General features: G+C 63.4%; 110 protein-coding genes, 6 tRNA genes and 2 pseudogenes (1 of these 118 only partly in view). 35 read left to right on the forward strand and 83 right to left on the reverse strand.

Translation table 11 applies throughout. The annotated features are described in order from the left end of the window. From pstA to QCE88_RS11800, 7 genes and pseudogenes are all read right to left on the reverse strand, one after another. Nucleotides 1-196: pseudogene (gene pstA, locus QCE88_RS11770) on the reverse strand (phosphate ABC transporter permease PtsA); the annotation flags it as partial. After that, the gene (gene pstC / locus QCE88_RS11775; RefSeq protein ID WP_309902010.1) at nt 196-1,179 is read right to left on the reverse strand and encodes a phosphate ABC transporter permease PstC; all 984 of its coding nucleotides are present in this window, start codon (nt 1,177-1,179) and stop codon (nt 196-198) included. The gene pstC and the pseudogene pstA, both read right to left, overlap by 1 nt. Nucleotides 1,180-1,305: 126 nt before the next feature. Further along, complete coding sequence (gene pstS, locus QCE88_RS11780; protein WP_309902012.1) at nt 1,306-2,337, reverse strand: phosphate ABC transporter substrate-binding protein PstS; 1,032 nt, start codon at nt 2,335-2,337, stop codon at nt 1,306-1,308. Between the two features lie 219 nt (nt 2,338-2,556). Continuing rightward, entirely contained in the window at nt 2,557-3,918 is a 1,362-nt protein-coding gene (gene glmM, locus QCE88_RS11785) for a phosphoglucosamine mutase (RefSeq protein WP_309902014.1), read from the reverse strand. A 119-nt stretch (nt 3,919-4,037) separates the two neighbouring features. Next, nucleotides 4,038-4,838: a dihydropteroate synthase gene (folP, locus tag QCE88_RS11790; RefSeq protein WP_309903545.1), complete on the reverse strand. Its 801-nt coding sequence runs from the start codon at nt 4,836-4,838 to the stop codon at nt 4,038-4,040. A gap of 194 nt (nt 4,839-5,032) precedes the next feature. Beyond that, the gene (ftsH, locus tag QCE88_RS11795; RefSeq protein ID WP_309902015.1) at nt 5,033-6,919 is read right to left on the reverse strand and encodes an ATP-dependent zinc metalloprotease FtsH; all 1,887 of its coding nucleotides are present in this window, start codon (nt 6,917-6,919) and stop codon (nt 5,033-5,035) included. Nucleotides 6,920-7,105: 186 nt separating this feature from the next. Next, nucleotides 7,106-7,768 (reverse strand): RlmE family RNA methyltransferase, encoded by a 663-nt coding sequence (locus QCE88_RS11800; protein WP_309903546.1) that lies wholly within the window; start codon nt 7,766-7,768, stop codon nt 7,106-7,108. 287 nt (nt 7,769-8,055) lie between these two features. On the opposite strand from QCE88_RS11800, the gene QCE88_RS11805 reads away from it, so the two are divergent. Continuing rightward, on the forward strand, nt 8,056-8,595 hold the full coding sequence (locus QCE88_RS11805) for a YhbY family RNA-binding protein (protein ID WP_309902018.1): 540 nt from the start codon (nt 8,056-8,058) through the stop codon (nt 8,593-8,595). A 64-nt stretch (nt 8,596-8,659) separates the two neighbouring features. Here QCE88_RS11805 and QCE88_RS11810 read toward each other — a convergent pair whose 3' ends face one another. From QCE88_RS11810 to gloB, 7 genes are all read right to left on the reverse strand, one after another. Then, nucleotides 8,660-9,175, reverse strand: a complete 516-nt coding sequence (locus tag QCE88_RS11810) for a DUF4149 domain-containing protein (protein WP_309902020.1) — start codon at nt 9,173-9,175, stop codon at nt 8,660-8,662. Continuing rightward, nucleotides 9,175-9,651: a transcription elongation factor GreA gene (gene greA, locus QCE88_RS11815; RefSeq protein ID WP_309902022.1), complete on the reverse strand. Its 477-nt coding sequence runs from the start codon at nt 9,649-9,651 to the stop codon at nt 9,175-9,177. Before greA ends, QCE88_RS11810 begins: the two co-directional genes overlap by 1 nt. Nucleotides 9,652-9,767: 116 nt before the next feature. Further along, nucleotides 9,768-13,022: a carbamoyl-phosphate synthase large subunit gene (gene carB, locus QCE88_RS11820; protein WP_309902024.1), complete on the reverse strand. Its 3,255-nt coding sequence runs from the start codon at nt 13,020-13,022 to the stop codon at nt 9,768-9,770. A 33-nt stretch (nt 13,023-13,055) separates the two neighbouring features. After that, the gene (carA, locus tag QCE88_RS11825; RefSeq protein WP_309902026.1) at nt 13,056-14,198 is read right to left on the reverse strand and encodes a glutamine-hydrolyzing carbamoyl-phosphate synthase small subunit; all 1,143 of its coding nucleotides are present in this window, start codon (nt 14,196-14,198) and stop codon (nt 13,056-13,058) included. A 346-nt stretch (nt 14,199-14,544) separates the two neighbouring features. Continuing rightward, the gene (locus tag QCE88_RS11830) at nt 14,545-15,795 is read right to left on the reverse strand and encodes an MFS transporter (RefSeq protein ID WP_409018083.1); all 1,251 of its coding nucleotides are present in this window, start codon (nt 15,793-15,795) and stop codon (nt 14,545-14,547) included. Nucleotides 15,796-15,911: 116 nt separating this feature from the next. Beyond that, on the reverse strand, nt 15,912-17,558 hold the full coding sequence (locus tag QCE88_RS11835) for a transglycosylase SLT domain-containing protein (RefSeq protein WP_309902028.1): 1,647 nt from the start codon (nt 17,556-17,558) through the stop codon (nt 15,912-15,914). 160 nt (nt 17,559-17,718) lie between these two features. Further along, nucleotides 17,719-18,573 carry a hydroxyacylglutathione hydrolase gene (gene gloB, locus QCE88_RS11840; RefSeq protein ID WP_309902030.1) on the reverse strand — a complete coding sequence of 285 codons (855 nt, stop codon included), beginning with the start codon at nt 18,571-18,573 and terminating at the stop codon, nt 17,719-17,721. A gap of 18 nt (nt 18,574-18,591) precedes the next feature. Here gloB and QCE88_RS11845 point away from each other — a divergent pair, with 18 nt between their 5' ends. From QCE88_RS11845 to QCE88_RS11860, 4 genes are all read left to right on the forward strand, one after another. Continuing rightward, a complete protein-coding gene (locus QCE88_RS11845) occupies nt 18,592-19,425 on the forward strand; it encodes a class I SAM-dependent methyltransferase (protein ID WP_309902032.1) in 834 nt (277 codons plus the stop codon). Next, the gene (gene rnhA / locus QCE88_RS11850; protein WP_309832834.1) at nt 19,425-19,886 is read left to right on the forward strand and encodes a ribonuclease HI; all 462 of its coding nucleotides are present in this window, start codon (nt 19,425-19,427) and stop codon (nt 19,884-19,886) included. The genes QCE88_RS11845 and rnhA overlap by 1 nt, the downstream gene beginning before the upstream one ends. Before the next feature lie 34 nt (nt 19,887-19,920). Further along, nucleotides 19,921-20,664 carry a DNA polymerase III subunit epsilon gene (gene dnaQ / locus QCE88_RS11855; protein WP_309902035.1) on the forward strand — a complete coding sequence of 248 codons (744 nt, stop codon included), beginning with the start codon at nt 19,921-19,923 and terminating at the stop codon, nt 20,662-20,664. A gap of 186 nt (nt 20,665-20,850) precedes the next feature. Next, nucleotides 20,851-20,925: transfer RNA gene (locus tag QCE88_RS11860), tRNA-Val, on the forward strand. 116 nt (nt 20,926-21,041) lie between these two features. Here the strand turns inward: QCE88_RS11860 and QCE88_RS11865 are convergent. From QCE88_RS11865 to QCE88_RS11980, 24 genes are all read right to left on the reverse strand, one after another. Next, complete coding sequence (locus QCE88_RS11865) at nt 21,042-21,575, reverse strand: hypothetical protein (RefSeq protein WP_309902037.1); 534 nt, start codon at nt 21,573-21,575, stop codon at nt 21,042-21,044. A gap of 12 nt (nt 21,576-21,587) precedes the next feature. Continuing rightward, the gene (locus QCE88_RS11870) at nt 21,588-23,849 is read right to left on the reverse strand and encodes a lytic transglycosylase domain-containing protein (RefSeq protein WP_309902039.1); all 2,262 of its coding nucleotides are present in this window, start codon (nt 23,847-23,849) and stop codon (nt 21,588-21,590) included. A gap of 6 nt (nt 23,850-23,855) precedes the next feature. Then, nucleotides 23,856-24,350, reverse strand: coding sequence for a hypothetical protein (locus QCE88_RS11875; protein WP_309902041.1), 495 nt, complete (start codon nt 24,348-24,350; stop codon nt 23,856-23,858). Nucleotides 24,351-24,386: 36 nt separating this feature from the next. Beyond that, on the reverse strand, nt 24,387-25,397 hold the full coding sequence (locus QCE88_RS11880) for a baseplate hub protein (protein ID WP_309902043.1): 1,011 nt from the start codon (nt 25,395-25,397) through the stop codon (nt 24,387-24,389). Between the two features lie 15 nt (nt 25,398-25,412). Further along, nucleotides 25,413-25,754 carry a hypothetical protein gene (locus QCE88_RS11885; protein WP_309902045.1) on the reverse strand — a complete coding sequence of 114 codons (342 nt, stop codon included), beginning with the start codon at nt 25,752-25,754 and terminating at the stop codon, nt 25,413-25,415. Between the two features lie 59 nt (nt 25,755-25,813). Beyond that, the gene (locus QCE88_RS11890) at nt 25,814-26,125 is read right to left on the reverse strand and encodes a hypothetical protein (protein ID WP_309902047.1); all 312 of its coding nucleotides are present in this window, start codon (nt 26,123-26,125) and stop codon (nt 25,814-25,816) included. A 15-nt stretch (nt 26,126-26,140) separates the two neighbouring features. After that, nucleotides 26,141-26,470: a hypothetical protein gene (locus QCE88_RS11895; RefSeq protein WP_309902049.1), complete on the reverse strand. Its 330-nt coding sequence runs from the start codon at nt 26,468-26,470 to the stop codon at nt 26,141-26,143. Between the two features lie 22 nt (nt 26,471-26,492). After that, complete coding sequence (locus QCE88_RS11900; RefSeq protein ID WP_309902051.1) at nt 26,493-26,738, reverse strand: hypothetical protein; 246 nt, start codon at nt 26,736-26,738, stop codon at nt 26,493-26,495. A gap of 182 nt (nt 26,739-26,920) precedes the next feature. Then, on the reverse strand, nt 26,921-27,130 hold the full coding sequence (locus tag QCE88_RS11905) for a hypothetical protein (RefSeq protein ID WP_309902053.1): 210 nt from the start codon (nt 27,128-27,130) through the stop codon (nt 26,921-26,923). Between the two features lie 42 nt (nt 27,131-27,172). Further along, nucleotides 27,173-28,153: a hypothetical protein gene (locus QCE88_RS11910; RefSeq protein ID WP_309902055.1), complete on the reverse strand. Its 981-nt coding sequence runs from the start codon at nt 28,151-28,153 to the stop codon at nt 27,173-27,175. Between the two features lie 29 nt (nt 28,154-28,182). Then, entirely contained in the window at nt 28,183-28,797 is a 615-nt protein-coding gene (locus QCE88_RS11915) for a hypothetical protein (protein ID WP_309902058.1), read from the reverse strand. Further along, entirely contained in the window at nt 28,794-29,063 is a 270-nt protein-coding gene (locus QCE88_RS11920; protein WP_309902060.1) for a hypothetical protein, read from the reverse strand. Before QCE88_RS11920 ends, QCE88_RS11915 begins: the two co-directional genes overlap by 4 nt. Before the next feature lie 1,200 nt (nt 29,064-30,263). Then, nucleotides 30,264-30,656, reverse strand: a complete 393-nt coding sequence (locus tag QCE88_RS11925) for a hypothetical protein (RefSeq protein WP_309902062.1) — start codon at nt 30,654-30,656, stop codon at nt 30,264-30,266. Between the two features lie 142 nt (nt 30,657-30,798). Further along, the gene (locus tag QCE88_RS11930; protein ID WP_309902064.1) at nt 30,799-31,356 is read right to left on the reverse strand and encodes a recombinase family protein; all 558 of its coding nucleotides are present in this window, start codon (nt 31,354-31,356) and stop codon (nt 30,799-30,801) included. A 241-nt stretch (nt 31,357-31,597) separates the two neighbouring features. Then, nucleotides 31,598-32,080: a hypothetical protein gene (locus tag QCE88_RS11935; protein ID WP_309902066.1), complete on the reverse strand. Its 483-nt coding sequence runs from the start codon at nt 32,078-32,080 to the stop codon at nt 31,598-31,600. 606 nt (nt 32,081-32,686) lie between these two features. Further along, nucleotides 32,687-34,396 (reverse strand): VapE domain-containing protein, encoded by a 1,710-nt coding sequence (locus QCE88_RS11940; RefSeq protein ID WP_309902068.1) that lies wholly within the window; start codon nt 34,394-34,396, stop codon nt 32,687-32,689. 105 nt (nt 34,397-34,501) lie between these two features. Continuing rightward, nucleotides 34,502-35,683: a DNA-primase RepB domain-containing protein gene (locus QCE88_RS11945; protein WP_309902071.1), complete on the reverse strand. Its 1,182-nt coding sequence runs from the start codon at nt 35,681-35,683 to the stop codon at nt 34,502-34,504. Next, complete coding sequence (locus QCE88_RS11950; protein WP_309902074.1) at nt 35,680-36,300, reverse strand: hypothetical protein; 621 nt, start codon at nt 36,298-36,300, stop codon at nt 35,680-35,682. Before QCE88_RS11950 ends, QCE88_RS11945 begins: the two co-directional genes overlap by 4 nt. Before the next feature lie 131 nt (nt 36,301-36,431). After that, nucleotides 36,432-36,641 (reverse strand): type II toxin-antitoxin system RelB/DinJ family antitoxin, encoded by a 210-nt coding sequence (locus tag QCE88_RS11955; protein WP_309902076.1) that lies wholly within the window; start codon nt 36,639-36,641, stop codon nt 36,432-36,434. A gap of 216 nt (nt 36,642-36,857) precedes the next feature. Continuing rightward, the gene (locus QCE88_RS11960) at nt 36,858-37,259 is read right to left on the reverse strand and encodes a hypothetical protein (RefSeq protein WP_309902078.1); all 402 of its coding nucleotides are present in this window, start codon (nt 37,257-37,259) and stop codon (nt 36,858-36,860) included. A gap of 128 nt (nt 37,260-37,387) precedes the next feature. After that, a complete protein-coding gene (locus QCE88_RS11965; RefSeq protein WP_309902080.1) occupies nt 37,388-38,548 on the reverse strand; it encodes a tyrosine-type recombinase/integrase in 1,161 nt (386 codons plus the stop codon). A gap of 250 nt (nt 38,549-38,798) precedes the next feature. After that, nucleotides 38,799-39,281 (reverse strand): DUF2214 family protein, encoded by a 483-nt coding sequence (locus tag QCE88_RS11970; protein WP_309902082.1) that lies wholly within the window; start codon nt 39,279-39,281, stop codon nt 38,799-38,801. A gap of 61 nt (nt 39,282-39,342) precedes the next feature. Further along, nucleotides 39,343-40,173: a hypothetical protein gene (locus QCE88_RS11975; RefSeq protein WP_309902084.1), complete on the reverse strand. Its 831-nt coding sequence runs from the start codon at nt 40,171-40,173 to the stop codon at nt 39,343-39,345. Between the two features lie 230 nt (nt 40,174-40,403). Next, a complete protein-coding gene (locus QCE88_RS11980) occupies nt 40,404-41,468 on the reverse strand; it encodes a glycosyltransferase family 4 protein (protein ID WP_309902086.1) in 1,065 nt (354 codons plus the stop codon). A 923-nt stretch (nt 41,469-42,391) separates the two neighbouring features. Here QCE88_RS11980 and QCE88_RS11985 point away from each other — a divergent pair. Then, nucleotides 42,392-44,215, forward strand: a complete 1,824-nt coding sequence (locus QCE88_RS11985; RefSeq protein ID WP_309902088.1) for an ABC transporter ATP-binding protein — start codon at nt 42,392-42,394, stop codon at nt 44,213-44,215. A 16-nt stretch (nt 44,216-44,231) separates the two neighbouring features. On the opposite strand, the gene otsA is transcribed toward QCE88_RS11985, so the two are convergent. Together otsA and otsB are read right to left on the reverse strand one after the other, a co-directional pair. After that, nucleotides 44,232-45,623, reverse strand: a complete 1,392-nt coding sequence (otsA, locus tag QCE88_RS11990; RefSeq protein WP_309902089.1) for an alpha,alpha-trehalose-phosphate synthase (UDP-forming) — start codon at nt 45,621-45,623, stop codon at nt 44,232-44,234. Further along, nucleotides 45,620-46,372, reverse strand: a complete 753-nt coding sequence (gene otsB / locus QCE88_RS11995; protein ID WP_309902092.1) for a trehalose-phosphatase — start codon at nt 46,370-46,372, stop codon at nt 45,620-45,622. Before otsB ends, otsA begins: the two co-directional genes overlap by 4 nt. A gap of 274 nt (nt 46,373-46,646) precedes the next feature. Here otsB and QCE88_RS12000 point away from each other — a divergent pair, with 274 nt between their 5' ends. Next, on the forward strand, nt 46,647-47,261 hold the full coding sequence (locus QCE88_RS12000) for an SCO family protein (protein ID WP_309902095.1): 615 nt from the start codon (nt 46,647-46,649) through the stop codon (nt 47,259-47,261). A gap of 2 nt (nt 47,262-47,263) precedes the next feature. After that, complete coding sequence (locus tag QCE88_RS12005; RefSeq protein WP_309902097.1) at nt 47,264-48,151, forward strand: cytochrome c oxidase assembly protein; 888 nt, start codon at nt 47,264-47,266, stop codon at nt 48,149-48,151. Here the strand turns inward: QCE88_RS12005 and QCE88_RS12010 are convergent. The 6 genes from QCE88_RS12010 to uvrC form a co-directional block, all read right to left on the reverse strand. Beyond that, nucleotides 48,146-48,646 (reverse strand): GNAT family N-acetyltransferase, encoded by a 501-nt coding sequence (locus tag QCE88_RS12010; RefSeq protein ID WP_309902099.1) that lies wholly within the window; start codon nt 48,644-48,646, stop codon nt 48,146-48,148. The two genes, QCE88_RS12005 and QCE88_RS12010, sit on opposite strands and share 6 nt — an antisense overlap. 148 nt (nt 48,647-48,794) lie before the next feature. Further along, nucleotides 48,795-48,868, reverse strand: a tRNA-Cys gene (locus QCE88_RS12015). Between the two features lie 75 nt (nt 48,869-48,943). Continuing rightward, a tRNA-Gly gene (locus QCE88_RS12020) sits at nt 48,944-49,019 on the reverse strand. 95 nt (nt 49,020-49,114) lie between these two features. Continuing rightward, nucleotides 49,115-49,190, reverse strand: a tRNA-Gly gene (locus tag QCE88_RS12025). A 185-nt stretch (nt 49,191-49,375) separates the two neighbouring features. Next, nucleotides 49,376-49,972: a CDP-diacylglycerol--glycerol-3-phosphate 3-phosphatidyltransferase gene (gene pgsA, locus QCE88_RS12030; protein ID WP_309832846.1), complete on the reverse strand. Its 597-nt coding sequence runs from the start codon at nt 49,970-49,972 to the stop codon at nt 49,376-49,378. 130 nt (nt 49,973-50,102) lie between these two features. Then, nucleotides 50,103-52,379, reverse strand: a complete 2,277-nt coding sequence (uvrC, locus tag QCE88_RS12035; protein WP_309902101.1) for an excinuclease ABC subunit UvrC — start codon at nt 52,377-52,379, stop codon at nt 50,103-50,105. 133 nt (nt 52,380-52,512) lie between these two features. On the opposite strand from uvrC, the gene earP reads away from it, so the two are divergent. From earP to QCE88_RS12055, 4 genes are all read left to right on the forward strand, one after another. Continuing rightward, nucleotides 52,513-53,685 carry an elongation factor P maturation arginine rhamnosyltransferase EarP gene (gene earP, locus QCE88_RS12040; RefSeq protein ID WP_309902103.1) on the forward strand — a complete coding sequence of 391 codons (1,173 nt, stop codon included), beginning with the start codon at nt 52,513-52,515 and terminating at the stop codon, nt 53,683-53,685. 347 nt (nt 53,686-54,032) lie between these two features. Further along, nucleotides 54,033-54,590, forward strand: a complete 558-nt coding sequence (gene efp / locus QCE88_RS12045) for an elongation factor P (RefSeq protein ID WP_309809113.1) — start codon at nt 54,033-54,035, stop codon at nt 54,588-54,590. A gap of 268 nt (nt 54,591-54,858) precedes the next feature. Beyond that, nucleotides 54,859-55,200, forward strand: coding sequence for a BON domain-containing protein (locus QCE88_RS12050; protein WP_309903550.1), 342 nt, complete (start codon nt 54,859-54,861; stop codon nt 55,198-55,200). A gap of 187 nt (nt 55,201-55,387) precedes the next feature. Beyond that, nucleotides 55,388-56,794, forward strand: a complete 1,407-nt coding sequence (locus tag QCE88_RS12055) for a sigma-54 dependent transcriptional regulator (protein ID WP_309902106.1) — start codon at nt 55,388-55,390, stop codon at nt 56,792-56,794. Nucleotides 56,795-56,875: 81 nt separating this feature from the next. Here the strand turns inward: QCE88_RS12055 and nagZ are convergent, their stop codons facing one another. The 22 genes from nagZ to QCE88_RS12165 form a co-directional block, all read right to left on the reverse strand. Then, nucleotides 56,876-57,904, reverse strand: coding sequence for a beta-N-acetylhexosaminidase (nagZ, locus tag QCE88_RS12060; RefSeq protein WP_309902108.1), 1,029 nt, complete (start codon nt 57,902-57,904; stop codon nt 56,876-56,878). Nucleotides 57,905-57,941: 37 nt separating this feature from the next. Then, nucleotides 57,942-58,346: a holo-ACP synthase gene (acpS, locus tag QCE88_RS12065; RefSeq protein WP_309902110.1), complete on the reverse strand. Its 405-nt coding sequence runs from the start codon at nt 58,344-58,346 to the stop codon at nt 57,942-57,944. A 13-nt stretch (nt 58,347-58,359) separates the two neighbouring features. Next, a complete protein-coding gene (pdxJ, locus tag QCE88_RS12070) occupies nt 58,360-59,133 on the reverse strand; it encodes a pyridoxine 5'-phosphate synthase (protein WP_309902111.1) in 774 nt (257 codons plus the stop codon). Continuing rightward, nucleotides 59,130-60,017: a DNA repair protein RecO gene (recO, locus tag QCE88_RS12075; protein ID WP_309902113.1), complete on the reverse strand. Its 888-nt coding sequence runs from the start codon at nt 60,015-60,017 to the stop codon at nt 59,130-59,132. The genes pdxJ and recO overlap by 4 nt, the downstream gene beginning before the upstream one ends. Before the next feature lie 30 nt (nt 60,018-60,047). Then, the gene (gene era, locus QCE88_RS12080) at nt 60,048-60,947 is read right to left on the reverse strand and encodes a GTPase Era (RefSeq protein WP_409018084.1); all 900 of its coding nucleotides are present in this window, start codon (nt 60,945-60,947) and stop codon (nt 60,048-60,050) included. 78 nt (nt 60,948-61,025) lie between these two features. Further along, nucleotides 61,026-62,105, reverse strand: coding sequence for a ribonuclease III (rnc, locus tag QCE88_RS12085; protein WP_309902116.1), 1,080 nt, complete (start codon nt 62,103-62,105; stop codon nt 61,026-61,028). Between the two features lie 165 nt (nt 62,106-62,270). Further along, nucleotides 62,271-63,167 (reverse strand): signal peptidase I, encoded by an 897-nt coding sequence (gene lepB / locus QCE88_RS12090; protein WP_309902118.1) that lies wholly within the window; start codon nt 63,165-63,167, stop codon nt 62,271-62,273. Between the two features lie 66 nt (nt 63,168-63,233). Continuing rightward, nucleotides 63,234-65,024, reverse strand: coding sequence for a translation elongation factor 4 (gene lepA / locus QCE88_RS12095; protein WP_309902120.1), 1,791 nt, complete (start codon nt 65,022-65,024; stop codon nt 63,234-63,236). Between the two features lie 146 nt (nt 65,025-65,170). Further along, nucleotides 65,171-65,422 carry a glutaredoxin family protein gene (locus QCE88_RS12100; RefSeq protein ID WP_309902122.1) on the reverse strand — a complete coding sequence of 84 codons (252 nt, stop codon included), beginning with the start codon at nt 65,420-65,422 and terminating at the stop codon, nt 65,171-65,173. 14 nt (nt 65,423-65,436) lie between these two features. Beyond that, the gene (locus QCE88_RS12105; RefSeq protein ID WP_309902124.1) at nt 65,437-66,990 is read right to left on the reverse strand and encodes a DegQ family serine endoprotease; all 1,554 of its coding nucleotides are present in this window, start codon (nt 66,988-66,990) and stop codon (nt 65,437-65,439) included. Nucleotides 66,991-67,011: 21 nt separating this feature from the next. Then, the gene (locus QCE88_RS12110; protein WP_309902126.1) at nt 67,012-68,055 is read right to left on the reverse strand and encodes a MucB/RseB C-terminal domain-containing protein; all 1,044 of its coding nucleotides are present in this window, start codon (nt 68,053-68,055) and stop codon (nt 67,012-67,014) included. A gap of 4 nt (nt 68,056-68,059) precedes the next feature. After that, nucleotides 68,060-68,689, reverse strand: a complete 630-nt coding sequence (locus QCE88_RS12115) for a sigma-E factor negative regulatory protein (RefSeq protein ID WP_309902128.1) — start codon at nt 68,687-68,689, stop codon at nt 68,060-68,062. Between the two features lie 84 nt (nt 68,690-68,773). Further along, a complete protein-coding gene (rpoE, locus tag QCE88_RS12120) occupies nt 68,774-69,373 on the reverse strand; it encodes an RNA polymerase sigma factor RpoE (RefSeq protein WP_016345879.1) in 600 nt (199 codons plus the stop codon). A 95-nt stretch (nt 69,374-69,468) separates the two neighbouring features. Next, a complete protein-coding gene (locus QCE88_RS12125) occupies nt 69,469-69,936 on the reverse strand; it encodes a protein YgfX (protein ID WP_309902130.1) in 468 nt (155 codons plus the stop codon). Between the two features lie 31 nt (nt 69,937-69,967). Then, on the reverse strand, nt 69,968-71,206 hold the full coding sequence (gene fabF / locus QCE88_RS12130) for a beta-ketoacyl-ACP synthase II (RefSeq protein WP_309902132.1): 1,239 nt from the start codon (nt 71,204-71,206) through the stop codon (nt 69,968-69,970). Nucleotides 71,207-71,350: 144 nt separating this feature from the next. Further along, nucleotides 71,351-71,590, reverse strand: coding sequence for an acyl carrier protein (gene acpP, locus QCE88_RS12135; RefSeq protein ID WP_004197638.1), 240 nt, complete (start codon nt 71,588-71,590; stop codon nt 71,351-71,353). Nucleotides 71,591-71,837: 247 nt separating this feature from the next. Then, entirely contained in the window at nt 71,838-72,578 is a 741-nt protein-coding gene (fabG, locus tag QCE88_RS12140; RefSeq protein WP_309902134.1) for a 3-oxoacyl-ACP reductase FabG, read from the reverse strand. 20 nt (nt 72,579-72,598) lie between these two features. After that, a complete protein-coding gene (gene fabD, locus QCE88_RS12145; protein WP_309902136.1) occupies nt 72,599-73,531 on the reverse strand; it encodes an ACP S-malonyltransferase in 933 nt (310 codons plus the stop codon). Between the two features lie 130 nt (nt 73,532-73,661). After that, nucleotides 73,662-74,651, reverse strand: coding sequence for a beta-ketoacyl-ACP synthase III (locus QCE88_RS12150; protein WP_309902137.1), 990 nt, complete (start codon nt 74,649-74,651; stop codon nt 73,662-73,664). Next, nucleotides 74,651-75,823 carry a phosphate acyltransferase PlsX gene (gene plsX, locus QCE88_RS12155; protein ID WP_309902139.1) on the reverse strand — a complete coding sequence of 391 codons (1,173 nt, stop codon included), beginning with the start codon at nt 75,821-75,823 and terminating at the stop codon, nt 74,651-74,653. Before plsX ends, QCE88_RS12150 begins: the two co-directional genes overlap by 1 nt. A gap of 138 nt (nt 75,824-75,961) precedes the next feature. Next, entirely contained in the window at nt 75,962-76,141 is a 180-nt protein-coding gene (gene rpmF / locus QCE88_RS12160) for a 50S ribosomal protein L32 (protein WP_035501683.1), read from the reverse strand. A 126-nt stretch (nt 76,142-76,267) separates the two neighbouring features. Next, nucleotides 76,268-76,930, reverse strand: a complete 663-nt coding sequence (locus QCE88_RS12165) for a YceD family protein (protein WP_309902141.1) — start codon at nt 76,928-76,930, stop codon at nt 76,268-76,270. Nucleotides 76,931-77,299: 369 nt separating this feature from the next. Between QCE88_RS12165 and QCE88_RS12170 the strand changes: the two genes are divergently transcribed. Beyond that, the gene (locus QCE88_RS12170) at nt 77,300-77,917 is read left to right on the forward strand and encodes a Maf-like protein (RefSeq protein WP_309902143.1); all 618 of its coding nucleotides are present in this window, start codon (nt 77,300-77,302) and stop codon (nt 77,915-77,917) included. Continuing rightward, nucleotides 77,914-78,633 carry an SAM-dependent methyltransferase gene (locus tag QCE88_RS12175; protein WP_309902145.1) on the forward strand — a complete coding sequence of 240 codons (720 nt, stop codon included), beginning with the start codon at nt 77,914-77,916 and terminating at the stop codon, nt 78,631-78,633. Before QCE88_RS12170 ends, QCE88_RS12175 begins: the two co-directional genes overlap by 4 nt. Before the next feature lie 3 nt (nt 78,634-78,636). Here QCE88_RS12175 and QCE88_RS12180 read toward each other — a convergent pair whose 3' ends face one another. From QCE88_RS12180 to QCE88_RS12195, 4 genes are read right to left on the reverse strand one after another with little or no spacing between them, the layout of a single operon-like run. Then, on the reverse strand, nt 78,637-79,596 hold the full coding sequence (locus QCE88_RS12180) for a S49 family peptidase (RefSeq protein ID WP_309902147.1): 960 nt from the start codon (nt 79,594-79,596) through the stop codon (nt 78,637-78,639). A gap of 39 nt (nt 79,597-79,635) precedes the next feature. Continuing rightward, nucleotides 79,636-80,022, reverse strand: a complete 387-nt coding sequence (locus QCE88_RS12185; protein WP_309902149.1) for a Rieske 2Fe-2S domain-containing protein — start codon at nt 80,020-80,022, stop codon at nt 79,636-79,638. Then, a complete protein-coding gene (locus QCE88_RS12190) occupies nt 80,019-80,678 on the reverse strand; it encodes an HAD-IA family hydrolase (protein ID WP_309902151.1) in 660 nt (219 codons plus the stop codon). The genes QCE88_RS12185 and QCE88_RS12190 overlap by 4 nt, the downstream gene beginning before the upstream one ends. Continuing rightward, the gene (locus tag QCE88_RS12195) at nt 80,679-81,677 is read right to left on the reverse strand and encodes an RluA family pseudouridine synthase (RefSeq protein ID WP_309902153.1); all 999 of its coding nucleotides are present in this window, start codon (nt 81,675-81,677) and stop codon (nt 80,679-80,681) included. It abuts the gene before it with no gap. Nucleotides 81,678-82,583: 906 nt separating this feature from the next. On the opposite strand from QCE88_RS12195, the gene QCE88_RS12200 reads away from it, so the two are divergent. The 6 genes from QCE88_RS12200 to QCE88_RS12225 all read left to right on the forward strand — a co-directional run bounded on the left by QCE88_RS12200 (nt 82,584) and on the right by QCE88_RS12225 (nt 90,234). Further along, a complete protein-coding gene (locus tag QCE88_RS12200) occupies nt 82,584-85,973 on the forward strand; it encodes an Rne/Rng family ribonuclease (RefSeq protein ID WP_309902155.1) in 3,390 nt (1,129 codons plus the stop codon). A 258-nt stretch (nt 85,974-86,231) separates the two neighbouring features. Further along, on the forward strand, nt 86,232-87,338 hold the full coding sequence (moaA, locus tag QCE88_RS12205; RefSeq protein WP_309902156.1) for a GTP 3',8-cyclase MoaA: 1,107 nt from the start codon (nt 86,232-86,234) through the stop codon (nt 87,336-87,338). Nucleotides 87,339-87,429: 91 nt separating this feature from the next. After that, a complete protein-coding gene (gene mobA, locus QCE88_RS12210) occupies nt 87,430-87,984 on the forward strand; it encodes a molybdenum cofactor guanylyltransferase MobA (RefSeq protein ID WP_309903555.1) in 555 nt (184 codons plus the stop codon). A gap of 121 nt (nt 87,985-88,105) precedes the next feature. Then, entirely contained in the window at nt 88,106-89,410 is a 1,305-nt protein-coding gene (glp, locus tag QCE88_RS12215; RefSeq protein ID WP_309902157.1) for a gephyrin-like molybdotransferase Glp, read from the forward strand. 66 nt (nt 89,411-89,476) lie between these two features. Continuing rightward, nucleotides 89,477-89,752 (forward strand): hypothetical protein, encoded by a 276-nt coding sequence (locus QCE88_RS12220; protein ID WP_309809175.1) that lies wholly within the window; start codon nt 89,477-89,479, stop codon nt 89,750-89,752. Nucleotides 89,753-89,808: 56 nt separating this feature from the next. Further along, complete coding sequence (locus tag QCE88_RS12225) at nt 89,809-90,234, forward strand: GNAT family N-acetyltransferase (protein ID WP_309903556.1); 426 nt, start codon at nt 89,809-89,811, stop codon at nt 90,232-90,234. Here QCE88_RS12225 and QCE88_RS12230 read toward each other — a convergent pair whose 3' ends face one another. From QCE88_RS12230 to pncB, 5 genes are all read right to left on the reverse strand, one after another. Continuing rightward, entirely contained in the window at nt 90,235-91,716 is a 1,482-nt protein-coding gene (locus tag QCE88_RS12230) for a DNA recombination protein RmuC (protein WP_309902158.1), read from the reverse strand. Further along, nucleotides 91,713-92,696: a D-glycerate dehydrogenase gene (locus QCE88_RS12235; protein ID WP_309902160.1), complete on the reverse strand. Its 984-nt coding sequence runs from the start codon at nt 92,694-92,696 to the stop codon at nt 91,713-91,715. Before QCE88_RS12235 ends, QCE88_RS12230 begins: the two co-directional genes overlap by 4 nt. 3 nt (nt 92,697-92,699) lie before the next feature. Beyond that, on the reverse strand, nt 92,700-94,118 hold the full coding sequence (locus tag QCE88_RS12240) for a sodium:proton antiporter (RefSeq protein WP_309902162.1): 1,419 nt from the start codon (nt 94,116-94,118) through the stop codon (nt 92,700-92,702). Between the two features lie 5 nt (nt 94,119-94,123). After that, nucleotides 94,124-94,795 carry a lactate utilization protein C gene (locus tag QCE88_RS12245; protein ID WP_309902164.1) on the reverse strand — a complete coding sequence of 224 codons (672 nt, stop codon included), beginning with the start codon at nt 94,793-94,795 and terminating at the stop codon, nt 94,124-94,126. Between the two features lie 167 nt (nt 94,796-94,962). Then, nucleotides 94,963-96,153, reverse strand: a complete 1,191-nt coding sequence (pncB, locus tag QCE88_RS12250) for a nicotinate phosphoribosyltransferase (RefSeq protein WP_309902166.1) — start codon at nt 96,151-96,153, stop codon at nt 94,963-94,965. 374 nt (nt 96,154-96,527) lie between these two features. Between pncB and fdxA the strand changes: the two genes are divergently transcribed. The 4 genes and pseudogenes from fdxA to QCE88_RS12270 form a co-directional block, all read left to right on the forward strand. Continuing rightward, nucleotides 96,528-96,851: a ferredoxin FdxA gene (gene fdxA / locus QCE88_RS12255; protein ID WP_309832897.1), complete on the forward strand. Its 324-nt coding sequence runs from the start codon at nt 96,528-96,530 to the stop codon at nt 96,849-96,851. Nucleotides 96,852-96,967: 116 nt separating this feature from the next. Next, nucleotides 96,968-97,043: transfer RNA gene (locus QCE88_RS12260), tRNA-Asn, on the forward strand. 90 nt (nt 97,044-97,133) lie between these two features. Then, nucleotides 97,134-97,209, forward strand: a tRNA-Asn gene (locus QCE88_RS12265). 243 nt (nt 97,210-97,452) lie between these two features. After that, nucleotides 97,453-97,551, forward strand: a pseudogene (locus QCE88_RS12270) (lipid A hydroxylase LpxO); the annotation flags it as partial. A 50-nt stretch (nt 97,552-97,601) separates the two neighbouring features. Here QCE88_RS12270 and QCE88_RS12275 read toward each other — a convergent pair. The 3 genes from QCE88_RS12275 to QCE88_RS12285 are packed head-to-tail and all read right to left on the reverse strand — an operon-like array spanning nt 97,602 to nt 100,311. Continuing rightward, nucleotides 97,602-98,183 (reverse strand): LUD domain-containing protein, encoded by a 582-nt coding sequence (locus QCE88_RS12275; protein ID WP_309902168.1) that lies wholly within the window; start codon nt 98,181-98,183, stop codon nt 97,602-97,604. Then, the gene (locus QCE88_RS12280) at nt 98,180-99,571 is read right to left on the reverse strand and encodes an LUD domain-containing protein (RefSeq protein WP_309902170.1); all 1,392 of its coding nucleotides are present in this window, start codon (nt 99,569-99,571) and stop codon (nt 98,180-98,182) included. Before QCE88_RS12280 ends, QCE88_RS12275 begins: the two co-directional genes overlap by 4 nt. After that, nucleotides 99,568-100,311 (reverse strand): (Fe-S)-binding protein, encoded by a 744-nt coding sequence (locus tag QCE88_RS12285; RefSeq protein WP_309902173.1) that lies wholly within the window; start codon nt 100,309-100,311, stop codon nt 99,568-99,570. Before QCE88_RS12285 ends, QCE88_RS12280 begins: the two co-directional genes overlap by 4 nt. A 142-nt stretch (nt 100,312-100,453) precedes the next feature. Here QCE88_RS12285 and QCE88_RS12290 point away from each other — a divergent pair, with 142 nt between their 5' ends. The 7 genes from QCE88_RS12290 (at nt 100,454) to QCE88_RS12320 (ending at nt 104,979) form a co-directional block, all read left to right on the forward strand. Further along, nucleotides 100,454-101,197, forward strand: coding sequence for an FCD domain-containing protein (locus QCE88_RS12290; RefSeq protein ID WP_309902175.1), 744 nt, complete (start codon nt 100,454-100,456; stop codon nt 101,195-101,197). Nucleotides 101,198-101,257: 60 nt separating this feature from the next. After that, entirely contained in the window at nt 101,258-101,392 is a 135-nt protein-coding gene (locus QCE88_RS12295; RefSeq protein WP_309902177.1) for a hypothetical protein, read from the forward strand. Nucleotides 101,393-101,474: 82 nt separating this feature from the next. Next, nucleotides 101,475-101,948: a CreA family protein gene (locus QCE88_RS12300; protein ID WP_309902179.1), complete on the forward strand. Its 474-nt coding sequence runs from the start codon at nt 101,475-101,477 to the stop codon at nt 101,946-101,948. Nucleotides 101,949-101,994: 46 nt separating this feature from the next. Continuing rightward, the gene (locus QCE88_RS12305; RefSeq protein WP_309902182.1) at nt 101,995-102,816 is read left to right on the forward strand and encodes an AraC family transcriptional regulator; all 822 of its coding nucleotides are present in this window, start codon (nt 101,995-101,997) and stop codon (nt 102,814-102,816) included. 130 nt (nt 102,817-102,946) lie between these two features. Beyond that, a complete protein-coding gene (locus QCE88_RS12310; protein WP_309903558.1) occupies nt 102,947-103,720 on the forward strand; it encodes an AzlC family ABC transporter permease in 774 nt (257 codons plus the stop codon). Beyond that, the gene (locus QCE88_RS12315; protein ID WP_309902184.1) at nt 103,717-104,052 is read left to right on the forward strand and encodes an AzlD domain-containing protein; all 336 of its coding nucleotides are present in this window, start codon (nt 103,717-103,719) and stop codon (nt 104,050-104,052) included. Before QCE88_RS12310 ends, QCE88_RS12315 begins: the two co-directional genes overlap by 4 nt. 165 nt (nt 104,053-104,217) lie before the next feature. Then, the gene (locus tag QCE88_RS12320) at nt 104,218-104,979 is read left to right on the forward strand and encodes a DUF4088 family protein (protein ID WP_309902186.1); all 762 of its coding nucleotides are present in this window, start codon (nt 104,218-104,220) and stop codon (nt 104,977-104,979) included. A 12-nt stretch (nt 104,980-104,991) separates the two neighbouring features. Here QCE88_RS12320 and QCE88_RS12325 read toward each other — a convergent pair whose 3' ends face one another. The 3 genes from QCE88_RS12325 to QCE88_RS12335 all read right to left on the reverse strand — a co-directional run bounded on the left by QCE88_RS12325 (nt 104,992) and on the right by QCE88_RS12335 (nt 108,044). Further along, nucleotides 104,992-107,175: an ATP-dependent helicase gene (locus QCE88_RS12325; RefSeq protein WP_309902188.1), complete on the reverse strand. Its 2,184-nt coding sequence runs from the start codon at nt 107,173-107,175 to the stop codon at nt 104,992-104,994. A gap of 103 nt (nt 107,176-107,278) precedes the next feature. After that, on the reverse strand, nt 107,279-107,539 hold the full coding sequence (locus QCE88_RS12330) for a hypothetical protein (protein WP_309902190.1): 261 nt from the start codon (nt 107,537-107,539) through the stop codon (nt 107,279-107,281). A gap of 40 nt (nt 107,540-107,579) precedes the next feature. Further along, nucleotides 107,580-108,044 carry a hypothetical protein gene (locus QCE88_RS12335; RefSeq protein ID WP_309902191.1) on the reverse strand — a complete coding sequence of 155 codons (465 nt, stop codon included), beginning with the start codon at nt 108,042-108,044 and terminating at the stop codon, nt 107,580-107,582. A 296-nt stretch (nt 108,045-108,340) separates the two neighbouring features. Here QCE88_RS12335 and QCE88_RS12340 point away from each other — a divergent pair, with 296 nt between their 5' ends. From QCE88_RS12340 to fumC, 4 genes are all read left to right on the forward strand, one after another. Then, entirely contained in the window at nt 108,341-108,562 is a 222-nt protein-coding gene (locus QCE88_RS12340; protein ID WP_309809215.1) for an RNA-binding S4 domain-containing protein, read from the forward strand. Nucleotides 108,563-108,782: 220 nt separating this feature from the next. After that, nucleotides 108,783-110,228 (forward strand): MATE family efflux transporter, encoded by a 1,446-nt coding sequence (locus QCE88_RS12345; protein WP_309902193.1) that lies wholly within the window; start codon nt 108,783-108,785, stop codon nt 110,226-110,228. Nucleotides 110,229-110,670: 442 nt separating this feature from the next. Beyond that, nucleotides 110,671-112,281 carry a phospholipase D family protein gene (locus tag QCE88_RS12350; RefSeq protein ID WP_309902195.1) on the forward strand — a complete coding sequence of 537 codons (1,611 nt, stop codon included), beginning with the start codon at nt 110,671-110,673 and terminating at the stop codon, nt 112,279-112,281. Nucleotides 112,282-112,307: 26 nt separating this feature from the next. Continuing rightward, a protein-coding gene (fumC, locus tag QCE88_RS12355) for a class II fumarate hydratase (protein ID WP_309902197.1) crosses the window boundary here: on the forward strand, nt 112,308-112,344 show its 5' end (the start). 1,370 nt of this gene lie beyond the right edge of the window; only the first 37 of its 1,407 coding nucleotides appear in the window; it begins with the start codon at nt 112,308-112,310; its stop codon lies off the right edge, out of view.

Genomic DNA, 112,344 nt, shown 5'->3' on the forward strand with positions numbered 1-112,344 from the left:
GATCCAGCGACAGCCCGCCGATGCCGAGCTTGCGCGTCGTGGAGAGAATCCACACGAGCCACAGCAGACCGAAGGCCATGGCCGCGAGCGACATCGTCAGCGCAATCGCATTGGTGCCGCGGCGGCGGCTTTGCAGTTTCTGGCGGGTTGCCTGGAGGCGCGCCGGATCCTGATTGAACGTAGCGGGACGGCTCATTATTTACGGCCCTCCCCGCGTTCCATGCGCAGCAGCATCAGCTTGGAGAGCGCGAGTACGAAGAAGGTGATCACGAACAGAATCAGACCGAGTTCCATCAGCGCCGACGTGTGCAGGCCCGGGCTCGCTTCAGCGAACTCGTTGGCGAGCGCCGAGGTGATGCTGTTGCCGGGCGAGAACAACGAGACGTTGTCGAGCAGGTTGGTGTTGCCGATCACGAAGGTGACCGCCATGGTTTCGCCGAGCGCACGGCCGAGGCCGAGCATCACGCCGCCGATCACACCGGCACGCGTGTAGGGCAGCACGATCTTCCACATCACTTCCCAGGTCGTGCAGCCGATGCCATACGCCGATTCCTTCAGCAGCACGGGCGTGACTTCGAAGACGTCGCGCATCACGGAGGCGATGTATGGAATGATCATGATCGCGAGGATCACGCCGGCGCACAGGATGCCGATGCCGATTGGCGGCCCCTGGAAGAACATGCCGATCACGGGCACGCCGCCAAGCAGCTTGCCGAGCGGCTTCTCGAAGTATTCGGCGAAGATCGGCGCGAACACGAGCAGGCCCCACATGCCGTAGACGATCGACGGGATCGCGGCCAGCAGTTCGATGGCGACGCCGAGCGGACGGCGCAGCCACGCGGGCGAGAGTTCGGTCAGGAACAGCGCGATGCCGAAGCTCACCGGCACGGCGATGATGAGCGCGATCAGCGAGGTCGCGATCGTGCCGTAGATGGGCACGAGCGCGCCGAAAGACTCGCTGGGTGGATCCCACTCGGCACGCCAGAGAAACGACAGGCCGAACTTCTGGATGGTCGGCATCGACGCGACGAGCAGCGAAACGATAATGCCGCCCAGGAGAAGCAGCGTGATGACGGCTGCAAGCCGCGTCACGCCGCCGAAAATGAGGTCGCCGAGCGGGCTGGGCGCGCGCTGGGTGTGCGCTGCCGGCACAGCCGACGATAAGTTGATGTCCGACATGGGAGCCTTGGTTTCGCTACGTGTCAGACCGCGCGACAGGCCTTTCGACCTGCCGCGCGGCTTGCTTTGCTGCTGTCTGTCCGCCGCCTCAACAGCTTAGGACAGTTTCAAACGGCAGGTGCCTGCTTACTCTGCGACAGCCTTGCCCGAAGCGTCCTTGACCTTCGCCTTCCATTGCGTCTTGATTTCGGCGACGACCGAATCCGGCAGCGAGATGTAGTCGAGTTCGTTGGCAGCCTGACCGCCGTTCTTGAACGCCCAGTCGAAGAACTTCAGCGTTTCCGTGCCTTGCGCCGGCTTGTCCTGCGTGGCGTGCAGCAGCACGAACGTTGCGCCGACGATCGGCCATGCGTTCTTGCCCGGCTCGTCCGTCAGGATCTGGTAGAACGACTTCGACCAGTCCGCGCCCGCAGCAGCGGCCTTGAACGTGTCCGTCTTCGGCTCGACCACCGTGCCCGCCGAGTTCTTCATGCCGACGTAGGTCATCTTGTTTTGCTTGGCGTAGGCCCATTCCACGTAGCCGATCGCGCCCGGCAGACGCTGCACGAAGGCCGCGACGCCGTCATTGCCCTTGCCGCCCGTACCCGTCGGCCAGTTCACCGTCGAGCCTTCGCCGACCTTCGACTTCCAGTCTGCGTTGACCTTCGACAGGTAGTTCGTCCAGATGAAGCTGGTGCCCGAACCATCGGCGCGGCGGACCACGGCGATGTCCGTATCCGGCAGCTTCGCCTTCGGGTTCAGCGCGACGATCGCCGGGTCGTTCCACTTCTTGATCTTGCCGAGGTAGATGTCGCCGAGCAGCTGGCCCGACAGCGTGACTTCACCGGCCTTGACGCCCGGCACGTTGATCACCGGCACAACGCCGCCCACCACCGTCGGGAACTGGAACAGGCCGTCCTTGGCCAGTTCGTCGTCCTTCAGCGGAGCGTCCGAACCGGCGAAATCCACCGTCTTGGCGATGATCTGCTTGATCCCGCCCGACGAGCCGATGCCCTGGTAGTTCACCTTGCCGCCGCCGGACTTCTGGTAGGCGTCCGCCCACTTCGTGTAGATCGGGGCTGCGAAGGTGGAACCCGCGCCGGTGAGGTCGGCTGCTTGGGCAGAAACGGCGAAGAGTGCACCAATCAGTCCGGCCAGCGCGGTGTGCATCAATTTCATTCTTGATCTCCAGTAGTGAGCGTGTGTCGTGTGCGTTGAGACGACAGGCGAAATATAGGAGGAGTTCGTGACAGTAATATGACTAATCGTGAAGGCCGCGTGTCATTCCGCTTACGCATTGAAAGTCGGCCGGTTGTCAATTTGTCAAATGATTGATCGCAAATAAAAAAGCGGGCATGCGCCCGCTTTTAGCGAAATGTGACAAGTTTCAGTAAACGCTCACGAAGTCGCTTCCTTCACCACCTGAGCAATCGTTTCCGCGTGCTGAACGGCGTCCTGTTGCGCGGCGGCTTCCACCATCACGCGCAGGACCGGTTCAGTGCCGGACGCGCGAATCAAGACCCGCCCGTGCGATTCGAGGGAACGCTCGGCTTGCTCCACCGCGCGACGAATTGCCTCGCTGCTTTTCCAGTCCGCGCCGGCGCTCATGCGGACGTTGATCAGTTTTTGCGGGAACAGACTGACGCCGTCGAGCAGTTCGGCCAGCGACTTGCCGCTGCGCTGGATCGCCGCCAGCACCAGCAGCGCCGAGACAATGCCGTCGCCGGTCGAATGGCGGTCCAGCGACAGGATGTGGCCCGAGCCTTCAGCGCCCAGTTGCCAGCCGTTTTCGCGCAGCTTTTCGAGCACGTAGCGGTCGCCCACCGCGGCGCGCACGAACTGCACGCCCGCGTCCTTCAGCGCGACTTCGACGGCCATGTTGGTCATCAGCGTGCCGACCGCGCCTTGCACCTGGCCGTCGGTCGCGATGCGGTCCTTGACGAGCACGTAGAGCAGCTCGTCGCCGTTGTAGAGCCGGCCGGTCGAATCGACGATCTGCACGCGGTCGGCGTCACCGTCGAGCGCAATGCCGAGATCGGCCTTGTGCTCCAGCACCGCGCGGACGAGCGCGTCGGGCGCGGTGGCGCCGACGCCGTCGTTGATGTTGAAGCCGTTCGGCGCGACGCCGATCGACACCACTTCCGCGCCGAGTTCGTGGAAGACATGCGGCGCGACGTCATAGGCGGCGCCATGGGCGCAATCGACGACGAGCTTGAGCCCGCGCAGGTCGAAGCTCGCGGGAAACGTGCTCTTGCAGAACTCGATGTAACGGCCGCCGGCGTCGTCCAGCCGCCGTGCCTTGCCGAGACGCTCGGAGGGCGCGCATTCCATCGGTTGCTCGAGTTGTTGCTCGATCAGCAGCTCGACTTCGTCGGGCAGCTTGTTGCCGTCCGCCGAGAAGAACTTGATGCCGTTGTCGTTGTACGGATTGTGCGATGCGCTGATCACCACGCCCGCCGACAGCCGCAACGCCCGCGTCAGGTAGGCGACGCCGGGCGTCGGCATCGGGCCGGCCAGCATCACGTCGACGCCCGCGGCCGAGAAGCCCGATTCGAGCGCCGCTTCCAGCATGTAGCCGGAGACGCGCGTGTCCTTGCCGATCAGCACCGTAGGACGATTGCCTTTCCTGGAATGCGCGCGATCCGCGCCGGCGAGCACTTTGCCCGCTGCGTAGCCGAGCTTGAGGACGAAATCAGGCGTAATCGGAGCTACGCCTACGCGCCCCCGCACACCGTCCGTGCCGAAATATTGACGTGCCATTGTTGCTTGACCCTCCTCGCGGACATATGGCGCCTGTTATAGGCCCGCGGATATGTTGACGTTCGTTCTAAACCGGTGCGCGCGCCTGCACCGTGATCCTTGCCGATCGAAGCCCGCTGTCAATCATGCCTGCGGGACGTGGCCTCGTGAGTGGCCTGCCAGACCTTGAGAGCATCGACGGTTTCAGCGACGTCGTGGACCCGGATGATCGCCGCGCCCCGTTCCGCCGCGCAGACGGCCGCGGCGATACTCGCCGCGAGGCGTTCGCCGGCGCCGCGGCCGGTGACGGCACCCAGCATCGACTTGCGCGACATGCCGGCGAGCAGCGGAACATTCGTGCCGGAAGGCAATGTTTCGCGCAGATGAGCGAGCAGCGCGTAATTATGCGCCACCGTCTTGCCGAAACCGTAGCCGGGATCGAGCGCGATCCGCGAAGCCGCGATGCCTGCGTTGTCGAGCGCCGCCAGGCGCGTTTCGAAGAAGTCGCGTACGTCCGCGACGACATCCTGATAGAACGGCTCGTGGACCTGCATCGTGCGTGGTTCGCCGAGCATGTGCATCACGCACAGGCCGCACTTGCTGTCCTTCACGGCGTCGAGCGCGCCTTCCTGACGCAGGCCCCAGATGTCGTTGATCATGTCCGCGCCGGCATCGAGCACGGCCCGCATGACGGCGGGCTTGTAGGTATCGACGGAAAGCGGCACGTTGACCGCGCGCAAGGCCTCGACGAGCGGCACCACGCGCTCCAGTTCCTCGTCGAGCGGCACTGGCGGCGCGCCGGGCCGGGTCGATTCGCCACCGATGTCGATCATGTCGGCACCATCGGCGAGCATTTTCTCGGCGCGAGACAGCGCGTCTTCACGCGACAGGAAGCGACCGCCGTCCGAGAAGGAATCCGGCGTGACGTTGAGAATGCCCATGACGAGCGGGCGTTCGAAGCGCAGCACGAAGCGGCCGCATTGCAGCGGTTCGGCTGACGGTGAAGATGCGTGCAAGTTGCTCAAGCTGGGTGGCCAGGACAAAACAGGCGAAGGAAAGGACTGCATTTCGTGCCCTGAAATTGAAAATGGGCCGGCGTGCAATGCACACCGGCCCATCAACGGAAGCGTGAAACTCAGGCCGTGGCCGGCGCGTTGCCCGGCTTGACCTCGGTGCCGCTGCTGCCGCCCGGAGGCGTGTCGCCCGACGGCGGCGGCAGGTTCTTCGGCGGACGCGGCGGACGATCCGACATGATGTCGGTGATCTGGTCAGCGTCGATGGTTTCCCATTCGAGCAGCGCCTTCGTCATGGCTTCGACTCTTGCGCGGTTGTCTTCGAGCAGCCTGCGGGCGAGCGCATATTGCTCGTCGAGGATGCGGCGGATTTCCGCGTCGACCTTCTGCTGCGTAGCCTCGGACACCGACTTCGCGCCCATCTTGCCGAACATGCCGTTTTCTTCGGTATCGACGTAGACCATCGTGCCGAGCACATCGGACATGCCGTAACGCGTCACCATGTCGCGCGCCATCTTGGTTGCGCGTTCGAAGTCGTTGGAGGCGCCCGTGGACATCGAATTCAGGAACACTTCCTCGGCTGCGCGGCCGCCGAACAGAATGGCGATTTCTTCCAGCATCTTGTCGCGGTACAGGTTCACGCGGTCATGTTCCGGCAACTGCCAGGTGACGCCCAGTGCCCAGCCGCGCGGCATGATGGTGACCTTGTGGACCGGGTCGGCATGCGGCAGCAGCTTCGCCACCACGGCGTGGCCCGACTCGTGATACGCCGTGTTGCGGCGCTCTTCCTCGCGCATGACAGCCGACTTGCGCTCCGGACCCATGAAGATCTTGTCCTTCGCGTCTTCGAAATCCTGCATCTCGACGATGCGCTTGCCGCGGCGCGCCGCGAACAGCGCGGCTTCGTTCACGAGGTTCGCGAGATCCGCACCCGAGAAGCCCGGCGTGCCGCGCGCGATGACCGAAGCGTCGACGTCGTTGGCGATCGGCACCTTGCGCAGATGCACCTTCATGATGTGCTCGCGACCGCGGATATCCGGCAGACCGACATACACCTGGCGGTCGAAGCGGCCCGGACGCAGCAGCGCCTTGTCGAGCACGTCGGAACGGTTGGTGGCAGCGATCACGATGACGCCCGAGTTCGCCTCGAAACCGTCCATCTCGACCAGCATCTGGTTCAGCGTCTGTTCGCGCTCGTCGTTGCCGCCGCCCATGCCTGCGCCGCGATGACGGCCGACAGCGTCGATTTCGTCGATGAACACGATGCACGGCGCATGCTTCTTGGCCTGCTCGAACATGTCGCGGACCCGGGCCGCGCCCACGCCGACGAACATTTCCACGAAGTCAGAACCCGAAATGCTGAAGAACGGCACCTTCGCCTCGCCGGCGATGGCGCGTGCCAGCAGCGTCTTGCCGGTACCCGGAGGGCCGACCAGCAGCACGCCGCGTGGAATGCGCCCGCCCAGCTTCTGGAACTTCTGCGGATCACGCAGGAAGTCCACCAGCTCGGACACTTCTTCCTTGGCTTCGTCGCAGCCCGCGACGTCGGTGAAATTGATCGCGTTGTTGTTCTCGTCGATCAGCCGCGCTCGCGACTTGCCGAATGAAAACGCCCCGCCTTTGCCGCCCCCCTGCATCTGCCGCATCATGTAGAACCAGAAACCGATGATCAGGATCGTCGGTCCGAGGTAGTACAGCGCGGAAACGAGGGCGTTGGGTTCGTCGTCAGCCTTGCCGCTGACCTGAACGCCGTATTTCATGAGATCGCCGACCATCCAGATGTCGCCCGGCGACACGATCTGGTACTTCTGGCCATCTGCCGGAGTCACCGTGAGATTGCGGCCCTGAACGGTGACGTTCTTGACTTTGCCGGCTTTCGCGTCGTCCATGAACTGCGAATAGGACACCCCTTCCTGCACGCGTGGCTTGTCGAACTGCTTGAACACCGTGAACAGCACCAGTGCGATCACGAGCCACACTGCCGCCTTAGAGAACATATTGTTGTTCAAAGCACCACTCCTCACTCATAGACGGGCGCCTACATAAACCTTGCGGCGCCACCAAAGCATTCTAATCCAGACCGCTAACCCCTGCCATAAGGTTTAACTACCGCAAAAATAGCGGCAGGGGCAATGTTTTCGGCATAATCGGCGAATATCTCGCTCTTATTCGCCGATTTTGTTTAAGGAGCCCGATCAGCCCGGATGCTTGAGCCGGCGCCCCAGGATGAATGTCTCCGACGATTTGTCGCGAGACGCCTTGGGTTTGCGCGGCGCCACCACTTTGAACTGGTGCTTGAACTTCTCGACAATCTGACTATAGCCGCTGCCATGAAAACATTTGACCAGCAAGGCACCTTCCGGTTTCAGATGATTCTGGGAGAACTCCAGCGCCAGATCGCAGAGATGTTCGATGCGAGCCGCATCCGCGCTCGCAACACCAGAGAGGTTGGGGGCCATGTCTGAAATAACAAGGTCCACCTGACGCTCGCCGACCAATTCCGCGAGTTGCGCGAGCACTTCGTCTTCACGGAAGTCGCCTTGGAGGAACGTGACGTCGGAGATGGGGTCCATCGGCAGGATATCGAGCGCGATGATCGTGCCGTCGATGCCGCCCTGGCGCTCGGCGTCGCGCTTCGAGCCTTGCGCAAGCTTGTTGCGCGCGTACTGGCTCCAGCTGCCGGGCGTCGAGCCCAGATCGACGATCACCATGCCCGGCTTGATGAGTTTGTCCTGTTCGTCGATCTCCTTGAGCTTGTACGCGGCGCGCGCGCGATAACCTTCCCGCTGCGCCATCTTCACGTAGGGATCGTTGATGTGGTCGTGCAGCCACGAATGATTGAAACGGTTTTTTGCCATTGAAACGAAAGTGAGGTGGCGCCAGCGACGAAAGCGCGCTGCACGCCCGGTGCGTATTTTGCTGCATCGCGTGATGCTTTTAGCGGATAATACGCGGCTTGCTGGCCGGACCGGTCCTTGGGCGCTCACGCGTTCCAAAACCCCGCTTCCGGCCTGTTTTGTTTTATGGTGGGCGACGGCGCGCGTCATGCGTTCTCAGTCAGGAATCGCGTCGAATCGTCGCAACCGCGCACGTGCCGCTACGTGTTACCCGGCCGCCCACATTTTAGTCGAGTCCCTATTTTCTCATGCCAGCCCTGACACTCTCCCCCGCCGAGCGCTCCGATCTGCGCTCCCAGGCCCATGCGCTCAAGCCCGTCGTGCTCGTCGGCGCGGAGGGTCTGACCGATGCCGTGCTCAAGGAAATCAACGTCCACCTCGAGGCGCATCAACTCATCAAGGTGCGCGTCTTCGGCGACGAACGCGAAGCACGCGTCGCGGTCTACGACGAAATCTGCGATCGCCTGAACGCCGCGCCGATCCAGCATATCGGCAAGCTGCTGGTGGTCTGGCGGCCCGAAGGCGCAGCGCCGCAGAAGAGCCGCGTCACCCGCACCCGCAGCACCATGCCGCCGAGCGCGGGCGAAGCCGCCGAGCGTGAAACCAAGGGCCGCGCGCCGCGCATCGTCAAGGCGGTGAAGATCTCGCGCGACGCACCGGCCTTCAAAAAGCCGAAAAAACAAACCCTGAAAGTGCTGGGCAACGAACGCGTGACAGCGGGCGGCAACGTCAAGCGCGCGAAGAAGCGCCAGCCGAGCACGAAGCGTCAACATCAATCGTCGAAATGATGAACGGCGCGTGCGCTTCTTGTGAAGCACACGCGCCGCGCGAACCCGGCGGGCGTGAATAAAGTCAGCTGCGCGCGCGTTTCGCGGCCATCTTCGCCGACTTGTTCTTCGGCACGATGGCCACCGGCGCCGCTCCCGGCAAGCGCCAGACGAGCGCAATGCCGAACAGGCATTCGATCAGATAGATCGCGCTGGAGATACCGTGCAGCACGCCGAACTGCTTTGCATACGGCGAGTTCGCGAGGTCGGTGCCGGCTTCCTGCGCGGCCATGCGCAGCGAGTTCATGAACGGCTGCAGGCCGAAATACCCAATCAGCACGCACAGCAGCATCATGGCGACAATCCAGCGCACGCGCCTGTAATCGACGATGCCGCTCTTCACATAGCGATTGCCGATCAGGATGAGCACCAGTGCGCTCACCACGCCGATGATCGCTTCGATGCGAAAGAGCTGCGCGGCCACGGAGCCGGCCTCGGTTCGATCCAGCATCGAGAACAGGACCGGCGCTGCAATGAGGCCGAGGGTCAGCAGGCTGCCGACCCACACCATGGAAACGAGGCGAAAGACCCGGTGCGCCATCAGACGTAGCGCACGGCAATGATTTCGTATTCGCGCGCGCCGCTCGGCGCCTGCACGGCCGCGACATCGCCCTCGGACTTCGAGATCAGTGCCCGCGCAATGGGCGAACTGACCGAGATGAGACCGTGATCGAGATCGGCTTCGTCGTCGCCGACGATCTGATACGTGACCGTATCGCCCGACGCCAGATCTTCCAGTTCGACGGTTGCGCCGAAGACCACGCGGCCTTCGGCTTCCACTTGCGTCGGGTCAATCACTTGCGCCGCGGCAAGCTTCGACTCCAGATCCGCGATGCGGCCCTCGATGAAGCCCTGCTTTTCTTTCGCGGCATCGTATTCCGCGTTTTCCGACAGATCGCCCTGCGCGCGCGCTTCGGCGATGGCGGTGATGACTGCCGGACGCTCGACAGCCTTCAGGCGTTGCAATTCGTCGCGCAGCAGCTCCGCGCCGCGCTTCGTCAAAGGAATCGTGCTCATAGACAACCCACAAACAAAAACAGCCGTAAAAAAATTACCGCGGTTAAGCGCATCCCCCTTGGCGGGAGGACACCGCTTAACCGCGGCTCGTGAGGCTTGGACCTGTAATCGAAGCCTTAGTTTAGGCGAGCATGCAGGCCTTGTAAATCATAGACTTCCAAATCGCGGAGGTAACGCAGACCCTCCACGGCGGCGCGCGCGCCCGACATGGTCGTGTAGTACGTCACCTTGTTGGCCTGCGCGCTCATGCGGATGGAGCGCGAGTCGGCGATGGCCGCGCGCGTTTCGTCGACGGTGGTGAACACCAGCGCGATTTCCCCGTTCTTGATCATGTCGACGATGTGCGGACGGCCGTCCTTCACCTTGTTGACGACCTTCACCGGTACGCCCGCCGCAGCAATCGCTGCCGCCGTGCCCTTGGTCGCAACGATCGGATAGCCGAGTTCGTGCAGCATCTGCGCGACTTCGACGGCCTTCGGCTTGTCGGCGTCCATCACGGTCAGCAGCACCGTGCCGGACTCCGGCAGACGCGAACCCGCCGCGAGCTGCGACTTGAAGAGCGCTTCGCCGAACGTGCGGCCCACGCCCATCACTTCGCCGGTCGAGCGCATTTCCGGTCCGAGCACCGGATCGACCGCCGGGAACTTGACGAACGGGAACACGGCTTCCTTGACGCTGTAGTACGGCGGAATGACTTCCTTCGTCACGCCTTGTTGCTTCAGCTTCTGACCGACCATCGCGCGCGCAGCGATCTTCGCGAGCGGCAGGCCGGTGGCCTTCGACACGTACGGCACCGTGCGCGACGCGCGCGGATTCACTTCCAGCACGTAGATGATGTCCTGCTTCGAGCCGTCTTCCTGCGGCACTTGCTGGATGGCGAACTGCACGTTCATCAGGCCAATCACATTCAGCGCCTTCGCCATGGCGGCAGTCTGGCGCTTCAGTTCATCGACGGTTTCTTTCGACAGCGAGTACGGCGGCAGCGAACAGGCCGAATCGCCCGAGTGCACGCCCGCCTGCTCGATGTGCTCCATCACGCCGCCGATGAACACGTCGTCACCGTCGGAGATGCAGTCGACATCGCATTCGATCGCGTCGTTGAGGAAGCGGTCGAGCAGCACCGGCGAATCGTTCGATACCTTCACGGCCTCGCGCATATAGCGTTCGAGGTCGCGCGGCTCGTGGACGATTTCCATCGCGCGGCCGCCGAGCACATACGACGGACGCACCACCAGCGGATAACCGATTTCCTCGGCCAGCTTGAGCGCTTCATCTTCGGCGCGCGCGGTGCGGTTGGGCGGCTGGCGCAGTTCGAGATCCTGCAGCAGCTTCTGGAAGCGTTCGCGGTCTTCGGCTGCGTCGATCATGTCCGGCGACGTACCGATGATCGGCACGCCGTTCGCTTCGAGATCGAGTGCGAGCTTGAGCGGCGTCTGGCCGCCGTACTGGACGATCACGCCAACCGGCTTTTCCAGGTCGACGATCTCGAGCACGTCTTCGAGCGTCAGCGACTCGAAGTACAGGCGGTCGGACGTGTCGTAGTCGGTCGACACGGTTTCCGGGTTGCAGTTGACCATGATGGTTTCATAGCCGTCCTCGCGCATCGCGAGCGCGGCATGCACGCAGCAATAGTCGAACTCGATGCCCTGCCCGATCCGGTTCGGACCGCCGCCCAGCACCATGATCTTTTTCTTGTCCGTCGGGTTCGCTTCGCACTCTTCCTCGTAGGTCGAGTACATGTAGGCGGTCTTGGTCGCGAACTCGGCCGCGCACGTGTCGACTCGCTTGTAGACCGGACGCACCTTGAGTGCGTGACGCTTCTTGCGCACGTCGGTTTGATTCGAGCCGGTGAGCCTCGCGAGACGCCGGTCCGAGAAGCCGCTCTTCTTCAGGTACAGCAGTTCATCGCGCGTGAGGCTGTCGAGCGTGCGGCCTTCGAGCGCCTTCTCCTTCAGAATGATCTGCTCGATCTGCGCGAGGAACCAAGGGTCGATGGACGTCTCTTCGAAGATCTCTTCCATCGTCAGGCCGAGACGGAACGCGTCGCCGAGATACCAGATGCGGTCCGGACCCGGCTCGCCGATCTCGCGAATCACTTCGTCGCGGCTCGTGGTCTTTTCATCGAGACCGTCGACGCCGACTTCCAGACCGCGCAAGGCTTTCTGAAACGATTCCTGGAACGTGCGGCCCATGGCCATCACTTCGCCGACCGACTTCATCTGCGTCGTCAGGCGCGAATCGGCTTCACGGAATTTCTCGAACGCGAAGCGCGGCACCTTCGTCACGACATAGTCGATGGTCGGTTCGAACGATGCCGGCGTCTGGCCGCCGGTGATTTCGTTCTTCAGTTCGTCGAGCGTATAGCCGCAGGCGAGCTTCGCGGCGACCTTGGCGATCGGGAAACCGGTGGCCTTCGACGCCAGTGCCGACGAACGCGACACGCGCGGATTCATCTCGATGACGACCATGCGGCCGTCCTTCGGGTTGATCGCGAACTGCACGTTCGAGCCGCCTGTATCCACGCCGATCTCGCGCAGCACCGCGAGCGACGCGTTACGCAGCACTTGATACTCTTTGTCGGTGAGCGTCTGCGCGGGCGCGACGGTGATGGAGTCGCCGGTGTGCACACCCATCGGGTCGAGGTTTTCGATGGAGCAGACGATGATGCAGTTGTCCGCGCGGTCGCGGACCACTTCCATCTCGTACTCTTTCCAGCCCAGCAGCGACTCTTCGATCAGCAGTTCGCGCGTCGGCGAGAGATCGAGACCGCGACGGCAGATCTCTTCGAACTCTTCCTTGTTATACGCGATGCCACCGCCCGAGCCGCCCAGCGTGAACGACGGACGGATCACCGTGGGATAACCGCCGCTGCCCGTGGCCTCGGCGATCTGCGCCTGCACGGTGAGCGCTTCTTCCATCGAATGCGCGATGCCCGACTTGGCCGACCCGAGGCCGATCTTCGTCATCGCTTCCTTGAACTTCTGGCGGTCTTCCGCCTTGTCGATGGCTTCCGGCGACGCGCCGATCAATTCGACCTTGTACTTTTCCAGCACGCCGTGATGGAACAGGTCCAGCGCGCAGTTGAGCGCGGTCTGTCCGCCCATGGTCGGCAGGATCGCGTCCGGACGCTCCTTCGCGATGATGCGCTCGACCACTTCCCACGTAATCGGCTCGATGTAGGTGACGTCGGCCGTGTTCGGGTCGGTCATGATCGTCGCGGGATTGCTGTTGACGAGAATGACCTTGTAGCCCTCTTCCCTCAGCGCCTTGCAGGCCTGCGCGCCCGAATAGTCGAACTCGCACGCCTGGCCGATGATGATCGGGCCCGCGCCGATGATGAGAATGCTCTTGATGTCTGTGCGCTTCGGCATAACTGTGCTCTGTGTGTATTCGGTGTTCTGTTCTTAGGCTGCGACCTTCTGCGCTTCCATCAGCTTGATGAAGCGGTCGAACAGATACGCGATGTCGTGCGGGCCGGGCGACGCTTCCGGGTGGCCCTGGAAGCAGAACGCGGGCTTGTCGGTGAGGGCGAAGCCCTGCAGCGTGCCGTCGAACAGCGAGACGTGCGTGACCTTGGCGTTGGCGGGCAGCGTCGTGGCATCGACTGCGAAGCCATGGTTCTGCGACGTGATCACCACGCGGCCGTCGTCCATGTCCTTCACCGGATGGTTCGCGCCATGATGGCCGGTCTTCATCTTCATGGTCTTCGCGCCGACCGCGAGGCCCATGATCTGATGGCCGAGACAGATGCCAAAGGTGGGAATGCCCTTCGCGATGAACTCGCGCGTCGCGGCAATCGCGTAGTCGCACGGTTCCGGGTCGCCCGGGCCGTTCGACAGGAAGATGCCGTCCGGGTTGAGCGCGAGCGCGTCGGCGGCCGTGGATTGCGCAGGCAGCACGGTCACGTGGCAGCCGCGCTCGGCGAGCATGCGCAGGATGTTGTACTTGACGCCGTAGTCGAATGCGACGACGCGGAATTTCGGCGCTTCCTGCTTGCCGTAGCCGCTGCCCAGACGCCATTCGGTCTGGGTCCATTCATAGCTCTTCTCGGTCGACACGACCTTCGCGAGGTCCATGCCCGCGAGACCCGGGAACGAGCGCGCGAGGCCGAGTGCCTTCGCTTCGTCATCGCTGCCCGCGAGAATGCAGCCGTTCTGGGCGCCCTTCTCGCGCAGGATACGCGTGAGCTTGCGGGTGTCGATGCCCGAGATGGCGACGACGCCTTGCGCCTTCAGATAGTCGGCGAGCGTCTGTTCGGAGCGGAAGTTGGAGGCGAGCACCGGCAGGTCGCGAATGATGAGGCCGGCGGCATGGACTTTGGTGGCTTCGACGTCCTCGGCGTTGACGCCGTAGTTGCCGATGTGCGGGTAGGTCAACGTGACGATCTGGCGGGCGTAGCTGGGATCCGTGAGGATTTCCTGATAGCCGGTGATGGCGGTGTTGAAGACCACTTCGCCGATCGTCGAACCGGGCGCGCCGATCGATTGACCACGAAAGACCGTGCCGTCGGCAAGTGCGAGTAGTGCGGGGGAAAATGACGGCAACACGGGAAGCTCCTTGGGGAACACCCTGTTACCGACCTGTCTGTCCGAAATTCAGGCTTGGCTTCCCGCTGCCCGAATGACTCAAGGCGCGCGGGTTTCCTTCGCACAGTGACGGCGGCGGCTCGCGAGGCGCGCATCGCGGCTTGGACCGGCTCGCTCGCGCGGGGCAAGCGGGGTTTCGAAGCAGGCGAAGGGCGGCGTGCGGCGCGCGCTGGCTGGCGCAGCGAACGACGGTGAATGGGAGGTAGGCGCTAGGGTGCGGGTTGAAATGCTCAAACCTTCGAAGTATAGCGTGGAACGGCCATCTTCGCCAGATTCCGAAAGCTTCCGGCTATGGAAACGAGCGCCGTCAGGAGAGCGGCTGAGGCGCTTCAGCGTCGTCCTTGCGCATGGTCCGGCCTGGCAGGAAGTACCAGACCGCACTCGCCGCCTGCAGCGCGATCAGCCCGATCCATACGGTGACGTGCGCCGCCGCCGGATAGCGGCCGCCGTCGGCATGCCACAGCGACAGCATCGCGCCGACGCCAACCTGGAAGCCGAAGATCAACAGGAAGATCACGAGCGTCAGCGTGGTATGCACCCGCCCGATCAGGTGCGGCGCGAAATATTCCGCGGCGACTGCGTAGCTCAGGATGCCCGTGCCGCCGAAAAAACCGTACGCCGCGAGCAGGACGGACGGCGGCAGCGGCACGCGCAGCACCATCAGGATCTGCGTGGCGACGTACAGCACCATGCCGGTGCCGCAGAACGCGTACACCGACACGCCCCGCCGCTCCATGCCGCGCGCGGCCACGCCGAAACCGACGCAGCCGAGCATCATCGCGAGACCGAGCACCGACACCAGTGCCGCGGCATGCGCGGGCGCGAGATCCATCACGTCGAGCAGAAAGGGGCGGATCCACAGCGACTGCATCGCGAAGAAGACGCCCTGCGTGACGACCGAAAACGACGCAAGCTTCCAGAACACGGCGCTCTTCAGAATGCTCCAGGTGCCGCGGAACTGCGTGATGACGTCGGCGCGCTGGTGCGGGTCGGTTTCCGCCCTGGCCGGCGCGCACAGCAGGATCGCCGCGGCGACCACGAGCGTGAACGCCACGAGGCCGAAGCACACTTCCCGCCACGTCGCGACGTGCAGCAGCGACGCCAGCGGCGCCCCGACCACGACGCCGCCCAGGCCGCCAACGGCCATCGTGAAGCCGTTCACCATCGGCAGGCGGGCGAGCGCGAAGTGTTGCGCGGACGCCTTGAAGGCCGCGCTCAAGCACACCGACACACCGACGCCGATCAACAGCCGCCCGATCATCAGCCCGGCGATGCCGTGCGCCGCGCCGAACACGCCGATGCCCGCCGCCGCGAACACCAGCATGCCGGCCGTAACGCGGCGCGGTCCGAAGTGATCGAGCAGCACGCCGACGGGAATCTGCGCGGCCGCGAAGCCGATGAAATACAGCGACGTCAGCAGCCCGAGATCGGCGGCGGAGAGGCCGAGATCGTGGGTAATCAACGGGGCGAAGCCGAGATTGACGCCGCGAAACACGTACGAGACGAAATAGCCGGCGGCAAACAGGAAGAAGACGCGAAGTCGAACGGAGGACAGCATGTGGAACCGGGTTTTCCTGATTCTTCTGGACCGCCAGTTTAATCGGGGCCGGCAAAAGAAAACGCCGTCACCTTGGTGACGGCGTGGGATAGCGCCCCGGCGACTGGCGCCCGACGCTACTTCTTCTTGCTGGTCTTCGTGCTCGCGGCGGCGTGCTTGGTAGTCGTGGTGGTCTTGGCTGCGGCCGGTTTGGCTGCGGGCGCCGCCGACACCTTGGTCACCTTGCCCGACGCGTGGGCAGGCGCCTTGCCGCGCGACTTCGATTCCGGCACGCGCGTGCCGATCTTCGACACCCCGCCCGAAGAACGGCTCGACGCCGCCACCGTTTCGACGCGCACCGGACCCGGCTCGGCCGGCACCGGACGGCCGTACGGCACGTGCAGCACGACCACTTGCCCCGGCATGAACATGTCGCCGCGCGTGCGGTTCCACGATTTCACCTGCGAGGTGGAGACGTCGTAGCGGTCGGCCAGCGTCGACACAGACTGCTTGCGACGCACGCGGATCACGAGCCGGCGCGTGTCGGGCACGTCGCGCTCGACGGCCAGCGTCGCGTTCGCGGCGACATCGGCACTGATGTCCTCGTCGTCGTCATCGGTGCGCGGCACGACGATCGTCGAGCCCGGCTTCAGGCGCATGCCCGCCGGAATGCGGTTGACCGACATCAGCGTGTCCGCGTCCACGCCGATCTTCTCGGCGATCGCAGTGGGGCGCGCCCGCTCCGTGACGGTGTACGTGGTCCACGACGACAACGGCCCCGAATACGACGTCAGATTGCGCTGGAACGAAGCGGCGTTGTCGAACGGCAGCAGGATTTGCGGATTGGTCGCGCCGAGAATCACCGGCTTCGCAAACGACGGATTCAGCGAGCGGAACTCCTCGACGCTCATGCTGGCGAGCTTCGCGGCCATGGTCACGTCGATGTCGCGCGCGGTGGTGACCGTCACGAAGTACGGGTGATTCGGAATGTCCGGCAGCGTGAGCCCGTACATCTGCGGATTGCTGACGATGTTCTTCACCGCCTGCAGCTTCGGCACGTAGTTCCGGGTTTCGTTGGGCATGCGCAGACTTTCATAGTCGGTCGGCAGCCCCGCGGCCTCGTTCCGGGCGATCGCGCGCTGCACGTTGCCTTCGCCCCAGTTGTATGCGGCGAGCGCGAGATGCCAGTCGCCGAACATGTCGTGCAGACGCGAGAGGTAATCGAGCGCGGCGCTGGTCGAGGCCAGCACGTCGCGGCGCTCGTCCTGCCACATGTTCTGCTTGAGGTTGTAGTCGCGGCCGGTGCCCGGCACGAACTGCCACATGCCGGCAGCCTTCGCCACCGACAGCGCCTGCGGATTGAACGCCGATTCGATGAACGGCAGCAGCGCCAGCTCGGTCGGCATATGCCGCTGCTCGAGCTCCTCGACGATGTGATACAGGTATTTCTGCGAGCGCCCCGTCATGCGCTCGACGTAGTCCGGGCGCTGCGCGTACCAGTTGACCTGCATGTCGACCAGGTCGCTCTGCAGATCGGGAATCTGGAAGCCCGCGCGGATGCGGGTCCAGAGATCGGCGGAACCGACCAGCGAGGTGACCGGGGTCTTGTCGACGTCGATGGTTTCCTTGGCGGCCGCGGTGCGACGGATGGTATCGGCTACTTTCTGCTGTTGCTGCTCGGAAGCTGTGGCGGGTGTGTTGGCAAGAGGATCAGACGCCGTCGGCCCTTGGCTCGCGCACGCGGCGAGCATCAGGACGGACAGCGCGCTAAGAATTAGTCGCATGGAACGTCTCGGCTTCCAAAGAATGAGGCTTGGAAATTTGCAGCCGATGGTACGGAACCACACCAAGGACGTCAATAAAAACGCACGCGAAAGCCCTGCAAAATCCGCGATCTACTGGCGTTTCCAACGTTTCGGATTAAGTCGACCCGAAAAATGCGGTTCAGCGGAACTTATCTTTCCAGCTGCGCATCATCCGAAACGCCTCCAGCCTGTCGGCCACCGGCGCGCCGAATTGCTCCGCCAGACGCGTGTGAATGGCCGGAACGTCGGCCCGCAGAAACGGATTCACCGCCTTCTCATGAGCGATGGTGGTCGGCAGCGTCGGCTTGCCGGAGACGCGCAAGGCCTGCGCGGCGGCGTCCCAGCGCGAGAGCGCGTCGTTGTCCGGCTCGACCGCGCGCGCAAAGCGGATGTTGGAGAGCGTGTACTCATGCGCGCAATGCACCAGGGTGGTGTCCGGCAGCGCGGCGAGTGAATCGAGCGAGGCGAGCATCTGCTGCGGCGTGCCTTCGAACAGGCGACCGCAGCCGCTTGCGAACAGGGTGTCGCCGCAGAACAGATGCGGCGTGCCGTGCGGATCGGCCGCCTGGAAATACGCGATGTGACCGGCCGTATGGCCAGGTACGTCGATGACGGAGAACGCGAGCGCGGGGTGCGCAATGTCCACCTGGTCGCCGCCCGAGAGGCGCTGCGTCAGGTGCTCGATGCGCTCGCTGGCCGGACCGTAGACCGGAACGCTGCCCTCGGCCGTTCGGCGATCGAGCAGCGCTTTCACGCCGCCGACATGGTCCTGATGATGGTGCGTGAGTAAAATAGCGGTCAGCCGCCAGCCGCGTTTGGCGAGATACGCCTCGACAGGCGCGGCGTCACCCGGGTCGACCACCACTGCATCGCGGCCGTCCGAGACGAGCCAGATGTAGTTGTCCTCGAACGCCGGCACCGGCACGTATTCCAGTGCGCCCTTGTCCAGCGGCTGAGCCGGCGAGCTTCCGTCAAGCGAATCCATAGCGATCATCTATGCGTCAACCCGAACATGTCTGACCGAGCGATTATAGACTGGCCCACCTGGACGAGCTCAGCGCCCGGGCGCTACGTGCTCGACTGGGAGCAGGCGCAGCTCGATCACGTGGTGTCCGACATCTTCGGCTATCACGCGCTGCAGCTCGGCATGCCGCAGCTCGACGCATTGCGCGAGAACCGCATGACCGGCCGCGCGCTGGTGCTCGACGCCGAAAGCGCAGCGAGCGCGCCGTTCACCCCGCCGCGCGCCGCCACGCCAGGCGTCAGCGCCCTGCCCGCCGCCAGCGCGCCCGATGGCCGCAGCACCGTCTGGTGCGACCTGCTCGACCTGCCGTTCGAAGCGCAGAGCGTCGACCTGCTGGTGCTGCCGCATACGCTGGAGTTTTCGCCGGATCCGCACCGCCTGCTGCGCGAAGCCGAACGCGTGCTGCTGCCCGAGGGCCAGTTGATCATCCTCGGCTTCAATTCGCTGAGCCTGTGGGGCGCACGGCAATCGCTCGGCAAGGTGGCGGGCCGGCCGTTCGTGCCGTCGGCGCATGAAATGATCGCGTTCACACGCATCAAGGACTGGATCAAGCTGCTCGGCTTCGACCTTGAACGCGGCCGCTTCGGCTGCTATCGTCCGCCGCTCGTCACCGACAAGTGGCTGCAACGCTATCAATTCATGGAGCCCGCCGGCGACCGCTGGTGGCCCATCTTCGGCGCGGCGTACATGATCACGGCGGTGAAGCGCGTGCGCGGCATGCGTCTGATCGGCCCGCGCAAGCTGAAAAAATCCGCGCTCGCCGCCGGCCTCGCGCCGGTCGCCGCTCCGCATACGCGCAACGAGACTTCCATTGAGCCTTGATGACTGACGAATCTGCATCGAACACCGTAATCGACATCTACACGGACGGCGCCTGCAAAGGCAATCCCGGCCCCGGCGGCTGGGGCGCCCTGCTGCGCTTCGGCACGCTGGAGAAGGAACTGTTCGGCGGCGAAGCCGCGACCACCAACAACCGCATGGAGCTGATGGCGGTGATCGCCGCGCTCGAAGCCCTGAAACGCCCGTGCCAGGCCGTGATCCATACCGATTCGCAATATGTCCAGAAAGGCATCAGCGAATGGATCCACGGCTGGAAGAAGAAAAACTGGATGACTGCCGCGAAGACGCCCGTCAAGAACGCCGACCTCTGGAAGCGGCTGGACGGGCTTGTCGCGCAGCATCGCATCGAATGGCGCTGGGTCAAGGGGCACGCGGGCCATCCGGAAAACGAACGCGCCGACGCGCTTGCCAATCGCGGCGTGACCTCGCTCGCCGACAGCTAACCCGCAGCACGAATCATCGAATTCAAGACATCCCATGCGCCAACTGATACTGGATACCGAAACGACCGGCCTGAATGCGAGGACCGGCGATCGGATCATCGAAATCGGCTGCGTCGAGCTGATCAATCGACGACTCACCGGCAATAACCTGCACCTCTATGTGAATCCGGAACGCGACAGCGATCCTGGCGCGCTCGCGGTGCACGGCCTGACGACCGAGTTCCTCAGTGACAAGCCGAAGTTCGCCGAGATCGCGGCGCAATTGCGCGACTTCATCGCGGGCGCCGAGCTGATCATCCATAACGCGCCCTTCGACGTCGGCTTCCTCGACGTGGAGTTCGCGTTGCTCGGCTTGCCGAAGGTGAAGGAAACGGTGGGCGGCGTGATCGATTCGCTCGCGCAGGCCAAGCAGATGTTCCCCGGCAAGCGCAATTCGCTCGACGCGCTGTGCGACCGTTTCGGCATCAGCAACGCGCATCGCACGCTGCACGGCGCGCTGCTCGACTCCGAGCTGCTTGCGGAGGTGTATCTGGCGATGACGCGCGGGCAGGAAAGCCTCGTCATCGACATGCTGGGCGAACAAACGGCGGCGGGCGCGTCCGCCACGCCGCGCGAAGCCTTCGATGATCTCGACCTGCCGGTGATCGCGGCGAGCGCGGAAGAACAGTCGGCGCACGAGGCCGTGCTCAACGAACTGGACCGCGCCATCAAGGGGACGAGCGTCTGGCGCGCGGAGCCGGCGCCGGCGCCGACGGAAGGCGATGCCGTCGCCGCGTGATTTTTTCGGATTTGCTTAATGAGGGACTAGACGAGACTCAAAACGCCTGACATAATCTCGTCTCTCTTCGGGTGGTTAGCTCAGCGGTAGAGCACTGCCTTCACACGGCAGGGGTCACTGGGAAGATCAAATACGGAGCACCGTGATCTTTCGACCTAAAGTAAAACTCGAAGAACGCATGTAGCAGGGCGATTAACTCAGCGGTAGAGTGCCACCTTCACACGGTGGAAGTCAGTGGTTCGATCCCACTATCGCCCACCAAATACTGATAGACGTTTTTCGTACCGAAACGATTGATACGAAAATCTGCAGAAATAAGGCCGCTAGTCCTCCCCCGAGAGCTAGCGGCCTTTCGTTTAAGTAGTGCGCAATCCGCCCTACTTCCCGCGTTTCGACTTCGCATCTATCTCCGCTTGTTCCTGCTGGAGCAACTTGTTCACCGTGTTGACGCAGATTTCGTCATACATCTTGAACGCATCTTCGAGAGAATAGTATTCCTCCAACTCGCGGTGCGTGGCGTAGTGGTCCGCTACGATTCGGGATACGAACGGGTCCACGTTATCGCGCGACACCTGCTGCGCGTCCGACCGGAAGCGTGACGGAATCTTCACCACCTTCCACTCGTCCAAGAAGCCCCAGTTGAACTTGTTGACGACTTTCATAACGCCCGCCAACACGATTCGCGGCGCGAGGCTTCCAGCTAGGCAGCGCACGTAAGCGTCGATTGCCGCCTCGTTATCAAGCCGCACCCATTCGCCGTTCTCCGCTCGCACTTCGGTCAGCGACAGCATTTCGGTCGGACGGATCGCCGCGAGTCCGGACCCCATAACGCGGAACCCGTATGCGGCGCTGAACTGCTTCGTCCGGTACGTCACGCCGAACGAAGTGTGCTCGAAAGTTTCGCGTGCCATTTCGTTCTCTCCTTATTGAAGGCGACCAGACTGGCCGGAGTTCGCCACGCCGTTGTTCTGGCGGTTAAGGTGCTGCTCGACCACACGCCCAACGTGCTCCGGATCGGTCGCACCGTTGATGTTGAAGGTGTTGTTTTGCGTGACGCCTTGGCTAAACGTGCGGCCTCCCGGTCCACCGAACCCTTCGACAGTCGAACCCCAAGTGTGCAGATTCGACATGGCGTGCTCGTTGTCTGCCGTGTCCTTAACCAATTGCGCACGCGCGGCAGGATTGGCGATAGGAAGTTGCGCCCGTTGTTCGAGGCCCGCGTGCGCCTGAAGCAGCGAGCTAAGACGATTCGACAAAGCCCAAGCGATGTCCGCTTTCGGCACGCCGCCCGTCATAACCTGCCGATAGTCGCGCAAGCCGAGGTCCGCCGCGACTTGCTTGGCGAGTCCGACAATCTGGATGCCGTCCTTCGAATTCAACTGGTGCAGGTTCGTTTGCGGCCCACCGGTGAATCCGTAGGCGGGCGTGGCATTCCGGTCCCATGCGTTCGCTTGCGGCCCGGACATACCGAAATACGCGCCACCGTTAGCCAGAACCTTCGCGGGATATGCGGCGTTCACCGGACCCCACTTCGAACGGTCGAATCCGCCGTGATAGTAGCGAAGGCCCAACGTCTGATCGCCGCCCGCCTTCTTCATCATGGCCGCGAGAATCGCCGTGCCCGCGTCGATATTTGCGGCAGGATCGTTCCAGTTCTTGTCGTTCAGGCCGTACTTCGCCCAATTGACCTTGTTGACGCCCATAAGGCCGAAAGACGAATCGCTGTGAGCGTTCGGGTTCCAAGTGCTCTCCGTGCCGATGATTCCGCGCACGAGACTTTCCGGCATGCCGTACTTCTTCGCGGCAGCGCTGATTTGAGCGTCGTAGGCATTGCTCCCGGCACTCCCCGAAGCGCCGCCCGTAAGCGCCGCGCCCGCTGCGACCGGGTTATATGTGAACCCGCCCGGACGGTTATCACCCGGCATACCGGACGAAGGGTTAGCGCCCGTACCGATGCCCGAAGCGCGGCCCACTTCCCCCGCCCAAGCGGACCAAGCCGCGTGCTCGTCCGTAACGCCGCTCATAATGTTGACCGAATCGGTGAACGAGTTAATCGCGAGTTGGAACTGGGAGACGATCGCTTGAAACTGCGCGTTATCTTCGTCATCCGCCACTGCTGCGGCTTCAACGTTCTTTTGTTCCTGCTTGGTCTTTTCGGTGGATTCCTTCGCTGCTTCCCGCGACCAACGCGCAGTCTCGTTAACGTCCTGCGTCACCTTTTCCGTGCTCTTAAGAGCCTCAGAAAGCCCCTTCCCGCCCGTCCAATCGCCGTCCGCTACCGGAATAGTCCCCATGCCGACTTCCGGCTGGCCGTGGTCCGTTTTCGCGTAGTTGAGCGACTTGTTCAGGCCGCTCACGAAGTCCGCCAGCGGCCCGAGAACGAACCCGCCTACGGTGGTCGTAAGCTTGGTCATTTCTTCGTTGAACTTTGCGAGTTCATCGTTGAACTTGGCCGTGTTGGCGATAGCGTCCTGCCGCGCCTTAAGTTGATCAGCCGACATGTTGATCGTGCCGAGCGCGCCGCCCTGCTTCGCCATCGAAAGCGCCACGTCCTTATTCATTCCGAGCATTTGTGCTTCGGCCTGAATCTGCGATGGCTGCATCCCCTTCCATCGCGCGGCGAGTTGCGTGCCGGCTGCGGTCGTGGAAAGAGGTGAAGCGCCCTGCTGCACGCCGAGCATAGCCAGCAGCCGATTCTCCGGGCCGGTACGGGAGCGATCCGCGTAGGCGTTATTCAGGACGCCACGCAGCGACTTAAGCGAATCGGACACGTTGCCGCGCGTGACGTTACCGCCCACGAGACGGTGCGACCAATCTTCGAACCGGAGCATCCCCATACCGGATGCGCGGGCGTCTTGCCGCTGGGCGTTAATCTGGTCGCGCGTGAGCATCGCGGTTTTGTACGCCGCATACAGCGCGGCAGTAAATCCGCCCACCGCGAGACTCGCACCGCCGAATCCGGTAGTGATCCCGCGAAGGCTGGAAGCGATGTTATCGAACGCGGGCGCGACCTTCCCCAACTCGCGCACGGTGGTCGATGCGAAGTCCTTCGCGCCGCCCGTAATCGCGTTCAGGCCTTTGTTTGTCTCTGCGGTCTTAGCGTTCAGCTTCGACAGTTCCGTCACTGCGGCGTTCACTTTGATCTGGTAGTTGATCGTGAACTGATCAAGATTGCTATTAGCCATGCTCGATTACTCCCCGGTCGATTGAATGGTTTGTGCTGCTTCTTCTGCCGCGCGCAGCATCGACTCGGTATGTGCGGCGAAGGCCATCGCCACGCGAGCGCCTGCTGCGTCCCACGACTTGTTCGCGAATTCGCGCTGTACTTGATCAATCTCGTTGAACGCTAAGACCTGATCGAAAACGTACTTGGCGCTGGCCCAGTGCTTGAAGGCTTCGTTAATAGCTGCCGGAGAGTTGAGCGGCTGACCGTTCACGGTGGCGGTCGAAAGAATGTTGAGACGGAAGCGCGTGCGTTTCGCTTCGTCATCCTCCGTCATGTAGTCTATCGCTGCGGCAGCAGCCTCCCACCCTTCGAAGGCCGAGAAGCGCCGGATCGTAACGGACACGACCGGGCCGTGCTCCGGGCGCGTTTCGATAACCTTCTCGTTAGGCATCGGAGTAGCGCCCTGCGGTTCTGCCGCGCTGTCCTGCTCCGTCTTGTCGTTGCGTTTGAAGATGCTCATTTTTGCTAGTTATCCTAAGCGTTAAGTTGAAATGAATTAGGCCGTACCGTTAATCACTGCGTTGTCGCTATCTGCGGGCGGATAGCCGCTGACCTTCACGTAGAAGGGCGTTTGCCGCGTGGTCAGCATGTATTCGAGTTCCATGATCACGTATGTTCCGTTCAGTGACGGATTCTGCGAAGACAAGAACTTAGCGCCGTGAGCCAAGCGGATTTCCGTGTTCATGAATACGACACCCTCCACGCCTACTTCGGTCCAGCACGGCACGCCGATGAACTCGTTAAGGGTGATCAGGTCCGTCTTGTTAATCACCGAGCGCATATCCATGACGTAAAGAAAATCGTCATCAATGAACGCAGCGACCTTCCCCCAGTACCGGTCCTGAAGCGCCGGAACGATAGCGGAAAGCATTACGATGCTCGTGCCGGGATTCTGGAGAATGTAATCGCCATAGCTGCTGCTGAACTTGATGTGCGCTTCATCGAACCCTAGCTGCTTCCCGCCCCACAGCGCGAACTGTCGAAAGGTCGTCACAGTCGGTGCGGCGTTATCTGCGCCTGTCTTCGGATCGGTTGCCGCGACGTACCTGGACTTGTCCGATTGATGCGTGCGTGCGGTGATCTCCACAGTGATATTGGGCGGCCCTTCGATCAGGCTGCAACCCGATACTTCGCCCACAAAGATGGTCGATGCGCCGCTGGTCTTTCCGACCGTGCCCGGATCGTATTCATAGCCCGCCGCGATCCACACGCGAGCCAGCGGCTGTCGCGTGCCGAAGTTCTCCAACTGCCCCGAGCGATACTGGTTAAAGTTGGTCAGAAGCTGTTCGCGAAGGTGCTGCGGCAGGTTCGTCACCTGAATGTGCGCGACGTTCTGGTATGCGAGCGCGGCCTTTTTGATGCGGACGTTCATGTTGAACGACTCGTCCAAAATAACCGTGCCGCTGTTCGCGTCGAAAGGGTTCGTGGGCGCGGACTGATCGCCGCCCGCCCGAGGCAACTGGAAGGCGATACGGATAAGGCGCTTGCCGATTGATTGTCCCGCCATGATTCAAATTCTCCCTTAAGCCGCAGCAGCGCCAATCAGCAAGTCGCGAAACTTCTGATAGCCCACGTCCACCTTAGCCACTTCCGCGACCATCTTTCGCGCTTCCTCAGCGGTCGTGCGTTCGAACAACTCAGTCGCTTCGAACGCCTCGCACGCGTTAGACGCGAACACGAAGTTAGGCTCACGCCGCGCGGCGATGAATTCAGTGGTGACGCGATGGAACGTGTCGCAGTACGCCTCCCAGCGTGTAACGTTTCGACTCGTGTCCTTACGCATCGCGATATAAAGCGCAATCGCGAGGTCACCGAACTTGAACCGCAGCCGCTCCGGGTCGCTAAAGTCCTGCGGCGCGGCCATGCTGTTCGCCATACGGAAGGACAGCGGCGCGTTCTTAAGCATTTCGATTGTGATCATGATTACGCACCCTTGCGAGCGGCGTGATACGCGGCAATCTCGCGCTCCGCTTCCTCAACCACATCAGCAAAGGCGCGAAGTGCATCGGGCAAGCAATCGCTGTGTTCAACCAAATTGAGACAGTGCTCGATGTAAAAGTCGAACGTCGCTTGTCCCACTCCGAACGGACCTTCCCGAAACAATCCCGTCTTCCCCTGCGATTCGATCACCGACCGAAACAACTCGCTGAGGACGCGGCTGGACATATCCTGCTCCAGTTCGCCGCGAGCGATACGCGCTTCAATTTCAACCTTCGCTTGCTCTAATTTGTTCATGATTTTGGTCTGTAGTTAGTTGCCGCGCAGCGAGTCCATCGTGGCGCGGTTCGATGCGAGACGGGCATTGATTCGCGTGCGTAGTTCGTTTTCCGAAGCCGCATCCATACCTGCTCCGTCCATGATGCGATTCTTCTGTGCGGCCAGTCTCGCTTCGTCCTCTGCGATAACTGTCGATAGGTCGTCCATGCACTGCTTGCGGATGGCGGCGCTTCGATTTCTGCCCTCTTCCAATGCCGCGTCAGCAATCGCCCTATACATGGCGCTGCTACCCGGAACAGACTTCGATCTCACTACTGAAAGCGCGGAATCGCACGCGCGCATTCTTTTGCTGGTATCGCTCACAATTCACTCCAGTCTTGTATTGTTAGTGAAGCTGAAGCGCAACCGAGTTGTCGTCCGAATTCTCGACTTCACAAGCGTCTTTGAACAACTCGGCAATCCGCTCTTGATTTGCGGCGATGCCCTTGTGAGTCGCGACGACCTCCTGCTGGAACTCGTTGAAATCTTGCGTCGATTCGAGTAGTGCCAGACCGGCCTCAGCGACTTCGATGGTCGATTTGCTCAAGTTTTTGATCTGCTCTTTGTAGTATGCGAGTTTGTCTGCGTCCATCTAGTTCACTCCAGTGGTCCGTTCGTACTTCTATGTTTAAGGGAAACAGGCCGCGCAATCAGCACCGATGTATCCGCGCGGCGATGAAGTTCAAAGTGACTAGAGCAGTTGCTAGGGTGCGTCCAGTCAAGCCAAATCTTCACCGCCACTATCGCGTAGAGGATTGCGCGGAGTGGATGCAATTACTCGCCGGTCGAAACCGCTGCGCTGTTTGCGAGTCCCGTAAAGTGCTCCGGATAAATCGACTCGGCCAAGTCAGCACGAAGGCGTGCGGACACGGCCTCGATATGCTCCGTGCCTTTCTCGCCGCAAAGGTTGCGTATTACAGGCAACAACTCTTCCAGTGCGGCAATGGCGTTGAAACGTTCCTTGCAACGGGGTGAAATAAACATGATTCGTACTCCAAAGTTTGATGGTTAAATGAAAATGCGAAGTTACTCAGCCAACACGTACTGGCCCAGCCGCGAATCCCAACGCGTGCGAATCGGGGTCATTTCCGCGCCGGTCGCTGCGGCCTGGGCTTCTGCTGCGTCCATAGCGGCCTTAAGCTTGGCCTTAGCGGTCGATGCCGAGTCCTGCGCGCGGATACCCTTAACCGTTACGCCGCGCCGCTGAACACTGACTCCGGTGCGCGGGATACCGCCGCGAGCGCGAAGCCCAGCGAACAAGGCGTCCATGCCGCGCGCCAGCTTCGTCATAAGCCCGTCCATGCTCTCGACGCTCTCCCTACGCTCTTCCGCCTCTGCGAGCGGCTTACCGGCCAACTCCGCGATCACCTCGCCTGCCTGAGCGCCGGTCAGCGTGGCGTTGATCGCGGCCATCGCGGGATTCGTGCCGGGAGGTGTCACGGCCATCGCGGCTTCGTGATTTTCTTGTGCTTTCCGCTCGGTGCTCTCAGCCTTCTCTTGGAGAAATGCCTCGCTCTCACTCTCGTTGTTTTCCTCTGCCGGAATCCACGCGCCGTTTGCCGCGAAGTGGCCTGATTCCAGATCGTTTTCTGCGGAGGCTTCAAAGCCCTTCGGCGTGAAGTTGCCGTCCATCACCACTTGCCGCGTCTTGCGGCTGGCGGTCATGTGCGCCTTCGGAACGTTCACCGCGAACGTGCCCGCCAGTTCGCCCGTAACGGTCGCGCTTACTGCGGAGTCCGCTACATAGCTGGCCGAATCTGCCGCGCGTGCCGTGTGGCCGTTAAGCTTGTCGGAGGCCTGCTGGTTCGCGTGCTTCGTGGCGAGTTGCGGATGCTTGGCGCGGAGAACCTCTCCCCACTTCTGTTCGAAGGCGGGATTCTTCAGCGCGTCCGTCATAGCGTCGATCACCGTGTCTTCGCTGTCTTTGCTGTTGAGGCGGTGCTTGAACTTCGGCGCGAAGCTATCGACCGGCGCGCTGAAGAGGTTGGTATTGCTGTCACGGTTCATGATTCGTTTGCTCCTAATGTGATTGGTGATTACTTCTTTGCTGCTTCGTGCTGGTCGATGATGAAGGTGAGACGACCGCGCCAATTCCAGAGCGCCGCCCGTTCCGCTGGGTCTTTCGCGACCGTGAGCAGCCGATCCACTTCCACCAGCATTTCCTTCGCTGCCTTCAGGATCGACAGCCCCTGCCGAATCTGGGCGCACTCGCCGCGCACTTCCGGGAGGCTTTCGAGGAAGTTAGCGCCGTGGAATGAACGGTCCACGAGTCGCGCGTCCAGTTCCGACTTATCCGCGAACGTCACGATGTACGCGACTTGCGGGTGGACTCCTTGCGCGCGCAGCATGCAATAGCCGGTAAGCGCCGCGCGGTGCTCTTTCATCCACTCTTCGCCGCGCTCACGCAACTCCGCTTCCGTGCGTTTCTTATTCAGCGGCCACTTAATATCAGCATTGCTCCACTCGCCGCGCGGAGTGAAGTAGGTTTCCGCTGCCGACTTAACTTCGCGCACACTCTCGAAAATCCAGAAGTGACCCGGCGTGCCGCCTTCATACTTCAAAATCTGGTCAATCTCGTGCGCCATGTACGTGACGTCCGGATTGAGCACTTGCGTCGGACGGCCCTTTTTGTCGTGGAGGGTGATGGTCATGCCAGTTCCTTTTCTGCTGCTTTCACTGCTGCCTTTTCCACATCGTATTGGCATTGCGAATAGAGCCAAGCCGCGCCCGGCAAATGCGTTTTCTTCCACCGCTCGATTGCCGCAGCTACGGGCGGCGTAATGGCGGACTTCGCATTTACGATATTCCACAGAGTCAAATATGCAACTCCGATTTCTTTTGCCGCGTCTTTAACGGTAAGGCGCTCACCGTCAATAAACGCTTTAAGGGCCGTGCCCGGATGCGAATATGTTTGCATTATGAGATTACCCTGGGGTGGGTCGGTTGTTGGCGCGATGTAAGATTTACCTAAACTATAATCGGGCGGAGTTTCGATGGCTACAAAAATCGTGTAGCGCTATAAATATTTTCCGTGTTCGATTTACCCGGTCTAGAATTCGATTTAGGCGAAACATAATTCGTGTTAATCCAATACCGGAGTAAATCAAAATCATGCGTTCTAATATCCACTGCCATCCGTTATTTCTGCTTTGTGCCGCGACTAAATGGCCGGATCAATTCGGGTTGGTGTTATCGGTTTATGTCGGATTTGTAGCCTTGGCCGCATTTAAACATTTTCAGAGTAAACTTCCCGCTATCTGAAACCCGATTACTGGATTCACCGATTATGGACGCGACCGATTGCGGCTGGCTTACGCCGTTAATGCATATTATTGAGCCGCCTGAGTATCATGGGAGTACGGAAGCACAGAGGATGCGGCGAACGTGGGTCGCTGCGGACGGTTCCGAGAAGGCGCTGCCGAGCCTGCTAGAGCGTCCAGTAGCCCCGAGCCGCCCGCCACCCGTAGCCGCGCCACCCGTGGAAAGCCGCGAGGAACGGGAGGCGCGGATTTGGCTGAAAAGGTCGGCAGGTGCCAAGCGTAGATTTAAGATTAACTATGAACCGGCTTACGTCACGTTAAACGATGGCGAGCGGATAAGGTGCGAAACTCTGAAGGAAGCGTTTGCTCTTGTGCGCTTGCCGCCTGTGATTATCAATATTTACAGGAAACAACTAAATGCCGACAGGAGACTAGACTTGCGGCTTGGCGAGCGACACTATTATTTTGAGATGGTGGAATAATGGAAAAGCTAGATAGCCGCAGCCGCCCGCCAGTCGGCGTAACCACCACGAACTGGGACCGCATGGTTTATTCGTTCACCAACAGAAAGACGCGCGGCAGTTCGAAGAAATATAAGCCCAGAGCCAGCGCGGTGACTGTGATTGTGTCGGAAGGAAAGAAGGCTGGCTGAGCGCTTTGTGCCGCCCGCCACTGTGAAATAGAAAGGCCCGGTTCAATCTCTACCCATCGCGCAACGAGTGGAGAACTGAACCGGGCCTGTTTCTACATCTAGCCGCAAGCGACTGGCGGTGATTGGGTGGAGACTGGAGACGAATATGGCCTTACCGGGGTCGATTATAGGCGCTGTGCTGAACAAATAAAACAAGCAGAATAAATCAGCGATACACCGGGACCATCACGACTTCGCAATCCCATCCTTGCGGGCCGCTGCTGATGCCTGCCCATTGCCGCCAAGCGTCCCGTTGCGTCATTACTTGTGACGGCTGGCATTTCGGTTGCGGCTCGTAATGGTCGATGTAGCGGGCTGGCGGTTGTTGCCGCGCCCGCGCGATACGTGCGCGCGCTCGCGCTGCCTCTTCGGCTTCCACCTCCCGTGCCGCTGCTAGGCCGCGCTGCAAACACTCGTTCTCGGTGATACCGGGGCAAGGGTGAAGGGCGTCTTGCGCTTGCTGAATATTCCGTCTTAATGCGTCCTGATGCGGCGTTTGGGCGTGCGCTGCTACTGTGGAAAGAAGAATGGCGATGGTTGCTATGTGTTTCTTGAACATGGTATGTACTCCTGTGTAAAGGTGATGATGGTTTTGAAGCGTCCGAAAAATAAATTGAAGTGGGTATGGTTTAAATGGACCTCGTGCGGAAAGTGGGTCAGGCCTTGGCTTTTGATATAGGCAAACGAAATGACTTTTCAAACTATGAGAGATAGGTGTAGAGCGTCGCGCGGCTGATGCCGTATGAGCGGGCCACCTCTGCCTTCTGCTCCCCTGCCGCGATGCGCGCCCGTAGCTCTGCCGCCTGTGTATCCGTGAGGCTAGGCTTTCGGCCTTTGTACTTTCCGTCAGCCTTCGCTATGGCTATGCCTTCTGCTTGTCGCTCTTTGATTAGCTCGCGTTCGAAGTCTGCGAAGGCCGCAAGCATGGTCATCATTAGCTTCGCAGAGTGATCGTTATTGCTCGCTCCGAATATCAGGCTGTTCTTCTCGAAGCGCACCGTTACGCCGCGCGTGTTGAGTTGTTCGACAATCTCTAGCAGGTGCTTTGTATTACGTGCGAGACGGTCTATAGAGTGGACGTACAGCGTATCGCCTTCGCGCACGTATGCGAGCATGGCCTGTAACTGCGGACGGTCGATTGTCTTTCCGCTTTGCTTGTCTTCAAAGATGCGGTCCAGTTCTATACCGTCCAATTGCCGCGCGGTGTTTTGGTCAGCACTGCTAACTCTTATGTAGCCAACTCTTTGGCCTTTCGACATTTGATTATCTCCGGTCGGTTTAGATACGTCCGGATTAAGTCTAAGGCCGAAATAGGAAAGCGTAAAGTTGCAGATTAATCGACCCTAATCAGACGCGAATTACACAATATCAAAGCGTCTAAATACGGCGTACTCTATTCGGACGTGTAGCGCGGACAAAAGAAAAGCGGCCCGCTAGGAGCCGCTGCTTAGGTTTAGGCTAGGTCGGTATGCGACGGGCCGCGCGAGGCCCGCCTAACACTTAATGCAGGCCTGCATTCGGCTTTTCGGCTTCCGGCTTCGGGTCCGTATAAAGGTCGTCCAGCGTCGGAACGCGCTTCGTCCGTCCCGCATCGTCAATAACAGTTATCCCGGCCAGCACGCACGCTTCCTTCAATGCCGCGACGCGCACAGACTCTTTCATCATTGGGTTATTGGCGATGTCGAGATAGCCATGCAGCGCCTTCTTGTCGCTCAATATCTTATCAACCGACATAGCAGCAAGATACCTGTCGAACGCATCAGCGTACACGTATGTCGATTCGAGCATATCGACGCGCGTGCGCGTATCCATCGGGTCGATGCAGTTGACGCTGCCGAACACGCGACGAAAGGCCGAAGGGCCATACATGCCCCTCACACGCTGAATTGCGTATGTCTCGACAAACTCGATGTTATCCCTCAGAAATGTTTCATCGCTGAATAAATGAGTCGGGATATGTTTAGTAACTGCCGCGATTGCCATGATTTGCCGCCTGATGATTATTGTTCACTGCCTTCGATTCTACTGTCGAGTTGTGTCGAATGGCGAGTAGCAGTCGCAGTGCCACGAACACACACAATCATCTTCGCCGCGTGTTAATTTGCTGTGCATTAGCGGAACTTGCCGCGCATGCGGGATGTTTCAAGACTGACTTGCTAACCAATGACAGGGTTATTCGGGTTAAAACGTTCTGCCGCATGTTTAACCCACAAGACCAGTGTACTTCCCAATGCCCTCTTACTTCTTATTCTTTTAAGTTAAAGAGGTTAAGAAGGTTAAGGGTTATTAGAAAGTTCTAACGAAACATATCCTCCTACCTTTCGTGCACGCCGCCGGGACTTTGCGGCGAAGGGCCCATTTTTTTAACCCGGAGGCGTTTTAATGTAGAACCCAAGCCCCTATTGGGTCCGCGAGGTTAAAAATCGGGTTAAAAATCGCATTCGGGTTAAAAATCGTATAAAAGGAGGAATATAAAAACACGTCCTTTAATAACGAAAAGTTATATAACGCCCAATCTAGCACGAACGATAAAAAGCAAAAAGCCGCCGTGATACGCACCGGCGGCAGACAAAAAACGGACGACGAACCTCAAAACGACCCAGACCCAGCTTCCCTTTCGTCGTACTCCCCTTCGTCAGACTTGTACACTGCCTCAACAAATTCCACCACGTTAGCGAAGCCCGGAAAGAAGAACCCCGGATCGTTGCCTTTGAACCGCCCAGACTCGCACTCCAATTTAAGGCCGTTCATATAAGCATCCCAATGCATGTGATTGAGCGGCTTCTTGCAATGCGTCTCCCACTCGGCTTCGAAGTCCTTTCGGTACACGAGTACGCCGGTGCGGCCCTTCAGCTTCTTCTTGTTCTGATCCAAGACATACGCGCCATTTTCGTCCTTCGCCCATTCAGTTCGCATTGACTTATCGCACTCGCGCAACGTCGTCATGAAGTGCGTATCGAGTTCGTGGTTGTGAGAGGTGCCGCGCCCAAACTTCATTTCTTCTGCGCTGAACTCGAACACAGCTTTCGAAGTCTCGCGCACGAGCTTGTTGTAAGTGTCCATACCGTTCTCCTTCATCCACGCGCGGCACTCGCTCATAACCTGCCAGAACATCTCTTCGAACCCGTCAAAGTTGATTTCGAATCCAGCTTTCCACGATGGCTTACCATCCTTATCCGCCTCCTGACCGACAAAGAACGGATAGAACCGCCGATTGCCGGTGGCGTCGCGTTGCAGCCCTTCGTACTTATTCCCGTCCAGGACTGCCACCCATTGCCGTTGCTGGTCGAAGTGTCCTTCATAAAGGTAACGCATCTTATCGGACGTGCGGCTGACGAAATCTTTGATCGCGTTGAGGTCGCCTTGACCGAACCCGGTCATTTCGCCGATATTCGCGATGATCGAGTTGCCTGTTATCTCGCGCAGAAATTCCATCTTCTTACCGTCACCGCCCAAGTCCAACTGAACAGAGGACGCTTCCGGGGCGTCCAAGACCGTCCGCACGATCTCATTACTGAAACGAGACTTACCGGCGTTCTGCGCACCGAACAGCGAGATGACGATAGGGGCCAAACTACCCGGCGAAGTGATTCTGTTGTAGAGGGAAAGCCAAAAGTATTTCCCGACTTTGTGATTGGTTTCGGTTTTGACGCAGTCGATCAAATCGATCAGCGCCGTTTCGAGTCTCGACTTTCCGTCCCATTCCGGCACCCGGCGTTCGAATTTCGGGATAAGGTCGTTCACTTTTACCTGCATCGCCCATTCTTTAAACGCCTTACGCGTGCCGTCGATAGGTTGCGCCTCCAGACCTGCCGCGCGCATCGCTTCGATAATCGGAATCATCGAATAGCGGTCGTCCACGACCACGCCTTTGTGGTCCACGAATCGACCACGGAATAGGTCGATGTGCGGTCTTCCGTTTTCCACGTCCTCACCGAACAGCACGCTCAGCGCATAAGCCCGGTTCTGGTCGCACGAAACTGGCTTCGTCAGCGTCATCTGCGCGACGGTTTTCGTCTCGACCACTGGCCAGTTGAACGCGGGCGTACCCGGCAGCACACGCAGCGCACGCGCTCGCTTCACCAAGTCCGGCTCCCTCGCGCGGATAGCGTCCATAGCCGCCGCAGTGTCATCGTTCAGCTTCACTTCTTGCAGCCTCAACTGCGTAACGTTCGATGCGCCCGCCTCCATGTCGTCACCGTCCGATTCCGTGATTTCGTCCGAAATGTCATCCTCCGGCAGATCGGCCATCGGGTGAATATCGTTACGGTGTACTGAGCTTTCTTTTTCGACTTGCATAGTATAAAATCCTACGTAGATTCAACGGGTTACGGACTCCATCGCACCCATCCCTGAGTCACCCTTCGTCCGTGTCTGTTTTGAGTCGCTGCGTTTTTTGTGCTATTAGGCCGCTGCACCTCCATCCGGGTCAGCGGCCTTCTTTTTGGCCCTTCGCGCGAGCACCGGCAGAATCGCCGTTTCGAACCACTCTGCGTTGTCCTCGTTCGCCTTGTCGCATTCGATCTCGATTTGCGGCATCACCACAGCGTCAATAAAGTGCGTCCATGTACGCTTGCGCGAAAAGACGAACAGCCCGTCACCCCCCTTCTTCGAATAGATAGGTTCTTTGCGGCAAGAGTCGTGCTGGCACCCGAACACAAAATCGTGCTCTGCGCCCGGTACAGGCCCGCGAAAATACGCAGAATCGTCACCGTGGGCACTCTTGTGAAACTCGTCCCAAGGACAAACGATCCGGTACTTGCCGGTGTCCTTCTCGACCGCCGCGAGCAGCCGCGTGGCGATGCGCATCCATGCAAACTCCACCTTCATCTCGCGGTCGTCACGCTCTACCCGCTTCTGGACAGAGACTGCGATCGGTGATCCGAAGGCCGCTGCGATAGAGTCGATCGAATACCGGCGCGAGTAGTCTGCGGACCGAAGCGACACGAGAAATGGCTTTCCCGTCACGGCGTCCGCATACTTCAGCGAGCCGTCCGATAGGCGCTTGTTGTTGATCCCGATAGGCATACGGCCATATCGCGAAACGTCGCGAATCGTGTGATCGCCGCCCTTCTTCAGAACGACATGCGTAAAGCCCACGAGAAACGCCTTAAACCGTCTCATGTCCGTTTCAGGCTCACTAAGCATGTACCAGACTTGCGCGTTGCCGGGTGACGTCTCGACTACAGCCGTGGGCGGCAGAATTGCGGCGAGTTCGTCCACGGACAGATCGCCCTTCGAACCTGCGCCGGGTGTCGCGCCAATCCGAACGTCGTCCACCATTAGCGCCAGCCCGGCAGAAAACGATTCTTCGCCGCGCCAGTAACGCATCCGTCCGGTTTTGGCGTTTAGCGTCTGCTTAGAGGCGGAAATACAGACATAGCAGTTCTTGTTGCTGTCGATGTACTTGCCGTTCTTGTACGGCACAGGCCACCATCCGGCGTGCTGACGTTTGTTCTCCGCGTCATATTTCGCCGTGGCTTCTTCCGCATAACCCGCCATCACGCGCTCGTCCTCTGGAACGCCGCACCCTAGCTCGCGCAGAAATTCTTCAGCAGCAGCCAGCCTTCCTTCGCGCTCGTTCATGCTTGGCTCCCTTCGTCACTCGACATTTCTGCGGCGTGACTCGCTCCGTCCTTCGCCCAAATCCCGGTCATCAATTCCCTTAGATCGCGCTCCTTAAGTGCGGCGAGCATCTTGTCGCCCTCTCCTTCGTGGGTCATGTTCATAATCGCTACGTTGATTGCCCTGCGGCGGTCGCGTCGATAATTCGGGCAGTTCCCTCCGTCCATCGGAAAAATGAATGAGCCGTCTTTCTTCCGTCGCTTCCGAAGCAGGTATTTCGCCCAATAGAAGTCCGCTTGTGAAATCGCACCTTTGTCCTTTGCGAACGACAGAAGCCGCAGCGTAGGCCACGCGTCGAGGCTGTCCGTGATCTTCCGAAGTCCGGAGAACAGGCCGTTGGTCTTAATGTTGGTCATGAAGCGTCGGATACAGCAGTTCCCGACTATCGTTTTGTTTCCGGTGAGGACGTTTTCGATTAGGCATCGCTCAGTGATCGGGTGGTGCGTACAAAGGCAAGTGCCGCCCGGTTCGTAATCGACTCCGTCCAAGTGCCATTCGTCAAAGGCAAACTCCCAATGAAGTTTATTCAGGGAGCGCGCCATGATTTCTTCCTTGAGAACCTCAAAGTTGTTGCTCATGATTTGTGCTGTGCTTGCATAGTTTTAGAAGCAAAAAGGGCTAACCCTAGGTGCAAGCGGTCAACCCTTTCTATGTCCGTCTTAAGGCGTACTAATCAGCGCGCCGGGCGGGATTTGCCCTTGAAATTCGATTACGCTACTTGTGCCACTTCTTTGAAGTCGTATCGCTTGCCCGGCTTCACTTTCTTTACCTTGAACGGAATTTCGCCCGTTTCAATTGCGTGGATTGCGGCGCAACGAACAAAATCGCTGACCGAATATCCTTGGTCATCGAGCATTTCGATAAGCCGCGCCTTCGACTCTGGGTCGATTGCCCCGGTGATCTCTTGATACTTCGACATGGTTCGCTCCTAGCGAGGTAACTAGGAGTAATTCTAGCGCGCGGACATTATAAATAGTTCGTCACTCTCGGATTTATTTTCGCGATAGATTTTAACTCTCACAATTTAAAGAATTCCGACATTCAGATCGCGACTGTCAGAATTTCGCGCGGCGAGTACAAACAAAAACGCCCACCTAAAATCAGGCGGGCGTCCCAAGCTGCGATATGCACAGTCCTACAGCGCGGCGCTCACTCCGGTAACGAGCGAGAACGCGTAGAACTTTCCGCCCTGTTCGAACGTCTCTTTGCCGCTGCTCTTAAGTGCGAGGCGGAACTTAATGTGCTTGCTGAATTCGAGACGATGAGCGCGGAAGGCTTCTGCGACTGACCGGTGTTCGGTCATTTGGCCGTTGTGAGTCACGACTACCGCATGTTTGACGATGCGGGCCGCTCTGACTTTCTCGTCCGCCCAGCTGCGACTGACGCCTGCTGCGTTGCCGAGCTTCGGCATTTGAAACACCGGAAACGTGATCGGCTCCAATCCAAAATCTGCGCGCGTAGGAAACTTCTCCCAAGCTGCGGCGGCATGAACGACTGCGGGCGCTGCGACTTTTGCGGTAAGGGTTTTGCGGGCCATGATTCGTATTCCTCACTAATTTGGTTCTGGGTTGGGTTCTGGTCGCTGCTCACTACGGAAATAATTCTGCTCCAGCGTCCACAAACTGCGTTACAGAAACTTACACTATCCTGACGAAATTGTTGCTATCAACTCTGCGCGGCTGATAGTAGGTTGATACGGTCGAGCGCTTCCCTAGTCTTGTCGGCACGTAGCCATCCGTAGTGCTTGTCGATCATCGCTGTGGAAGTCCCGGCCATCCGCGCGACCACGAAAGCGTCCATGCCGCCCGCGATCATCTCGCTGATGGCCGTGTGTCGAATCGAATAGAGCACGAGCGAATCGGACAGACCCGCCGCAGCCACCGCTTTATCGAACGCGTTGCCCCAAGTCTCTTTCCGCCACTTCGCGCCGCCCGTAGTCGTGAACAGGAGCGCGTTGCCGATCTTGAACTCTGCGCGGCCTCGCACGAAGGACAGAGCCGCACTCGACAACACGATTACTCGCGGCCCGGTCTTACCGTCCAGCGCGAGCGTGCCCTGTTCCCGGTCGAAGTCGCACGCGCGCACTCCCGCTATTTCGCCCGGTCGCGCTCCGGTAAGGAGTAGCGCCGTTACGAAGGCCCGAATATCGTGCGCAGAGACGGCTAGAAGGCGCTCGCGGTCGCTCGCCGGTACGAAGCCCTGCCTTCGCCGCCCGACAGCGCGAAAGGGTGTAACGGCGCGCCACGCAGCATCCGTGTCGATCATGCCCATTCGGTACGCGAAATTGAGCGCGGCCTTAAGGCTCGACAATTGCCGGTTGCTAGAGTCCTTCGCCGCCCGTAGCGCTTCGCCTTCCTTCCGGAGCACCTGCTTCCGGACCCAATCGAGAATGTGCTGCGCTTTAAGGTCCACGAGCGCCACCGCGCCGATAGGTTGCGCGTCGATCATGTACCGGAACCGGGCGGCGGAATCTTTCGCGGCCTTCTCTGACTTCTGGAGACGCTGGTGCTCGACATACAGCGCGCACGCCTTCCGAATGGTCATCGCTTCTGGCGGCTGCTGCGCTTGTTCTTCCGAGACAGGACGCGCCGCCCATTCGATTACGCGCACCGCCGCCGTATCGAAGTCGGGAAGGTCCGGACCTAAAGCGACGAAGCGCTGCCGCCCGTCCTCTCCGCGCAGCCGCCCTAGCCAGTGTCCGCCCGTCTCGGTACGCCGAAAACCTACGTAGAGTCCCGCCCGTATGCGCGCCCAGTAGGGCTCACGCCTAGGCGTTAGGCGGTCGCGCGAGGTCTTACTGTGGATCAGGTTTGTTGCGGTCGTCATTAGTCTCTCCGTACTAAAAAATACGAAAATCCTAACGGAAAGTTGTGATATAACGATAGTCAGCCGCAGAATATTCTATGATTTTCGTTGTTCGCGCAGCAGCTTTCGCCTTCACACGGCAGGGGTCACTGGTTCGATCCCAGTACTACCCACCAGGATTCTGGTGTTGGTAAAGACAAGCACCGAAGATCAAAAAGGCTCAGGTTTAACGACCTGAGCCTTTTTTCATTTCCGCTTCGGCAGTATCAAGTCATCCGCCCGCAGACGCCCAGATCCCGCGCGCCATGCCGCTCGCGGCGATCACCATCACCATTACCAGTCCCGCTTCCAGGTCGCTCATCCACGCGAAACGGCGCGCGCGCGTGAGATCGATCGGCCCGCCCTGCGCCCGCGCCACTCGCCAGCGGATCAGCGCGAGCATCGGCGACACTTCGATCAGCAAGATCACCACGAGCGCCGTCATCTTCAGGTGGAACAGCGGCTCGTGCAGATAGTAGGCCGCGCCCTTCTCGAAACCGCCGAACGCACGCATCGCGCCGGTGACGATCAACACGATCGCCGTGATGCCCCAGACCATGTCAGACCGGAATACATCGCGCAGACGGAGTTCATTGGCCTGGACCGACTGCGTGGCGTCGAGCCGCCGCAACGCACGCGCGCGCGCCAGCACGGAACCGAGCGCGAAGCCGAAGCCCAGCAGGTGAAGCGCGGCCAGCATCCAGCGTATCAACATGCTTTCCTCCCATCGCAGCGAACAAGACGAAAGACGTGGACTTGCGGCGAGACGGTGCGCGTCAGATCTGCCGCAACGTCGTATCGAGCGAACGCGCGGCCTGGCGGTCGCTCTCGCCAGTGATCGCCGCGCGGAACACCGTCGTGCGATTGTGCCCTGCCGCGGCCGGCGAGTCCCACAGCAATTCGACCCTGGCGCGGCGCGCGAACAGGCCGCGCCGCACCTCGCCGCGCGCCTGGACGACGGGCGTGGCGGGTTGGGTGGCGGGCGTGAGCAGGCTCGTCGAGGGCGCGGCACGCTCGGGCGGCTCGGTCCACTTGAGGGAAAGTTCGCGGGCATCGTACTGGCCGAGCTTGCGGCTTTCTGCCCAGACGATGGCGGTGCGAGTGACGGGATCGAGCGAAATGGCGTAACGGCCGATGGCAAAACGGCGCGCCGCGATATTGGTGCGCCAGAGTGCGCGCGGACGGCAGATCCACATGACGACCGCATAGAGCGCGGGGCCGACCAGCAGCCAGCCGTTCGTCTCCGTGAGCGCATGCATGAAGCGATGCCCGCCGGAAGTCCAGATGAAGGCGCCGACCGAGAACATTGCGAAGCCGAAGGTGAGGAGCGCGAGCAGCCGCAGCGCCTGCCGCAGCCATTGCGGCAGCGGATGGAGCGGCCGCTCGAGACGCGCCTTCGCGCCGGGCAGCACGACCAGCAGGAAGATCAGCACGACGTTCACGCACGCCCACGGCGACAAGGTCATGGCGCGCAGCGAAGAGAGATAGCCCATCTGCGACATCGATAATGCCCAGCGCGCCGCCAGTACCAACCCGATGGCGCGCAGTGCGAAGACCGTGCCGGCGCCGGGTGCGGGGCTCGCGCTGGTTTGCCTGGTTCTCGCCAAAAGAAACTCCTGTCCACTTACGATGCTTGGCTGCTCCGCGCACTGCGAAGTCCGGGCCATTATAGGGAGATTACGGATCTCGTCAGAGGTTTCCACGAGCGTAGCGCGGTCTGGCGCTCCAAGAACATTGCCACACACGCCCGACTGTGTCTGATTACGACAACGCCCCGCGTGCCTTGAGGCGCGCGGGGCGTTTTTTTGCAGCCAACGCCGCACCGGGCGGCGCTTGCTTAGCTAGCGTTAACTTCGCGCAGCACGGTGCGGCGCTTCTGACGCAGCATCTCTTCGTACACGCTGACGTAGTTCGCCGCCATCACCTTCGACGAGAAGCGCGCTTCGAACGCGGCGCGGACCTTCTCGCGCGGCAGCGTGTCGAGACGCTTCACGGCGGCGATCGCGCTCAGTTCGTCTTCCACGACGAAGCCCGACACGCCGTTTTCGATCACTTCCGGCACCGAACCGCGATTGAACGCGATCACCGGCGTGCCGCAGGCCATGGCTTCGATCATCACCAGACCGAAGGGCTCCGGCCAGTCGATCGGGAACACCAGCGCATGCGCGTTGCCGAGGAACTCACGCTTTTCGGCTTCGCCGATTTCGCCGATGTACTCGACGTGCGGGAGCGCCATCAGCGGCTTGATCGTTTCTTCGTAATAGGCGCGGTCAGCCTTGTCGATCTTGGCGGCGACCTTGAGCTTCATGCCCGCCTGCCCGGCGATGCGGATCGCGCGGTCGAGGCCCTTCTCCGGCGAAACGCGGCCGAGGAACGCGAGGTAGCCCGGCTCCACGTTGGGGATCGGCGTGAGCACGTTTTCGGGCAGACCGTGATACACGGTCGACAGCCAGTTGGCCTGTTGCAGCGGCTGGCGCTGGTTGTCCGAAATCGAGATGACCGGCACGTCCTTGAACGTGTTGAAGATCGGCTGCAGTTCGGGCAGGTCGAGACGGCCGTGCATGGTCGTCAGAAACGGCACCGGCTGGCGCGCGAACAGCGAGAACGGGTAGTAGTCGATGTGGAAATGCAGCACGTCGAATTCTTCGGCGCGGCGGCACACTTCCTCGAGCAGCAGCATGTGCGGGGCCATCACGTCGCGGATGGTCGGGTCGAGGCGCAGCGCTTGCGGCCAGAATGCTTCGAGCTTGGCGGACGTTTGCGAATCACCGCTCGCGAAGAGCGTGACATCGTGTCCAGCATCCACGAGTGCCTCAGTCAGGTAAGACACCACGCGCTCCGTGCCGCCATACAGCTTCGGCGGAACAGCTTCGTGGAGGGGCGCGATTTGAGCGATTCGCATGTCGTGAAACTCCTAATGAAAGATCAGGCTAAAACTACAGTCGTTTTGACGTCGGGAGCGAGTCGCTCGGCTCGGGCGAAGCTTTCCGCGGCGCGTAGGCCGCGGCGCAAAGGCTGATGCTCGAGTGAAGAAGCGGGATCGCTGTTCACTGGTTTCTGCACGGTCGATTGGACAAAGCAAGTGCGGTTCCATATCTCAAAAGTCCGTGCGCCTGCAATTAACGCGCTTGCAACTGGACGGTTGACGGCAACTTGCAAAAAGCTGTCTGCGACCTAGGGTGAAACCCGGAGCGCATTATGGAGCTTTTTACACGCGCATAGCGGCAGTCATTTCAACTTATTTACCTTGTTACAAGAGGGATACATTTTGCAAACCCCTGTTTATTAAGGTTGTTCTACATTGGAGAACGGGTTTTGCGGGGTCTCCGGGCGAAGCGGCGCGGCATTGCCGCTCAGGAGGCCCGTATCAGCCAAAGCGTCAACCACGGTATCCGGCGCTGGCGCGCCACGTGCTTTTACCCTTGCTGGATCTCGCCGCTCATTGCCTTACGGCGAGCGATGGGGCGCAAAAACTTGCGCAAAATGCTTACAATGCGCGCCGACGCCGTGCGCTAGACAGACGCAGGACCAGACATGTCGGCGAGCTTTGTTCCGTGCGGTGTCATGTGATCGGCGCGATGGCCGGCCGCCGCCCGAATTCCCGCCGCAGCGATGTTCGGAGGCCCACATGGGCCGGACATCGCCGGCCCGAAGACGCCTTGCCCCTCCGCGATACTGGCTACAATCCAGTGATGGAGACGGCGCAGCGTCGCTTGTTTGACGTCGGTCGCGCCGTGGCGGGCCAGGTTTCGATTGCCGCGGAAGTTCCAGCGGACGTGCCCGAAGGCGCAACACGCTCAACCGCTCTACGACCAAAAAAGACCATTGGACCAACTTACCGTCTCCCAGCGTAACGCGTACAACGCGAAGCTTTCGAGCTACGCGCATCATCCGCTCGCGTTCCTGCTGCGCTACATCCGCCGGCATCCCGTCGCCCATTCGATCGTGCTGTTCAGCGTGTTCGCCGCGGTGGGCTGTGCCCTCGCCTCGCAGTACGCGATCAAGCATCTGATCGACGTACTCGGCCAGGGGCGCGGACACCCCGGCCCGCTCTGGGGTGCGTTCATGATCCTGGTCGGCCTGATCGCCGCCGACAACCTGCTGTGGCGGGTCGGCGGCTGGGTCGGCGCACATGTGTTCGTGATCGTGACCGGCGACCTGCGCAAGGACCTGTTCTCGTATCTCTCTGGCCACTCGCCCACCTACTTCTCCGAGAAGCAGCCCGGCATGCTCGCCAGCCGGATCACCGCGACCTCGAACGCCATCTACACCGCCGAAAACGTCATGGCGTGGAACGTCCTGCCGCCGTGCATCGCGGTGCTGGGCGCCATCGTAATGATCGTCTCGGTCAATCCGTGGATGGCCGCCGGCCTGATGACCGCGTCACTGGTCCTGGCGCTGATCCTCTACCGCCTCGCCAAGCGCGGCTCGGCGCGGCATCACAACTTCGCGTCGAAAGCGGCGTCGGTGGACGGCGAACTCGTCGACGTGATCGGCAACATGTCGCTCGTGCGCGCGTTCGGCATGACTTTCCGCGAACAGAAGCGCTTCGGCTCGACCGTGAAGGCGGAAATGGTCGCGCGCCAGCAGAGCCTGCTGTACCTCGAAAAGCTGCGACTGTTCCATGCGGTCGTCACGGCGATCCTCTCCGCCGGCCTGCTCGGCTGGGCCTTGTGGCTGTGGTCGAAAGGCCAGGCGACGTCGGGCGATATCGTGCTGGTCAGCTCGCTGGGCTTCACCATCCTGCACGGCACGCGCGACCTCGCCGTGGCCCTGGTGGATGTGACGCAGCACGTCGCGCGTCTCGCCGAAGCCGTGCAGACGCTGCTCGAGCCACACGGCATGCCGGATCGCTCGGACGCGACGGAACTCGTGCCGCAAGGCGGACGCGTCGACTTCGAAAACGTGACGTTCGCCTATCCACGCCGCCGTCCGATTCTCGACAACTTCCATCTGCATATCGAGCCGGGCCAGCGCGTCGGGCTGATCGGCAAGTCGGGCGCGGGTAAATCCACCGTGCTCGCGCTGTTGCAGCGTTTCTATGAAACCCAGAAGGGCAGCATCAGGATCGATGGCCAGGACATCGGCTCGATCACGCAGGACAGCCTGCGTCATTCGATCGCGCTCGTGCCGCAGGATATCTCGCTGTTCCACCGCACCGTGTTCGAGAACATCGCCTATGGCCGTCCCGAGGCGAGCCGCGAAGAAGTGCTCGCCGCCGCCCGCGAGGCGCGCTGCACGGACTTCATCGAGGCGATGCCGGAAGGCTTCGACACGATCGTCGGCGACCGCGGCGTCAAGCTGTCCGGCGGCCAGCGCCAGCGCATCGCGATTGCGCGCGCCATCCTGAAGAACGCGCCGATCCTGCTGCTCGACGAAGCCACCTCCGCCCTCGACAGCGCGTCGGAAGAAGCGATCCAGCAAGCGCTCGACCGTTTGATGGTCGGCCGCACGGTGATCGCGATCGCGCACCGTCTGTCCACCTTGCAGAACTTCGACCGCATCATCGTGATGAGCTCGGGCAAGGTCATCGACGATGGCACGCCGCAAGAGTTGCGCGAACGTCCGGGGCTGTATCGCGAGTTGCTCGCGAAGCAGCACGGCAAGCTGCCGTCGATCGTCTCGACGCCGCACAAGCAGCCCGCGTGAGCGGGCCTGGCCGGCTTCAGCGCGTATTCAGATCGCGCAGGAAGTTGTCGCGCCAGACCGAGACGTTGTTGTCGCGCAGTTGCTGCATCATTTCGTCGTAGCGCGCGCGACGCTCGGCCAGCGGCATCTTGAGCGCCGTGGCGAGCGCATCGGCCATGCCGTCGATGTCGAGCGGATTCACGATCAGCGCGGCCGTCAGTTCGCGCGCCGCGCCCGCGAACTGCGACAGCACCAGCACGCCGGGATCGTCCGGATCCTGCGCCGACACATACTCCTTCGCCACCAGATTCATGCCGTCGCGCAAAGGCGTGACGAGGCCGACGTGCGCCTCGCGGAACAGCGCGGCGAGCACCGGCCGCTCGTATTGCCGATGGATATAGCGAATCGGCGTCCAGTCGAGTTCGGCATAGCGCCCGTTGATGCGGCCCGACTCCGCTTCGAGCTGCAGGCGGATGTCGCGATAGGCATCGACGTCCGAGCGCGTCGGCGGCGCGATCTGCAGGAACGACACGTTATTGCGCTGATGCGAATCGTGCTCGACCAGACGTTCGAACGCACGAAAACGCTCGACCAGACCCTTCGAATAATCCAGCCGGTCGACGCTCATCACGAGCTTGCGATGATGCAGCGTCGCCTTGACGATCTCGACATCGCGCCCGCTTTCGCCGTCTTTGGCCAGCGCGGCGATTTCATCGGGATAGACGCCGATCGGATACGCCGCCGCGCGCAAGCTTTGCCCGAACGCGCGAATCTCGGCGGGCTTCCCGGCGTTGCGCGTGACCGCGCCGCCCGCCTCCGTGACGATGTATTCGCAGAACGCGTGCAGATCGGGTTCGGTCTGGAAGCCGAGCAGATCGAACGCGCACAGTGCTTCCATCAACTCGCGATGCCGCGGCACGGCGAGCAGGATCTGCGGCGCGGGAAACGGAATGTGCAGGAAGAAGCCGATGCGGTTCGTCACGCCCTGCGCCCGCAATGCCTGGGCGAACGGAATCAGATGATAGTCGTGGACCCAGATCACGTCGTCGGGCTTGAGCAGCGGCGCGAGCTGCGCGGCAAGCCAGCGGTTCACGCGGCAATAGCCGTCGAATTCGTTGCGGTCGAACTCGATCAGGTCGGGCCGATAGTGGAACGCCGGCCATAACGTCGCATTGGAAAAGCCGCGGTAGTACTGGTCATAGTCGCGCCGCGACAGACCGATCGTCGCGAACGTCACCGGCCCATGTTCTTCGAGCTGGATGCCGGGCTCGGCGTCCGTGGGTGAAGACAGCACGTCGCCGCTCCAGCCGAACCACATGCCGCCGGTTTCCTTGAGCGCGTCGTACACGCCAACCGCCAGGCCGCCCGCCGCCGGGCCGCCTTCGGAAATCGGCGCGACCCGGTTCGACACGATGATGAGCCGGCTCACGCGTGCTTCCCCGCCGTGCCCGAGATGACCTGCAGCCAGTCGAGCAGCAGTTCGACCGACTCGATGCGCGCCCGCGCGACCGTGTCACCGGGACCGACCTTGACCGAGAGACCGTCAAACTCGTTGACCACCGCAAAGCCTTTTTCGTCGGTGAGATCGTCGCCGATGAACACGGGACGGCGACCGGTGAACGGCGGCTCGCCCAGGAACGCGCGCACGGCGCGGCCCTTGTCGACGTCCTTCGGTTTGATCTCGTAGACCATCTTGCCGGGTTGCAGCACGTAGGCATCGGCGTATTGCTGCACGAGACGCTCGGTCGCGGCGCGCGCGGCGGGTTCGCGTTCGGCCGCATTGCGATAGTGCAGCGCCAGCGCCGCGCCCTTGATTTCGAGCAGCATGCCGGGATTCGCGCTCACGACCTTTTCCAGCTCGTGTTCCATGCGCAGCAGGCGATCGTCGTTGAAGCCGATGCGTTGCAGGTCGCCGTTGGCGTCGCGCCGTTCCGCGCCGTGCATGCCCGCAACGGGCAGATCAGGCATGTGCAGGAACGAATCGATATTGTCGATGCCGCGTCCCGACACGACCGCCACCGCGCCATTGGTCGCGCGCCTGAGCGCTGCAAGGATGTCGGGCACCGAACGCGGCACGAAGATGCCGTCCGGGGTGGAGGCGAGTTCGACCAGTGTGCCGTCGAAATCGAAGAAGAAAGCGGTCTCGGCGAGAGACAGGGAATCAGGAAGAATTTGCATCGATCTTGGGCCTGGTGTTTGGCTGGCGACACCCTGGACAGACGCCGCCAGACAGCGCGAAGTGTGGGCATCTTACCGCCTGAGTACCGCCTGGGGGCTTTCGGGCATGCAAGCCGTTATCTTACGAATGCCGGCGCAGGGTCTTTCAGCGCGCTTGAGACATGCGGCAAATGGTCTCGAAAAAGCCGGGGCAACGCGATGTTTTGCTGGTCATCAAGCAAAAGGCGTGTATTTTGCGACGTTGTCCTCGAATCATCCTGCAAGACGAATCCCGATGCACGCTTCGTTCCCAGCCTTCCTTGTCCGGCGGTTCATCGCCCTTCTTACCCTGTGCGCGCTTGCCGCCTGCTCGAAGCCCGCGGAGCCCTGGCATCTCACCGATGTCTCGGGTCATCTGCCCGACCTGGATTTTTCACTCGTCGATGACGGCGGCCAGCCCGTCACCGGCCAGTCGTTCGCCGGCCGGACCACGCTGGTCTACTTCGGCTACACGCATTGTCCGGATGTCTGCCCGGAAACCATGGCGCGGCTGATGCAGGTGCTGGAGCGCGTCGGACCGGAGGCGGACAAGGCGCGCATCGTGTTCATCTCCGTCGATCCTGCGCGCGACACGCCCGCGTTGCTGCGCTCGTATGTGCGCGCCTTCGACGACAAGCACGCCGTCGGCCTCACCGGCACGGACCGCGCCATCGAGCGGGTGGCACAGCGTTATCGCGTGGCCTATCAGATGGAAAAGCGCGCACCGGACGGCGCGTACGAGGTCACGCACAGTTCCGCCGTCTACATCTTCGACGCCGAAGGCCACGCGCGCCTGCTCGCCACCGAGCAGGATTCCGCGGACGCCATCGCGACCGATCTGAAACGCGTGATCGACGCGAAGGCTTCCTGACCATGCATACCCTGCTCTACTGGCTCGACCCCTGGGAGCCGTCGCCGACGGTCGTGATCGCGGTGCTCGTCGCCGGCATTTTGTTCGCGCGCGGCGCGCGGCATGCGCGCGTGACGTTGGCGCGGCGTATCGCGTTCTGGTTCGGGTTGAGCGCGCTCTACGTCGCGCTGCATACGCGGCTCGATTACTTCTTCGAGCATGAGTTCTTCATGCATCGATTGCAGCATCTGGTGCTGCATCATCTCGGGCCGTTCTTCATTGCGCTGTCGTATCCCGGCGCGGCGCTGCGCGCGGGCATTCCGTTCGATTGGCGCAGGCGCTGGCTGCGCCCGGCGGCTCAAAGCAGCGTGGCGCGCGGCTTCTCTGCCGTCGTGTTCAATCCGGTCGTGGCGGTCGTGCTGTTCGTCGGGCTGATTTACTTCTGGCTGCTCTCGCCGATCCACTTCAAGGCGATGCTGGATGCCCGGCTTTATCGCGTGATGAACTGGAGCATGTTGATCGACGGCCTGCTGTTCTGGTGGCTCGTGCTCGATCCGCGTCCGGCCCCGCCCGCGCGTCTCGCGCCCGGCAGGCGCATCCTGATCGTGATCGCCGCGATTCCGCCGCAGATCATCCTGGGCGCGTATATCTTCTTCACGCCGCACGAGCTGTATCCGATCTATTCGATCTGCGGCCGCGCATTCACGTGGATCACGCCGATGCGCGACCAGCAGATCGGCGGCCTGTTGCTGTGGATTCCGGGTTCGATGATGAGCGTGATCGGCGCGCTGATTGCGCTGCGTCACTGGATGCGGCTGTCGGCACGGACGCGCCTGCGAAAGGAGAACGGACGCGGCGTCGATGCCGCGCCCGGTGGCGCGAAGGTCAAGGCAAACGCCGTGGCGTCATGAACCGAAGCCGGGGCGGCGCATCCAGACGTGCGGGATGCCGTCTTCATCGTGAATCCCCGACGACGCCACGAACCCGAACGCGCCATAGAAGCGCTGGAGATGGGCCTGAGCGTGCAGGCTGATCGGGTCGTCCGGCCATTGCGCAAGGATGCGTTCGAGTGCGCGTTCGAGCATCGCGTTGCCTAGCTTGAGACCGCGGAACTTTGCCGTGGTCAGCACGCGGCCGATCCGTACGTCTTTCTCGGTGTCGTCCGGCGTTCCCGGCAGCAACACCCGCAGATACCCGGCGAGTGCGGGACGCTGGCCGTTCTCTCCTGCGCCATAGGCCAGCAGGTGCCACGCATCGATATCGAGACCGTCGATGTCGCCATACACGCAGTTCTGCTCGACGACGAACACCGCGCTGCGCGCCGCGAGCATGTCGTAGACCTCGGCGGTCGAGAGGTCGTCGAAGGCCTTCCAGCGCCATTCGAGTGAAGAGAGTCGGTCGGTCATGGGAATCCGGATGCGGGGAGTATCGCGATTATGCCGCGCGACGGGCGGCCGCGAATAAAGGTGACGCGGTCAAGCGCGAAAGCTGATCGGTGATTGGCGAAAGCCTGCGGGCAAAAAGAAAAAGCCCTGACGGATCAGGGCTTTCGAGTGGAGGCGCGGACCGGAGTCGAACCGGTCTAAACGGCTTTGCAGGCCGCTGCATAACCGCTTTGCTACCGCGCCGTATGCGGTTCCGGCTGCCGGTCATACGCCGGCTTCTTCACCAAACAAAAAGGGAAGCTTGGCTTCCCCTTTGATTGGAGCGGGAGACGAGTCTCGAACTCGCGACCTCAACCTTGGCAAGGTTGCGCTCTACCAACTGAGCTACTCCCGCAATGTCCTGCGATGCTGCCTGTGTTACTTGTGCTGCTGCTTCCGACGTTACGCGCCCACTGCTTCAACGCTGACCACACCGGAAACTTTCTGATCTGGAGCGGGAGACGAGTCTCGAACTCGCGACCTCAACCTTGGCAAGGTTGCGCTCTACCAACTGAGCTACTCCCGCATTTTTACTGCTGACTCTGCCGCACGTTTTTATCGCACTTCGCGTATTTGCGTCGTGCCGTGCATCAGAGAAACGAGATTATGTAGAAGCTAAAGAAGCCTGTCAACAGTTTTGTGAGAGGAATTTTCCGTTTCGACGCAATATTCCGCGCGAACGAATCGGCAGGCCTCGCCCGGCCCAAAGAATCACAGCATGCCGCCCCGCTCGCGAATCTGCGGCCACGCGAGCTTCATGTAGTAGAGCATCGACCAGACCGTGAGCACGGCGGCAACATCGATGAGCCACAGCCCCCACACGCGCGTGTCGATCATCCATTGCGTGCCGCTGATCTTGAGCGGGCCGTAGAACAGTAGCATCGGGATGGCGACCATCTGGCACACGGTCTTGAACTTGCCGAGCTGGTTCACCGCGACGCTCTTCGATGCGCCGATCTGCGCCATCCATTCGCGCAGCGCCGAGATGGTGATCTCGCGTCCGACGATCACGAGCGCGATCACCGCATTCAGCCGCGACAGCTGCACGAGCACGAGCAAGGCGGCGGTCACCATCAGCTTGTCGGCGACGGGATCGAGGAACGCGCCGAACGCCGAGGTCTGGTTGAGCTTGCGCGCGAGAAAGCCGTCGAACCAGTCGGTGAGCGCGGCGAGCACGAAGATCAGCATGCCGAGCAGGTTGCGGTGCTCCGGGCTCATCATCATGTCCGGCAGATAGAACACGCCCACGACAAGCGGAATCAGCACGATCCGCAGCCATGTCAGAAAGATCGGTAGATTGAACGGCATGGGCGCAGGCGAGTGGAGGACATGTAAGGGAGCCGCCATTGTGCCGCGTCGATCCCGCGCTCACAAGGCAGCAACCCGGACCGGCGCGCCCCGCGACGGGCTTCGTGTCGCGAGGCGCGGCGGGACCAGCTCAATGCAACTGACGGTAGATCTGCTGTGCCAGCGCAAGCGAGATGCCTTCGACACTGGCCAGGTCCTCGACGCTCGCCGCCTGCACGCCGCGCAATCCGCCGAAGCGCGACAAGAGCCGCTGACGCCGTTTCGCACCGACGCCTTCGAGTTCTTCCAGCCGCGAGGTTTGACGGGCTTTCGCGCGTTTCGCCCGCATGCCGGTGATCGCGAAGCGGTGAGCTTCGTCGCGGATCTGCGCGACCAGCATCAGCGCTGCGCTTTCCTTGCCGAGTTCTAGCGCGGGCCGGCCGTCGGCGAAGATGAGCGTCTCCAGTCCGACCTTGCGCCCTTCGCCCTTCGCGACGCCGACCAGCATGCCGTGATCGAGACCGAGTTCCGAGAACACCTGCCTGGCGATTTCCACCTGGCCCTTGCCGCCGTCGATCAGCACGATGGTCGGCAGCGCGCCGCCCGCGGCGACGGGCTCGGCGCCGTCAGGCGTGACGGTGGGATCGGCGGCATCGCCGGGCTGCAGGGTGGCGGCTTCGTCGGTGGCGTTGGCGGCCGCCTGCGCGACCATCTTCTCGTAGCGGCGCGTGAGCACCTGGCGCATGGCGGCGTAGTCGTCGCCGGGCGTGATGCCGGTGATGTTGTAGCGGCGATACTCGCCCGACTGCATCTTGTGATGATGGAACACGACACACGACGCCTGCGTGGCCTCGCCCATCGTATGGCTGATGTCGAAGCACTCCACGCGCAGTTGCGCGAGGTCGTCCATCTCCATGCCGAGCGTGTCGGCGAGCGCGCGGGTGCGCGCCTGCTGCGAACCTTGCTCCGATAGCAGCCGTGCGAGCGCGAGCCGGGCGTTCTGCTCGGCCATCGAGAGCCATACGCGCTTCTGCCCTTGCGGCTGACGCAGCAGCGTGACCTTGTGCCCGGCCTGCTCGATCAGCAGGTCGACGAGATCGCGGCTCGACGGCGCATGACTCACGACGAGCACAGGCGGCACCCGATTGCCGATGTAATGCTGCGCCATGAACGCTTCCAGCACTTCGGCTTCGAGCGCGTTTTCGCGGGGTTCGGGGCGGGTTTGGGGGTCGGCTTCGGCTCCGGCTTCGGCTTCGGCTTCGGCTTCGGCTTCGGCTTCGGCTTCGGCTTCGGCTTCGGCTTCGGCTTCGGCTTCGGCTTCGGCTTCGGCTTCGGCTTCGGCTCCGGCTCCGGCTCCGGCTCCGGCTCCGGCTTTGATATCAGCCTCGGCGTCCGTCTCGCCGGTAGCAGCGTCCGCTTCGAGATTCACCACAGCCGCGTCGACCCGCGCGGCGGCGAGTTCAGCGCCATCCGCCAGTTCGGGCAACTCGGCCAACTCACCCAGTTCGTCCTCGTCGCCCAGCGACAGCGCGCTTTCAACGTGCGTCGGAAAATAAGCCTTGTCGCCGAGATGCCTTCCGCCGCGCACCATCGCGAGATTCACGCACACCTTGCCGCCCAGCGCGACCACCGCGAGGATATCGACATCGCTCTCGCCGCCCACTTCGATCGCCTGCTGATGCAGCACCGTCGACAGCGAGCTCATCTGGTTGCGCACCGCGGCGGCCTGCTCGAACTTGAGATCGGCGGCGAAGGCGTGCATCTTCTGCTCGAGTTCCTTCATCACCTCACCCTGCCGTCCGAGCAGGAAGCGCGACGCGTTGGCGACATCGCGCGCGTAATCCTCCTCGCCGATGAGTCCGGTGCACGGCGCGGTGCAGCGTCCGATCTGATGCAGCAGGCACGGCCGCGTGCGGTTGCTGAACACCGAGTCCTCGCAGGTCCGCAACTGGAACACGCGCTGCAGGATCTGGATGCTTTCGCGCACCGCCCATGCGCTCGGAAACGGCCCGAAATACTGGTTCTTCTTGTCGACCGCGCCCCGGTAATACGCCATGCGCGGGAACGCGTGACCGGTGAGCTTGAGGAACGGATACGACTTGTCGTCGCGAAACAGGATGTTGTAGCGCGGCGCGAGCGCCTTGATCAGGTTGTTCTCGAGCAGCAGCGCTTCGGCTTCGGAACGCGTGACCGTGGTTTCGATCTTGCGGATGCGCGTCACCATCATCGCGATGCGCGGCGAATGCAGCGTCTTCGTGAAATAACTCGACACGCGCTTCTTCAGATTGCGCGCCTTGCCGACGTACAGCACGTTGCCGCCGCTGTCGTAGTAGCGGTATACGCCCGGCAGATGGGGCAGTTGCGCAAGGGTCTTTTTCGGGTCGAACTCCGCGTCGGAAGCGGATTCGTGTGCGGCGGAGTCAGTCATGCAGCGAAAGTCGCGAGTATCCCGCGCGAGGCACGGCGCGAAGCCTGGTTGGGGAGGCGCGCGCGAGCGTCAGAGCCGCGGTCGTTATCTTAGAATCGCCATTTTAGAACATTACGCCGCGCGCCAACGTCCCATGTCCGCACAGCCGCCCACGCCGTCCGCCACGCCTGAACTCGCCTGCGACATCTTTTGCGCGGTCATCGACAACTTCGGCGACATCGGCGTCTGCTGGCGTCTCGCGCGGCAGCTGCGGGCGGAGTACGGCTGGCGCGTACGGCTCATCGTCGACGATCTGAAAGTCTTCCACGCCCTCTGTCCGGCCGTCGACGCCACGCTCGCGCGGCAGGAAGCCATGGGCGTCGTGATCGAGCACTGGCACGATCCCGCGCATGCCGGCGACAGGCTCGACATTGCAGACGTCGTGATCGAAGCGTTCGCATGCGAGTTGCCGCCCGCCTACGTCGCCGCGATGGCGCGGCGCGAGCGCAAGCCGGTCTGGGTGAATCTGGAGTATCTGAGCGGCGAGGACTGGGTCGCGGACTTTCACATGCGGCCTTCGCCGCATCCGCGTTATCCGCTCGAAAAGACGTTCTTCTTTCCCGGCCTCGGCGCGGGCACGGGCGGCGTACTGAAGGAACGCGATCTCGACACGCGGCGCGCAGCGTTCGATGCGCCCGCATGGTGGCACGAACACGTACAAGGCGAGCCGCCGGGCGCCGACAGCACCGTCGTCTCCCTGTTCGCTTACGAGAACCCTGCCATCGACAGCCTGCTCGCGCAGTGGCGTGACGGCGCCGCGCCGGTCGTGCTGCTCGCGCCGGAAGGCCGCATCTCGGGCGCGCTCGCGCGCTTCTTCGGCCTGCCCCGCTTCACCGCGGGCATGTCGGCACGCGCGGGCGCAGTGCGGGCCCACGCGCTGGGATTCGTCGAGCAGCCGCGTTTCGACGCCTTGCTGTGGGCCGCCGACATCAATTTCGTGCGCGGCGAAGATTCGTTCGTGCGTGCGCAGTGGGCCTGCAAGCCGTTCGTCTGGCACATCTATCCGCAAGCCGACGACGCTCATCTCCCCAAGCTCGATGCCGCCCTCGCCCATTACACGCATGCGCTCGACGCATCGGCGCAGGCTTCGACGGCACGCTTCTGGCACGCATGGAACGGCGCGGGCACGCCGGACTGGGCCGATTTCTGGCGTCATCGCCGGGCGCTGGAGGCCCGCGCCGCGAGCTGGGCCGGCGAGCTGGCGGGCATCGGCGACCTGGCGGGCAATCTTGTCGCGCATGTGCGTGCGCGCCTGCCTCGCGGATGATGCCCCTGCCTTCGCCCGCGCCCTGTCTCGCGTGCCCGCCATCTTCACCTGGTTTGTACGCGTCATCCGACTGGCCCAACGGGCAAAAACTCAGTTAAAATAAGCGGTTATCCGAGGAAGCAGCGCGAGTGGGCAACGGGCAGGCGGTAGCGAGTCCTTGCCTGAGTGCCGGCATCTCGCTGCGGTCAGCGGCGGTCAGCAAAGGCCGGCACGGCATACACCGTCGCCCACGTTGCCTGACAGGCAGCCTTCCTCGTTAGCCAGCATTCACGCGTGGCGGCGCAGCGCCGCTGCCGGATCGAATCATCCAGGCATCTAGCCCTATCCATTCGTACAGGACCAGTTTTATGAAGACCGCACAAGAACTCCGCGTCGGCAACGTCGTCATGATCGGCAGCGATGCCATGGTGGTGCAGCGCGCCGAGTACAACAAGTCGGGCCGCAACGCCGCGGTCGTGAAGATGAAGTTCAAGAACCTGCTGACGAACTCCGGCATGGAAACCGTCTACAAGGCGGACGACAAGTTCGACGTCGTGCTGCTGGACCGCAAGGAAGTGACCTACTCCTACTTCGCCGACCCGATGTACGTCTTCATGGACGCCGACTACAACCAGTTCGAAGTCGAAGCCGAAATGATGGGCGACGCGCTCAACTACCTCGAAGACGGCATGGCGTGCGAAGTCGTGTTCTACAACGAGAAGGCCATCTCGGTCGAACTGCCCACCACGCTCGTGCGCGAGATCATCTACACGGAACCGGCCGTGAAGGGCGACACGTCGTCGGGCAAGGTGCTGAAGACCGCCAAGCTGAACACGGGTTTCGAGCTGCAAGTGCCGCTGTTCTGCAATATCGGCGACAAGATCGAAATCGACACGCGTACGAACGAGTACCGCAGCCGCGCCTAAGCCGCGCACGCGCAGGTCACGCCGGCGCCGCGCACGAAGCACCCTGCCGCGACGGCTCCCCGAACAAAGCGCCCTTCACGGGCGCTTTTTCTTTTGCATGAATTTTTTGACAAATTCAGGCAAACTTTACCGCTCGGGCCCTCATTCGATGAGATTGCGTCCGACCGGGAAATCCCCGCAAAGGCTACGCCATCCAGCCACGATCGGAAAAATCACCCGCGTGGCACGGTTCCTGCTGAAAACTTTCGATAACGATTTCAGAGCCGACATGCAAAAACCGCGTCCCATCACGAGCCGGTTGTTGATTGTGGCGGCACTCGCACTGCCGCCGTTTGCGTTGCTGGGATGCAAATCGACGCCGCCGTCCGCAGCACCCGTCGCCGGCCAGCCGGCCACCGATGACGCCACCCTGGCCGCCCGCGTGAAGCAGGCGTTGGCCGCGGATCCGCAGCTCAGATCGTTGCCGGTGAGCGTCGCAACGTACCGCGGCGTGGTGCAGGTGGCGGGATACGTGGAATCGGATGCGCAGATCGAGCGCGCTCTGGCCGTGGCCCGCAGCGTGCCGGGCGTGCGATCCGTCAGCAACGAACTGCATCTCAGACCGCGCTGAGGCGTTCACCGGGGAACAGGAACAGATGACACACGAGTAACGCAGGACGAGAACCGCAGCGGGTCGTGCGCCGAGTCAGACGAAGGCAGCGCCGCCCGCCCACGAAACACCGGAGGCCCGTGCCGCGCTGTTGCGGCCGGCACGAAGCAACGGTGCATTACAGTCCACTTTGAGACATTGGCCCGCCATGCCACACGCCCTGATTGTCGAAGACGATCCCAATAGCCTTTCAGGTCTGTCCGCGATTCTGTCGGCGGACGGCTTTTCCGTCGACACGGCGACGACCCTCGCGGAGGCACGCTCCGCGCTGACGCGCTTCATCCCCGATGTCGTGCTGATCGACCTGAATCTGCCGGACGGCAGCGGCCTCGATCTGTTGCCGAGCCTGCCCTCGCAACCGCCGGACGGCGCGTTGCCGGTGATCGTGATGACCGGCAACGCGACCGTGGAAAGCGCGATCGAGGGTTTGCGGCACGGCATCTGGGACTATCTGCTGAAGCCGGTCAACATTCCGCGCCTGCGCAGCCTGCTGGCGCGCATCCCGCGTCCATACGAACTCACCGAGGAAGTGCAGGCGCTGCGCTCCACGCTGCGCGACCTGGGCCACTTCGGCGACATGACCGGCCGCAGCGCGGCGATGCAGCACGTCTACGATCTCATCGAACACACGGCGCCGACCGAAGCAGCCGTGCTGATCTGCGGCGAACCCGGCACGGGCAAGAAGATCGCGGCGCGCACGATTCATCAACTGAGCCGCCGTCGCAAGGGCCCGTTCGTCACCTTCGACTGCTCTGCTTACCGTCACTCCGGCACGACCGGCGAGGCGCCGCAGCGCACGATGGAAAGCATCCTGTTCGGCCATGAGCGCAATGCCTACGCGGGCGCGGAGCATCGCGAACCGGGCCTGCTCGAACAGGCGGGCGGCGGCACGCTGTTCCTCGACCAGATCGATTCGCTGCCGTTGCCGCAGCAGGAAGCGCTGTTGCGCGCGCTCGATTCGCAGACCTTCATGCGGGTAGGCGGCAGCAACCGGATCATGACGGACTTCCGCCTGATCGCCGCGTCGCGCACGCCGATCCGCGAGGCGGTTGCGAGCGGTGCGATGCGCGAAGACCTGTTCCAGCGGCTGTCGGCCTCGTCGATCATGCTGCCGCCGCTGAGCGAACGCGACGACGACATCGCGCTCATCGCGGAAGCGCTCGTCGACGAACTCAACCGCGAAAATCACATTGCCGGGATCACGAGCGGATCGCCGAAACGCGTCAGCCCGGGGTTCATTCGCGAGTGCTTTGCGACCGAATGGCCAGGCAACGTACGCGAGATGCGCGAGCGCGTGCGGCGCGCCTATCACGCGTCGGGTGAAACCATCGAGACATTGCGTGTGGATGAACCCGGCGGACTCGGCGGACGCGGCCTGAACGGCAGCAGCGTGCAGGTGACGGTCGGCACGGCACTGGCCGACGTCGAGGACATGCTGATCCGCGCGACGCTCGAAGCGGTGGGCGGCACGCGACATCGCGCGGCGACGCTGCTGGGCATCAGCCCGAAGACGCTCTACAACAAGCTGCAACGGATGAAGCTCGAACCGTCGTGATGCCGTCGTGATGCTTTTAGCGAAGCTGAAAAAAACGCCACGATCGTGGCGTTTTTTTCATCTGAATCGTCCGGAAAGGAATCAGCCCAGCGTGTCCTTGATGAGCGCGCGTGCCGCCCGATACTCCGCCTGTTCCTGCAGCTTGTCCCAGCCCGGCGCCTTGCCGCGCGGCCGCATCTGCTTGAGCCGCTGCACCGACGCCTTCGACGGCGCATGGCGCAAGTGCTTCAGCACCCGTCCCGCCTCCTCCGGCTGATTGCAGATCAGCACCATGTCGCAGCCCGCCGCAAGCGCGGCGCTCGCCGCTTCGGTGAGCGTGCCGCCGGCGCGTGCTGCTTCCATCGAGAGATCGTCGCTGAAGATCGCGCCCTTGAAGCCGAGCCTGCCGCGCAGGATGTCCTGCAGCCAGATGCGCGAAAAGCCGGCGGGCTTGTCGTCGACCTGCGTATAGATGACATGCGCCGGGATCACCGACGCGAGCGCCATGCCGAGCCAGTCATACGGACGCACGTCGGCGGCGAGGATATCGTCGAGCGTGCGGTCGTCGGTGGGCAGCGCCACGTGCGAGTCGGCGGACGCGAAGCCGTGACCCGGGAAATGCTTGCCGCAATTCGCCATGCCCGCGAGCGCCAGACCGTGATTCAGACTCTTCGCGAGCATCGTCACGACGCGCGGATCGCCATGCAGCGCGCGATCGCCGATCACCTTCGACTGCCCGTAGTTCAGGTCCAGCACCGGCGTGAAGCTCATGTCGATGCCGCACGCGCGCAGTTCGGACGCCAGCACGTAGCCGAACGCGGTCGCGGTCTTCGTCGCGGCGAGCACGTCACGGTCCCACAACTCGCCGAGCCGACCGGGTGCGGGCAGCACGGTGAAGCCGTCGGTGCGGAAACGCTGCACGCGCCCGCCTTCGTGATCGACGGCGATCAGGATGTCCTCGCGCACGTCGCGGATCGCATCGGTCAGCGCGACCAGCTGCGCGCGGTTCTCGAAATGCCTTGCGAACAGGATGATCCCGCCGGTCATCGGATGCGTGAGACGGTCGATGTCGGCGTCGGACAGGGTCGTGCCGGCGACGTCGAGCATGACGGGGCCGGGAGTGCGTTTCATCGATTTCAATGGAAGCTCTAAATGGATGGAATGAATGTCAGACGCGCTCGGGCGTCTCGGCGATCACGAACGACACCGCGTAGTCGCGCTCGTCGCTGACCGTGACCTGCGCGGTGATGCCGCGCTGCGCGAGCCACTCGGCCAGTTCGCCGGACGCGACGCACATGGGCTTGCCGCTCGGTTCGTTGAGCGTTTGCAGCGCGCGCCAGGTCATCGGCCAGCGCATGCCGAGGCCGATCGCCTTCGAGAACGCTTCCTTGGCCGAGAAGCGCGTGGCGAGGAACGCGAGGCCGCGCACCTCCGAGCGCGCGCGCCGGGCGTGATAGATGCGCAGTTCGTCCGGGCCGAGCACCTTCTCGGCGAAGCGTCCCTTGGTGCGCTCCATGACCGCCGCGATGCGGCTGACCTGCACGATGTCGGTGCCGATTCCGTAGATCGCCATGTCGACTCGCGCTTCAGCGTGCGTGGCCGGCGGCGAGACGCGAGGCGACCATGATCGCCTTCATCTCGCGGACCGCGTTGTCCCAGCCGGCGAAGATCGCATGCGCGACGATCGCGTGACCGATGTTCAATTCGACGATGCCCGGCAGCGCGGCGATCGCCTGCACGTTGGTGTAGTGCAGTCCGTGCCCGGCGTTGACCTTGAGGCCCAGCGCATTGCCGAAGTCGACGCTCCGCGCCACACGCTCGAATTCGTCCTGCTGCGCGGCTTCGTCGTGCGCCTCGGCATAGCGGCCGGTATGCAGTTCGATGACGGGCGCGCCCGCTTCGTGCGCGGCGCGAATCTGCGTTTCGTCCGGGTCGATGAACAGCGACACGCGCGCGCCCGCGTCGGCCAGTTGCCGGCACGCGGCCTTCACCTCTTCGAAGCGGCCCGCGACATCGAGCCCGCCTTCCGTCGTGACTTCCTGACGCTTCTCCGGCACGAGACAGACATCGTGCGGCTGGATCTCGCAGGCGATGTCGAGCATCTCGCGCGTCACCGCGCACTCCAGATTCATGCGCGTCTTCAGCAGCGGACGCAGCGTGCGCACGTCGGCATCGACGATATGGCGACGGTCTTCGCGCAGATGCAGCGTGATGACGTCGGCGCCCGCTTCCTCGGCAGCCAATGCCGCGCGGATCGGATCGGGATAGGACGTGCCGCGCGCATTGCGCAGCGTGGCGACGTGATCGATGTTCACGCCCAGATCGATGACGTTCGCAGGCGACGAGAGAAAGAAGCTCATAGTTTTTGCAGGTCGATCAGTATCTGTCGGGTGGCGAGCGGCGTGCCGCCCAGGTAATGATTCAGCAGGAAGCGCATCAGCGTCTTGCTCTGGGTTGCGGTCTGCGAGCTGGCGAAGTCGTCGCGCTCCATGTCGATCAGCGTCTGCCCCGAGATTACCGGCCATGGCGGCGGCAGGTCATCGGATGCTTCACGCACGCCACGGTCGGGATCGAACACATAGCGGCCGTCGGGCGTCACCGGCTGGCGCGTCACGGTGCGCGTGAGGTTCATCGCGTAGCCGGTTTCGCGCAGCAGCACGCGTTCGAACGAACGCAGCACCTGCACGGCGGGTTCGTCGTGAGCCAGGCGCGACAGCGTCAGCACGTAGTGATTGAATAGCGCGGGATGCGCGTCCTCGCGGGCGCAGAACTTCACCAGCAGCTCGTTGACGTAGAAACCGCACAGCAGCGCGTCGCCCGCGAGCGGCAGCATGCCGCCGACCCACTCGGCCGTTGTCAGCGTGCGCACTTCGCCCTTGCCGGTCCACGACAGCCCCAATGGCTGGAAGGTCTGCAACACGCCGCGCAGCGCGGAATGTGGACGCTTCGCGCCTTTCGCGACGAGCGCGACGCGGCCGTGATCGCGCGAAAAGACGTCGATGATCAGGCTCGTCTCGCGATACGGATAGCTGTGCAGCACGAAGCCCGGCTGTTCGGCAATGCGGAAGTCCGAACGCGGCGCGGCGCGCGGACGCTTCTCGGCGCTTTCGCCCGTGCTGGCCGCCGCGCCACGCGCGCGCTTCTTCGCGACGCGCGCGGCCGGACGCTCGGTCGCGTCGAAATCGTCGTCAGGACGATCGTCGGCGGACGGCGTCATCCACGCGTCGCTGGTGCCGTCGTCCATGAGTCGTGGCCCATTCGTTTCGGTCGCTGTTTATTCGTAGCCGTAGGCGCGCAGGCCCGCTTCGTTGTCGGCCCAGCCGCTCTTCACCTTGACGAAGGTTTCCAGATACACCGGGCCGTCGAACAGCTTCTCCATGTCATGGCGCGCTTCGGTGCTGATCTGCTTCAGCTTCGCGCCCTTCTGGCCGATGATCATCGCCTTGTGGCCGTCACGGTCCACCATGATGGTCGCGAACACGCGGCGCAACCGGCCTTCGGTCTCGAACTTCTCGATCAGCACGGTGCTCGTGTACGGCAGTTCATCGCCGGTCCAGCGGAACACTTTCTCGCGCAGGATTTCCGCCGCGAGGAAGCGCTCGCTGCGGTCGGTGAGATCGTCTTCGCCGTAGATCGGCTCGCCTTCGGGCAGATACGGCTTGAGCACGGTGAGCAGACGCTTGATGTCCTCGGGCTGCTTCGCCGCCAGCGGCACGATCTCGCGGAAGTCGCGCAAGGCCGACATCTGCTGCATGAACGGAAACAGCGAATCCTTGTCGCCGACCCGGTCGAGCTTGTTGGCGATCAGCAGTGTAGGCGTGCCGGGCGGAATCAGATCGAGCACTTGCTGGTCGTCGGGGCCGAAACGGCCGGCCTCGATCACGAACAGGATGGCGTCGACGGAAGTGAGCGTCGAGGTCACCGCGCGGTTCAGCGAGCGGTTGAGCGCGCCGCTGTGGCGCGTCTGGAAGCCGGGGGTGTCGACGAAGATGTACTGCGCGTCGCCGATGGTGTTGATGCCGGTGATGCGGTGGCGCGTGGTCTGCGCCTTGCGCGAGGTGATGCTCACCTTCTGGCCGACGAGCGCGTTCATCAGCGTCGATTTGCCGACATTCGGCCGGCCGACGATGGCGATCATGCCGCAGCGGAAACCGGGGGATACGGGAGTGTTCATAGTCGTGTGCAGCAAGGTTTCGTTGGAGCGCGGCGGAGCAAGCCGGGCCCGGGCGCGCGGCGGCGCGTGTCAGTGGCGTCAGTGACCGGCGTCGGCGGCGCGCGCGACGCGGCTCGCGGGCGCCTCGGCGGCGGTGCCTGCGTCCGCAGCCGGTTCGGTGTGCACGGCCTGCTCCGCCGTGGCCGCTTCGCTTTTCACGACTTTCTCGGGCTTGTGGATGACCGCGCGCTCGGGCTTGTCGGCGGCGGCGTACGCGCCCGCCGACGGTTCCACGTGCGTCGCCCGGATGACCGCGAGCGGCGGCGTGACTGCCGGACGTTCGTCGGCGGCATGCGGCACGCCGTGGCTACCATGCTGGCGCTCACGCCGGTCGGGCGAACGCAGGTCGAGCGCGGCCTGGATCCCGGTGACGCCGGGCACCACTTCCAGTTCGGCCAGCTTGGCCGAACGCGCGCCCTTGCGCTTCGGCTTGACGCCGAGCGTGGGCGCGGCGGCCGCCACTTCGTCGAGCGCCTTCTTGGCCGCGGCCTGCTCGGCCGCGCGACGGCTCGCGCCGGAACCGGACACCTTGACGTCGAGCTTGGGCACCGAGCATTCCACTTCGAACTGCTGGTTGTGCGCGGCGCCGTGTGTCGCGACGACGGTATAGGTCGGCAGCGCGATCTTGTGGCCTTGCAGATATTCCTGGAGCAGCGTCTTGGCATCCTTGCCGATGGTGCGCGGATCGATGTGATCCAGCACCGGCGTGTAGAGGCGCTTGATGACGGTCGCGGCGGCGTCGAAACCGCCGTCGAGGAAAATGGCGCCGAAAATGGCTTCGAGCGTGTCCGCCAGGATGGAGGGGCGACGGAAGCCGCCGCTGCGCAGTTCGCCTTCACCGAGCCGCAGCCCTTCGGAGACGTTCAGCGCCTGTGCAATCTCGTACAAAGACTGCTGCTTGACCAGATTCGCGCGGACGCGGGACAGATCACCTTCGTCGAGTTTGCCGAATCTTTGAAACAAAAGCGCAGCCACCACGCAATTTAGAACGGAATCGCCGAGAAATTCGAGCCGTTCGTTGTTCGTGGCACTGTGACTGCGGTGGGTCATCGCCTGGCGCAGCAATTCCGCATTGCGAAATTCGTACCGCAGCCGGCTTTCCAGCGGAGAAGAGGGCATGGAGAGAGTATAACGCGGGCGCGACGGGCGACGATTCCGTCATCCGCCGCCGGAAAACGCGCGCGGAGACGGTGTTAGCCGCGCTTCTTCACGCCGTTTCGAAGCTTTTGTTTTGATGTTTTCGACACGCCGGCTGCGTTGCATGACGAGCCGGCGCAACACGCGTCATTCGAACGAGCCGATGCGTTTCAGATTGCTGAAGTTCATCCAGATGAAGAACGCACGTCCGACGATGTTCTGGTCCGGCACGAAACCCCAATAGCGGCTGTCCGCGCTGTTGTCGCGGTTGTCGCCCATCATGAAGTAATTGCCCGGCGGCACTTTGCAGGTCACGCCCTGCGCGTTGTAGTTGCAGTTGTCGCGGAACGGGAAGTCTTCCGCGCCCATGATGTACGGCGGCACTTGCGGATTGTTCAGGATCGCGTTCTTGCGACCATTGCCGAGGTCTTCCATGAACTGCTTCGAATAGCCGATGCTTTCGCTGTCGAAATAATCGGGCATCGGCGTTTCAGGGACCGGCTTGCCGTTGATGGTGAGCTTCTTGTCTTCGTAGGCAACCGTGTCGCCCGGCAGGCCGATCACGCGCTTGATGTAGTCGACCGACTCGTCCTTCGGATAGCGGAACACGACCACGTCGCCCCGTTGCAGCGGACTGCCCTGCGTCATCTTGGTATTGCTGATCGGCAGGCGCAGACCGTACTCGTACTTGTTGACGAGGATGAAGTCGCCGACGAGCAGCGTCGGGATCATGGAGCCGGACGGAATCTTGAACGGCTCGATGATGAACGAGCGCACCACGAAGACAGCCAGGATCACCGGGAAAAAGCTCGCCGTGTATTCGAGCCACCACGGCTGGCGCAGCTTGTCGTCGCGCATGCGCGCGCGGGTCTGGTCGGCGTTCTCGTCGGCGAAACGCTCGCCCACGCGCTCCTGCTGGCGGTCGAATTCGGCGACCGCGGATTCGGCTGCGCGACGCCGTTGCGGCAGGAACACCAGCTTGTCGAGCACCCACGCAATACCCGTCAGCACGACGAGAATCAAAAGAATCAATGCAAAATTCATCAATCGCTTCCGGTTGTTATCGTTGTTTGCCCGACGGACGCGCCGCCGGGCGGAACGGCGCGGACGTCAATCGTCCACGCGCAGGATGGCCAGGAAGGCTTCCTGCGGAATCTCGACCGAGCCGACCTGCTTCATGCGCTTCTTGCCGGCCTTCTGTTTCTCGAGCAGTTTCTTCTTGCGCGAGATGTCGCCGCCATAGCACTTCGCCAGCACGTTCTTGCGCAGCGCCTTGATGTTCTCGCGCGCGATGATGTTCGAGCCGATGGTCGCCTGAATGGCCACGTCGTACATCTGGCGCGGAATCAGCTCGCGCATCTTCGACGCCACTTCGCGCCCGCGATACTGGCTCTGCGAACGGTGCACGATGACGGACAGCGCATCGACCTTGTCGCCGTTGATGAGCATATCCACTTTAACCACGTCGGCCGCGCGATATTCCTTGAACTCGTAATCCATCGACGCATAACCGCGCGACGTGGACTTCAGGCGGTCGAAGAAGTCGAGCACGATTTCCGCCATCGGGATTTCGTACGTGAGCTGCACCTGGCGCCCGTGATACTGCATGTTGATTTGCGAGCCGCGCTTGGCCGTACACAGCGTGATGACCGAGCCGACATATTCCTGCGGCATGTACAGGTTCACGGTGACGATCGGCTCGCGCACTTCTTCGATCTTCGGCGGTTCCGGCATCTTGGCCGGATTCTCGACCATGATCGTGGTGCCGTCGCTTTGCAGGACTTCGTAGATCACGGTGGGCGCGGTCGTGATGAGGTCCATGTCGAACTCGCGCTCGAGCCGCTCCTGCACGATTTCCATGTGCAGCAGGCCGAGGAAGCCGCAGCGGAAACCGAAGCCGAGCGCCTGCGACACTTCCGGCTCGAATTGCAGCGAAGCGTCGTTCAGCTTCAGCTTTTCGAGCGACTCGCGCAGCGCGTCGTACTGGTTGGCTTCGACCGGATAGAGGCCGGCGAACACCTGCGGCTTCACTTCCTTGAAGCCCGGCAGCGGTTCGGTTGCCGGACGGGTCGAGACGGTAACGGTATCGCCGACCTTCGCGGCCGTCAGTTCCTTGATGCCCGCGATCACGAAGCCCACCTGCCCCGCCGACAGCTCCGGCAGGTGCGTGGACTTCGGCGCGAACACGCCGACGTGCTCGACCGGATACTGCGCGCCGGTCGCCATCATCTTGATCTTGTCTTTCGGCCTGAGGACGCCGTTGACAATGCGCACCAGCATCACGACGCCGACGTAATTATCGAACCACGAGTCGATGATCAGCGCCTGCAACGGGGCTTCGGGATCGCCCTTGGGCGGCGGCACTTTCGCGATCAGCGATTCGAGGACGTCCGCCACGCCGAGGCCGGTCTTCGCGCTGCAATGCACGGCGTCGGTGGCGTCGATGCCGATCACGTCCTCGATTTCGGTGATCGCATTTTCGGGATTCGCCGCCGGCAGGTCGATCTTGTTCAGCACCGGCACCACTTCCACGCCCAGTTCGATGGCCGTGTAGCAGTTCGCGACGGTCTGCGCCTCGACGCCCTGGCTCGCGTCCACCACCAGCAGCGCGCCTTCGCAGGCGGACAGCGACCGGCTGACTTCATAGGAGAAGTCGACGTGTCCGGGGGTATCGATGAGGTTCAGGTTGTAGGTCTTGCCGTCACGCGCCTGGTAGGACAGCGCCGCGGTCTGTGCCTTGATGGTGATGCCGCGCTCGCGCTCCAGGTCCATCGAATCGAGCACCTGCGCTTCCATCTCGCGGTCGGACAAGCCGCCGCACAGCTGGATGATGCGGTCGGCGAGCGTCGACTTGCCGTGGTCGATGTGCGCAATGATCGAGAAATTACGAATATGGTCCATTCAGTGCCGCAAGCAGAAAAAGCGAAAAAGGCGCGCCCTCAGCAACGCGGAGCACGCCTTGAAAAATTCGGGGAAAACTTCGGCATTTTAGCCGATAACGGGTTCGACCCGCCGCTTTTCGGCACGCCGCGAGCGCAAGCGCTGCGTCATGCGCGGCGCGCAGCCAGTGCGGCGTCCACCGCTTGGGCATCGAGCCGGTAGTGGCACAGCTCGACGCCGTCGAGCACCAGCACGGGAACGAGCTCGTCGTAGCGCGCCTCGAGCGCCGGATCTTCGTCGATATCGATCCATTCAATCGCCGCGCCGTGCCGTGTTGCGATCGGCTCCAGCGCGGCGCGCATCTCCTCGCACAGATGGCACCAGGCGCGGCCGTAGAGCTTGAAGACCGACGCCGACATCGACAAGGCCCTGCTTACTTCTGCGCCGGCACGCGCGGACGCAGCGGCACGAACTGCGTGTTGTCGCCGCGCCGCACGAGCACCGCGATCATCTTGCTGGCGTCGAGATTCTGCGCGACCGCCTCGAACTGCTTCGCGCTCGTGATGTCGGTGTCGCCCACGCGCAGGACGATGTCGCCCTTCTGGAAGCCCGCGCGCGCCGCCGGACCTTCGACCGCGTCCACCTGCACGCCGTTGTTGAGCTTGAGCGTCTTCTTCTGCTCGGCAGGAATGTCGCTCACGGCGAGCCCGAGCGAATTGCTCGCGCGTTCCTTCGGCTGCGGCGTCTTCTTCTGCTCGGTCTTGGCGACCTTGTCCGGCTGCATCTCGGTCACGGTGATCGGCAGGTCGCGCGTCTGGCCCTTGCGCCAGACCGTGATCGTGGCCTTCGTGCCGGGCTTGGTGTCGCCGACCATGCGCGGCAAGTCGGTCGCGGTCTCGACGCTCTGGCCGTTGAAGCGGGTAATGATGTCGCCCGGCTGCACGCCGGCCTTGTCCGCCGGTCCGCCCGACTCGACGCTCGACACCAGCGCACCTTGCGCCTTCGGCAGCCCGAGCGAATCGGCGACATCCTTCGTCACCTCGCCGATCGCCACCGCGATGCGGCCGCGCGTCACCTTGCCCGTGGTCTTGAGCTGATCGGCCACGCGCATGGCTTCGTCGATCGGAATCGCGAACGAAATGCCCATGAAGCCGCCGGTGCGGCTGTAGATCTGCGAATTGATGCCGATCACCTCGCCCGCCATGTTGATCAGCGGACCGCCCGAGTTGCCCGGATTCACCGCGACATCGGTCTGGATAAACGGCAGGTAATCGCCCGTATCGCGGCCCTTCGCGCTGACGATGCCCGCGGTCACGGTGTTGTCGAGACCGAACGGCGAGCCGATCGCCAGCACCCATTCGCCGACGCGCACCTTGTTCGAATCGCCGATGGTGATGGCCGGCAGGTTCGTCGCGCTGATCTTCACCACGGCGACGTCCGTGCGTTCGTCCACGCCGATGAGCCGCGCCTTGAATTCGCGCTTGTCGGTGAGCGTGACGTAGATGGTGTCGGCGTCATCGACGACGTGGGCGTTGGTCATCACGTAGCCGTCGGTCGACAGGATGAAGCCCGAGCCGACGCCGCTGCTCTGCTCCGAGTTGTCCTGGTTGTCGTCGGGCGCGTTGCGGCTGCCGCCTTTGCCCTGGTCGCCTTGACCACTGCCGCCGTTGTTGCCGCCGCCGTTATTGCCGCCGCCACCGCCACCGCCCCGAGGCGGCTGGCCGGGCATCGGAATGCCGAAGAAGCGGCGGAAGAATTCGGACATGTCGCCTTCGTCCATGCCGGGCGGGAGGCCGCGCAGGTCACTGCCGGAACTGACGCGCGAGGTGGTGCGAATGTTCACCACGGAAGGGCCGACCTTGTCGACGAGCGTCGTAAAGTCCGGCAGATTCACCGTGGGCACCGCCGCCGCCGTTTGCGAGATGAACGGCAGGCACACGGCAAGCGCCGCGGCCGCGATGAACTTGCGCAGCGAGTAATGGCTCATGAGCGGGAGACCGGGGTCGGATTACTTGGAAGGCTTGTATTCTATGGTAGAAGCAAATTGCTGCAACGTGGCTTGCGGCACCTCGCCCAGCAAAGTGATCCAGAAATCCCCGCGCCGCTTCACCAGCACATGCGTGGCGCCGCTGTTTCCCGCCCCTTCCTTGCGCGTATTTTTCTCGACCGGCTCGACGAAGACCGAAATGGTCGCCAGCCCGTCCGAAAACACCGCCTGATCGACGGGGATCGGCGGCTGTCCTGGCTGGCTCGACGCCATCGGCCGGCGCAGTTCGCGAATCTTGCGGAACCCGGCGACGTTCGGCGTCAGCTGCCAGCCTTGCGCTTCCATGTCCACGGGTTGCACCGGCGGGCGGACAACCGTCCAGCCAGACGTGCTGCGGATGCCATTGGCGATCGGCGTCTTGTCGCCCGGGCCGCCAATCTTCACCTGCGAAAACGACAGCTGTTCGAGCACCTGGCCGTCGGCATCCAGCGTCTGGGCGCGCAACAGCAGGCCTGTCTTGGCGTCGGCCCAGAGCTTGTAGGCGAAACGATAGGCGTCTTTCGGATCGAGTTCGAGCACCGTGGTGTCGAGCCCCGCGACCCGGTCGTTGCCGAGCAGCTTCGGTTCGTAGGCGGCGAGCACCTGGGCGCCGCTCGTCGCGAGCAGGGCCGGGAAGGAATCGCGATTCTGCCGATGCTCGACCACCAGCAAATGACGCTCGGGCACGAACGTGAACATGTCGTCGTCGTGGCGCAGCATCTTGCGCGGCGCGCCGTCGAGACTTTCGAGCGATTCATATTCGCCGTCGCCGCGCGTGGCGACATGCGTGATGCGCGACGATTGCACCGTCGCGCCACGCTGGTAGACAAACGTGCCTTCGTAATTCTGCTGCTGCGCCGCTTCGTGGATGCGGTCGAGCAGCGTGGCGGCTGATTTGCGCGCGGCGGCGGGGTCGTTATCTTGCGCGAAACTGCCCGATGCCGCCGTCAACAACACGGCTGCGCAAAGCATGAATGCCGGCAGCCTTCCCCAATGGTTCGTTTTGTTCAACCGCACACTCGGCATCAAATTATTGGTCCTGCGAGGTAGCCGCCGCGCGAATCAAGGGCATCGAACCGGGCATTACAGGCTGTTGGGAAAACTGCTGGTGCGCTTCCAGGTACTGATCCAGATTGGCGTCGCGAATGATGTTCGCCTCGACGATCGGGGAGCGTGTGGTAGCCGCCGGCACGGATGCCATGGCCACGCGCTGCATCGAATCCGCCGGGGAGACGCTGGCCATCTGCGCGCCACCGTGGCTGTCCACGCCCTGCAACTGCGGCACGACAATCCACGTCAGCGTGGCGGCCGCCGCGGCCACCGCAAAAGCCGGCATCACGCGACGGCGCAGCAGGCCCCCGCGCGCTTTCGCCGCAGGCAGTGCCGCCGGGGCCAGCACATGCGCCTCGGCTTCGAAACGTTCGGAGAAGGCGGCCATGAACGCACTGCTGCGCGCCGGACTGACCGCGAGATCGTCGGAGCGCAGCGCGTCTCCGATCAGGTGATACGCCGACCACGCCGCGCGGTCGTCGTGTTTCAGTTCCGCGAGAAACTGGCCGAGGTTGCCCATTTCGTCGACGGACTCACCGTCGACGAATGCCGACATGCGTTCGCCGCGCGAACCTGCTTGCGTCTGATTCTGCACCGAGACCGACCCCATGATGCTCCCCATCTCTTTGACCCACACCCGTAGTGACACCAACTAACCCAGAAATCGCGTCCCTGCCCCGTGCTTGACCGCCGCTTACCAGCGCTTGCCTTCGGGAGTGTCCAACAACGGACGCAATTTTGCCGCAATGGCTTCGCGAGCACGAAAAATTCTCGATCTGACGGTGCCGATGGGGCAATTCATCATCTCGGCGATTTCCTCGTAACTCAACCCTTCGATTTCCCGGAGTGTGATGGCGGTGCGAAGCTCCTCGGGCAACAGCGCCATCGCAGCATTGACCGTCTGAGCGATCTGCTTGCTCATCAACATCGACTCGGGCGTGTTGATATCCCTTAGTTGGTCGGCGTCGGAGAAAGTTTCCGCTTCTTCGGCATCTGCTTCGGTAGAAGTGGGCGCCCGGCGCCCTTGCGTGGCAAGGTAGTTCTTTGCCGTATTGACGGCGATGCGATACAGCCAGGTGTAGAACGCCGATTCACCCCGGAATTGCGGCAGCGCACGATAAGCCTTGATGAAGGCGTCCTGGGCGACGTCCTCGACCTCGGCGGGGTCGCGCACGAGGCGCGAGATCAGTCGAATGATCTTGCGGTGGTACTTGGCGACCAGCAGTTCGAACGCGGCCTTGTCACCCTTCTGCACCCGTTCGACCAGCAGTTGGTCGATTTCTTTTTCGCTCACCTGGGAAATCCGTTTGACTTGGTCTGTTGCGCGGAGGGCTATTGTAACGGCCCCGCTTGTAAGGCAACTGGAACGCTCATCAGACGTTACAGTCGTTACAGGTGGGAAGCCGCGCTGCGGCGGGCCTGCACGGCGAGCAGGCGGAAGCTTTCGGGGTCAATGGCATCGGCCGCGACGAGCAGCGTTCCGGCCTTCCTGTGCGCGCTCGTCAGGCGCAGGGCGAGTAGCCACCCGCCCCATTGCGCGCAGCGCGTAATGCGCCGGTGAGAAATGGCGCCGTCCGTATGCCGGAGCGTGAGGCCGTCGCCATGCAGGTGCAGGGTCCTGGGCTGAGCACGCATCCATCGGTACGACGCCAGTCCGAGCACTGCTGCTGTCAGCGCGCACGCCACGGCTGCATGACCCGCGTGGCCCGTATGCGCCAGCGCGCACTGGAACACCGCGGCACAGGCAACCGCCAGAAAGCAAGCAAGAGCCGCGAGCAGAAAACGCGACGGCCGCAGCGGAATGCCCGGCGCGAAGCCGGTTTCCCGATGCGGCCGACGGACGCGCGCACTCGTCATCTCAGTTGCCCTGACAGCGCGCGCGGCGGACTCAGTGACGCTTGAAGACGAGCGAACCGTTCGTGCCGCCAAAGCCGAACGAGTTCTTCACCGCCACGTCGATCTTCATGTCACGCGCGGTATTGGCGCAGTAGTCCAGGTCGCACTTCGGATCCTGGTTGAAGATGTTGATGGTCGGCGGCGACACCTGGTTGTGGATGGCCAGCACCGTGAACACCGACTCCAGGCCGCCCGCGCCGCCCAACAGGTGGCCGGTCATCGACTTGGTGGAATTCACGACGGCCTTCTTCGCCTGATCGCCGAGCGCACGCGTGATGCCGATGGTTTCGGCAATGTCGCCGAGCGGCGTGGACGTGCCGTGCGCGTTGACGTAGTTCACTTCGTCGGGGTTGATGCGCGCGTTTTTCATCGCGTTGACCATCGCACGACGGCCGCCGTCGCCGTCTTCCGGCGGCGCGGTCATGTGATACGCGTCGCCGCTCATGCCGTAGCCGAGCACTTCAGCGTAGATCTTCGCGCCGCGCGCCTTCGCGTGTTCGTACTCTTCGAGCACCATCACGCCGGCGCCCTCGCCCAGCACGAAACCGTCGCGATCCGTGTCCCACGGACGGCTGGCGGTGGCGGGATCGTCGTTGCGCTGCGACAGCGCGCGCGCCGCCGCGAAGCCGCCGATGCCGAGCGGCGAGACCGTAGCCTCGGCGCCGCCGGCGATCATGACGTCGGCGTCACCGTATTCGATGAGACGCGACGCCTCGCCGATGCAGTGCAGGCCGGTCGTGCAGGCGGTGACCATCGAGAGATTCGGGCCTTTGAAGCCGAAGCGGATGGACAGATGGCCGGAGATCATGTTGATGATCGAGGCCGGCACGAAGAACGGCGAGATGCGGCGCGGGCCGCGATTGAGCAATTCGGTCTGCGTGACTTCGATCATCGGCAGGCCGCCGATGCCCGAGCCGACCACCACGCCCACGCGCTCCGCGTTGTCCTCGGTGATCTCGAGGCCGCTGTCCTGCATGGCCTGGACGCCTGCCGCGAAGCCATAATGGATGAACGTATCCATATGGCGCGCTTCCTTGGCGGGCATGTAGTCCTCGATGTTGAAGCCCTTCACTTCCCCCGCGAAACGCGTGGAGAAGTTCGTGGCGTCGAACTTCGTGATATTGGCGATGCCCGACTTGCCCGCGACCAGATTGGCCCAGCCGTCGGCAACGGTATTGCCGACAGGCGACACGAGCCCCAGGCCTGTAACAACAACTCGACGACGGCTCACGGTAACCCCTTATCCATAGAATGACGAAATACAAAAGCCACAGCGGCCACAGGAAACCGCCCTGTGTGCCCTGTGGCTTTCAAACTGGTCTTTGCAGCGACTGAGCATCTAGCTGTTCAGCGATGCGCCGCTGGCCTCAGTACCTCAGGCCTTGACGTTGGCGCGAGCGTAATCGATCGCTTGCTGAACCGTGGTGATCTTCTCGGCTTCTTCATCCGGAATTTCCATGCCGAATTCGTCTTCGAGCGCCATCACCAGTTCCACGGTATCGAGCGAGTCAGCGCCCAGATCGTTCACGAACGACGCTTCGTTCTTGATTTCAGCTTCCGCCACGCCGAGTTGTTCGGCGACGATCTTCTTCACGCGCTGTTCGATGTTGTCCATGCAGCCCTCCGAGGGGAAAAAAGTTCAAAAATACGAGTGCGCGCATTTTATCAGGTTTGGACCCGCAAAATACGGCGCTTCAGTTCCATGCTCCGCTGTCCGGCGCGCTGCTTCAAGCGGGCTGCCGGGGCTTCGCGATGATTCCTTGCCGCCGCGCGGCAGCGGTGCGCACGATGCCTTGCAGAGCACAGTGCGCGCCCGTCCGGCGCGGATATTAAGCGAAAACGCGCAAAATTCCTATTCAACCTTACATGTACATGCCGCCGTTCACGTGCAGCGTCGTGCCCGTGATATAGCCGGCGTACGGCGAGGCCAGGAATGCCACAGCATGCGCGATATCTTCCGGGCTGCCCAGTCGGCCAAGTGGTATGGATGCGGTGAGCGCGGCACGCTGCTCTTCGGGCAGCACCTTGGTCATGTCGGTGTCGATGAAACCCGGCGCGATGCAGTTCACGGTGATGCCGCGGCTGCCGATCTCGCGCGCCAGCGCCCGCGTCATGCCCGCGACGCCGGCCTTGGCGGCCGCGTAGTTCGCCTGGCCGGGATTGCCCGACGAACCGACCACCGATGTGATGTTGATGATGCGGCCGCCGCGCGCTTTCATCATCGGGCGCAACACTGCGCGCGACAAACGGAAGACTGCGCGCAGGTTGGTGTCGATGACGGCGTCGAACTCGTCGTCCTTCATGCGCATCGCAAGCTGGTCCTTCGTGATGCCCGCGTTGTTCACGAGCACGTTCAGGCCGCCGAATTCCTTCACGATGCCGTCGATGAAGGCGTCGCCCGCTGCGTCGTCATTGACGTTCAGCACCGCGCCGCGGCCCTTGCCGCCCGCCTGCGCCAGCGCCTCGCCGATGCTCGCCGCGCCGCTTTCGCTCGTGGCCGTGCCGATGACCGTCGCGCCCTGCTTCGCGAGTTCGAGCGCGATCGCCCGTCCGATGCCGCGCGACGCGCCCGTCACGACGGCTACTTGCTTTTCCAGGCTCATGGTGTCGTTCCTTATGTCGTTCAGCCAGCAATCAGCGTGCGCGTGTCGTCGAGCGAGGCCGGATCGAAGATGGATGCGCCGGTCAGGTTGCCGTCGATGCGCTTCGTCAGTCCCGCGAGCACCTTGCCCGGACCGCATTCGACAACATGCGTGACGCCGTCGCGCGCCATGGCCTGCACGCATTCGACCCAGCGCACCGGGCCCGCGGCCTGGCGCACGAGCGCGTCCTTGATCGCGGCGGGATCGGAGACGATCGCGACATCGATGTTATTGATCAGCGGAATCTGCGGCGCCTTGATTTCGACTTGGGCGAGATAGTCACGCAGCTGGTCGGACGCGGGCTTGAGCAGCGACGAATGGAACGGCGCCGACACCGGCAGCGGCAGGGCGCGCTTGGCGCCCTTCGCCTTCGCGACTTCACAGGCTTTCTCGACCGCCGCCTTCGAACCGGCGATCACGACTTGCGCAGGCGCGTTGAAGTTCACCGCTTCGACCACGCCCGCCGACGCCGCTTCGGCGCACACGGCGCGCACGGTGTCGTCGTCGAGACCGAGGATCGCGGCCATGCCGCCTTCGCCCACCGGCACGGCGTTCTGCATCGCCTGCGCGCGAAAACGCACGAGCGGCACGGCGTCCGCGAACGCCAGCGCGCCGGCCGCGACCAGCGCCGTGTATTCGCCCAGGCTATGGCCCGCGACGAGCGCCGGCTTGAGTCCGGTTTCCTGCTCCCACACGCGGTAGATCGCGTACGCGGCCGTCAGCATGACCGGCTGGGTGTTGGTCGTCAGGTTCAGGTCTTCGGCGGGGCCTTCGGCGATCAGCTTGCCGAGATCCTGGCCGAGCGCGTCGGATGCCTGCTGCAGCGTCTCGCGCACGATGGCGTGGTCAGCGAAGGCGTTGAGCATGCCGATCGATTGCGAACCCTGCCCGGGGAAAACGAATGCAAATTTCATCTCGTCCTCGTTGTCTGGAATGCGCCGCGATGCCTTCGCGGACCGCGCGCTGCTTGGGCGCGCGGGGTCTGTCACGAAGGGAAAATCAGCGGCGGATAGGTGAAGTAACTGGAAAAGCGCGGCCGGGGAATCAGTAGCGAATGACCGATGCGCCCCAGGTGAAGCCGCCGCCCACGCCTTCAATCAGCAGATGGTCGCCGCGCTTGATGCGGCCGTCGCGCACGGCGACGTCGAAGGCGAGCGGAATCGAGGCCGCCGACGTATTGCCGTGCTCACCCACCGTCACCACCATGCGCTCGGGCGGCAGATGCAGCTTGCGGGCCGTGCTCTGCATGATGCGGATATTGGCCTGATGGGGGATCAGCCAGTCGATGTCGTCCGGCGTGAGTTGCGCACGCTCCAGTGCCTCGACGGCGACCTTCTCCAGCACGTTGACGGCGAGCTTGAAGACGGCCTGGCCATCCATGTGCAGGAACGCGCTGCCTTCGACCACGCCGCCGTTCACGTTGCCCGGTGTGCAGAGAATGTCCGAATGGCTGCCGTCCGCGTGCAGCGCACTCGACAGCACGCCGGGCTCTTCCGACGCCTGCAGGATGATGGCGCCGGCGCCGTCGCCGAACAGTACGCAGGTGGTGCGGTCCTTGAAGTCGAGGATGCGCGAGAAGGTTTCCGCGCCGATCACGAGCGCCGTGCGGGCGAGGCCGCTGCGAATGAAGCTGTCCGCGGTGGCCACGCCATAGGCGAAGCCGGAGCAGACGGCCTGCACGTCGAAGGCCGCGCCGTGATTGCGGATGCCGAGCTTGTTCTGCAGCAGGCAGGCCGTGCTCGGGAACACGAAGTCCGGCGTTGAAGTGGCGACGATGATCAGATCGATCGACTGGGGATCGATACCCGCCGCCTCGATGGCCCGCTGCGACGCGATCAGCGCGAGGTCGCTCGAAGTCTGGTTCGGCGCCGCGAAGTGGCGCGCGTGAATGCCGGTGCGTGCGACGATCCATTCGTCGCTCGTCTCGACGCCCTGTTTCGCGAGACGATCGGCCAAGTCCTGATTCGTGACGCGCTCGTCCGGCAGATAGCTGCCGGTGCCCAGCACGCGTGAGTAGAGATTGGTTTGAGCCATTATGCCTTCGAATGTAGCGCAGTTCCGGACTCGCCCGGCGGGTTCGGCTGCGAGTTGGGCGGTGTAGCGGGCTGCGGGTCTGTCGGTGCAGCAGCGCTTGACGGCGCGCCTTCGACACCTGCAGCAGGCGGCGCCTCGGGCGCGGACACGCTGGTCTCGCGCGCGGCGGGCGCGTTTTCTTCCATCGCGCGCACCAGGCGTTCGAGCACGCCATTTTTGACGGCATCATACCCGCGTTTGATCGCCCACTCAAAGCCGAAGGCCTCGGCCGAACCGTGGCTCTTGATGACGAGCCCGCGCAGGCCCAGCAAGGCTGCGCCGTTGTATTGCGCGGGGTCGACACGGCGCTTGAAACGCTTGAGCACCGGCAGCGCGACGAGCGCCATCAGCTTCGAGGCGAACGAGCGGCTGAACTCTTCCTTGATGATGTCGGCGAGCATCTTCGCGAGCCCTTCCGACGTCTTCAGCGCGACATTGCCGACGAAGCCGTCGCACACGACGACATCCGTCGTGCCTTTGTAGATGTCGTTGCCTTCCACGTTGCCGTAGAAATTGAGCGTGCTCGCACGCAGCAGTTCGCCCGCGCGCTTGATGGTCTCATTGCCCTTGATGACTTCTTCGCCGATATTCAGCAGACCGATGGTCGGCCGCTCGCGGCCCTCGATGGCCGACACCAGCGCGTGGCCCATCTCGGCGAACTGCAGCAGATGCCCCGGCTCGCAATCGACGTTGGCGCCGAGATCGAGCACGGTGGTGTAGCCCTTCTGGCTCGGCATGGCGAACGCGATGGCCGGACGTTCGATGCCGGCAAGCGTCTTCAGCACGTAGCGCGAGACCGCCATGAGCGCGCCGGTGTTGCCGGCGGAAATGCAGGTCTGCGCCGCGCCTTCCTTCACGAGGTTGAGCGCGACGCGCATCGATGAATCTTTCTTCTTGCGCAGCGCGACTTCGACCGGGTCGTCCATGGCGACGACTTCGCTCGCGGCGACGACGCTCAGGCGAGTTTCATCGAGTGCCTTGCACTTTCGGAGCTGGGCGCGGATGGGCTGCTCGAGACCGACGAGCATGAGATGCGCGTCGGGATGCGAGCGCACGAAACTGACGGCAGCGGGAACGGTCACGGCCGGACCGTGGTCGCCCCCCATGCAGTCGATGGTGATCTTTACAGTCATGGAACGCGACGAATTTCGGACACAAAAAAGCGGCAGTGAAATGCCGCCTTCTTGTCGTACCGGGAAAGTGTCAAGAGCGAATTGCGCCCGAACGCCCGCAGAATGGTTTCCGCGAGCTGGACGGGCGACGGGGAACGCTTAGTCGTTCTTCGTCTTGATGACTTTCTTGCCACGATAGTAGCCATTCGGGCTCACGTGGTGGCGGAGGTGCACTTCACCCGTGCTCGGCTCGACAGCCAGCGGAGCCGTCGTGAGGAAGTCGTGGGAACGGTGCATGCCGCGCTTCGACGGCGACTTCTTGTTTTGCTGAACTGCCATGATTACTCCAGAAAAATTTTGCGAATTCTAACACAGCCCGATCCGCCGACAGCCCTCGGCCGTACGGCCATCGGGTGCGCACATCGCGCTACCTGTTTGTTGCTGCTACTAAACCTGTTCAGTGCATCAGTGCTGGCCGCCGCCGGAACCGCCCGGCTTGAGCTTTTCCAGCACCGCAAACGGATTCGGCTTGTCTGCTGCTTCCGCCGCACTGTTTTCTTCCGACTCGTCGTCCGCGCTGCCTTTAGCACTGCCTGAGAGCAGGCTTTCGTGCACCTCGGGACACACGGTGTGCTTGGGCACGAGCGGCAAGGACAACAACAACTCCTCTTCGATCAAGTCGACGAGATCGAACTGGCGCGAGCCCACGATCACTTCGACTTCATCGTCGTCGAGCGGAAATTCGTCCGCTTCTTCCTCCGTCGCGACGATCCGATAGGTGGCATCGACATCGAGATGCTGCGAATACGGCGAAAGACAGCGTTGACACCTGAGCCATACCGAGCCATGAACCGCGAGGCGCAGATAAGGCTGCGGCGCTTCCACGCCGTCGTCCTGCAATTCCGGCTGGGTCGAGCCCTCGGCCTGCCAGGTGAAGACAGTGTCTTCTTCTCCCGCTGCCGGACCACCCGATGCATCCGACACATCGGCCGGCACTTCGGCTAACATGCGCGGCATCTGCGATATGCGCAGCGCGCCGGCTGCCTGCGTGCCGCTGGTGGCGAATTCAAAAACGTCGAGCGCGCGCAGATCGGCGGGGCTCGCAGGTTTGCCAGGATTCCGGGTCATGTGCGCTCCTGCTGGTGTCTTGCTTGTGCCTTGTTTGGCGGGTGCTTCGGCGGATACTTCGGATGAACGCCCGGTATGCACCGCGACGCCGTATTCGGTCAGGCGTGGCTTGCCCGAATTTGCATCAGGCTGGCTTTCATGCTTTCGCGCTTGTGCCTGCTACTGTGCCTGCTACTGTGCCTGCCGGAGCCCTGACCAGAAGGCACCTCACCCGCGCCTCACCAGATTCACTGGCCTGAGACGCGAAGCTGCTTGCGCACCGACCGATGAAAAGCCCAAAATCATATCGGCTTTATTCTTTCGAGTCAAATACTTAAGCATCAAGCCGCGCACCACCGTTTTTTCCTTCTTTTTTACTGATTTCCCTTCATGTCCGACGCTTCAACTTCCCTTCCGCGCCTGATTCTGGCGTCGAGTTCCCCGTACCGGCGCGCGTTGCTGGAGCGCCTGCGGATGCCGTTCGAGGTCATCGTCCCGGCGATCGACGAAATGCCGCTCGAAGACGAAACACCGCAGGCGACGGCGCTGCGCCTTTCCGCCGTCAAGGCGCGGGCGGCAGCGGCGCGTGTCACGCAGCCTGACGGGCTGCTCGTGATCGGCTCGGACCAGGTCGCGACCTTCGACGGCCTGCAGATCGGCAAGCCCCGCACGCACGACAAGGCCGTCGAGCAACTGCGTGCGATGCGCGGCCGGAGCGTCGAGTTTCACAGCGCGCTGTGTGTCTTCGACAGCCGCACGAATGACATTCAAACCGCCGATATCGTCACGCGCGTGCGCTTTCGCGACTATTCGGATGCGCAGATCGAAACCTATCTGCGCGCCGAAACGCCCTACGATTGCGCCGGCAGCGCGAAATCCGAGGGCCTGGGGATTGCTTTGCTGGAAGCGATCGAATCCGATGATCCCACCGCGCTGATCGGCCTGCCGCTGATCGCGCTGACGGGCATGCTGGCCCACGCCGGCTTGCCGGTACTGGGGGCGCAATGAGCGGCGTCCTCTATCTGATTCCGAACACGCTCGGCGAAGGCGACGCCGCCGCGCTCGCGCAGGTGCTGCCCGATCCGGTGCGCGCCCAGGCGGCCGCGCTGGCGTACTACATCGGCGAAAACGCCAAGACCACGCGCGCGTTCCTGAAGAAAGTCGGCACGGAACGGCCGATCCAGGAAATCGACGTGCGCGAGCTGAACGTCAAGACGCCGCCGGGCGAGATCGACCGACTGCTCGCGCCGATCCTCGCGGGCACCGACGCCGGACTCGTTTCCGAGGCGGGCTGCCCGGCCGTCGCCGACCCCGGTGCGCTGCTGGTGCGACGCGCGCACGATCGCGGCGTGAAGGTGGTGCCGCTCGTCGGACCGAGCTCGATCCTGCTGGCGCTGATGGCCTCGGGCATGAACGGCCAGAGTTTTGCGTTCAACGGTTATCTGCCCGTCGATGCCACCGAGCGCGGCAAGCGCCTGCGCGAACTCGAACAACTGTCGCGCAAGGCCAGTCAGACGCAGATTTTCATCGAAACGCCCTATCGCAACCGCGCGATGCTCGACACGCTGATCGCGACCTGCGCGCCCTCGACGCTGATCTGCGTCGCCGTGGATCTGACCTTGCCGGGCGAAACCATCGTCACGCGCACGGCAGCCGACTGGAAGAAGAAGGCCGCGCCGGACCTGCAAAAGCGTCCGGCGATCTTCCTGCTGCTCGCGTCGTAACGCTCAGTGCAGCTGGAACCGGCCGCCGAGCGTCAGCGCGCGCACGGCGGCATCGCCCGCCGAGGCGCCGAAGCGCCGCACCACGCGCTCGCTGATACTTTCCTTCTGGGTGTAGTCGACGATATCCGGCTGCTTGATGACCTCGCGCGCGACATAGCCGGCGTCGCCGAAATCATCCGCGAGGCCGAGCGCAACGCTCTTCTCGCCGGTCCAGATCATGCCGGAGAACATCTCCGGATCGTCTTTCAGCCGCTTGCCGCGGCCCTGCTTCACGGCGTCGATGAACTGCGTGTGGATCTGGTCGAGCATGTCCTGCGCGTGGGCGGTCATCACGGGCGTTTCGGGCGAGAACGGATCGAACTCGCCCTTGTTGGCGCCCGCCGTGTGCAGGCGCCGCTGGACGCCGAGCTTGTCCATCAGGCCGGTGAAGCCGAAACCGTCCATCAGCACGCCGATCGAGCCGACGACGCTCGCCTTGTTCACATAGATCTTGTCGGCGGCCGAGGCGACGTAATAGCCGCCTGACGCGCACATGTCGTCGACGACCACGTACAGCGGCGTTTTCGGATATTTCGCACGCAGGCGCTTGATCTCGCCGTAGATGATGCCCGCCTGCACCGGACTGCCGCCCGGGCTGTTGATGCGCAGGATCACGCCGGCCGTGTTTTCGTCCTCGAAGGCGCTTTGCAGTGCGCCGTCGATGTTGTCGGCGCTGGCGTCGCCGGTGGCGGAAATCTCGCCTTGCAGGTCGATCAATGCCGTGTGCTTGCCGGCCTTCGCGGCCCGGTCGCCGGTGAAATCGAACACGCCCCAGGCAACCAGCGCAATGACGATCAGAAACAGGAACCGGAAGAAGATGCGCCAGCGCCGGGCGGCGCGCTGCTCGCGGATCGCGGCCAGGGCGATGCGCTCGAGCGCTTCGCGCTCCCAGTTGTCGTTGCCGCGTGGAAGGTTGTCGGACATGCGTAGTTCAGGCGAGTGAAAGGATGGAAGGCGGGCGAATCAGGCGGGCTGCAAGGACGCATCGGGAAGCCAGAAGACCGCGCGGCCCTCAGGCGTGTCGCGCTCCTCGACCGACACGGCGCGCAGGCGCGCACCGCGGCACGGACCACCGACGCATTTGCCGGTGTCCGGCTGGTAGATCGCCCCGTGAGTCGCGCACATCAAGTATAGGCCCGAGCTCTCGAAGAACTGACCCTCGTTCCAGTCGAGCTCCATTGGCACGTGCGCGCAGCGGTTCAGATAGCCGTACGGCTTGCCGTCGTAGCGCACAAAAAAGACGACCGCCTCGCCGGCGGCGTCCGTCGCCGGTACGCGGACGCCCGCGCCGCCGTCGACGAGTGCGTCCGCTGCGCACACGCGCACCGCGTCCCGCGCCGCTTCGCTCATGCGTGCTCCCGAAGCCAGCCGGCCAGCGACGCGACACTGTCCGCGCAGAAATGCGGCTTGAGCACCGCGAGCGAATCCGCCGGATGCGCGCCATACCCCACGCCCACGCCCGCCGCGCCCGCGTTGATGGCCATTTGCAGGTCGTGCGTCGTGTCGCCGATCATCACGGTGCGGGCGAGATCCTGGCCGAGTTCGCGCGTGAGCTCGTGCAGCATGGCCGGATGCGGCTTGGAGAAGGTTTCGTCGGCGCAGCGCGTGCCGTCGAAGGCGCTCGTCAGACGCGACTGATCCAGCGCGCGATTCAGCCCGACGCGGCTCTTGCCCGTCGCAACCGCGAGAAAATAGCCTTCGTCGCGCAGCGCCTGCAGCATGTCGCGCACGCCGGGAAAAAGCTCGGTTTCCTGCCCTTTCGTCAGGAAATGGAAGCGATAACGCTCGGCCAGGCGCGGATAGTCGGCCGGATCGAGCGTCGGCGCGCAGATTTGCAGCGCATCCTTGAGGCCGAGACCGATCACATAACTGGCGGATTCGTCGGCGGGAACTGGCAGGCCCAGGTCGCGGCAGGCGGCCTGGATGCTGCGCGTGATGTGGACGGTCGAATCCATCAGCGTGCCGTCCCAGTCGAAAACGATCAGATCGAATTGCTTCCGCGGCATTTACGGTGTCTCACGATTTTTGAGTTGTTCGATGAAGCGCCGGCACTCGGCGGGCAGCGGCGCTTCGAACTGAATGGCTTCGCCGCTCGCCGGATGGGTGATCTTCAGCCGGTAAGCGTGCAAAAACATGCGTTTCAGCGACGCTTTCGCGCTCGGACGCGCCAGATCCTTGTTCAGCGCGAAGTCGCCGTACTTGGTGTCGCCGGCGATCGGCAGGCCGATGCTCGCCATGTGCACGCGGATCTGATGCGTGCGTCCGGTCTTCAGTTCCGCCTCGACCCACGCGTAGTCGTCCCAGCGTTCGATCAGATTGAACACCGTGTGCGACGGCAGTCCGTTTTCCTGGATGCGCACGCGGCGCTCGCCGTCGGCGGCGACGTATTTGTGCAGCGGCGCCTTCACGACGCGCCGGCGGCCCCAGTCGGCGGGCCAGTCGCCGTGGCCGACCGCGTAATAGCGCTTGTCGAGGCGATTTTCCCGAATCTGCTCGTGCAGGTTGACCAGCGCGGCGCGTTTCTTCGCAAGCATCAGCACGCCGGAGGTTTCCCGGTCCAGCCTATGCACCAGTTCGAGGAACTTGGCGTGCGGCCGGGCGTTGCGCAGTTGTTCGATCACCCCGAACGCCACGCCGCTGCCGCCATGCACGGCGACGCCCGAGGGTTTGTCGATGACGATCAGATGGTCGTCTTCGAAAAGAATGGGAAATTCGGCGGCCGGCGCGTTCGATGACACCGGCGTTTCGTCCGGCTGAGCCGTACGGATAGGCGGCACACGCACGAGATCGCCCATTTCGAGACGGTACGCGGCGTCGATGCGGCCCTTGTTCACGCGCACTTCGCCGCTGCGGAGAATCCGATAAATATGGCTCTTTGGCACGCCTTTACAGACGCGCAGCAGGAAGTTGTCGATCCGCTGACCGGCGGCAGTCTCGTCGACTTCGATCATCGACACCTGTTCGCTTGCGACCTGTTTATGGGAAGTTTTGCCTAACTCATTCATTCTGAATATAATTTGCGAGCAGTCTGAAAAGGTTGATGCTTTAGATCAAGCAGGAACCGCGATTGAACAGACTGTACAGGTGCAAGCGATAAACCATCATTTTACTTGCGCCCAAGGTCGGTTGCTCACCCTGAAGACAGAGAGCAGCGAGTTGCACGCACGGCGATATCACCGGCAGGGACGAAGCCCACAGGCGCGTTCGGTCGAGTCGATCGCCGGTCGGTAACGGATTTCTGGTCAAAAAGAATTTTATCGGCGAGAAGCGAAGGCGCCCGGTGCAACAACCGGTCGCCGCCTGAATCGGTCCTGCGCGAAATTGCGCATGAGCAGGAGAAACAGGCAATCGACGCTCGCCGGTGTTGCGAACAACTGCCGGCGGAATCGCTGCTGCGCTGTAATCTGCGAAGCGCGATCACGCCGCCATGAGGCGAGACACACGGCAGCCAGCCGACGGGCGCGATACAAGGCCCGCGGCGGCGCCGGCGCGGCCTGGCCGCAGGAAGGATCGGTACGCAGCATCGCGCCGGTGTGCGCGAGACCGCTCTTCCGCGGCCACCGTTGGGAGGATTCAGGCGCTGCAAAGCGCGTTGGGCAGGCAGTGCGTCGGGACGTTTCGACCGTCCCGGACGTCCGTCCGCCACGCCGCCGTCCATCCTCGCCACGCGCCGCGCGGCTCGACTTCGCCTCGCCGTTGTTTCGCATGTGCCCCATGGCACGGCCGCCGCGCTGGCGGCTGTCGCCTGCTTTCGGCAATTCTCCCGCCAGAAATCCCGCTCCAGCGTGCTTTGTGACAACACACAAAAAGCGCGGCTCGCCCGCCTTCCCGCCTCGCGCGCGTGACCTTCATCCGTCACTGACGCCGATTCGCCTGACGAGGGAGGACGAAAGCCGCTCTGGAGCCGTTCCATGAAACGCATGCTGTTTAACGCGACGCAGCAAGAAGAACTGCGCGTCGCCATCGTCGATGGGCAGAAACTCATCGACATCGACATCGAAACCGCCGGGCGCGAACAGCGCAAAGGCAACATCTACAAGGGAGTCGTCACCCGCATCGAGCCGTCGCTCGAAGCCTGCTTCGTCAACTACGGCGAGGACCGCCACGGCTTCCTGCCGTTCAAGGAAGTCGCCCGCCAGTATTTCCGCGACGGCGTCGACATGCGCTCCGCGCGCATCCAGGACGCGCTGCGCGAAGGCCAGGAACTCATCGTCCAGGTCGAGAAGGAAGAGCGCGGCAACAAGGGCGCGGCGCTGACCACGTTCATCTCGCTGGCCGGCCGCTACCTCGTCCTGATGCCGAACAATCCGCGCGGCGGCGGCGTGTCGCGCCGTATCGAGGGCGACGAGCGCCAGGAACTGCGCGAAACCATGGCGCAGCTCGAATTGCCGGAAGGCATGAGCATCATCGCGCGCACGGCGGGCATCGGTCGTTCGGCGGAAGAGCTGCAGTGGGACCTGAACTACCTGATGCAGCTGTGGCGCGCGATCGAAGCCGCGTCGCAGAGCGGGGTCGGCGGCCAGCCGATGCTGATTTATCTCGAATCCAGCCTCGTCATCCGCGCGATCCGCGATTATTTCCAGCCGGACATCGGCGAAATCCTTATCGACACGACCGAAATCCATGATCAGGCCCGCGCCTTCATGGACATCGTGATGCCCGACAACCTCTCGAAGGTGAAGCGCTATCACGACGACGTGCCGCTGTTCTCGCGCTTTCAGATCGAGCATCAGATCGAAACCGCGTACTCGCGCACGGTGCCGCTGCCCTCGGGCGGCGCGATCGTGATCGATCACACCGAGGCGCTCGTCGCCATCGACGTGAACTCGGCGCGCGCGACCAAGGGCGCCGACATCGAGGAAACCGCGACGCGCACCAATCTCGAAGCCGCCGACGAAGTCGCGCGCCAGCTTCGTCTGCGCGACCTGGGCGGCCTGATCGTGATCGATTTCATCGACATGGAATCGGCCAAGAGCCAGCGCGAAGTCGAGCAGCGTCTGAAGGACGCACTCAAGCACGACCGCGCCCGCGTACAAATGGGCAAGATTTCGCGCTTCGGCCTGATGGAACTGTCGCGTCAGCGTCTGCGTCCGGCGCTGTCGGAAGGCAGCCACGTGACCTGCCCGCGCTGCAACGGCACGGGCCATATCCGCGACACCGAATCGTCCGCGCTGCAAGTGCTGCGGATCATTCAGGAAGAAGCGATGAAGGAGCACACCGCGGCAATTCATTGCCAGGTGCCGGTCGAGGTGACCGCCTTCCTGTTGAACGAAAAGCGCTCGGAAATCAACAAGATCGAATCGCGCTTCAAGGTCAACGTCGTCCTGATTCCGAACAAGCATCTGGAAACGCCGCATTACAAGCTGGAGCGTCTGCGTCACGACGACGCACGCCTCGACGAGCCGCGCGCATCGTGGAAGATGGCCGTGGAAGCCGCGACGGAACTCGAGTCCGAGACCGGCTACAGCAAGCGCGCCGAAGAGGTGAAGCCGAAGCAGGAAGCCGCGGTCAAGGGCATCACGCCCGAGAAACCTGCGCCGAGCGCGCCGGTCAAGGCCGCTCCGGTCGAGGCCGCGCCCGTTGCGGCGCCGGTGCCGGCGAGCGGCGGATTCATCGCGTGGATCAAGAACCTGTTCGGCATCCAGCCGGAGGTCAAGCCCGCCCCGGCTCCGGTCGAGGCGCAACCGGCCGCGCGTCCGCAACGTGAGCGCAGCGAACGCTCGGGCAGCGGCGATCGCAACCGCAACCGCCGCAGTGGCGGCGGCGCGGGCCGCGACGGCGCGTCGGCAGGTGCGGCGAGTGGCGCCAACGGCAGTACCGGTGGCAACGGCACGGGCCGCCAAGGCGCGCGCCGCGAGGATCGCGAGCCGCGTGGCGGTCGTGAGGGACGCGAACTGCGTGAAGTGCGCGAGCCGCGTGAACCCCGCGAACCGCGTGAGGCACGCGAAGCCCGCGAGCCGCGCGAGGCCCGTGAGCCGCGTGAAGGCCGTGAGCGCAGCGCCGAGCGCGCCGCGCGTCCGGAAACAGGCGAACGCCAGGAACGCCGCGAACGTCCGGATCGTGGTGAACGCGGTGCCGAGCGCGCTGATCGTTCCGACCGCGCTGATCGTCCCGAACGTGCGGAGCGCGGGGAACGGTCGGATCGTGGCGAGCGCCGCAAGCCGCAACCGGAAGCCGCCGTCGAAGCACTGACGCAAGGCGAAACCGTGGTGTCGGAAATCGTCGAGTCGTCGCAGATCGATGTGGACACCGCAGGCTTCGACGCGGACTCCGCCGATCAGGCCAACAGCGCGCGTGACGGCGAAGAGCGTCGCCGCCGTCGTCGTGGCCGTCGTGGCGGCCGTCGCGAACGCGAGGAAGACGGCATCACCGTGAATCATGCGGCTGACGTCGCGGAAGCCGAAGGCGCCGCCGACAGCACCTCGGCGCAGGCCGGCGTGTTCGACGCCGAAGCCGCGCAGGAAGTGTCCGTGCGTCGCGAAGCGCGTCCGGTGGCTGAACCGGCCGAAGCAGCGGCGCCGACACCGGTCGAAGCCGTGGCCGCGCAACCGGTGGAAGCGCCGGTCCAGGCGCCGGTTGAAGTGAAGCCGCAAGCGCCGGCGCCTGTCGTCGCTGAAGCAGCGCCGGTGGCGAAGGCTCAGGAGGCCGAGCCGGTCGAACCGAAGGCATCGACGCCCGCAGCAGCCGACTTCGACGTGTTCGCCAAGCCGGCTCCCGCGCCGTCGGTCGACAACCCGTTCGGTCCGACGCCGAAGGCTGCCGAAACCAAGCCTGTCGATCCGTTCGCGCCCGTGGCCGACGAAGCCAGGCCGGTCGAAGCTGCGCCCGCTCCGGTCGAAACGCCGGCGCCGGTTGCCGAGGTCGCCAAGCCCGCTCCGGTTGTCGCTGAAGCCGCGCCTGAAGCGGTTCCGGCGCCTGCCTCTGCCGAAGCCGAAGTGGCGGAGCCGGTGAAGGTCGCCGCGGTCGCACCGACGCCCGAGGCAACGGCCGTTGCACCCGTGCCGCCGATCGAACACGCCGAAGTGCAGGCGCCGGTCGCAGCGGAACCGGTGAAGGCAGCCGCGCCGGCCGCATCCGCGACCGCCGCGACCGCTACGCCGATCGCCGCCGAAGCGATCCAGCCGATGCTCGAACGCGCCGGCCTCGTGTGGGTCAACACCGACGAGAGCAAGCTGCGTGAAGCCGATGCTGCCGCCGCCCGCGTGCCCGCGCCGGTGCGCGTGCCGCGCGAGCGCAAGGTGCTGCCGCCGGCCGACACCACACCGATGCAGCAGGTGGAAACCGGCAAGAGCGCTCATTGAGCTATCACTGAGCGCTCTGACGCCCGGCACGGCTCCACGCCGTACCGGGCTGGACGGACGAAACGCCATCGATCCACATCGATGGCGTTTTTTTTCGCGCAGCCGCCGCGCATCGCTGCAAAAATGCGGGAAAACCAGACCCCGCGCGGGTATCCCCCTTGCGACTCCGATGAGCACCTTCCGTTAAAATGGAACGGTCATCGAACGATTCGCAACCTCAAAACAAGACCGCCACGGTCGAGCCGAACCCCATCCATCATGTCCCGACGCATCATCCCCGTGACCGACATCAGCGCGATTCCGGCCTTCGCCGGCGTCGCCGCCGCGCCATCGGGGCTGCTCACGGACACGCTCGCGCGCCCCTTGCGCGACCTGCGCATCTCGGTGACCGACCGCTGCAACTTCCGCTGCGTGTACTGCATGCCGCGCGAGGTCTTCGACAAGCATTACCCGTTTCTGCCGCACGCCGCCCTGCTCTCCTTCGAGGAAATCGAGCGGCTGGCGCGCGTGTTCGTCTCGCATGGCGTCGAGAAGATTCGCCTGACGGGCGGCGAGCCGCTCCTGCGCAAGAACATCGAATATCTGATCGAGCGGCTGGCGCTGCTGCGTACGCCCGAAGGCCGTCCGCTCGACCTCACCCTGACCACGAACGGTTCGCTGCTCGCGCGCAAGGCCCGCTCGCTGCGGGACGCGGGGCTGTCGCGCGTCACGGTCAGCCTCGACGCCCTCGACGACGCGCTGTTTCGCCGCATGAACGACGCCGACTTCGCGGTAGGCGACGTGCTCGAAGGCATCGCCACGGCGCAGGCAGTCGGGCTTGCGCCGCTCAAGGTGAACATGGTCGTCAAGCGCGGCACCAACGACCAGGAAATCGTGCCGATGGCGCGTCACTTCAAGGGCAGCGGCGCCATCCTGCGGTTCATCGAATACATGGACGTGGGCGCGTCGAATGGCTGGAACATGAGCGAAGTGCTGCCGTCGGCGCAGGTGGTGGAGCGCATCGACGCGCACTTCCCGCTCGCGCCGCTCGAAGCCCATACCGACGCCGAAACCGCCCAACGCTGGGGTTATCGCGACGGCAGCGGCGAGATCGGCGTGATCTCCAGCGTCACGCGCGCGTTCTGCGGAACCTGCACGCGCGCGCGGCTCTCGACCGAAGGCAAGCTGTACCTCTGTCTCTTCGCCGTCGCCGGACACGATCTGCGCGGCCTGATCCGCGGCGGCGCCAGCGATGAGGACGTCGCCACTTCCATCGCGCGCATCTGGGAAGCACGCGGCGACCGCTATTCGCAATTGCGCGGCAGCGCGTCGGCCCCGGCACGGAGCGACGGACCGCGCGTCGAAATGTCGTACATCGGTGGCTGACGCAGGCGAAACGACCGTGCAGGCCACGCCTCAATCCCATGCTTTCTCCGACGTCACGGCGCTCGTGCTGGCGGGCGGACGCGGCTCGCGCATGGGCGGCGTCGACAAGGGCATGCAGCCGTTTCGCGGCGAACCGCTCGCGCTGCACGTGATGCGGCGTCTCGCCCCGCAGGCCAGCGCGATGCTGGTCAGCGCCAACCGCTCGCTCGATGACTACGCGCGTCTCGGCGCGCCCTTCGCCGCGCGCGTCATCGCCGATACGCGCGCGGCCTATCCAGGGCCGCTTGCCGGCATCGCAGCCGCGCTGCGCGAGGCGCGCACCGGCTTCGTGCTGACCGCGCCTTGCGACGCGCCGTTCGTCGACGAACACCTGGGCGCCGCGCTGATGCAGGCGCTCGAAACAAAGGGTGTCGACATTGCGTATGCGGCGACGGTCGAGGCATCCGGCGACGTGCAGGCGCATCCGGTGTTCGCGCTGCTGCGCACCTCGCTCGCCGACGATCTCGACGCCTGGCTGGACGCCGGCGAGCGCAAGGTGCGCGCGTGGTACGCGCGCCACACGGCGGCTGAAGTCCAATTTCACGATGTACGTGCGTTTTACAATGTCAACGATTTGCAGCAGCTGGCCGAGCTGGAGCGCGACTGACCGCTCAACCCGCTGTTCGCTCGCGTCCGCCCATGTGGCCTGATCCTTCCAGGCTGCTCGTTCCCTCCGCCGCCGTGGCATTGCCTCACCGCCCTGCGCAGGCCGCGATCCACTCCGATTCATGACCACGCCCAAGGAATTCTTCGCCTCCGTTGCTCAGTACGATCCGAATGCGCTGCCTGTCGAGGCCGCGCAGGACATCGTGCGTCAATGGGCGATGCCGCGCGGCGCCGATGCGCCCGCGGAACGCGTGAGCCTGCACGACGCGCTGGGCCGCGTGCTGGCGGAGGACGTGATTTCTCCCATCGACGTCCCCGCCTTCGACAATTCGGCGATGGACGGCTACGCGTTCGCGGCCACGGCGGTGACGGGCGCCGGCGCAACGGTCGAACTTCCGGTCGCGGGCACGGCATTCGCCGGCCGTCCTTTCGTGGCCACGTCCGGCGGGCGCGAATGCGTGCGCATCATGACCGGCGCACTGATGCCGCCGGGTTGCGACACGGTGGTGCCGCAGGAGCAGGTCACCCGCGAAGGCGACACCATTCGCTTTGCCGTCGCAGGCATCCACGCGGGACAGAATCGCCGGCTGGCAGGCGAGGATCTCGCCCGGGGCAAGCCCGCGCTGGTCGCCGGGCGCGTCGTGCGGGCGTCGGATCTCGGGCTGCTGGCGTCGCTCGGGATCGGCGAAGTGGCGGTGCGCAAGCGGCTCGTCGTGGCCTTCTTCTCGACCGGCGACGAACTGCGCTCCATCGGCGAAACCCTGAGCGCGGGCAGCGTCTACGACAGCAATCGCTACACGCTGTTCGCGATGCTCCGGCGCCTGGGTGTCGAGACGCTCGATCTCGGCATCGTGCGCGACGACCGCGCCTCGCTCGAAACCGCGCTGCGTCACGCGACCTCCAGTGCGGACGTCGTCATCAGTTCGGGCGGCGTCTCGGTGGGCGATGCGGACTTCACGCGCGACCTGCTGAATTCGCTCGGCGAAGTCGCCTTCTGGAAGATCGCGATGCGCCCCGGCCGGCCGCTGGCATTCGGCCGCCTGTGGTCCGGCGAACGCGCGGGCGCGGGCCGCTCGGCGCTGTTCTTCGGCTTGCCGGGCAATCCGGTCGCCGTGATGGCGACCTTCTACTTCATCGTGCGCGAGGCCTTGCTCGCCATGTCGGGTGCGCAGCGGCAGGCGCTCACGGCCCTTCGCGCCCGCGCCGCCGAGCCGATGAAGAAACGCGCAGGCCGCACCGAATTCCAGCGCGGCATTGCGACACGCGAGGCCGATGGCGGCTGGCGCGTCGTCACGACCGGTCCGCAAGGCTCGGGCGTGCTCAGCTCGATGAGCGAAGCAAACTGCTTCATCGTGCTCGAGCATGCTCGCGGTGACATAGACGCCGGCGACGATGTCGAGATCGTGCCGTTCGACGGCCTGATCTGACGACTGCGCCGCGCGCGCGCATCGCCGGAACCCTCATTCCTATATCGACAGACGGGGCACCCTTCCATGAAAAAACAGATTTCGTTCATCGCACCGGGACAGACCGCCAAGGCGCTGATCCTCGTTTATCTGACCTTCAGCGTGCCGATCGTGCTGCTGGGCGTCGTGGTCGCGTTCGTGCGCTATGGCTCGGTGGAAGTGAGCACGGTCACGAGCGCCCTGCTGCTCAACGCGATCCTTGGCTTCATCCTCTTGTGGATCGCCTGTCATGCGTACAACTGGGTGGCATCGCGTTTCGGCGGCATCGAGATCACGCTGTCCGACGCGCCGGAGGAAGCGTGAGCGCCGCCCTCATCCGTGCGGCAACGCCCGCCGATGTCGGCGCCGTGTTCGCGCTGATGCTCGAGCTGGCCGAGTTCGAGAAGCTGACGCATCTGTTCGTCGCCACCGAGCAGGATGTGCATGAGGCGTTGTTCGGCACGCGTCCGGCCGCCGAAGCGCTGGTCGCCGAGCAGAACGGCGAGATCGTCTCTTACGCGCTGTTCTTCCAGAACTTCTCGACCTTCCTCGGCAAGCGCGGCCTGTATCTCGAAGACCTCTACGTGCGTCCCTCGATGCGCGGCAGCGGCCTCGGCACGCAGATGTTGAAGAAGCTGGCCGCGCTCGCGGTGGAACGTCAATGCGGCCGCTTCGAATGGTCGGTGCTCGACTGGAACCAGAACGCCATCGACTTCTACGAAAAGATGGGCGCGACCGTGCTGCCCGACTGGCGCATCGTGCGCGTCACGGGCGAGCCGCTCGAACGGCTGGCCGTGTCGTCGTAATCAAGTCTCGTCGTCGCCTTCGGGCGAGGGTACGTCACCGGACACTTCACCCGACGCCTCGCCCAGCAGTCCCGCCGCCCGCTCCCCCGGCAACGCCTCCACGTCGCGCAGACGCTTGTTCATCTGCCGCGTGCGCGTCTGCGCCGCCTCGATCGAACGCGTGACCGTTTCGAGCTGCGACTTGGTGCGCGCCAGCACGTCGCCGAATTTGCCGAACTCGGTCTTCACCGCGCCCAGCACCTGCCAGACCTCGCTGGAACGCTTCTCGATGGCCAGCGTGCGAAAGCCCATCTGCAAACTGTTGAGCAGCGCGGTCAGCGTGGTCGGTCCCGCTATGCTCACGCGATAGTCGCGCTGCAGCGCATCGCTCAGACCGGGGCGGCGCAGCGCTTCGGCGTACAGACCCTCGGTGGGCAGGAACAGCAGCGCGAAGTCCGTGGTATGCGGCGGCGCGACGTATTTCTGCGCGATCGCCTTCGCTTCCGCGCGCAGACGGCCTTCGAGCGCACGCGCAGCCTCTTCCACGGCGGCCGGATCGGCACGTTCCTGCGCATCGATCAGACGCTCGTAGTCCTCGCGCGGAAACTTCGCGTCGATGGGCAGCCACACGGGCGAAGCGGCTTCATCCGACCTTGCGGAAGAACCCGGCGCGTCATGACGGCCGGGCAGCTTGATCGCGAATTCCACGCGGTCGTTACTGTTCGGCACCGTCGCAACGTTCTTCGCGTATTGCTCCGGCGTGAGCAACTGCTCCAGCAGCGCTTCGAGTTGCACTTCGCCCCAGGTGCCGCGCGTCTTGACGTTGGTCAGCACCTTCTTCAGGTCGCCGACGCCCGCCGCGAGCGTCTGCATCTCGCCCAGCCCACGATGCACCTGCTCCAGCCTGTCCGACACCAGCTTGAACGACTCGCCCAGCCGCTGCTCCAGCGTGGCGTGCAGCTTTTCGTCGACGGTGCGGCGCATTTCATCGAGCTTCGTGGCGTTGTTCGCCTCGATGTCCTTCAGACGCGCCTCGAGCGTCGCGCGCACCTCGCCGAGCCGCCGCTCGTTCGCCTCCGACAGCTGCGCGAGATGCAGCGAGATCGAATCGCCGAAGCGCTTCAGCGCATTGCCCTGCTCCTCGCGCGCCTGCTGGCTCTGTTGCGCCAGTTGTTGCGCGAGCGCGTCGAACTGCGCGTTCTGCACGCTCGACGTACTCGCGAGCTGTGTCGACAGCGTCTGATGAAACTGGCCGAAGCCGTTCTGCGCTTCCATGCGCGACACCCGCGCACTTTCCGCGATATCGCCGCGCACGCCGCGTTCGAGCCGTTCCTGCGCGCGCGCGTGCGCCTCGCCCATGTCGTTGACGCGGTCGGTGAGCGCCTCGAACTCGTCGTGCATGCCGCCCTGCGACGCGCGCCGCAGCATCACGACGAGCGCAATGAGCGCAATCACCAGCGCGACTGCCAGCACGGCGACCCCGCCCACCAGCAGTTCCATCATTTCTTCAGTACGCCCGGATTGATCGGATTCGGCGGATTGCCCGCGCGCGGACCTTCGCCGAGGGCAGCGATCAGGTTGTCGGCGGCGAGATTCGCCATGGCGCGGCGCGTGGCTTCGGTCGCGCTGGCAATGTGCGGCGTCAGCACGACGTTGTCGAGCACCAGGAAATCAGGATTGAAGTTCGGCTCACCTTCGAAGACATCGAGCCCCGCCGCGGCGATGCGCTTGTCACGCAACGCGGCGATCAGCGCGGCATCGTCGACGATACCGCCGCGCGCGATGTTCGTGAGCGTCGCGGTCGGCTTCATCAGCGCGAGTTCAGCGGCGCCGATGGTGTGATGGCTCTCCTTCGAATACGGCACGACGAGCACCACGTGATCCGCGCGCTTCAGCAAGTCTTCCTTCGACGCGTACTCCGCATTCAGCGCGGCCTCGATCTCGGGCGCCACGCGCGAGCGGTTGTGATACATCACGCGCATGTTGAAACCGCTCGCGCGCCGCGCGAGCGCCTGCCCGATGCGCCCCATGCCGATCACGCCGAGCGTGGAGCCGTACACGTCGGCGCCGAGGAAGGAATCGAAGGACCATTTCTGCCACTGGCCCGCGCGCAGGAAATGCTCCGACTCGGTTACGCGACGCGCGGCCGCCATCATCAGCGCCCAGCCGAAGTCGGCGGTGCTTTCGTTCAGCACGTCCGGCGTATTGGTGCCGAGCACGCCGTGCGCGTCGAACGCCTGCATGTCGAAGTTGTTGTAGCCGACCGCCATGTTCGCGACGACCTTCAGCTTCGGCGCGGCCGCGAGTTCGGCGTCGCCGACGCGCTCGCCGGCCGTGAACGCGCCGTCGCAGTCGGCGAGACGCCGGACGAATTCTTCCTGCGGAAGGACATCGCCCATGTTGGCGTCCACATCGAAAATCTGTTTCAGCCGCTCGATGACATCGGGGAACGTGGATCGCGCGACAAGCACTTTCTTCTTCATTGCCTACTCCCGGAAAAATAGCCAGCCCAGCATGGCGAAAAGCGGCAGCAAGACGACGCCCGACCACGCGATATAGCCGAAGAAACTAGGCATGCGCACACCGCGCGACTCGGCGATCGCCTTGACCATGAAATTCGGCGCGTTGCCGATATAGGTGTTCGCGCCCATGAAGACCGCGCCCGCGGAAATGGCGGCGAGCGTGGTGGCGTCGGTGGTCATGAGCGTGCGGGCGTCGCCGCCTGCGAGATTGAAGAACACGAGATAAGTAGGCGCGTTGTCGAGAAACGACGACAGCAGGCCGGTGGCCCAGAAGTACGCCAGGTCCACCGGCTTGCCGTTCGCATCCGACACCGCGTGCACGATGCCCGCGAATGCGCCGTCCGCGCCCGCGCGCAGGATGGTGATGACAGGCGCGATGGTGACGAAGATCGCGGCGAACAGTCTGGCGACTTCGGCGATGGGCGCCCAATCGAACGCATTGCCCTCGCGCGCGCGCTTCGGCGTGAATGCAAGCGACGCCAGCAACACGACCGCGAGCAGCACGTCGCGCACGAGGTTCTGCAGCTGCACCTGTGTGCCGAACACATCGAACGCGATGCCGGGCTTCCACACGCCGCTCATCAGCACCAGCGCGACGATGGCCGCGAGCAGCGCGAAGTTGATCTTGCCGTCGATGCCGAGCGACGGCGTGTCGGGCGTCGGATCGAGTGCCGGCCGGCCGGCATCGTGCTTGCGCCACGTGTGGCTGTCGAGCAGATAAAACAGCGCGAGTAACACGACGCAGAGAAACAGCATGGGCAGCGCGAGATGCAGCGTGGTCCAGAAGAATCCGACACCGTTCAGAAAGCCCAGGAACAGCGGCGGATCGCCCAGCGGCGTGAGCGAGCCGCCGGCGTTCGCAACGAGAAAGATGAAGAACACGACCACGTGCACGACATGCTTGCGGTTGTCGTTGGCGCGCAGCAGCGGCCGGATCAGGAGCATGGCCGCGCCGGTCGTGCCCATGAGGCTCGCGAGCACGGTGCCCAGCGCGAGCAGTCCGGTATTGAGCCGCGCCGAGCCGTGCAGGTTACCGCGCACGCAGATGCCGCCCGCAACTGTATAGAGCGCGGCCAGCAGCATGATGAAGGGCAGATACTCGTCGAGCAGCGCGTGCAGCAGCACGCCGCCCGCGGTGCCGGCGCCGAACGCGACGGCGAACGGCAGGAGAAACGCGAGCGCCCAGGCTGCCGCGATCTTGCCGTCATGGCGATGCCATAGCTTCGGCGTCAGCAGCGGAAGGACCGCGATGGACAACAGCACGCCGACGAACGGCAAACCCCACGCGGCCGAAAGCGTTGCGCCGTCGAGCGTGGCCGCCGCGGCGGGAGACGTGACCGAGGCCAACGCAGCAAGCAGGACACCGCCAGCCAGAAGCCGCATCGAACTCAGGCTCCGCGCACGACGATGACATGCACGCGATACGGCCCGTGTGCGCCGAGCACGATGGTCTGTTCGATATCGCCGGTGCGCGACGGCCCCGAGACGAAATTGACCGCACGCGGCAGTTCGCCCCGTTCGGCGCGGATGAGCGCGAAGGCGTCTTCGTGCGCCGCGACGATGCGCGACGCCGGCACGATGGCAATGTGAGTGGCCGGCAGCAGCGCGCCGGATGCGGGCGTTTCGGCGCCGGACAGCAGCACCAGCGAACCGGTTTCGGCAGTGGCGCAGAAACAGCCGGTGATACCGACGAGATCGGCATCGGCGGGCTTGCGCAACGACACTTGCAGGCCGGCTTCGGCAAACGGCAGGTCAGCGAGCGCGGGCCACGCGACCACTTCGGTCGGGAGATTCAACGCATGAACATAACGCGCGGCTTCGGCGGGGGTGTCGGCAAGCGATTCGACTTCGGCCACGGTGGTGGCAAGGCGCTCGGCCTCCAGCCTGAAACGCGCGATGAGTTCTTCGCGCGTCTGCGGCAGCGGCGGACGCGGGCCCGCCGGATGGCGCTCGACATACTCCTGCGCCGCGGTGCGTTCGGCGTCCGTCGGCTCGCCGCGACGGCCCTGCGCACTGCGGATGCGCGCGAGAATGGTGCGGCGCGCGGCCGATGTATCCATGGTGCCGTCCTCTTTCCTCTGCAAAGCTGCGTAGGTGCGTAAATGCGTAGGTGCGTGAGCCGAATCGATCAGCGACGCGTCGAATTATAGCGAGCGGGGTTTGCGCGCGAACCTCGGCCGGACGGCATAGGACGGGTGCACAACCCAGGCACGCAAAAACGCACGCGTCAGAGTTCGTCCACCGGCTGCTCGATGCCGAATACCTGGCGCAGGTAGGCGAGATAAGCGCGGTCGTCGCACATGTTCTTGCCCGGCGAGTCCGACAGCTTCGCAACCGGCTGCCCGTTGCAGCGAACCATCTTGATGACGATCTGCAGCGGCTGATAGCCGAGGTCGTTGGTGAGATTCGTGCCGACGCCGAATGCCAGCTGGCAGCGGCCGCGGAACCGCTCGTAGAGCTGCAGCACCTTGGGGATGTCGAGCGCGTCCGAGAACACGAGGATCTTGGTGCGCGGGTCGCAGCGGTTCTCCTCGTAATGGCGCAGCAGGCGCTCGCCCCAGTCGAACGGATCGCCCGAGTCGTGCCGCGCGCCGTCAAAGAGCTTGCAGAAGTACATGTCGAAGTCGTTCAGGAACGCCTTCATGCCGTACACGTCCGACAGCGCAATGCCCAGGTCGCCGCGATATTCCTTGGCCCACATCTCGAAGCCGTAGATCTGCGAATCGCGCAGACGCGGACCCAGCGCCTGACACGCCTGCAGGTATTCATGCGCCATGGTGCCGAGCGGGCGCTGGCCGTGCTTCATCGCGTAATAGACGTTGCTCGTGCCGGCGAACTGCGCGCCCAGGCGTTCCTTGAGCGTCAGCACGACTTCCTCGTGCCACTGCTTGGAGAAGCGGCGACGCGTGCCGTAGTCGGCGATCTTGCAGTCGGAATATTCGGGCGGCGTGGCGAGCAGCTTGATCTTCTCGCGCAGGCGCTCGCGGCCGGTTTCGTACTCGGGCTTGCGCTGGGTGTTGCGGAAGTAGACCTCGTTGACGATCGCGAGCACCGGAATCTCGAAGAGGATCGTATGCAGCCAGGGCCCTTCGATATCGATGTCGATCTCGCCGTTGTTCTTCGCCGACGGCGCAATGCGAATGGACTTCTCGTTCAGATGGAACAGCGCGAGGAAATCGATGAAGTCGCTCTTGATGAAGCGCATGTGCCGCAGATAGTCGAGCTCTTCTTCCTTGAAGCGCAGATTGCAGAGCTGCCGGACTTCATCGCGAATTTCGTCGATGTACGGCACGAGATCGACATTCGGCGTGCGGCAGCGAAAGCGATATTCGACGTTCGCCGCCGGGAAATGATGCAGCACGACCTGCATCATCGTAAATTTATAGAGGTCAGTGTCGAGCAGCGAAGTGATGATCATGGTTCTGGCTGAAACATCCACGCGAAAAGACGACGCACCGGTTCAAGCCGCCTGCCCCGCTGGCCCGATGCGGTCCCGATGTGCATTGATGGCGAACGGGCCTTGCTACAAACAGACTCTGACCCGAATACGCTCTGCAGGTCATGTTACCCGAATGTGCGCGCCGGCATGGGGCATGGCCGCCCTCTCCGGCCCGTTGCAAAGGCTTCCTGTGCCGCGCATAACAACATCACGAATCGATATAAGGCAGGCGGCGCGGGCGCTCGCGTCCGTTTTTCCTATTACGCTACAATACGCGTTTCCGCAAGCGCACCTCCCGGCCCATGCAGCCGCCCAGGGCGCAGCCCCCACGAATTCCGCATGCAGGAGCCTGAATGACTCACGTTGTGACCGAAAGCTGCATCAAGTGCAAGTTCACTGATTGCGTGGACGTGTGCCCGGTGGATTGCTTCCGCGAAGGTCCCAACTTTCTCGCGATCGATCCGGACGAGTGCATCGACTGCGCCGTGTGCGTCGCCGAATGCCCGGTCAATGCGATCTACGCCGAAGAAGATGTGCCCGGGGATCAGCAACACTTCACTGAACTGAACGCCGACCTCTCCCGCAACTGGCCGAGCATCACCAAGACGAAGGCGCCGCTGCCGGAGTCGGATGAGTTCAAGGACGTCAAGGAAAAGCTGAATCTGCTGGAGCGCTGATTTTGCGGGGTTTGTGAAGCCCTCTATTCAAGCTGCAAAAGCGGTTATCGAATGAAGATTGGGCGTTGACAGTAAAGCACCACCGCCCTATAATCTCGCTTCTCTGCTGTAGATGTTCCCCGATAGCTCAGTTGGTAGAGCGCCGGACTGTTAATCCGTAGGTCCCTGGTTCGAGCCCAGGTCGGGGAGCCAAGAGTTTTATTCAAAGCTCCAGCAAGCGTTGTTCAAAACCCAGTCTATTGGCTGGGTTTTTCATCTCAGCTTCACATGTTGTCATGTTGTTCCCCGATAGCTCAGTTGGTAGAGCGCCGGACTGTTAATCCGTAGGTCCCTGGTTCGAGCCCAGGTCGGGGAGCCAAAAAGGCTTCATCGCAGGATCCAGCAAAAGCCCAGTCTTCGATTGGGCTTTTTGTTTTTGCGCGCCGGTTTTCTCTTCTCTACGCGTCGTCACCGTCCAGGCGGATCTCGTTTATCCGTTCGTCGATCTATTCCCGCGATAAACGATAGCGTGAGAAACGATGCACTGGATCATCCTGTTGATCTTCATCGTCTGTGCGGCCTGCACATATTGGCTTGGCAAGGTTCGAACGGCTTTGTCGGCGGCGAATTGAATCACGCGTTCAAGCATCTCTGTCCGATCCGGCTCGTCGGCAAGCGTGTGAAAGCGTGGAACCGGACCGTGTACACCATCGTCAAGTGGCTGGGTGGCGATCTTCTTCAGGTATCAAGGCTTGACGAACATCGGCCTCTTCACGCGAGCCACACCAGCGTAAGCGACCGCACGCCTTGCGCGCCGCGAATCAGCACACCTTCGATATCCGCCGTCGCCGACGGTCCGGTCACGAGCACTGCATAACGCGCCGTCCTGAAGTCGTCGCGCCGATAGACCTGCTGCAAGCCTTCGACGAGTTGCGCCGGATCGAGCAGCACGACCAGATGCTGGGCCAGATAGCCGATCGAGTTCACGACATATTCCTGCTCGCTGAACCACACCGAGCCCGTTTCCGCGACGCCGAAGCGCCCCCTGACGACCGCGACATCGACGTCCTGAAGCGATGCCGGCACGGTATCCGCTGCAAGCGGCCGGTTGCCCGCCACACCAGGCACGGCTGAGGCGATCACCTTAGCGTCCGCAAAGCGCGCGGCGATCAGCGCGTTCACGTCCTGCAGGCTCGATGCCTCGACGCACGTGCCGCCCATCGCGGCAAGCGCGGTGCTGAAACGCTCTTTCAGGTCGCCCGGCGGCGCCGGAAACAGCGGCACTTCCGGCCGCGGACGCGCGGCGGGTTGCGCCGCGCGGATCTTCGAGAGAAAGGCTTCGCGACTCGTCATTTGGCCGGCTTCCGGTTTTTCCTGTACCACTCGTGAAAGGTCTCGGCGGGCGCTTCGGGCAGTTCGCGCTGGCGTCCCCAGATGTTGAGCGGGTTATAGAGCACGAAGTTGGGCAGGCGCTTGAGCGCACCGCCCAGCGATGCCACGCTCGCGCGATACAGCGTCGGACTCGCCAGCAGCCGCCCCGCCATCTTCAGCACTTCCTGCTTGACGAAGGGCACCTCGTGCTTCTCCGCGATCACCTCGCGCCACTTGTAGATCTGCTCGTGAATGTTCACCTTCACCGGACACACATTGGTGCAGCTGCCGTTCATCGTCGAGGCGAACGGCAGCGCGCTGTAGCGCTTGAGATCGTGCGTCGGATTGATGATCGCGCCGATCGGTCCGGAATACGTGCCGCCGTACGACAGCCCGCCGCTCCTTCGATACACCGGACACGTGTTCATGCACGCCCCGCAGCGGATGCATTTGAGCGAAAACCAAAAGTCGTCCATCGCCAGGCGCTCGGAGCGGCCGTTGTCGACGAGGATGAAATGCATCTCCGTGCCCGGCCGTGGCTGGCGGAAGTGCGAAGTGTATTGCGTGATCGGCGAGCCGAGCGCGCTGCGCGACAGCATGCGCACGAACACACCGAGATCCGCGATGGTCGGAATGATCTTCTCGATGCCGATCGACGCGATATGCAGCGGCGGCACGTTCGCCGAGAGATCGGCATTGCCCTCGTTCGTGCACACGACGACCGTGCCCGTCTCCGCGACCGCGAAGTTGCAGCCGGTCATGCCGGCGGTCTTCTCGCGCACGAAGTACGGCCGCGTGTGCATGCGCTGGCTTTCCGCGAGATAGTGGATGTCGCTGTTCGCGGGATCGGTGCCGATGGTGCGCCCGAACAGCTCGGCGACATCCGCGCGCAGCTTGTGGACGGCCGGCACCACCATGTGGCTCGGGTCCTGGTGATCGAGCTGCTGGATGCGCTCGCCGAGGTCCGTCTCCATCACCGTGATGCCGCGCGGCTCGAGATAGTCGCGCATATAGCATTCGTCGGTGAGCATCGACTTGCTCTTCACGAGCGCGGTCATGCCACGCTCGCTCATCAACTGGTAGACGAGTTCGTTGTGTTCCTGCGCGTTCGCTGCGAAATGCACGGTCACGCCGTTCTTCTCCGCCTGATCGGCGAACTGCGCGAGATAGTCCGCAAGATGCGACAGCGTATGTTCCTTGATGCCCGACGCCAGATCCCGCATCGTTTCCCATTCGGCGATGCCGTGCGCCTGCGCATCGCGCTTGGTACGCAAGTCCCACAGACGCTTGTCGTGGAAGGCGACGTGATCCGGTTTCTGCAGAAACGCGCTGGCTGCTTTCGCGTGATCGATACGGATGGTCTTGCTCATGCGCGCGCTCCGTTCAGCACCTGCGCGATATGGATGAACTTGGCCTCGACCTTCATGCGTTCGGCGCAGCCCTGCTGGTGCATCAGGCACGACATGTCGCCCGACACGATGTACTCCGCGCCCGCGCCGACGTGATCGCTCACCTTGTCCTGCCCCATGCGCACGGAGACGGCCGCTTCAGTAACCGAGAACGTGCCGCCGAAGCCGCAGCATTCATCGGGACGCGCCGGCGCGACGAACTCGATGCCCTTCACGCCTTCCAGCAACGCGCGCGGCTTCGAGTACGGCGTGCCCGCGACTTCGGAATTCGACGACTCGCGCAGATGCCGCACCGCGCTGCAACTGTTGTGCAGCCCGATGCGATGCGGAAACTCGGCCCACGGAAACTCGCGCACGCCGAGCACGTCGTGCAGGAACTCAACCAGTTCGAACGTACTGCGCCGCACCTTCTGCACGGCGCTGGTCTGTTCGATCGCGGTGAAGTGCTCGCGCACGTGATGCGTGCAACTCGCCGACGGTCCCACCACGTAGTCATAGTCGGCGAAGTTGCGCGCGAACACGCGTTCCGCGCCTGCGGCGTCCTTGTGGGCGCCGCTGTTGGCCATCGGCTGGCCGCAGCAGGTCTGGTCTTGCGGATAGTCGACATCGAGCCCGAGCCGTTCGAGCAGTTCCAGCGTGGCGATACCGACTTGCGGATAGAAGGCGTCGATGAAACAGGGCACGAAAAGGGCGACTTTCATGAGGACCGATGGCACATGTCGATTGCGGGAACGGGGATGAATCTTTTTGGTAAGCTTGGTCTGACCAAGACTTTAATGAGATGCGTGTTTCGTGTCAAACTCGGGCACCTTTCGAGTTTCCACGTTCCGTCTGCTTCAATCGATGACCTTTCAGCCCGTCCAATCGCATTCCTACGCCCGCGTGCGCATCTCGGACGTCGTGTCCGGGCAGATTCGCGAGTTGATCTCGAACGGCACGCTGCTGCCCGGCCAGCGCCTGCCCGCCGAACGCGATCTGGCCGAGCAGCTGAACGTGTCGCGTCCGTCGCTGCGCGAGGCGCTGATCCGGCTGGAATCCGATGGATTCATCCGCGCGGCGGGGCGCGGGGGTTTCGTCGTATCGGACGTGACGGCGCCGCTGGTGTCGCGGCCGCTCGCCGCGCTGCTCGATCAGCAGCCGGATGCCAGCGCCGACGTGCTGGAATTGCGCCACGGGCTGGAAACGCTGTCCACGGCCTACGCGGCCGAGCGCGCCACCGAGGCCGATCTGGCGCGCATCGCCGCCGCTTTCGACGCGCTCGAGGCCGCGGTGGCAAGCAAGAGCACGCGCATCGCGGAGAAGGACGCGGCTTTCCATCTGGCGATTGCAGATGCAACGCACAACGTCGCGCTGACGCACGTCATGCATGGGCTCAACGAACTGGTGCGCGAATCGATGCTCACGTCGCATCGGCTGGTGGACTACGACGACGAAGTCGAGGCCAACCTGATGGCGCAGCATCGCGCGATGTTCGACGCGATTGTTGCGCGCAACCCGGCACAGGCGCGTGAATGCGCGGGGGCGCATCTGGACTATGTGCGCACGCTGTATCGCGATCGTCCGGCGCGCAAGCGGGCACAAGCGTAATGATTACGTAAGCTTGGGATAGGATAAGACCTACACAGCTTTCGGACTTGCACGGCTAACGTGCATGCGCCGCCTTCGCGATACTGGAACCGTCAAAAACGATACGCGAAGGAGAACAACATGCCTTACCTGCTCGGATGGCTGCTCGGCGTGCCGGTGGTGGTGCTGGTGATTCTTTATCTGATCTTCCACTGAACGGACCGGATGTGTGACACATCGAAAGAACCCAGGGGCGTCGATACAATACGACGCCCCTCTTCTTTTCCGGATGATGTCGATGAAGCGTCCCGTCCTTGCCTTCGCAGTGCTGGCCTCCTTTTACGGCGCGGGACTCGCGCATGCCGAGGAGATCGCCAGCGTCAATACCAACTTCCGTTTCACGGGCTCTGATCGCGTCACCGTCGACGCCTACGACGATCCGCTCGTCCAAGGCGTGACCTGCTACGTTTCGCGGGCGCGGACGGGCGGCGTGAAAGGCACGCTGGGCATCGCGGAAGATCCGACCGAGGCGTCGATCGCCTGCCGGCAGGTCGGTCCGATCAAGTTCACGCAGCCGCTCAAGCAGAAAACCGACGTGTTTTCGGCGGGCATGTCGTTTATCTTCAAGACGCTGCACGTGGTGCGCGTGGTCGATACGAAGCGCAACACGCTCGTCTATCTCACCTACAGCGACCGCATCGCGACCGGCAGTCCGAAGAACAGCGTGACCGCCGTGCCGGTGCCGGAAGGCACGGCCATACCGATGAAGTGACAACGTTGTAAACTCCCCGTTTCCCCTCTTCATCCGCCATTCCGCCATGAATGCCGCCCATTTCCGCGATGCCGCACGCTACTGGCGCTCGCCGCTCGTGCCGGACGCGGACATGGTGACCGCGGAATACTACGACCACGAATTCACGCCGCACTGGCACGACGCCTACACGGTGCCCGTGATCGAGGCCGGCGCGGAATGCTTCGACTATCGTGGTGCGCATCATGTCGCGGAAACGGGCTCGGTGCCGGTGATCAATCCGGGCGAAGTGCATACGGGCGCACGGGCGGTCGATGTCGGCTGGCGCTATCGCGTGTTCTACCTGCCGGTGCCCTTCGTCGAGGACCTCGCGCACGATCTGTGCGGACAACGCGCCACCGCGCCGCGGTTTCCGGATCACATCATCCGCGACGCCGATCTCGCACGGCGCCTCGTGCATGCGCACTGCGTGCTGGAGCGCGGCGCCGATCCGCTCGAAGCCGAGCTGGCTCTTGTCGATGCCGTCACCACGCTGATCGGCCGGCACGCACGGGAGCACGCGGGTGCGCCGTCGCTCGCCGCCGACGCGCGGCGCGTCGAAACCATGAAGTCCCGTCTCGCCGACGACCTGCTCGAACCCGTCACACTCGCCGAACTGGCGCGCACGGTGGGCCTGTCGACCTTCCACGCCGCCCGGCTGTTCGCGCGCACGACCGGTCTCGCACCGCATGCCTGGCGCAACCAGATGCGGATCGTGCGGGCGCTGCCCGCGCTGCGCTCGGGCGCATCGGTCACCGACGTCGCGGCGGCCAGCGGCTTCACCGACCAGAGTCACTTCACCCGCCACTTCAAGCGCGCGTTCGGCGTGCCGCCGGGCCGCTGGCGCTGAGCGTTTCCGCAAGCAGCGCGGCGGCTGCGACGACAAGCGCAAGAACGTACAAGCCATCTGGGCACCGCGTTGCGTATCCTCGCTGTCACTGGAGGAAATCTTGAAGGCAACATCCGCACAATCGTCCGCCATGCAGTCCGCGCGGCACTCGGCCCAACCGTCCACGCCGCCATCCGGCCAGGCGCTGCGCGAATTCGCCGCCGGCGCCCGCGATACCCTCCCGATGATGATCGGCGCCGCGCCCTTCGGCGTGATCTTCGGCACGCTCGTCACGGCCAGCCCGCTCTCGCTGTGGCACGGCCAGTTGATGTCGCTCGCCGTGTTCGCCGGGTCCGCGCAGTTCATCGCCGTCGGCCTGATCGCGTCGCACGCCAGCTTCGCCGTCATCTGGGCGACGACGCTCGTCGTCAATCTCCGTCATGTGCTCTATTCCGCGACGCTCGCGCCGTATGTCGCGCATCTGCCGCGACGCTGGCGCTGGGCGCTCGCGAGCGTGCTCACCGACGAAGTCTTCGCCGTCGCCTACGCGCATTACCAGAAGCGCAATCCCGGCGAAATCGGACCGCACTATTTCTTCGGCTCCGGCGTCTCGATGTATCTGAACTGGCAGGCGTGGACGCTCATCGGCCTGCTGTTCGGCGCGGCGTTTCCCGGCCTCAAGTCGCTCGGGCTCGACTTCGCGATGGTCGCCACCTTCATCGCGATCATCGTGCCGCAGCTCGTCGCGGTGCGCTTCGTCGCGGCAGCGCTCGCCTCGGGCGTGCTGTCCTTCGCGTGGCAGGACTGGCCGTACAAGCTCGGCCTGCTGGCGGCGGTGCTCGTGGGCGTGGCAGTCGGCATGATGCTGACGCTGCGGGACCATCGCGCGCAACGCAAACAGGCGTCGAAGGAGCACGCGCAATGAATGCCGCCTCGAACTACGTGCTGCTCATCCTCGGCATGGCCGCGGTCACGTTCACGATCCGCGCTGCCGTGTTCGTGCTCGGCGAGCGCCTGCCCTTTCCGCCCATCGTGCGCACGGCCCTCTCGTTCGTGCCCGTGACGGTGCTGACCGCCATCATCGTGCCGATGACCGTCTCCCCGCACGGCAACGGCGCCGAAATCACCTGGCGCAATCCGCAGCTGGTGGCGGCGCTGGTCGCGGTTATCGTGTGCGTGCTCAGCAAACGGCCGCTTCTGACCATTGCCGTCTCCCTGACCGTGTTCTTCGTCTGGCAACTGCTGGTGCTGCGCTAACGTTTTCCATCCATCAGCTCGCAAACGGCTTTCAAAAAGCGTCAAAAAAGCCTCAAGTTCCCGGAACCCGCGCCGATATCAGAAACGAATGGCCTCCGCCCACAGAGGCGGCGCCACCAGCATTACCCGTTTCCGGCGTAACCGGAAACGGAACCGGGAACCACCATGCGCCAAATCACCCTTTCGCTCCGCGAAGAGACGATCGCTTCCTTGCAGCGCGACTTCGACGCCTTCCTGCGTCTGTCGCTGAAGCTCGATCCGCAGTTCGTCACACCGTCGTTCGAAGATTTCCTGCGAGCGATCCTGCTCGACAACCACACGCCGCTCACCGAGCAGGCCGTGCAGCGCATGCTCTCGCACGGCCAATACGCGTGGGCCAAGCGCGCGCTCGACAAGGAGTTTCCGGATGTCGTCGAGATCCTGATCCGTCAGGCGGCCGAACATGGCTTCGCGTTCGCGATTCGCGCCGACTGGACCGCGGAAGATCTCGTCAAGGCGTCGCGCGAATGGGCGGCGGCCATCGTCACCGAAGCCAAGGGTGACGTGTCGCAAGTGGACATGCTGGCCTCGCAGATCAAATCCGCGGCGGCGGACATTCGCGAAGTGGAAGAGAAGATGCAGACGCCCGCGTGGCGGCTCGCGGATTCGCTGCGCCAGCGCGTGTACGAAATGAAGATCACGGTGGAAACGAGCATCGGCTCGACGGCGCGCGAAAAGCTCGGCGAACTGCGCTGCCTGCTGCGGCTCGGCATCGTGTATGGCTCGATCCAGAAGCAGGAAGCGCAGCAAGTGCTCGAGATGCTGCGTTCGCTGCGCCCGGAACTGTTCGTCGAAGAGCCTTACGACGGCTACACGCGCTTCGCCGCCTGGCTGCGCAGCATCTTCTCGCCGCCGCGCACGCCGCGCGCCTCGCGCGCACCGCGCTGAGCCGCACCCTTCTTACTCCCACATCCCCTTCAGGCGCGCCGCGATATCCAGCTTCGCTTTAGCGGCCGCCGCCAGCCCCGCGGCCGTCGGCGCCGTGGGCGCGATCACCGGCGGCCAGGCGGCCGTCTCGAACTGCGGCAGCAGATGCGGCGGAATGAAGCGCGTACGCTGCGCCCACACGTGGCGGTCGCCAAGATGCGTCTGGTTGTGCACGTAGAAGCGCTGCGGCGTAATGATGTGCAGGTCTTCCTTTGCACGCGTCATTGCGACATATAACAAGCGCCGCTCTTCGTCGATTTCCTCGTCGCTGCCCGTGCCCAGGTCGGACGGAATGCAGCCGTCCACGCCATTCAGCACGAACACATTGCGCCATTCCTGGCCCTTGGCCGAATGAATGGTCGAGAGGATCAGATAGTCTTCGTCCAGCAGCGGCACGCCGGATTCGTCGCTGGTCGCGTCGGGCGGATCGAGCGTGAGTTCGGTGAGGAAGCGCTCGCGCGTCGGATAGGTCGACGCGATGCTCTCCATCTGCATCACGTCGCCGATGCGGATCGCCGCGTCCTCGTGATTGCGTTCGAGATGCGGTTCATACCAGCGGCGGATCATTTCGAACTCGGCGGGCCAGCCCGATTCGCGGCCGCACAGCTTCGCCATCAGCCCGACGAAGCGCGGCCAGTCCTCGCTGGCGCGCGCGGGCGCCTGAAAACCGGCAATGGCCTGCGACGCCACCGCCTGCGGCGCGCTCACGCTGTCGAGCAGCCGTCCAGCCAGCGCCGGCCCGATGCCCGGCAGCAATTGCGCAACGCGAAAGCCCGCAACGCGGTCGCGCGGATTCTCGGCCCAGCGCAGCACGGCGAGCACGTCCTTGACGTGAATCGAATCGAGAAACTTGAGGCCGCCGAACTTCACGAACGGAATATTGCGCCGCGTGAGTTCGATTTCGAGCGTGGCGCTGTGATGCGCCGCGCGAAACAGCACCGCCTGCGACTTGAGCTTCATGCCGCCCTCGCGCGCTTCGAGCACTTTCTCGACGACATAGCGCGCCTGATCGGCTTCATCGGCGACGCTGACGACGCGCGGTTTCTGCGCCGACGCCTTGTCGGTCCACAGGTTCTTCGTGTAGCGCTCGGACGCAAGTCCGATTACCGCGTTCGACGCCTCGAGGATCGGCTGCGTCGAGCGGTAGTTGCGATCCAGCGTGACGCTGGCGGCGGGCGGGTTGAAGTGCCCGGGGAAATCGAGAATGTTGCGCACCGTCGCGCCGCGAAACGAATAGATGGACTGCGCATCGTCGCCGACGACGGTCAGGCCGCGGCCGTCCGGTTTCATCGCGAGCAGGATGGACGCCTGCAGGCGGTTGGTGTCCTGGTATTCGTCGACGAGCACGTGATCGAAACGGCTCGACAGGTCCGCCGCCACCGACGGCTCCGCCGCGAGATGCGACCAGTAGAGCAACAGGTCGTCGTAGTCGAGCACGCTTTGCGACTGCTTGGCGTTCACATATGCGGCGAACAGGCGCTTCAGGTCGGCTTCCCACTCGCGGCACCAGGGGAACGACTGGTCGAGCACCGTGGCCAGCGACGCGCCGGTGTTCACGACGCGTGAATAGATCGAGAAGCAGGTGGACTTGGCCGGGAAGCGCTTTTCCTTCGATGACAGCCCGAGCTCGTGGCGCACGAGATTCATCAGGTCGGCGGAATCTTCGCGGTCGTTGATGGTGAACGACGGCGCGAGGCCGACGAGATCGGCGTAATCGCGCAGCAGCCGCGCGCCGACGCTGTGGAAGGTGCCCGACCACGTGAGCCCCTGCGCGATGGCACTGCGCGTACCGAGCGCGTGAGTGGCGATGCGGGTCACGCGCCGTGTCATTTCGAGCGCCGCGCGGCGCGAAAAGGTGAGCAGCAGGATGCGATGCGGATCGGCGCCTTTCACCAGCAGGTGCGCGACGCGATGCGCGAGCGTATTGGTCTTGCCGGATCCCGCACCCGCGATGACCAGCAGCGGGCCGCCCCGGCGATCGGGTTCATCGACACCGAATTCGACCGCCTGGCGTTGCGCCTCGTTGAGCTTCGCGAGATAGTCCGCGACTTGTCTGGCGGTGGAATCGGCAGCGGCGTCGGCGGTATCAGGGAGCGTGAGCACGGGAACAAGGATGGCGGGAAAAGAGTGACGCACACTGTATATCCATACAACCATCGCACGCAAGTCTTTGGTCCGGCTCGGCTTTTGGCCCCTGAAGGAAACGAGCCCGGTTCATTGGGAACCGGGCTCGCTGCGCTGCTCGACAAGCCTCAGACGGCTAGTCCGCCTTCTTCGCGTTCTTCAGCTTCGCGTCCGCAGCGGCTTCGTTGGCTTCGGACTGGGCTTCGGCCTTCTTCTTGTCGGCCTTGGCTTGCGCGACGGCAGCGTCCTTGTCGGCCGATGCCTGCTTCTTCGCCGCCTTCTGGTCGGCCTTCGTCATGGGCGTGTCGCTGGTGGTCTGAGCGAACGAAGCCGCGCTCGCGCTGGCCAGCGTCGCCGCGACGAGCGCGGCCAGGAATGCCTTCGATCCTTGCTTCATAAGTCCTCCGTTGAACGATTCCGCCTGGACAGCAACTCGCTTAGTGCTGCAGTCCCGTGTCCTTCGGCGCGTTCGGCTCGGTGGCGTTCAGTTCGGCCTTGGCGGCGTCCTTGTCGGCCTTGCGATTGATCTTCGCGTTCTTCACCTCTTCCTTGTAGCCGGCCTTGGCCTGCTCGCGCTGCGCCTTCAGTTCGGCCTTCGACGCCTTCTTCGACGCGCGGTATTCCGCATTGGCCTGCGCGTTGGCGTTGCGGCGCTGGACGAGCGGGTCGGTCGGCGCGGGCGCAACGAGGTTCTGCGGCGCCGGCGTCACCGGCTGCTGGGCCTGCGCGGGCATGGCGTTGCCGGGCATCGGGTTCGACATCTGGCCCGGCGCCGGCTGCATCGTCTGCGCCTGTGCGGGCGGCGGCGTCATGGGGGCCGGCTGCGTGCTTTGCGCGAAGGCGCTCGACGCGGCGAGCGTGGCGATAGCGGTACCGATCAACAGGTTGCGAGCTTGAGTCATGAGCGTGTCCTCTCTCTGGTTTGTGTGCCGTCAGATCGTTGTCCGCACGGCGTTTGTCGATTTGGAAAGATGACCGAAGCTGTTTCAGTCAAACCGTCGGACCCGCCGGTGCGCGGACGAGTTCTCCGAAAGCCGTCATTGTTACCGACGGTTTCATCTGGCTACATTTGCCAACCAGACGGCTTTCGAACCCATTACCGGGGTCCCGCTCTCAAACAGCACGGCGCATGCCCGGCGCGCGCTCGCCGGTCGTTTATGATGGATGCCTTCCTCCTGCCATCCTGCTTCGTCCGTCCATGCCGTCACTCCAATTCACCCTCACGGGCGACTTCGTCGAACTTCACAACCTGCTCAAACTGATGGGTCTCGCGGACAGCGGCGGCTCCGCGAAGGCGCGCGTCGCCATGGGCGATGTGACCGTCGACGGCCACGTGGAATTGCGCAAGACGTGCAAGATCCGCGCGGGCCAGGTCGTGAAACTCGACGGCCAGACCATCCGCGTGCGCGCGCCCGAGTGACGCACTCACCGCTTGAGCCCGCGCGTCACGCACTTGCCAAAAGTCCGGCATAAGCCGGCGCGTCATCGACAGGCCGCACGCGACGCAATAAGCTTGTCATCTTTCGTTTCAAGGCCTGGCCCCGGGAACGGGCGCGGAATAATCCTGACGTCGGCATGGTCAGGAAGCTGCGTCCCCATGCCGCGCCGCCGCGTCCTCTCCGTTCGATTCGCTCTCCACCATGCATGCCCAGACCCCGCGCGCGCACCGCGCGCATCAAGGACCGCCGAGCCTCACCCGTCACGCCGCCGACACCGCGCGCCTCGCGGCGCCGCTCGCCATCGCGCAGCTCTCGCAGATGGCGATGGGCGTCACCGACACCATCCTGCTCGGCTCGCTCGGCCCCGATGCGCTCGCCGCCGGCGGCCTGGGCGCGAATCTTTTCTTCGTCGTCGTGACGCTGCTGCAGGGCGTGCTGACGTCGGTGTCGGTCTCCGTGGCGCACGCGCGCGGCGCCAACGCCGACGAGCGCGTGCCCGGCATCTACTGGACCGGCTTCGTGCTGTCGCTGCTGCTCGCGGTGCCCGCCTTCGTGCTGCTGTCCTATGCCGAAGCCATCCTGCTCGCGTTCCACGAACCGGCGCTGCTGGCGAAAAACGTCGGCGAATACTGCGCCGTGCTGCGCTGGGGCACGCCCGCCAGCCTGATCGGCGTCGGCATGATGCGCGCGTTCCTGCCGGCCATCGGTGCGGCGCGCAGGCTGCTATGGGTGTCGATTGGCGGCGTGTTCGTCAACGGCTTCCTCAACTACGGCCTGATTCACGGCGCCTACGGCCTGCCGCGCGAAGGCTTTCTCGGTTCCGCGGCAGCCACCACGATTACCGTCTGGCTGATCGCGCTCGCGCTCGTCGCGTTCCTGCATCTGCGGCCGCGCTACCGGCATTTCGTCACGCGCACGCGGCCGCGCCTGCCGCTGATGAGCGAATTGTTCAGCATCGGCTGGCCGGTCGCGATCACCTACGGCGTCGAATCCACCCTCTTCCTCGCCACCGGCATGATGGTCGGCCTGCTCGGCGAAGCGCCGCTCGCCGCGCATCAGATCGCACTCAACGTGGCCTCGGTGGCGTTCATGGTACCGCTCGCCATCGGCCAGGCGGCGAACGTGCGCGTCGGCTACTGGGTCGGCGCGGGCGTGCCGGTCGCCGCGCGCCATGCGGGCTTCGTCGCGCTGGCGCTGGGCGTCGGCTTCATGATGTGCTCCGGCCTCGTGCTGATCACGGCGCCGCATGCGATCGTCGGCCTGTATCTGAAACTCGATGATCCCGCCAACGCCCGCACCGTCGCGCTTGCCGCCTCGCTGCTCGGCGTGGCGGCCGTGTTCCAGATCGTCGACGGCATGCAGACGGTCGGCTCGGGCTGCCTGCGCGGCCTGCGTGACACCCGCGTGCCGATGCTCGCCGCCGCGTTCGGCTACTGGGGCGTCGGCTTTCCGACCGGCTATGTCCTCGCGTTTCATTTCGAACTGGGCGCGAAGGGGCTGTGGTGGGGACTGGCGGCCGGGCTCGCGAGCGTCGCCGCGCTGATGACGCTGCGTTTTCACCGCATCAGCCGAAGGTTTATCGAAACCGGCACGGCCCCGAACCCGGACGCCGCTGATGCCAGCGCCGCGCCGCATGGTCACGTCTGATTCCCGTTGCTGGTGGATGCCTGATAAGCAAATGAGCCGCACGACGAAATGCATGGCACGAATGCTTGGTTGGTGCGCCGCTCGCGCATGGTTACGATGAATCCGTCTCCTCCTTGAGACATCTGTGACAGGGGTTGTCAGCCCGCCTTCAACCAGGCGGGCTTTTTTTCGTCCCGCGTTTATTGCCGCTCTCCTCGTTCGCTGTGCCACCGACGTTGGCAGGGCTGGCTCGCAAATCCCCTTAGAATTGTTTCAATGGCGTGGCTGGAGAACGCTTTTTGCTAGGACTTCGTCTGCCGCGCACACGAGAACGCAAGCGACGGACAAGTCGAAACAACGAGAAAGAGGAATCGAAGTGTCGGAAAGTCGGGGAATGCAGCGAGCCGCACGGCGTGACGCGCCGGACGCGCGGAAGGGTCGGCGCATTGCGCCGCGAGGAATAATGGCCGGCGTGCGCGGCCTGGGCACGGCGCTGCTGGCTGCCACGCTGCTCGCCGCCTGCGCCACACGCCCGCCCGCGACGGCGTTTGACCGTCCAGCGAGCCACGCGCTCGCGCCCGATACCGCGACGCCGCTCGAAGACGCGCTGAGGCCGCTCGAACAACAGCATCCGGACCAATCCGCGGTGCGCCTGCTGCCGACCGGCACCGACGCGCTCCAGGCCCGCATCGCGCTCGCCCGTGCAGCGACGAAGACGCTGGACATGCAGTACTACATCGCCGAGGAAGACAACACCGGCAAGCTGCTGCTCGGCGCGGCGCTGTATGCGGCGGATCGCGGCGTGCGCGTGCGCATGCTGGTCGATGATCTGAATTTCAAGGACATCGACCGGATCATGGCGGCGCTCAACTCGCACGACAAGATCGAGATCCGCGTGTTCAACCCGTACGGCAGCGCGCAGCGCAGCTTTGCCGAACGCACGCAGAATTTCTTCACGAACCTGAATCACTTCACGCGCCGGATGCACAACAAGGCGATGATCGCGGACAACCAGATCGCGATTGTCGGCGGCCGCAATCTCGGCGACGAATACTTCAGCGCGAGCCCGACGCTGCAGTTCCGCGACCTCGATGTATTCGCCGCAGGCCCGGTGACGCAGAAGATCTCCGCGAGCTTCGACGACTACTGGAACAGCCCGCTCTCCTACCCTTTACGCGCGCTGAACAAGCAGAAGTTCGACGCATCCGAACTCGACAAGACTCGCGACGACCTGCGCGCACACTGGCGCGCCCAGGCGGACCCGCTGAACGCGAAGCCGCTCAACGCGACGCCCCTCGCCCGGCAGATCGCGCGCGGGGAAATGGGCCTGGTCTGGGCGCCGACGGAGTTCTGGGTGGATTCGCCGTCGAAGATCGAGCATCCGAGCGACGACTACCAGAGCCCGCCCATGAATCGCCTCGCGGAGTTGCTGAAAGAGGCGCAGCGCGAATTCCTGATCATTTCGCCCTATTTCGTGCCGCACGACGCCGGCGTGGACATTCTCGCCGACGTGACGAAGCGCCACGTGCGCGTCGCCGTGCTGACGAATTCGCTTGCCGCAACCGATGCCGTCGCGGTCCAGGCGGGCTACGCGCCGTATCGGATTCCGCTGTTGCAGCACGGCGTGGAACTGTACGAGTTCAAGCCGCTGCAGGTCGCAGGCGAAGGCAGCCCGCGCGCGGGGCTGTTCGGCTCGCAATCGCGCGCCAGCCTGCATGCCAAGGCCTATGTGATCGATCGGAGTATCCTCGTGATCGGCTCCATGAATCTCGATCCGCGCTCGGCGAAACTGAACACCGAACTCGCGCTCGTGATCCACGACGCGTCCATCGCCAGCCAGGCCGCCCAGCTGTTCGACCACGGCACCGATCCGAAGGTCAGCTGGCGGGTCCAGCTCGCCAGCGCGGCCGTCACCGAGGAGCTGCGGCGCACGGGAGCACCGCAATCGGGGCTCATGTGGACCGCCGAGCAGGACGGCAGCCTCGTCACCTGGAATTTCGATCCCGAAGCAGGGTTATATCGCAATGCGATGACCGGCCTGTTTATGCTGTTGCCCGTCGACAAGCAGCTTTGATCCAACTTCGTAAGGACTTTCGAGCCATGACACAGAACGCGCAAGGCGACGTACGGATGGAGA

Source organism: Caballeronia sp. LZ035, assembly GCF_031451175.1.
In the GTDB taxonomy this organism is placed as follows: domain Bacteria; phylum Pseudomonadota; class Gammaproteobacteria; order Burkholderiales; family Burkholderiaceae; genus Caballeronia.

Excerpts from the sequence above, each read along its gene's own strand:
- QCE88_RS12225 (WP_309903556.1), top strand. The coding sequence starts at position 89,809 with ATGCTCGAGCTGGCCGAGTTCGAGAAGCTGACGCATCTGTTCGTCGCC.
- greA (WP_309902022.1), bottom strand. The coding sequence starts at position 9,651 with ATGAGCACGATTCCTTTGACGAAGCGCGGCGCGGAGCTGCTGCGCGAC.
- QCE88_RS11800 (WP_309903546.1), bottom strand. The coding sequence starts at position 7,768 with ATGGCAAAAAACCGTTTCAATCATTCGTGGCTGCACGACCACATCAAC.
- QCE88_RS11805 (WP_309902018.1), top strand. The coding sequence starts at position 8,056 with ATGCCAGCCCTGACACTCTCCCCCGCCGAGCGCTCCGATCTGCGCTCC.
- rpmF (WP_035501683.1), bottom strand. The coding sequence starts at position 76,141 with ATGGCAGTTCAGCAAAACAAGAAGTCGCCGTCGAAGCGCGGCATGCAC.
- QCE88_RS11935 (WP_309902066.1), bottom strand. The coding sequence starts at position 32,080 with ATGGCAATCGCGGCAGTTACTAAACATATCCCGACTCATTTATTCAGC.
- QCE88_RS12220 (WP_309809175.1), top strand. The coding sequence starts at position 89,477 with ATGAAAAAACAGATTTCGTTCATCGCACCGGGACAGACCGCCAAGGCG.
- glp (WP_309902157.1), top strand. The coding sequence starts at position 88,106 with ATGACCACGCCCAAGGAATTCTTCGCCTCCGTTGCTCAGTACGATCCG.
- QCE88_RS11970 (WP_309902082.1), bottom strand. The coding sequence starts at position 39,281 with ATGTTGATACGCTGGATGCTGGCCGCGCTTCACCTGCTGGGCTTCGGC.
- QCE88_RS12010 (WP_309902099.1), bottom strand. The coding sequence starts at position 48,646 with ATGACCGACCGACTCTCTTCACTCGAATGGCGCTGGAAGGCCTTCGAC.
- QCE88_RS12185 (WP_309902149.1), bottom strand. The coding sequence starts at position 80,022 with ATGAGCGAAGCGGCGCGGGACGCGGTGCGCGTGTGCGCAGCGGACGCA.
- QCE88_RS12170 (WP_309902143.1), top strand. The coding sequence starts at position 77,300 with ATGTCCGACGCTTCAACTTCCCTTCCGCGCCTGATTCTGGCGTCGAGT.
- QCE88_RS12310 (WP_309903558.1), top strand. The coding sequence starts at position 102,947 with ATGCAGTCCGCGCGGCACTCGGCCCAACCGTCCACGCCGCCATCCGGC.
- QCE88_RS12235 (WP_309902160.1), bottom strand. The coding sequence starts at position 92,696 with ATGAAGAAGAAAGTGCTTGTCGCGCGATCCACGTTCCCCGATGTCATC.
- QCE88_RS11945 (WP_309902071.1), bottom strand. The coding sequence starts at position 35,683 with ATGAACGAGCGCGAAGGAAGGCTGGCTGCTGCTGAAGAATTTCTGCGC.
- QCE88_RS12005 (WP_309902097.1), top strand. The coding sequence starts at position 47,264 with ATGCATACCCTGCTCTACTGGCTCGACCCCTGGGAGCCGTCGCCGACG.
- lepA (WP_309902120.1), bottom strand. The coding sequence starts at position 65,024 with ATGGACCATATTCGTAATTTCTCGATCATTGCGCACATCGACCACGGC.
- QCE88_RS11810 (WP_309902020.1), bottom strand. The coding sequence starts at position 9,175 with ATGGCGCACCGGGTCTTTCGCCTCGTTTCCATGGTGTGGGTCGGCAGC.
- plsX (WP_309902139.1), bottom strand. The coding sequence starts at position 75,823 with ATGACTGTAAAGATCACCATCGACTGCATGGGGGGCGACCACGGTCCG.
- QCE88_RS11870 (WP_309902039.1), bottom strand. The coding sequence starts at position 23,849 with ATGGCTAATAGCAATCTTGATCAGTTCACGATCAACTACCAGATCAAA.
- QCE88_RS12190 (WP_309902151.1), bottom strand. The coding sequence starts at position 80,678 with ATGCCGCGGAAGCAATTCGATCTGATCGTTTTCGACTGGGACGGCACG.
- QCE88_RS11965 (WP_309902080.1), bottom strand. The coding sequence starts at position 38,548 with ATGACGACCGCAACAAACCTGATCCACAGTAAGACCTCGCGCGACCGC.
- QCE88_RS11900 (WP_309902051.1), bottom strand. The coding sequence starts at position 26,738 with ATGGACGCAGACAAACTCGCATACTACAAAGAGCAGATCAAAAACTTG.
- QCE88_RS11920 (WP_309902060.1), bottom strand. The coding sequence starts at position 29,063 with ATGCAAACATATTCGCATCCGGGCACGGCCCTTAAAGCGTTTATTGAC.
- QCE88_RS12300 (WP_309902179.1), top strand. The coding sequence starts at position 101,475 with ATGAAGCGTCCCGTCCTTGCCTTCGCAGTGCTGGCCTCCTTTTACGGC.
- QCE88_RS12175 (WP_309902145.1), top strand. The coding sequence starts at position 77,914 with ATGAGCGGCGTCCTCTATCTGATTCCGAACACGCTCGGCGAAGGCGAC.
- fdxA (WP_309832897.1), top strand. The coding sequence starts at position 96,528 with ATGACTCACGTTGTGACCGAAAGCTGCATCAAGTGCAAGTTCACTGAT.
- QCE88_RS11845 (WP_309902032.1), top strand. The coding sequence starts at position 18,592 with ATGTCTGACCGAGCGATTATAGACTGGCCCACCTGGACGAGCTCAGCG.
- moaA (WP_309902156.1), top strand. The coding sequence starts at position 86,232 with ATGTCCCGACGCATCATCCCCGTGACCGACATCAGCGCGATTCCGGCC.
- QCE88_RS12240 (WP_309902162.1), bottom strand. The coding sequence starts at position 94,118 with ATGCGGCTTCTGGCTGGCGGTGTCCTGCTTGCTGCGTTGGCCTCGGTC.
- QCE88_RS12165 (WP_309902141.1), bottom strand. The coding sequence starts at position 76,930 with ATGACCCGGAATCCTGGCAAACCTGCGAGCCCCGCCGATCTGCGCGCG.
- QCE88_RS12325 (WP_309902188.1), bottom strand. The coding sequence starts at position 107,175 with ATGGTTGTATGGATATACAGTGTGCGTCACTCTTTTCCCGCCATCCTT.
- lepB (WP_309902118.1), bottom strand. The coding sequence starts at position 63,167 with ATGAATTTTGCATTGATTCTTTTGATTCTCGTCGTGCTGACGGGTATT.
- QCE88_RS12330 (WP_309902190.1), bottom strand. The coding sequence starts at position 107,539 with ATGAAGCAAGGATCGAAGGCATTCCTGGCCGCGCTCGTCGCGGCGACG.
- QCE88_RS12335 (WP_309902191.1), bottom strand. The coding sequence starts at position 108,044 with ATGACTCAAGCTCGCAACCTGTTGATCGGTACCGCTATCGCCACGCTC.
- QCE88_RS12340 (WP_309809215.1), top strand. The coding sequence starts at position 108,341 with ATGCCGTCACTCCAATTCACCCTCACGGGCGACTTCGTCGAACTTCAC.
- pdxJ (WP_309902111.1), bottom strand. The coding sequence starts at position 59,133 with ATGAGCTTCTTTCTCTCGTCGCCTGCGAACGTCATCGATCTGGGCGTG.
- QCE88_RS12105 (WP_309902124.1), bottom strand. The coding sequence starts at position 66,990 with ATGAGCCATTACTCGCTGCGCAAGTTCATCGCGGCCGCGGCGCTTGCC.
- QCE88_RS11830 (WP_409018083.1), bottom strand. The coding sequence starts at position 15,795 with ATGCTGTCCTCCGTTCGACTTCGCGTCTTCTTCCTGTTTGCCGCCGGC.
- QCE88_RS12000 (WP_309902095.1), top strand. The coding sequence starts at position 46,647 with ATGCACGCTTCGTTCCCAGCCTTCCTTGTCCGGCGGTTCATCGCCCTT.
- QCE88_RS11950 (WP_309902074.1), bottom strand. The coding sequence starts at position 36,300 with ATGAGCAACAACTTTGAGGTTCTCAAGGAAGAAATCATGGCGCGCTCC.
- QCE88_RS12350 (WP_309902195.1), top strand. The coding sequence starts at position 110,671 with ATGGCCGGCGTGCGCGGCCTGGGCACGGCGCTGCTGGCTGCCACGCTG.
- QCE88_RS12320 (WP_309902186.1), top strand. The coding sequence starts at position 104,218 with ATGCGCCAAATCACCCTTTCGCTCCGCGAAGAGACGATCGCTTCCTTG.
- QCE88_RS12280 (WP_309902170.1), bottom strand. The coding sequence starts at position 99,571 with ATGAGCAAGACCATCCGTATCGATCACGCGAAAGCAGCCAGCGCGTTT.
- recO (WP_309902113.1), bottom strand. The coding sequence starts at position 60,017 with ATGGACGACGGCACCAGCGACGCGTGGATGACGCCGTCCGCCGACGAT.
- QCE88_RS12195 (WP_309902153.1), bottom strand. The coding sequence starts at position 81,677 with ATGAATGAGTTAGGCAAAACTTCCCATAAACAGGTCGCAAGCGAACAG.
- QCE88_RS12110 (WP_309902126.1), bottom strand. The coding sequence starts at position 68,055 with ATGCCGAGTGTGCGGTTGAACAAAACGAACCATTGGGGAAGGCTGCCG.
- QCE88_RS11880 (WP_309902043.1), bottom strand. The coding sequence starts at position 25,397 with ATGGCGGGACAATCAATCGGCAAGCGCCTTATCCGTATCGCCTTCCAG.
- gloB (WP_309902030.1), bottom strand. The coding sequence starts at position 18,573 with ATGATCGCTATGGATTCGCTTGACGGAAGCTCGCCGGCTCAGCCGCTG.
- uvrC (WP_309902101.1), bottom strand. The coding sequence starts at position 52,379 with ATGACTGACTCCGCCGCACACGAATCCGCTTCCGACGCGGAGTTCGAC.
- earP (WP_309902103.1), top strand. The coding sequence starts at position 52,513 with ATGTCCGCACAGCCGCCCACGCCGTCCGCCACGCCTGAACTCGCCTGC.
- QCE88_RS11835 (WP_309902028.1), bottom strand. The coding sequence starts at position 17,558 with ATGCGACTAATTCTTAGCGCGCTGTCCGTCCTGATGCTCGCCGCGTGC.
- rnc (WP_309902116.1), bottom strand. The coding sequence starts at position 62,105 with ATGCCCTCTTCTCCGCTGGAAAGCCGGCTGCGGTACGAATTTCGCAAT.
- QCE88_RS12125 (WP_309902130.1), bottom strand. The coding sequence starts at position 69,936 with ATGACGAGTGCGCGCGTCCGTCGGCCGCATCGGGAAACCGGCTTCGCG.
- pstS (WP_309902012.1), bottom strand. The coding sequence starts at position 2,337 with ATGAAATTGATGCACACCGCGCTGGCCGGACTGATTGGTGCACTCTTC.
- pstC (WP_309902010.1), bottom strand. The coding sequence starts at position 1,179 with ATGTCGGACATCAACTTATCGTCGGCTGTGCCGGCAGCGCACACCCAG.
- QCE88_RS12100 (WP_309902122.1), bottom strand. The coding sequence starts at position 65,422 with ATGTCGGCGTCGGTCTTCAAGCTCTACGGCCGCGCCTGGTGCCATCTG.
- QCE88_RS11940 (WP_309902068.1), bottom strand. The coding sequence starts at position 34,396 with ATGCAAGTCGAAAAAGAAAGCTCAGTACACCGTAACGATATTCACCCG.
- QCE88_RS11890 (WP_309902047.1), bottom strand. The coding sequence starts at position 26,125 with ATGAACAAATTAGAGCAAGCGAAGGTTGAAATTGAAGCGCGTATCGCT.
- QCE88_RS12050 (WP_309903550.1), top strand. The coding sequence starts at position 54,859 with ATGCAAAAACCGCGTCCCATCACGAGCCGGTTGTTGATTGTGGCGGCA.
- QCE88_RS12115 (WP_309902128.1), bottom strand. The coding sequence starts at position 68,689 with ATGGGGTCGGTCTCGGTGCAGAATCAGACGCAAGCAGGTTCGCGCGGC.
- QCE88_RS11955 (WP_309902076.1), bottom strand. The coding sequence starts at position 36,641 with ATGTCGAAGTATCAAGAGATCACCGGGGCAATCGACCCAGAGTCGAAG.
- QCE88_RS12290 (WP_309902175.1), top strand. The coding sequence starts at position 100,454 with ATGACCTTTCAGCCCGTCCAATCGCATTCCTACGCCCGCGTGCGCATC.
- QCE88_RS11905 (WP_309902053.1), bottom strand. The coding sequence starts at position 27,130 with ATGTTTATTTCACCCCGTTGCAAGGAACGTTTCAACGCCATTGCCGCA.
- efp (WP_309809113.1), top strand. The coding sequence starts at position 54,033 with ATGAAGACCGCACAAGAACTCCGCGTCGGCAACGTCGTCATGATCGGC.
- otsB (WP_309902092.1), bottom strand. The coding sequence starts at position 46,372 with ATGCAAATTCTTCCTGATTCCCTGTCTCTCGCCGAGACCGCTTTCTTC.
- QCE88_RS12305 (WP_309902182.1), top strand. The coding sequence starts at position 101,995 with ATGAATGCCGCCCATTTCCGCGATGCCGCACGCTACTGGCGCTCGCCG.
- QCE88_RS11930 (WP_309902064.1), bottom strand. The coding sequence starts at position 31,356 with ATGTCGAAAGGCCAAAGAGTTGGCTACATAAGAGTTAGCAGTGCTGAC.
- QCE88_RS12230 (WP_309902158.1), bottom strand. The coding sequence starts at position 91,716 with ATGATGGAACTGCTGGTGGGCGGGGTCGCCGTGCTGGCAGTCGCGCTG.
- folP (WP_309903545.1), bottom strand. The coding sequence starts at position 4,838 with ATGGGCATTCTCAACGTCACGCCGGATTCCTTCTCGGACGGCGGTCGC.
- dnaQ (WP_309902035.1), top strand. The coding sequence starts at position 19,921 with ATGCGCCAACTGATACTGGATACCGAAACGACCGGCCTGAATGCGAGG.
- era (WP_409018084.1), bottom strand. The coding sequence starts at position 60,947 with ATGAACACTCCCGTATCCCCCGGTTTCCGCTGCGGCATGATCGCCATC.
- acpS (WP_309902110.1), bottom strand. The coding sequence starts at position 58,346 with ATGGCGATCTACGGAATCGGCACCGACATCGTGCAGGTCAGCCGCATC.
- nagZ (WP_309902108.1), bottom strand. The coding sequence starts at position 57,904 with ATGAAACGCACTCCCGGCCCCGTCATGCTCGACGTCGCCGGCACGACC.
- mobA (WP_309903555.1), top strand. The coding sequence starts at position 87,430 with ATGGGCGGCGTCGACAAGGGCATGCAGCCGTTTCGCGGCGAACCGCTC.
- carB (WP_309902024.1), bottom strand. The coding sequence starts at position 13,022 with ATGCCGAAGCGCACAGACATCAAGAGCATTCTCATCATCGGCGCGGGC.
- QCE88_RS12180 (WP_309902147.1), bottom strand. The coding sequence starts at position 79,596 with ATGTCCGACAACCTTCCACGCGGCAACGACAACTGGGAGCGCGAAGCG.
- QCE88_RS12055 (WP_309902106.1), top strand. The coding sequence starts at position 55,388 with ATGCCACACGCCCTGATTGTCGAAGACGATCCCAATAGCCTTTCAGGT.
- fabG (WP_309902134.1), bottom strand. The coding sequence starts at position 72,578 with ATGAGCCTGGAAAAGCAAGTAGCCGTCGTGACGGGCGCGTCGCGCGGC.
- QCE88_RS11925 (WP_309902062.1), bottom strand. The coding sequence starts at position 30,656 with ATGTTCAAGAAACACATAGCAACCATCGCCATTCTTCTTTCCACAGTA.
- rnhA (WP_309832834.1), top strand. The coding sequence starts at position 19,425 with ATGACTGACGAATCTGCATCGAACACCGTAATCGACATCTACACGGAC.
- QCE88_RS12150 (WP_309902137.1), bottom strand. The coding sequence starts at position 74,651 with ATGGCTCAAACCAATCTCTACTCACGCGTGCTGGGCACCGGCAGCTAT.
- fabD (WP_309902136.1), bottom strand. The coding sequence starts at position 73,531 with ATGAAATTTGCATTCGTTTTCCCCGGGCAGGGTTCGCAATCGATCGGC.
- QCE88_RS11910 (WP_309902055.1), bottom strand. The coding sequence starts at position 28,153 with ATGAACCGTGACAGCAATACCAACCTCTTCAGCGCGCCGGTCGATAGC.
- QCE88_RS11885 (WP_309902045.1), bottom strand. The coding sequence starts at position 25,754 with ATGGCCGCGCCGCAGGACTTTAGCGACCCGGAGCGGCTGCGGTTCAAG.
- QCE88_RS11960 (WP_309902078.1), bottom strand. The coding sequence starts at position 37,259 with ATGGCCCGCAAAACCCTTACCGCAAAAGTCGCAGCGCCCGCAGTCGTT.
- QCE88_RS12245 (WP_309902164.1), bottom strand. The coding sequence starts at position 94,795 with ATGGATACATCGGCCGCGCGCCGCACCATTCTCGCGCGCATCCGCAGT.
- glmM (WP_309902014.1), bottom strand. The coding sequence starts at position 3,918 with ATGGCACGTCAATATTTCGGCACGGACGGTGTGCGGGGGCGCGTAGGC.
- QCE88_RS11875 (WP_309902041.1), bottom strand. The coding sequence starts at position 24,350 with ATGAGCATCTTCAAACGCAACGACAAGACGGAGCAGGACAGCGCGGCA.
- QCE88_RS12275 (WP_309902168.1), bottom strand. The coding sequence starts at position 98,183 with ATGACGAGTCGCGAAGCCTTTCTCTCGAAGATCCGCGCGGCGCAACCC.
- pncB (WP_309902166.1), bottom strand. The coding sequence starts at position 96,153 with ATGATCATCACTTCGCTGCTCGACACTGACCTCTATAAATTTACGATG.
- QCE88_RS12345 (WP_309902193.1), top strand. The coding sequence starts at position 108,783 with ATGCATGCCCAGACCCCGCGCGCGCACCGCGCGCATCAAGGACCGCCG.
- QCE88_RS11865 (WP_309902037.1), bottom strand. The coding sequence starts at position 21,575 with ATGGCACGCGAAACTTTCGAGCACACTTCGTTCGGCGTGACGTACCGG.
- QCE88_RS12285 (WP_309902173.1), bottom strand. The coding sequence starts at position 100,311 with ATGAAAGTCGCCCTTTTCGTGCCCTGTTTCATCGACGCCTTCTATCCG.
- QCE88_RS12315 (WP_309902184.1), top strand. The coding sequence starts at position 103,717 with ATGAATGCCGCCTCGAACTACGTGCTGCTCATCCTCGGCATGGCCGCG.
- QCE88_RS12200 (WP_309902155.1), top strand. The coding sequence starts at position 82,584 with ATGAAACGCATGCTGTTTAACGCGACGCAGCAAGAAGAACTGCGCGTC.
- pgsA (WP_309832846.1), bottom strand. The coding sequence starts at position 49,972 with ATGCCGTTCAATCTACCGATCTTTCTGACATGGCTGCGGATCGTGCTG.
- QCE88_RS11980 (WP_309902086.1), bottom strand. The coding sequence starts at position 41,468 with ATGCGAATCGCTCAAATCGCGCCCCTCCACGAAGCTGTTCCGCCGAAG.
- acpP (WP_004197638.1), bottom strand. The coding sequence starts at position 71,590 with ATGGACAACATCGAACAGCGCGTGAAGAAGATCGTCGCCGAACAACTC.
- QCE88_RS11915 (WP_309902058.1), bottom strand. The coding sequence starts at position 28,797 with ATGACCATCACCCTCCACGACAAAAAGGGCCGTCCGACGCAAGTGCTC.